The organism is Exiguobacterium sp. s157 (assembly GCF_018618205.1).
Classification (GTDB): domain Bacteria; phylum Bacillota; class Bacilli; order Exiguobacteriales; family Exiguobacteriaceae; genus Exiguobacterium; species Exiguobacterium chiriqhucha.
Genome location: NZ_JACSLQ010000003.1, coordinates 1 through 110941, shown reverse-complemented (window position 1 = coordinate 110941; position 110941 = coordinate 1). Strand labels below are relative to the sequence as shown.

119 protein-coding genes, 10 tRNA genes, 2 riboswitches and 2 other annotated features (1 of these 133 cut by a window edge) are annotated in these 110941 nt (G+C 52.8%); of the genes, 79 read left to right on the top strand and 50 right to left on the bottom strand.

Features of this window, described 5'->3' with window-relative positions:
- A protein-coding gene (locus KNP67_RS07750) for a HAMP domain-containing sensor histidine kinase (protein WP_029596295.1) crosses the window boundary here: on the bottom strand, positions 1-1325 show its 5' portion. 631 nt of this gene lie to the left of the window's left edge; only the first 1325 of its 1956 coding nucleotides appear in the window; its start codon is at positions 1323-1325; the stop codon falls past the left edge of the window.
- A 191-nt stretch (positions 1326-1516) separates the two neighbouring features.
- On the opposite strand from KNP67_RS07750, the gene KNP67_RS07745 reads away from it, so the two are divergent.
- Positions 1517-1837, top strand: coding sequence for a PadR family transcriptional regulator (locus KNP67_RS07745; RefSeq protein ID WP_021068067.1), 321 nt, complete (start codon positions 1517-1519; stop codon positions 1835-1837).
- Entirely contained in the window at positions 1834-2859 is a 1026-nt protein-coding gene (locus tag KNP67_RS07740; RefSeq protein WP_214756403.1) for a DUF4097 family beta strand repeat-containing protein, read from the top strand. The genes KNP67_RS07745 and KNP67_RS07740 overlap by 4 nt, the downstream gene beginning before the upstream one ends.
- 48 nt (positions 2860-2907) lie before the next feature.
- On the opposite strand, the gene KNP67_RS07735 is transcribed toward KNP67_RS07740, so the two are convergent.
- The 4 genes from KNP67_RS07735 to KNP67_RS07720 form a co-directional block, all read right to left on the bottom strand.
- A complete protein-coding gene (locus tag KNP67_RS07735) occupies positions 2908-3603 on the bottom strand; it encodes a LutC/YkgG family protein (protein WP_214715106.1) in 696 nt (231 codons plus the stop codon).
- Positions 3600-5003, bottom strand: coding sequence for a LutB/LldF family L-lactate oxidation iron-sulfur protein (locus tag KNP67_RS07730; RefSeq protein WP_483298430.1), 1404 nt, complete (start codon positions 5001-5003; stop codon positions 3600-3602). The genes KNP67_RS07735 and KNP67_RS07730 overlap by 4 nt, the downstream gene beginning before the upstream one ends.
- A 2-nt stretch (positions 5004-5005) precedes the next feature.
- On the bottom strand, positions 5006-5743 hold the full coding sequence (locus KNP67_RS07725) for a (Fe-S)-binding protein (RefSeq protein ID WP_029596292.1): 738 nt from the start codon (positions 5741-5743) through the stop codon (positions 5006-5008).
- Positions 5744-5981: 238 nt separating this feature from the next.
- Complete coding sequence (locus KNP67_RS07720; RefSeq protein WP_058765427.1) at positions 5982-7271, bottom strand: NCS2 family permease; 1290 nt, start codon at positions 7269-7271, stop codon at positions 5982-5984.
- Between the two features lie 236 nt (positions 7272-7507).
- Here KNP67_RS07720 and KNP67_RS07715 point away from each other — a divergent pair, with 236 nt between their 5' ends.
- The 5 genes from KNP67_RS07715 (at position 7508) to KNP67_RS07695 (ending at position 10319) form a co-directional block, all read left to right on the top strand.
- On the top strand, positions 7508-7741 hold the full coding sequence (locus KNP67_RS07715) for a hypothetical protein (protein WP_131471640.1): 234 nt from the start codon (positions 7508-7510) through the stop codon (positions 7739-7741).
- Positions 7742-7752: 11 nt separating this feature from the next.
- Complete coding sequence (locus tag KNP67_RS07710; RefSeq protein WP_214756401.1) at positions 7753-8712, top strand: LacI family DNA-binding transcriptional regulator; 960 nt, start codon at positions 7753-7755, stop codon at positions 8710-8712.
- A gap of 67 nt (positions 8713-8779) precedes the next feature.
- Entirely contained in the window at positions 8780-9061 is a 282-nt protein-coding gene (locus KNP67_RS07705) for a HesB/YadR/YfhF family protein (RefSeq protein ID WP_029596288.1), read from the top strand.
- A 94-nt stretch (positions 9062-9155) separates the two neighbouring features.
- Complete coding sequence (locus KNP67_RS07700) at positions 9156-9293, top strand: hypothetical protein (RefSeq protein ID WP_021068076.1); 138 nt, start codon at positions 9156-9158, stop codon at positions 9291-9293.
- Between the two features lie 96 nt (positions 9294-9389).
- A complete protein-coding gene (locus KNP67_RS07695) occupies positions 9390-10319 on the top strand; it encodes a manganese-dependent inorganic pyrophosphatase (protein WP_058765428.1) in 930 nt (309 codons plus the stop codon).
- 52 nt (positions 10320-10371) lie between these two features.
- On the opposite strand, the gene KNP67_RS07690 is transcribed toward KNP67_RS07695, so the two are convergent.
- From KNP67_RS07690 to KNP67_RS07680, 3 genes are read right to left on the bottom strand one after another with little or no spacing between them, the layout of a single operon-like run.
- Positions 10372-11496, bottom strand: coding sequence for a DUF418 domain-containing protein (locus KNP67_RS07690; RefSeq protein ID WP_214756400.1), 1125 nt, complete (start codon positions 11494-11496; stop codon positions 10372-10374).
- Positions 11497-11517: 21 nt separating this feature from the next.
- Positions 11518-13071, bottom strand: a complete 1554-nt coding sequence (locus KNP67_RS07685; RefSeq protein WP_021068083.1) for an ABC-F family ATP-binding cassette domain-containing protein — start codon at positions 13069-13071, stop codon at positions 11518-11520.
- Positions 13072-13131: 60 nt separating this feature from the next.
- Positions 13132-13740, bottom strand: a complete 609-nt coding sequence (locus KNP67_RS07680) for an NAD(P)-dependent oxidoreductase (RefSeq protein WP_214756398.1) — start codon at positions 13738-13740, stop codon at positions 13132-13134.
- A gap of 131 nt (positions 13741-13871) precedes the next feature.
- Positions 13872-13973, top strand: a riboswitch (purine riboswitch).
- Between the two features lie 77 nt (positions 13974-14050).
- Between KNP67_RS07680 and KNP67_RS07675 the strand changes: the two genes are divergently transcribed.
- The 4 genes from KNP67_RS07675 to KNP67_RS07660 are packed head-to-tail and all read left to right on the top strand — an operon-like array spanning position 14051 to position 17004.
- Positions 14051-14632, top strand: a complete 582-nt coding sequence (locus KNP67_RS07675; protein ID WP_214756397.1) for a xanthine phosphoribosyltransferase — start codon at positions 14051-14053, stop codon at positions 14630-14632.
- Positions 14629-15933: a nucleobase:cation symporter-2 family protein gene (locus KNP67_RS07670; protein WP_029596283.1), complete on the top strand. Its 1305-nt coding sequence runs from the start codon at positions 14629-14631 to the stop codon at positions 15931-15933. The genes KNP67_RS07675 and KNP67_RS07670 overlap by 4 nt, the downstream gene beginning before the upstream one ends.
- Positions 15934-15967: 34 nt before the next feature.
- Complete coding sequence (locus tag KNP67_RS07665) at positions 15968-16615, top strand: NAD(P)H-binding protein (RefSeq protein WP_029596282.1); 648 nt, start codon at positions 15968-15970, stop codon at positions 16613-16615.
- Complete coding sequence (locus tag KNP67_RS07660) at positions 16612-17004, top strand: RDD family protein (protein ID WP_029596281.1); 393 nt, start codon at positions 16612-16614, stop codon at positions 17002-17004. Before KNP67_RS07665 ends, KNP67_RS07660 begins: the two co-directional genes overlap by 4 nt.
- 21 nt (positions 17005-17025) lie before the next feature.
- Here KNP67_RS07660 and KNP67_RS07655 read toward each other — a convergent pair whose 3' ends face one another.
- Entirely contained in the window at positions 17026-18291 is a 1266-nt protein-coding gene (locus KNP67_RS07655) for a purine/pyrimidine permease (protein WP_029596280.1), read from the bottom strand.
- A gap of 75 nt (positions 18292-18366) precedes the next feature.
- Between KNP67_RS07655 and KNP67_RS07650 the strand changes: the two genes are divergently transcribed.
- On the top strand, positions 18367-19071 hold the full coding sequence (locus KNP67_RS07650; RefSeq protein ID WP_214756396.1) for an alpha/beta family hydrolase: 705 nt from the start codon (positions 18367-18369) through the stop codon (positions 19069-19071).
- 33 nt (positions 19072-19104) lie between these two features.
- On the opposite strand, the gene KNP67_RS07645 is transcribed toward KNP67_RS07650, so the two are convergent.
- The 3 genes from KNP67_RS07645 to KNP67_RS07635 form a co-directional block, all read right to left on the bottom strand.
- A complete protein-coding gene (locus KNP67_RS07645; RefSeq protein ID WP_214756395.1) occupies positions 19105-20286 on the bottom strand; it encodes an MFS transporter in 1182 nt (393 codons plus the stop codon).
- 115 nt (positions 20287-20401) lie between these two features.
- Positions 20402-21193 (bottom strand): endonuclease/exonuclease/phosphatase family protein, encoded by a 792-nt coding sequence (locus tag KNP67_RS07640; RefSeq protein WP_214756394.1) that lies wholly within the window; start codon positions 21191-21193, stop codon positions 20402-20404.
- Between the two features lie 53 nt (positions 21194-21246).
- Positions 21247-22875, bottom strand: coding sequence for a PTS transporter subunit IIBC (locus KNP67_RS07635; protein ID WP_058765444.1), 1629 nt, complete (start codon positions 22873-22875; stop codon positions 21247-21249).
- Between the two features lie 221 nt (positions 22876-23096).
- On the opposite strand from KNP67_RS07635, the gene KNP67_RS07630 reads away from it, so the two are divergent.
- The 3 genes from KNP67_RS07630 to KNP67_RS07620 all read left to right on the top strand — a co-directional run bounded on the left by KNP67_RS07630 (position 23097) and on the right by KNP67_RS07620 (position 24966).
- Complete coding sequence (locus KNP67_RS07630; RefSeq protein ID WP_021068094.1) at positions 23097-23861, top strand: TrmH family RNA methyltransferase; 765 nt, start codon at positions 23097-23099, stop codon at positions 23859-23861.
- Between the two features lie 58 nt (positions 23862-23919).
- On the top strand, positions 23920-24375 hold the full coding sequence (locus tag KNP67_RS07625) for a GNAT family N-acetyltransferase (RefSeq protein WP_021068095.1): 456 nt from the start codon (positions 23920-23922) through the stop codon (positions 24373-24375).
- 93 nt (positions 24376-24468) lie between these two features.
- Complete coding sequence (locus KNP67_RS07620; RefSeq protein ID WP_058765449.1) at positions 24469-24966, top strand: hypothetical protein; 498 nt, start codon at positions 24469-24471, stop codon at positions 24964-24966.
- A 187-nt stretch (positions 24967-25153) separates the two neighbouring features.
- On the opposite strand, the gene KNP67_RS07615 is transcribed toward KNP67_RS07620, so the two are convergent.
- Positions 25154-25663, bottom strand: a complete 510-nt coding sequence (locus tag KNP67_RS07615) for a hypothetical protein (protein ID WP_058765452.1) — start codon at positions 25661-25663, stop codon at positions 25154-25156.
- 115 nt (positions 25664-25778) lie between these two features.
- On the opposite strand from KNP67_RS07615, the gene KNP67_RS07610 reads away from it, so the two are divergent.
- Positions 25779-26435 (top strand): TVP38/TMEM64 family protein, encoded by a 657-nt coding sequence (locus KNP67_RS07610; RefSeq protein ID WP_214756393.1) that lies wholly within the window; start codon positions 25779-25781, stop codon positions 26433-26435.
- 29 nt (positions 26436-26464) lie between these two features.
- Here the strand turns inward: KNP67_RS07610 and queF are convergent, their stop codons facing one another.
- From queF to queC, 4 genes are read right to left on the bottom strand one after another with little or no spacing between them, the layout of a single operon-like run.
- Complete coding sequence (gene queF, locus KNP67_RS07605) at positions 26465-26953, bottom strand: preQ(1) synthase (protein WP_029333812.1); 489 nt, start codon at positions 26951-26953, stop codon at positions 26465-26467.
- 11 nt (positions 26954-26964) lie between these two features.
- Entirely contained in the window at positions 26965-27660 is a 696-nt protein-coding gene (gene queE / locus KNP67_RS07600; protein WP_236355772.1) for a 7-carboxy-7-deazaguanine synthase QueE, read from the bottom strand.
- Complete coding sequence (queD, locus tag KNP67_RS07595; RefSeq protein ID WP_058765458.1) at positions 27660-28115, bottom strand: 6-carboxytetrahydropterin synthase QueD; 456 nt, start codon at positions 28113-28115, stop codon at positions 27660-27662. Before queD ends, queE begins: the two co-directional genes overlap by 1 nt.
- A complete protein-coding gene (gene queC / locus KNP67_RS07590; RefSeq protein WP_021068102.1) occupies positions 28112-28756 on the bottom strand; it encodes a 7-cyano-7-deazaguanine synthase QueC in 645 nt (214 codons plus the stop codon). The genes queD and queC overlap by 4 nt, the downstream gene beginning before the upstream one ends.
- A gap of 208 nt (positions 28757-28964) precedes the next feature.
- On the opposite strand from queC, the gene nhaC reads away from it, so the two are divergent.
- Positions 28965-30341 (top strand): Na+/H+ antiporter NhaC, encoded by a 1377-nt coding sequence (nhaC, locus tag KNP67_RS07585; RefSeq protein WP_214756392.1) that lies wholly within the window; start codon positions 28965-28967, stop codon positions 30339-30341.
- A gap of 61 nt (positions 30342-30402) precedes the next feature.
- Here the strand turns inward: nhaC and KNP67_RS07580 are convergent, their stop codons facing one another.
- Entirely contained in the window at positions 30403-30876 is a 474-nt protein-coding gene (locus KNP67_RS07580) for an NUDIX hydrolase (RefSeq protein WP_029596272.1), read from the bottom strand.
- Between the two features lie 124 nt (positions 30877-31000).
- On the opposite strand from KNP67_RS07580, the gene KNP67_RS07575 reads away from it, so the two are divergent.
- The 4 genes from KNP67_RS07575 (at position 31001) to KNP67_RS07560 (ending at position 34358) form a co-directional block, all read left to right on the top strand.
- Entirely contained in the window at positions 31001-31591 is a 591-nt protein-coding gene (locus tag KNP67_RS07575) for a DNA-3-methyladenine glycosylase (protein WP_214756390.1), read from the top strand.
- A gap of 68 nt (positions 31592-31659) precedes the next feature.
- Positions 31660-32172 carry a type 1 glutamine amidotransferase domain-containing protein gene (locus tag KNP67_RS07570; RefSeq protein WP_029596270.1) on the top strand — a complete coding sequence of 171 codons (513 nt, stop codon included), beginning with the start codon at positions 31660-31662 and terminating at the stop codon, positions 32170-32172.
- A gap of 116 nt (positions 32173-32288) precedes the next feature.
- Positions 32289-33434, top strand: a complete 1146-nt coding sequence (locus KNP67_RS07565) for an MFS transporter (RefSeq protein ID WP_353048047.1) — start codon at positions 32289-32291, stop codon at positions 33432-33434.
- Between the two features lie 90 nt (positions 33435-33524).
- Positions 33525-34358, top strand: coding sequence for an undecaprenyl-diphosphate phosphatase (locus tag KNP67_RS07560; protein WP_214756389.1), 834 nt, complete (start codon positions 33525-33527; stop codon positions 34356-34358).
- 165 nt (positions 34359-34523) lie between these two features.
- Here KNP67_RS07560 and bshB2 read toward each other — a convergent pair whose 3' ends face one another.
- From bshB2 to pdxK, 3 genes are read right to left on the bottom strand one after another with little or no spacing between them, the layout of a single operon-like run.
- Positions 34524-35177: a bacillithiol biosynthesis deacetylase BshB2 gene (gene bshB2 / locus KNP67_RS07555; protein ID WP_034805162.1), complete on the bottom strand. Its 654-nt coding sequence runs from the start codon at positions 35175-35177 to the stop codon at positions 34524-34526.
- Positions 35174-35545, bottom strand: a complete 372-nt coding sequence (locus KNP67_RS07550; RefSeq protein WP_029596267.1) for a YojF family protein — start codon at positions 35543-35545, stop codon at positions 35174-35176. Before KNP67_RS07550 ends, bshB2 begins: the two co-directional genes overlap by 4 nt.
- A 53-nt stretch (positions 35546-35598) precedes the next feature.
- A complete protein-coding gene (pdxK, locus tag KNP67_RS07545) occupies positions 35599-36423 on the bottom strand; it encodes a pyridoxine/pyridoxal/pyridoxamine kinase (RefSeq protein WP_021068111.1) in 825 nt (274 codons plus the stop codon).
- 188 nt (positions 36424-36611) lie between these two features.
- Between pdxK and cbpA the strand changes: the two genes are divergently transcribed.
- The gene (gene cbpA, locus KNP67_RS07540; protein ID WP_021068112.1) at positions 36612-37247 is read left to right on the top strand and encodes a cyclic di-AMP binding protein CbpA; all 636 of its coding nucleotides are present in this window, start codon (positions 36612-36614) and stop codon (positions 37245-37247) included.
- Between the two features lie 34 nt (positions 37248-37281).
- Here cbpA and KNP67_RS07535 read toward each other — a convergent pair whose 3' ends face one another.
- The 3 genes from KNP67_RS07535 to KNP67_RS07525 all read right to left on the bottom strand — a co-directional run bounded on the left by KNP67_RS07535 (position 37282) and on the right by KNP67_RS07525 (position 39218).
- Positions 37282-37806, bottom strand: a complete 525-nt coding sequence (locus tag KNP67_RS07535) for a GNAT family N-acetyltransferase (RefSeq protein WP_214756388.1) — start codon at positions 37804-37806, stop codon at positions 37282-37284.
- A gap of 56 nt (positions 37807-37862) precedes the next feature.
- Positions 37863-38750 (bottom strand): diacylglycerol/lipid kinase family protein, encoded by an 888-nt coding sequence (locus tag KNP67_RS07530; RefSeq protein WP_214756387.1) that lies wholly within the window; start codon positions 38748-38750, stop codon positions 37863-37865.
- A 93-nt stretch (positions 38751-38843) separates the two neighbouring features.
- Complete coding sequence (locus KNP67_RS07525; RefSeq protein ID WP_021068115.1) at positions 38844-39218, bottom strand: hypothetical protein; 375 nt, start codon at positions 39216-39218, stop codon at positions 38844-38846.
- A 159-nt stretch (positions 39219-39377) separates the two neighbouring features.
- Between KNP67_RS07525 and KNP67_RS07520 the strand changes: the two genes are divergently transcribed.
- The 4 genes from KNP67_RS07520 to KNP67_RS07505 all read left to right on the top strand — a co-directional run bounded on the left by KNP67_RS07520 (position 39378) and on the right by KNP67_RS07505 (position 43259).
- Complete coding sequence (locus KNP67_RS07520) at positions 39378-39809, top strand: MarR family winged helix-turn-helix transcriptional regulator (protein WP_214756386.1); 432 nt, start codon at positions 39378-39380, stop codon at positions 39807-39809.
- Between the two features lie 121 nt (positions 39810-39930).
- Complete coding sequence (locus tag KNP67_RS07515; RefSeq protein ID WP_214756385.1) at positions 39931-40566, top strand: FMN-dependent NADH-azoreductase; 636 nt, start codon at positions 39931-39933, stop codon at positions 40564-40566.
- A gap of 81 nt (positions 40567-40647) precedes the next feature.
- Positions 40648-41325 carry a uracil-DNA glycosylase gene (locus tag KNP67_RS07510; protein ID WP_214756384.1) on the top strand — a complete coding sequence of 226 codons (678 nt, stop codon included), beginning with the start codon at positions 40648-40650 and terminating at the stop codon, positions 41323-41325.
- Between the two features lie 121 nt (positions 41326-41446).
- Positions 41447-41643: a binding site (T-box leader), on the top strand.
- A gap of 53 nt (positions 41644-41696) precedes the next feature.
- Positions 41697-43259 (top strand): aromatic amino acid hydroxylase, encoded by a 1563-nt coding sequence (locus tag KNP67_RS07505; RefSeq protein WP_214756383.1) that lies wholly within the window; start codon positions 41697-41699, stop codon positions 43257-43259.
- 40 nt (positions 43260-43299) lie between these two features.
- Here the strand turns inward: KNP67_RS07505 and KNP67_RS07500 are convergent, their stop codons facing one another.
- Both KNP67_RS07500 and KNP67_RS07495 read right to left on the bottom strand, forming a co-directional pair.
- Positions 43300-44289, bottom strand: coding sequence for an alpha/beta hydrolase (locus tag KNP67_RS07500; RefSeq protein WP_021068120.1), 990 nt, complete (start codon positions 44287-44289; stop codon positions 43300-43302).
- Positions 44290-44324: 35 nt separating this feature from the next.
- Positions 44325-45146 carry a Cof-type HAD-IIB family hydrolase gene (locus KNP67_RS07495; RefSeq protein ID WP_021068121.1) on the bottom strand — a complete coding sequence of 274 codons (822 nt, stop codon included), beginning with the start codon at positions 45144-45146 and terminating at the stop codon, positions 44325-44327.
- A 125-nt stretch (positions 45147-45271) separates the two neighbouring features.
- On the opposite strand from KNP67_RS07495, the gene KNP67_RS07490 reads away from it, so the two are divergent.
- The 4 genes from KNP67_RS07490 (at position 45272) to KNP67_RS07475 (ending at position 49191) form a co-directional block, all read left to right on the top strand.
- Positions 45272-45964 carry a response regulator transcription factor gene (locus tag KNP67_RS07490; protein ID WP_021068122.1) on the top strand — a complete coding sequence of 231 codons (693 nt, stop codon included), beginning with the start codon at positions 45272-45274 and terminating at the stop codon, positions 45962-45964.
- Positions 45961-47340: a sensor histidine kinase gene (locus KNP67_RS07485; RefSeq protein ID WP_214756382.1), complete on the top strand. Its 1380-nt coding sequence runs from the start codon at positions 45961-45963 to the stop codon at positions 47338-47340. Before KNP67_RS07490 ends, KNP67_RS07485 begins: the two co-directional genes overlap by 4 nt.
- A 64-nt stretch (positions 47341-47404) precedes the next feature.
- On the top strand, positions 47405-47770 hold the full coding sequence (locus tag KNP67_RS07480) for a DUF1499 domain-containing protein (RefSeq protein WP_058765475.1): 366 nt from the start codon (positions 47405-47407) through the stop codon (positions 47768-47770).
- Entirely contained in the window at positions 47767-49191 is a 1425-nt protein-coding gene (locus KNP67_RS07475; RefSeq protein ID WP_058765477.1) for a dihydrolipoyl dehydrogenase family protein, read from the top strand. Before KNP67_RS07480 ends, KNP67_RS07475 begins: the two co-directional genes overlap by 4 nt.
- A 33-nt stretch (positions 49192-49224) precedes the next feature.
- On the opposite strand, the gene KNP67_RS07470 is transcribed toward KNP67_RS07475, so the two are convergent.
- The 3 genes from KNP67_RS07470 to KNP67_RS07460 form a co-directional block, all read right to left on the bottom strand.
- Entirely contained in the window at positions 49225-50001 is a 777-nt protein-coding gene (locus tag KNP67_RS07470) for a flagellar motor protein MotB (protein ID WP_021068126.1), read from the bottom strand.
- Positions 49979-50761 carry a flagellar motor stator protein MotA gene (motA, locus tag KNP67_RS07465; RefSeq protein ID WP_021068127.1) on the bottom strand — a complete coding sequence of 261 codons (783 nt, stop codon included), beginning with the start codon at positions 50759-50761 and terminating at the stop codon, positions 49979-49981. The genes KNP67_RS07470 and motA overlap by 23 nt, the downstream gene beginning before the upstream one ends.
- A gap of 87 nt (positions 50762-50848) precedes the next feature.
- Positions 50849-51100, bottom strand: a complete 252-nt coding sequence (locus tag KNP67_RS07460; RefSeq protein WP_233005246.1) for a hypothetical protein — start codon at positions 51098-51100, stop codon at positions 50849-50851.
- A gap of 141 nt (positions 51101-51241) precedes the next feature.
- On the opposite strand from KNP67_RS07460, the gene KNP67_RS07455 reads away from it, so the two are divergent.
- The gene (locus KNP67_RS07455; protein WP_058765479.1) at positions 51242-52621 is read left to right on the top strand and encodes a TrkH family potassium uptake protein; all 1380 of its coding nucleotides are present in this window, start codon (positions 51242-51244) and stop codon (positions 52619-52621) included.
- A 17-nt stretch (positions 52622-52638) separates the two neighbouring features.
- Here the strand turns inward: KNP67_RS07455 and KNP67_RS07450 are convergent, their stop codons facing one another.
- A complete protein-coding gene (locus KNP67_RS07450) occupies positions 52639-53709 on the bottom strand; it encodes an SDR family oxidoreductase (protein ID WP_214756381.1) in 1071 nt (356 codons plus the stop codon).
- Positions 53706-55880 (bottom strand): PAS domain-containing sensor histidine kinase, encoded by a 2175-nt coding sequence (locus tag KNP67_RS07445; protein WP_021068131.1) that lies wholly within the window; start codon positions 55878-55880, stop codon positions 53706-53708. The genes KNP67_RS07450 and KNP67_RS07445 overlap by 4 nt, the downstream gene beginning before the upstream one ends.
- A 134-nt stretch (positions 55881-56014) precedes the next feature.
- Between KNP67_RS07445 and KNP67_RS07440 the strand changes: the two genes are divergently transcribed.
- On the top strand, positions 56015-56500 hold the full coding sequence (locus KNP67_RS07440) for a restriction endonuclease (RefSeq protein ID WP_021068132.1): 486 nt from the start codon (positions 56015-56017) through the stop codon (positions 56498-56500).
- A 217-nt stretch (positions 56501-56717) separates the two neighbouring features.
- Positions 56718-57197, top strand: coding sequence for an LURP-one-related family protein (locus KNP67_RS07435; protein ID WP_021068133.1), 480 nt, complete (start codon positions 56718-56720; stop codon positions 57195-57197).
- Positions 57198-57267: 70 nt separating this feature from the next.
- On the opposite strand, the gene KNP67_RS07430 is transcribed toward KNP67_RS07435, so the two are convergent.
- Positions 57268-57891: a DUF1836 domain-containing protein gene (locus tag KNP67_RS07430; protein ID WP_029596252.1), complete on the bottom strand. Its 624-nt coding sequence runs from the start codon at positions 57889-57891 to the stop codon at positions 57268-57270.
- Between the two features lie 148 nt (positions 57892-58039).
- Between KNP67_RS07430 and KNP67_RS07425 the strand changes: the two genes are divergently transcribed.
- Both KNP67_RS07425 and murB read left to right on the top strand, forming a co-directional pair.
- The gene (locus tag KNP67_RS07425; RefSeq protein ID WP_029596251.1) at positions 58040-58690 is read left to right on the top strand and encodes a diacylglycerol/polyprenol kinase family protein; all 651 of its coding nucleotides are present in this window, start codon (positions 58040-58042) and stop codon (positions 58688-58690) included.
- A gap of 155 nt (positions 58691-58845) precedes the next feature.
- Positions 58846-59766 carry a UDP-N-acetylmuramate dehydrogenase gene (gene murB / locus KNP67_RS07420; protein ID WP_021068136.1) on the top strand — a complete coding sequence of 307 codons (921 nt, stop codon included), beginning with the start codon at positions 58846-58848 and terminating at the stop codon, positions 59764-59766.
- Positions 59767-59859: 93 nt separating this feature from the next.
- Here murB and ald read toward each other — a convergent pair whose 3' ends face one another.
- The 4 genes from ald to trhO form a co-directional block, all read right to left on the bottom strand.
- Positions 59860-60990 carry an alanine dehydrogenase gene (gene ald, locus KNP67_RS07415; RefSeq protein WP_214756380.1) on the bottom strand — a complete coding sequence of 377 codons (1131 nt, stop codon included), beginning with the start codon at positions 60988-60990 and terminating at the stop codon, positions 59860-59862.
- Positions 60991-61119: 129 nt separating this feature from the next.
- Entirely contained in the window at positions 61120-62343 is a 1224-nt protein-coding gene (locus tag KNP67_RS07410; protein WP_131471604.1) for a PucR family transcriptional regulator, read from the bottom strand.
- Positions 62344-62445: 102 nt separating this feature from the next.
- Positions 62446-62871, bottom strand: coding sequence for a divergent PAP2 family protein (locus KNP67_RS07405; RefSeq protein WP_131471602.1), 426 nt, complete (start codon positions 62869-62871; stop codon positions 62446-62448).
- Positions 62872-62987: 116 nt separating this feature from the next.
- Complete coding sequence (trhO, locus tag KNP67_RS07400) at positions 62988-63929, bottom strand: oxygen-dependent tRNA uridine(34) hydroxylase TrhO (RefSeq protein ID WP_034804313.1); 942 nt, start codon at positions 63927-63929, stop codon at positions 62988-62990.
- Positions 63930-64154: 225 nt separating this feature from the next.
- Here trhO and KNP67_RS07395 point away from each other — a divergent pair, with 225 nt between their 5' ends.
- Positions 64155-64799: a TVP38/TMEM64 family protein gene (locus tag KNP67_RS07395; protein WP_021068141.1), complete on the top strand. Its 645-nt coding sequence runs from the start codon at positions 64155-64157 to the stop codon at positions 64797-64799.
- A gap of 27 nt (positions 64800-64826) precedes the next feature.
- Here the strand turns inward: KNP67_RS07395 and KNP67_RS07390 are convergent, their stop codons facing one another.
- A complete protein-coding gene (locus KNP67_RS07390) occupies positions 64827-66128 on the bottom strand; it encodes a Na+/H+ antiporter NhaC family protein (protein ID WP_034797487.1) in 1302 nt (433 codons plus the stop codon).
- Between the two features lie 52 nt (positions 66129-66180).
- A riboswitch (SAM riboswitch) is annotated at positions 66181-66276 on the bottom strand.
- Positions 66277-66372: 96 nt separating this feature from the next.
- Complete coding sequence (locus tag KNP67_RS07385) at positions 66373-68052, bottom strand: GGDEF domain-containing protein (RefSeq protein ID WP_242678972.1); 1680 nt, start codon at positions 68050-68052, stop codon at positions 66373-66375.
- A 154-nt stretch (positions 68053-68206) separates the two neighbouring features.
- Positions 68207-68419: a binding site (T-box leader), on the top strand.
- A 52-nt stretch (positions 68420-68471) separates the two neighbouring features.
- Between KNP67_RS07385 and argS the strand changes: the two genes are divergently transcribed.
- Positions 68472-70154, top strand: coding sequence for an arginine--tRNA ligase (gene argS, locus KNP67_RS07380; RefSeq protein WP_021068144.1), 1683 nt, complete (start codon positions 68472-68474; stop codon positions 70152-70154).
- A gap of 37 nt (positions 70155-70191) precedes the next feature.
- On the opposite strand, the gene KNP67_RS15390 is transcribed toward argS, so the two are convergent.
- From KNP67_RS15390 to KNP67_RS07370, 3 genes are read right to left on the bottom strand one after another with little or no spacing between them, the layout of a single operon-like run.
- Positions 70192-70524, bottom strand: coding sequence for a metallophosphatase family protein (locus tag KNP67_RS15390; RefSeq protein ID WP_251130839.1), 333 nt, complete (start codon positions 70522-70524; stop codon positions 70192-70194).
- On the bottom strand, positions 70428-70772 hold the full coding sequence (locus KNP67_RS15385) for a metallophosphoesterase (RefSeq protein ID WP_251130830.1): 345 nt from the start codon (positions 70770-70772) through the stop codon (positions 70428-70430). Before KNP67_RS15385 ends, KNP67_RS15390 begins: the two co-directional genes overlap by 97 nt.
- Positions 70769-71260, bottom strand: a complete 492-nt coding sequence (locus KNP67_RS07370) for a YajQ family cyclic di-GMP-binding protein (RefSeq protein WP_021068146.1) — start codon at positions 71258-71260, stop codon at positions 70769-70771. Before KNP67_RS07370 ends, KNP67_RS15385 begins: the two co-directional genes overlap by 4 nt.
- 70 nt (positions 71261-71330) lie before the next feature.
- Between KNP67_RS07370 and pulA the strand changes: the two genes are divergently transcribed.
- The gene (pulA, locus tag KNP67_RS07365) at positions 71331-73325 is read left to right on the top strand and encodes a type I pullulanase (RefSeq protein WP_131471598.1); all 1995 of its coding nucleotides are present in this window, start codon (positions 71331-71333) and stop codon (positions 73323-73325) included.
- 18 nt (positions 73326-73343) lie between these two features.
- On the opposite strand, the gene KNP67_RS07360 is transcribed toward pulA, so the two are convergent.
- A complete protein-coding gene (locus KNP67_RS07360) occupies positions 73344-73508 on the bottom strand; it encodes a YycC family protein (RefSeq protein ID WP_021068148.1) in 165 nt (54 codons plus the stop codon).
- 140 nt (positions 73509-73648) lie between these two features.
- Between KNP67_RS07360 and KNP67_RS07355 the strand changes: the two genes are divergently transcribed.
- From KNP67_RS07355 to KNP67_RS07340, 4 genes are all read left to right on the top strand, one after another.
- The gene (locus KNP67_RS07355) at positions 73649-74440 is read left to right on the top strand and encodes a hypothetical protein (protein ID WP_021068149.1); all 792 of its coding nucleotides are present in this window, start codon (positions 73649-73651) and stop codon (positions 74438-74440) included.
- A gap of 102 nt (positions 74441-74542) precedes the next feature.
- Positions 74543-76666 (top strand): MMPL family transporter, encoded by a 2124-nt coding sequence (locus KNP67_RS07350; protein ID WP_131471596.1) that lies wholly within the window; start codon positions 74543-74545, stop codon positions 76664-76666.
- Positions 76667-76919: 253 nt separating this feature from the next.
- The gene (locus KNP67_RS07345; protein WP_034797492.1) at positions 76920-77555 is read left to right on the top strand and encodes a YitT family protein; all 636 of its coding nucleotides are present in this window, start codon (positions 76920-76922) and stop codon (positions 77553-77555) included.
- A gap of 80 nt (positions 77556-77635) precedes the next feature.
- Positions 77636-78358 carry a YwiC-like family protein gene (locus KNP67_RS07340; RefSeq protein ID WP_021068152.1) on the top strand — a complete coding sequence of 241 codons (723 nt, stop codon included), beginning with the start codon at positions 77636-77638 and terminating at the stop codon, positions 78356-78358.
- A 20-nt stretch (positions 78359-78378) separates the two neighbouring features.
- Here KNP67_RS07340 and KNP67_RS07335 read toward each other — a convergent pair whose 3' ends face one another.
- The 3 genes from KNP67_RS07335 to KNP67_RS07325 form a co-directional block, all read right to left on the bottom strand.
- Complete coding sequence (locus tag KNP67_RS07335; RefSeq protein ID WP_021068153.1) at positions 78379-79323, bottom strand: DUF4003 family protein; 945 nt, start codon at positions 79321-79323, stop codon at positions 78379-78381.
- 90 nt (positions 79324-79413) lie between these two features.
- Complete coding sequence (locus KNP67_RS07330; protein ID WP_016509669.1) at positions 79414-79845, bottom strand: type III secretion system chaperone family protein; 432 nt, start codon at positions 79843-79845, stop codon at positions 79414-79416.
- 66 nt (positions 79846-79911) lie between these two features.
- On the bottom strand, positions 79912-80178 hold the full coding sequence (locus KNP67_RS07325) for a metal-sensitive transcriptional regulator (protein ID WP_021068154.1): 267 nt from the start codon (positions 80176-80178) through the stop codon (positions 79912-79914).
- Positions 80179-80464: 286 nt separating this feature from the next.
- Between KNP67_RS07325 and KNP67_RS07320 the strand changes: the two genes are divergently transcribed.
- The 5 genes from KNP67_RS07320 (at position 80465) to KNP67_RS07300 (ending at position 85917) form a co-directional block, all read left to right on the top strand.
- Positions 80465-80770: a rhodanese-like domain-containing protein gene (locus tag KNP67_RS07320; protein WP_021068155.1), complete on the top strand. Its 306-nt coding sequence runs from the start codon at positions 80465-80467 to the stop codon at positions 80768-80770.
- Positions 80767-83235 (top strand): CoA-disulfide reductase, encoded by a 2469-nt coding sequence (locus KNP67_RS07315; RefSeq protein ID WP_021068156.1) that lies wholly within the window; start codon positions 80767-80769, stop codon positions 83233-83235. The genes KNP67_RS07320 and KNP67_RS07315 overlap by 4 nt, the downstream gene beginning before the upstream one ends.
- A 181-nt stretch (positions 83236-83416) precedes the next feature.
- Positions 83417-84859 carry an alanine/glycine:cation symporter family protein gene (locus KNP67_RS07310; RefSeq protein ID WP_214756379.1) on the top strand — a complete coding sequence of 481 codons (1443 nt, stop codon included), beginning with the start codon at positions 83417-83419 and terminating at the stop codon, positions 84857-84859.
- Between the two features lie 81 nt (positions 84860-84940).
- Entirely contained in the window at positions 84941-85399 is a 459-nt protein-coding gene (locus KNP67_RS07305; protein ID WP_242678967.1) for a DUF1877 family protein, read from the top strand.
- A 65-nt stretch (positions 85400-85464) separates the two neighbouring features.
- On the top strand, positions 85465-85917 hold the full coding sequence (locus KNP67_RS07300) for a hypothetical protein (protein ID WP_131471592.1): 453 nt from the start codon (positions 85465-85467) through the stop codon (positions 85915-85917).
- A 41-nt stretch (positions 85918-85958) separates the two neighbouring features.
- On the opposite strand, the gene KNP67_RS07295 is transcribed toward KNP67_RS07300, so the two are convergent.
- Positions 85959-86951, bottom strand: a complete 993-nt coding sequence (locus KNP67_RS07295) for a metal ABC transporter solute-binding protein, Zn/Mn family (protein ID WP_131471590.1) — start codon at positions 86949-86951, stop codon at positions 85959-85961.
- Positions 86952-87123: 172 nt separating this feature from the next.
- Between KNP67_RS07295 and KNP67_RS07290 the strand changes: the two genes are divergently transcribed.
- The 3 genes from KNP67_RS07290 to KNP67_RS07280 all read left to right on the top strand — a co-directional run bounded on the left by KNP67_RS07290 (position 87124) and on the right by KNP67_RS07280 (position 89212).
- On the top strand, positions 87124-88059 hold the full coding sequence (locus KNP67_RS07290) for an alpha/beta hydrolase (RefSeq protein WP_131471588.1): 936 nt from the start codon (positions 87124-87126) through the stop codon (positions 88057-88059).
- A gap of 66 nt (positions 88060-88125) precedes the next feature.
- Positions 88126-88725 (top strand): histidine phosphatase family protein, encoded by a 600-nt coding sequence (locus tag KNP67_RS07285; protein ID WP_131471586.1) that lies wholly within the window; start codon positions 88126-88128, stop codon positions 88723-88725.
- A 10-nt stretch (positions 88726-88735) separates the two neighbouring features.
- On the top strand, positions 88736-89212 hold the full coding sequence (locus KNP67_RS07280; protein ID WP_131471584.1) for a DUF456 domain-containing protein: 477 nt from the start codon (positions 88736-88738) through the stop codon (positions 89210-89212).
- A 74-nt stretch (positions 89213-89286) separates the two neighbouring features.
- On the opposite strand, the gene KNP67_RS07275 is transcribed toward KNP67_RS07280, so the two are convergent.
- Complete coding sequence (locus KNP67_RS07275; RefSeq protein WP_131471582.1) at positions 89287-89760, bottom strand: YwpF family protein; 474 nt, start codon at positions 89758-89760, stop codon at positions 89287-89289.
- A 114-nt stretch (positions 89761-89874) separates the two neighbouring features.
- Between KNP67_RS07275 and KNP67_RS07270 the strand changes: the two genes are divergently transcribed.
- Positions 89875-90177, top strand: a complete 303-nt coding sequence (locus tag KNP67_RS07270) for a hypothetical protein (protein WP_131471580.1) — start codon at positions 89875-89877, stop codon at positions 90175-90177.
- Positions 90178-90223: 46 nt separating this feature from the next.
- Here KNP67_RS07270 and KNP67_RS07265 read toward each other — a convergent pair whose 3' ends face one another.
- Entirely contained in the window at positions 90224-91669 is a 1446-nt protein-coding gene (locus KNP67_RS07265; RefSeq protein ID WP_131471578.1) for a nicotinate phosphoribosyltransferase, read from the bottom strand.
- Between the two features lie 22 nt (positions 91670-91691).
- A complete protein-coding gene (locus tag KNP67_RS07260) occupies positions 91692-92225 on the bottom strand; it encodes a cysteine hydrolase family protein (protein ID WP_131471576.1) in 534 nt (177 codons plus the stop codon).
- A gap of 142 nt (positions 92226-92367) precedes the next feature.
- Between KNP67_RS07260 and KNP67_RS07255 the strand changes: the two genes are divergently transcribed.
- The 10 genes from KNP67_RS07255 (at position 92368) to argF (ending at position 102736) form a co-directional block, all read left to right on the top strand.
- The gene (locus KNP67_RS07255) at positions 92368-92643 is read left to right on the top strand and encodes a 4a-hydroxytetrahydrobiopterin dehydratase (protein ID WP_021068168.1); all 276 of its coding nucleotides are present in this window, start codon (positions 92368-92370) and stop codon (positions 92641-92643) included.
- Entirely contained in the window at positions 92636-93118 is a 483-nt protein-coding gene (locus tag KNP67_RS07250; RefSeq protein ID WP_235045196.1) for a hypothetical protein, read from the top strand. The genes KNP67_RS07255 and KNP67_RS07250 overlap by 8 nt, the downstream gene beginning before the upstream one ends.
- 33 nt (positions 93119-93151) lie before the next feature.
- Entirely contained in the window at positions 93152-93469 is a 318-nt protein-coding gene (locus KNP67_RS07245) for a hypothetical protein (protein ID WP_021068170.1), read from the top strand.
- A 147-nt stretch (positions 93470-93616) separates the two neighbouring features.
- Complete coding sequence (argC, locus tag KNP67_RS07240) at positions 93617-94642, top strand: N-acetyl-gamma-glutamyl-phosphate reductase (RefSeq protein ID WP_214756378.1); 1026 nt, start codon at positions 93617-93619, stop codon at positions 94640-94642.
- A gap of 13 nt (positions 94643-94655) precedes the next feature.
- Positions 94656-95873 carry a bifunctional glutamate N-acetyltransferase/amino-acid acetyltransferase ArgJ gene (argJ, locus tag KNP67_RS07235; RefSeq protein ID WP_214756376.1) on the top strand — a complete coding sequence of 406 codons (1218 nt, stop codon included), beginning with the start codon at positions 94656-94658 and terminating at the stop codon, positions 95871-95873.
- Positions 95870-96649, top strand: a complete 780-nt coding sequence (gene argB / locus KNP67_RS07230; protein ID WP_214756375.1) for an acetylglutamate kinase — start codon at positions 95870-95872, stop codon at positions 96647-96649. The genes argJ and argB overlap by 4 nt, the downstream gene beginning before the upstream one ends.
- Entirely contained in the window at positions 96609-97754 is a 1146-nt protein-coding gene (locus KNP67_RS07225) for an aspartate aminotransferase family protein (RefSeq protein WP_214756374.1), read from the top strand. Before argB ends, KNP67_RS07225 begins: the two co-directional genes overlap by 41 nt.
- A complete protein-coding gene (locus KNP67_RS07220; protein ID WP_214756373.1) occupies positions 97751-98800 on the top strand; it encodes a carbamoyl phosphate synthase small subunit in 1050 nt (349 codons plus the stop codon). Before KNP67_RS07225 ends, KNP67_RS07220 begins: the two co-directional genes overlap by 4 nt.
- Positions 98793-101813: a carbamoyl-phosphate synthase (glutamine-hydrolyzing) large subunit gene (gene carB, locus KNP67_RS07215; protein WP_214756372.1), complete on the top strand. Its 3021-nt coding sequence runs from the start codon at positions 98793-98795 to the stop codon at positions 101811-101813. Before KNP67_RS07220 ends, carB begins: the two co-directional genes overlap by 8 nt.
- Positions 101810-102736: an ornithine carbamoyltransferase gene (argF, locus tag KNP67_RS07210; RefSeq protein WP_214756371.1), complete on the top strand. Its 927-nt coding sequence runs from the start codon at positions 101810-101812 to the stop codon at positions 102734-102736. The genes carB and argF overlap by 4 nt, the downstream gene beginning before the upstream one ends.
- A gap of 48 nt (positions 102737-102784) precedes the next feature.
- Here the strand turns inward: argF and KNP67_RS07205 are convergent, their stop codons facing one another.
- A complete protein-coding gene (locus tag KNP67_RS07205; protein WP_034780868.1) occupies positions 102785-103510 on the bottom strand; it encodes a rhomboid family intramembrane serine protease in 726 nt (241 codons plus the stop codon).
- 63 nt (positions 103511-103573) lie between these two features.
- On the opposite strand from KNP67_RS07205, the gene acpS reads away from it, so the two are divergent.
- From acpS to KNP67_RS07115, 18 genes are all read left to right on the top strand, one after another.
- Complete coding sequence (gene acpS, locus KNP67_RS07200; protein WP_021068179.1) at positions 103574-103951, top strand: holo-ACP synthase; 378 nt, start codon at positions 103574-103576, stop codon at positions 103949-103951.
- Complete coding sequence (gene alr, locus KNP67_RS07195) at positions 103929-105005, top strand: alanine racemase (protein ID WP_214756369.1); 1077 nt, start codon at positions 103929-103931, stop codon at positions 105003-105005. The genes acpS and alr overlap by 23 nt, the downstream gene beginning before the upstream one ends.
- 129 nt (positions 105006-105134) lie before the next feature.
- Positions 105135-105413, top strand: coding sequence for a hypothetical protein (locus KNP67_RS07190; RefSeq protein WP_034780874.1), 279 nt, complete (start codon positions 105135-105137; stop codon positions 105411-105413).
- Positions 105414-105418: 5 nt separating this feature from the next.
- The gene (locus KNP67_RS07185; RefSeq protein WP_029596222.1) at positions 105419-105769 is read left to right on the top strand and encodes a type II toxin-antitoxin system PemK/MazF family toxin; all 351 of its coding nucleotides are present in this window, start codon (positions 105419-105421) and stop codon (positions 105767-105769) included.
- A gap of 140 nt (positions 105770-105909) precedes the next feature.
- Entirely contained in the window at positions 105910-106236 is a 327-nt protein-coding gene (locus tag KNP67_RS07180; protein WP_128123185.1) for an STAS domain-containing protein, read from the top strand.
- Positions 106233-106709 (top strand): anti-sigma B factor RsbW, encoded by a 477-nt coding sequence (gene rsbW, locus KNP67_RS07175; RefSeq protein WP_029596221.1) that lies wholly within the window; start codon positions 106233-106235, stop codon positions 106707-106709. Before KNP67_RS07180 ends, rsbW begins: the two co-directional genes overlap by 4 nt.
- Entirely contained in the window at positions 106675-107475 is an 801-nt protein-coding gene (gene sigB / locus KNP67_RS07170) for an RNA polymerase sigma factor SigB (RefSeq protein WP_016510526.1), read from the top strand. Before rsbW ends, sigB begins: the two co-directional genes overlap by 35 nt.
- A gap of 75 nt (positions 107476-107550) precedes the next feature.
- Positions 107551-109677 (top strand): Tex family protein, encoded by a 2127-nt coding sequence (locus KNP67_RS07165; protein WP_214756498.1) that lies wholly within the window; start codon positions 107551-107553, stop codon positions 109675-109677.
- Positions 109678-109886: 209 nt separating this feature from the next.
- Positions 109887-109961 (top strand) — tRNA-Asn (locus tag KNP67_RS07160).
- Between the two features lie 9 nt (positions 109962-109970).
- Positions 109971-110062, top strand: a tRNA-Ser gene (locus tag KNP67_RS07155).
- Between the two features lie 27 nt (positions 110063-110089).
- Positions 110090-110164 (top strand) — tRNA-Glu (locus KNP67_RS07150).
- 6 nt (positions 110165-110170) lie between these two features.
- Positions 110171-110246 (top strand) — tRNA-Val (locus KNP67_RS07145).
- Between the two features lie 23 nt (positions 110247-110269).
- Positions 110270-110345 (top strand) — tRNA-Asp (locus tag KNP67_RS07140).
- A 7-nt stretch (positions 110346-110352) separates the two neighbouring features.
- Positions 110353-110424: transfer RNA gene (locus KNP67_RS07135), tRNA-Gln, on the top strand.
- A gap of 10 nt (positions 110425-110434) precedes the next feature.
- Positions 110435-110510, top strand: a tRNA-Lys gene (locus KNP67_RS07130).
- 32 nt (positions 110511-110542) lie between these two features.
- Positions 110543-110630 (top strand) — tRNA-Leu (locus KNP67_RS07125).
- 4 nt (positions 110631-110634) lie between these two features.
- Positions 110635-110711 (top strand) — tRNA-Arg (locus KNP67_RS07120).
- 10 nt (positions 110712-110721) lie between these two features.
- A tRNA-Ile gene (locus KNP67_RS07115) sits at positions 110722-110798 on the top strand.
- The last annotated feature ends 143 nt before the right edge of the window (positions 110799-110941 follow it).

Below are 110941 nucleotides of genomic sequence, written 5' to 3'. Positions count from 1 at the left end.
ATGATGCTCGTGAGCGGTGTGCGCAGTTCGTGCGACACGGTCGACACGAGCTCCGTTTTCAAACGGTCGACCTCGGTCTCTTGTGTCACGTCCCGGAAGACGAGCATCGTGCCGTGACGGGTGCCGCGCAAGTGGATTTTCTCCGCATACATCTGAATGAAGCGTTCTTCTTGATTCATCGAGAACGTCACACTTTCTTCCATGCTCTCGCCATCAAACGCGCGGCGCATGAATGAGAAGAACGAGTCTTTTTGATCGACTTGGAAACCAAGTTCTTCTAAATCGGCATCCAAACGATACAAGTCCATCTCGTTCCGTTTCGTGGCGGCTTGATTGAACATGATGAAGAGGGCCTGGTTGGCGAACTTCTCATGTGTCGTATGCTCGACATAAATGACCGCATCACGAATCGAGTGCAGGAGGCGCGCCGTTTTCTCGCGTTCTTCCTCGACTTGGTTGCGTTGTGTCGCGAGCGAAGAGGCCATTTGACGGAATGAGTTCGTCAATTGTCCGACCTCGTTTCGTGAAGATACGGCCGCTGGAATCGGAATGATGCGTTCATCCGCCAATCGTTCACTGTTGACGATCAACTCTTGAAGTTGACCGGTTAATCGTTTCACGTAAGGACGAGCAGCGATAAAGAGGACGAGCAACACGGCGAGGAGGGAGAGGAGCCAGAGCACTTGCGCCCACTTTGTATGAGTGGCGAGTTGTTCTCGCAACTGATTCTCTTCTTCATTCAACGAGTTGCGGTATTCGGTGAACACCGTCTCCATATCGACGATGCTCGCACTCATGTCAGCTGCACTTTTTGAGTTGATTTTAAATTTGCGGTCGGCAGGCGGTTCCGCTTGCGGTGTCACTTTACCGAGCGTCGGCATTTTCAAAAACGGTTCGGTGACCGTCCCTTCGCGTTTGGCGATGACATATCGCTCTAGGCTCGGCATGACGCGTTGTTGATAAGCCGAGAATAGCGTCCGTGCGTCGCTGGCATACGTCTTCTCTTTTTCAGTGACCGCGTTCGTCTCGAACCATGCGGTCTGAATCTCAATTAAGTCTTGTTTTTCTTTCACGCGGGCGAGCATCGCCTCGTCGCCGAGGATGACATAGCCACGCATTTCATATTGCATCGACTGCCACGTCTCGAATAGTTCGGTCGCGTTCGTGCGACGTTCACTAATGTTCTCGAGCGATGACGTCGTCTGTTCGATTCGGTTTTCCGTATACATGTACACGGCGAGTGAGGTCAGGAGGATCAGTCCGATGAATAAATAGAAGACGAATAAAAACTGTCTTCCGATCCGCTGGTCAATCCATGCTTTCATAAAGACCGTTCCTTCCTGGAACTGCGTACATTCCTGCTGTGACAAATATCCTACGAGTGTCGTTCCTTCATTGTACAGATTTAAACCAGTTGTTTCCACCAATCAAGAAATAAGCGGAAATTTAACTATTATCTATTGAATAATAGTGAATGATGAGCTATTGTTTAATATATAGTAGAGGAGGCGAGGAAATGAATCCTCAGTTCAAGAAAGGCGTACTCAATTTGTGTGTGCTCGCGCTCGTCGAGACGCATGACCGCTACGGATACGAGCTCGTGCAAGCCATCTCGGCAAAAGTCGCCATCTCGGAAGGGGCCGTCTATCCGCTCCTGCGGCGACTCACCTCGGACGGGTATTTCACAACGTACTTAAAGGAGTCGGCAGAAGGACCACCGCGAAAGTACTACACGATCACAGAGCAGGGGAAAGCTCACTTGGCAGAACTACGTGCGGAATGGGAAGCGTTCACGACCGGTGTCAACGAATTGATTGAAGGGGGAACGGACAAATGACAGAAGAACAGTATTTATTGGAACTCGAACGGTTACTGATGGGCATGAGCGTCATCGAGCGGGTCGATATTTTACGGGATGTGTCGGAATACTTTGCGAGCGGACGGGTTGACGGGAAGACAGATGCGGCGATGATTGAAGAACTCGGGGCGCCAAGCGCGCTCGCGAGCGAGTTGCTCGAATCAAACGAGCTCTCGTCTGAGGTGCGCAAAGAACCGGCCGTTGTCAAAAGCCAGAACGTGGCGTTTCGCAACGTCTCGATTAACGTCCTGCAAGCGCACGTCCAAGTCGTGCCGTCTCATGACGGCTTTGCCTACGCCACGCTCGAGACGGAACGAGACCACGGGGTGACGATGGAGATCGTTGGGGACACCCTGGAGATTCGAATCGAATCAGAGCGCCGGTTCGGTCTGTCGAACTTGTTCGCCTGGGCAGTGACAAAGGCACCGGTGTTACACGTCGAGCTACCACGCCATGCGTATGAGCAAGTCGTCTTGAAAAATCGTCTCGGCTCCTGTGACGTGCGCAATCTCGAGGCCGCATCGGTCGAAGTTGAGAGTGAGAACGGGAGCATCACGGGCCATACTGTTAGCGCCAAGCGAGGCTCGTTCCGCTCTTCGAACGGGAAAGTCAGTCTCACGTCGATGACAGGGCAGGACCTTGACGCGCAATCGTCGAACGGACGCGTGGAAGTGCTTGGCTCGACTGTGGATCGTCTCGATGTTCAGTCGTCGAACGGCCGTCTCGATATCCATGACGTGACAGGGGCAGTCGAGGCGAAGACATCGAACGGACGCATCGACTGTGTCATCAATGTGCTCGAGCATCCGGTCCGTCTGAAAACGAACAACGGACGCATCGATGTGCGTTTGAAGCGAGATCCGCGTGACGCCGTCATCCGGGCCAAGACGAGAAACGGCAAAGTCGAACTGTTCGGGGATCGGGCGAACGAGCGGACGTTCGGGGACGGGACGGTCGAACTCAAACTGACGAGCTCCAACGGGAGCATCACCGTCGAATAAGCATGAAAAAGACTCGCGCGTGAGCTATTCACGCGCGAGTCTTTTTGTTTACAGATCGTGGACGAGCAAGTAGGCGACACGGACTGGTCCGTGCACCCCGACAATCAAATTCATCTCGATATCGGCCGAGTTCGATGGACCTGAGATGAAGTTGACTCCGTTCGGCGAGTTGAGCTCACCGGAGCGGTCGAGGTCGGCCAATTGTTTGGCCGCCTGCGTCATCCGCGGGACAAGTACCGATTTCGGGATGATGGCGATATGGTCGCGCGGCAATAGGCTGATTGTACGTGACTTGCCGGGTGCTGCGTATTGAACGATGGTTGCACTCTCGGCGAGGGCCTGGTCGGCAATCGTGATGCCGATATCGGCTTTTATGGCGAGGGCACGGCTGTCTTCCGGGCGCTCCACATCCCACCAGTCAAACGATTCGCTCGTGTTTGGGGCCCACGCCTGAATCCGGTCGTCATGTTCAGCGATGATGGCCTTCCCTTCATACCGATCAATTAACAGACGGAGCGTATCATCGAGGTTGGCCGACTCGCATTCGACGACGTCGGTGTGGATGCGTGTCGCGACCATCCGGAACGTTTCGAGCAGTTCCTCGTCGGACGCATCTTTCAACACCTCGTCTTGCGGTCGGTGCTTATACACTCGTTTCGGCGGCGTCAAATCGACGTCACGTCCGAGTTGCCCTGCGATTCGTTTTAGAAAATCCTCGCGATTGGTGATTGTGCCTGGATTCATTCTGCATTCCCCCGTTTCTTGAACCAATCCCGCACCGTCTGCTTGGCGGGTTGTGGTAAGTCTTTCGAATCCGTCCACGCCGGTAACCCTTTGTCGATTTGTCCCGCTTTCGTGAACGGGGACGATGCGAACGGCGCGATGTGTTCGGCCGCTTCAAATAAGAACGGACTCGAGGATGTGACGGCGAAGCCTTTCATGGCGATGCGCTCGACGAACGGTGATTGTCTCTTCTCCTCGACGATGACCCGACGATGCTCAATCAACAGCTCGTGAAGCGGGATTTTGACCGGACAGGCTTCCGTACAGGCACCGCATAGGCTCGAGGCGTATGGCAATTCTTTATAATTCTCGTATCCGTCGAGGAGCGGGGCGAGTACGGCACCGATCGGGCCCGGATAAATTGAGCCGTAGGCGTGACCACCGATATGGCGGTAGACTGGGCAGACATTAATACAGGCCGCACAGCGGATGCATTGGAGCACAGATTGGAACTGTGTGCCGAGGATACCAGAGCGTTTGTTGTCGACGATGACGAGATGGAACTCCTCTGGTCCATCGACTTCGCCGTGACCGCGCGTGCCAGCGAACGTCGTGATGTACGAGGTGAGTCGTTGACCGACGGCGCTCCGACATAGCATATTGACGAGCACCTCGAACTCTTCATACGATGGCACGATCCGTTCCATGCCCATGACCGAGATGACCGTGTCCGGAAGCGACGTCACCATGCGACCGTTCCCTTCGTTCGTCACGAGACCGACGGCACCGCTCTCGGCGATGGCGAAGTTACAGCCCGTGATGCCGACTTCTGCTTTCAAAAAGTCTTTCCGCAACTCACGGCGAGCATAACGCCCGAGCTCGGTCGGGTCGTTCGATCCTTCATAGCCGTGGGCCGTGAACGTCTCGTGGACGGCGTTTCGGTCTTTGTGCAAGGCCGGGGCGACGATGTGCGACGGTGGATCGTTGTCGAGCTGCAGAATCCATTCCCCGAGATCGGACTCGACGACCGTGCATCCTTCCTCATGGAGCGCCTCATTCAACCCGATTTCTTCTGTCACCATCGATTTCGATTTGACGATGTGCTTGGCATTCTTGGCGCGAACGACTTCCCGGATGTAACGGTTCGCTTCTTCCGGTGTCTCGGCGAAAAAGACGTTGCCGCCCCGTTTGGAGATATTCTCGCTCAATTGATATAAGTAATAGTCGAGATGCTCGAGCACGTGTTGGCGAATCTCTTCCGAGTGGTCCCGAAACGCTTCCCAATCCCCAAGCTCACCTGCCGCGTTCAGCCTTCCGTCACGTAATCGGTTCTGGGCCGAACTGACGGCTTGGCGCATGAACGGATTATCAATCCCGTCTTTGCGTCGATCTTGAAACTTCTCATCTAACCGAATCCCCATGCTCATGCTTGTTTCACCCCTTCGTTCAACACTTCCGCGATATGCATCACTTTGATTGGATGACCTTGTTTATGCAGGCGTCCCCCGATATTCATCAAACACGAGGCGTCCGCCCCGATGAGCACCTCGGCCCCCGAGTTCAAGATCGATTCAACTTTCTCATCGACCATCTGCACCGAGACGTCTGGCATCTTGACGGAGAATGTCCCCCCGAAGCCGCAACAGTTGTGGACATTGTCGAGCGGGAGCATCGTTAAGCCGTCGACATTTTTGAGCAACTGCCCCGGTGCCGCCTCGATGCCGAGCAGGCGCGTCATGTGGCATGAGGCGTGGTACGTCGCCTTGGCGGAGAACTTGGCCCCGACGTCCGTCACTTCGAGCACGTCGACGATGAACTGCGTCAATTCGAACGTCTTCGCCGCATGGGCCTCGGCCCGCATCTTCCAAGCCAGGTCATCTTTGAACAAGTGCGGATAGTCGCGCATCATCATGACACATGAACCGGACGGGCCGACGATATAATCGGCATCGGCCTTCTCGAACGTCTCAATCATATGCTTCGCAATCTTCTTCGTCTCTTCATGGTAGCCGCTGTTATAGGCGGGCTGACCGCAACACGTCTGCTCAAACGGGAAACTGACGTCACAACCTAGATGTTCTAATAGTTCGACCGTCGCTTGTCCTACCGATGGGAACAACGTATCAGAGAGACAAGTGACGAACAGTGCCACTTTAGGCATGTCCATTCCTTCTTTCCTGTTCATAGTTTTATTCGTAAACGGTTTCACAGTTATTATTCCATAACAAACAGCCACAAAACAGAAAAATGGGACGAATCTCTCAAATAAATGTAAAATCCTACCTAATTGAGAACTAAATGATAATGAATCAAGATTCAGGATGGAACTGATATACGACAGTGTTCCCGTGCTGAATAACAGAAAAACCCTCGTCGGTCGACGAGGGCACGAATCTAACTTATAAGAAGAACATTTCCAAAATGAACAGTGCGCCGAACAAGTAGATGAGCGGGTGGACCGTCTCTTTGTTCATCGCTTTGAAGATTGGATACAGGATGAACCCGAAGGCGATCCCGCGTTCGATACTGCCCGAGAGCGGCATGATGAGAATCGTCATGAACGCCGGGAAGTATTCGCTGAAATCGGTCCAGTCGATATAGCGGACGTTCGTCAACATGAGCGCACCGACGATGATGAGCGCCGGCGCCGTGATGGCGGCAACGCCAGAGATGGCACCGATGAGCGGGCTGAAGAATAGGGTGAGTCCGAACAAACCGGCTACGACCGCTGTCGTGAGACCGGTCCGTCCGCCTTGGGCGACACCGGCAGCTGATTCAATGTAAGCCGTCGACGGGCTCGTCCCGACGAGCGAGCCACCCATTGTCGCGAGCGAGTCGGCGAACAAAGCGCGGTGACCGTTCTCAATCGTCCCATCCTCTTTCAACAGGTTGGCCTGTTTTCCGACACCGACGAGTGTTCCCGTCGTATCGAATAACGTGACGAGGAAGAATGACAAGACGGCACCGAACAAGCCGTATTGGATGACGTCTGAGAACGCCGTGAGCGGATTGACCATCAGTCCTTCCGGCAATGTCGGCATCGCCGTCACGCCTTCAATCTTCAACAGACCCATGAAATAGGCGGCGATTCCGGTAAGTACCATCCCGATGAGGAGCGAGCCTGGGACGTTCCGAGAGAACAAGAGCGCCGAGACAATCAAGCCACCGAGGACGAGCAAGACACTCGGCGATGACAAGTCCCCGAGCCGGACAAGGTTCGCCTCATCCGCAACGATGAGACCTGACAACTTCAATCCGAGCGAGGCAATGAACAAACCGATACCGGTCGTGATGGCATGCTTGAGCGACGCTGGAATCGCTTGAATCAGTTTCGTCCGAATCGGTGACAGCGACAAAATCAAGAAGAAGACCGACGAGACGAACACGACGCCGAGCGCGGCTGACGGAGCAATCTGTTGCTGGGCGACGAGTGTATACGCGAAGAATGCGTTCAGTCCCATCCCTGGTGCAACGGCGATTGGGAGGTTGGCGTAGAACGCCATGAGTCCGGTACCAATCAAGATGGCGATGATGGTCGCCGTGAACGCTTGTGCGAACGGGATGCCGGCATCTGACAGAATCGCAGGGTTGACGACGGAGATGTATGCCATCGTCACGAACGTTGTGATGCCGGCCATCACTTCTTGTTTAACGTTCGTCCCATGTTGTTTCAATTGAAAAAAGTTCATGAATAAAACTCCCTATCATTAGTAATTTCCGAACAATAATGTTCGTCAATCTTCGAATTAACGTTATCAACTTGATGACTATACAAAATGAGCTGGCTGTCGTCAATGATTTTGAGTGAAAATACCTAAAATATTCTCATGTAAGCGCTGAATGTTCGGAAATAGACAAAATAAAAATAGTACTTGCTCTGAAACGCGTTTCAGACTGTACGGTTAAGTCAAAGGAGGGAAAGCTCATGAATCCGACAACGTGGAAGACATGGTGTAGTGGGATCGTCTACGAACTCGTCATCAATCAGTTGTATACGCCGCTCGGAAGAATGTTGTGTGCCCGTTTCCAAGACGAGTTTCTTCATCTACCCGTCGAAGAACGGTTTCGTCTCGTCCAAGCCATCCGGAAACAAGTGATTGCGAAAGGTGACAGTCAGGAGTCAGAGTGGGTACACTATATGCAAAGACTGACAGATTGAGGTGAAGCGGAATGGCGAACATCCGAGATATCGCGAAATATGCGGACGTATCCGTGACGACGGTATCGCGCGTGCTCAATGAGCATCCGTATGTGTCGAAAGAGAAGCGGGAACGGGTGCGACGGGCGATGGCCGAACTTGGCTATTTACGGAATCAGCAGGCGCTGACGTTATCGACCGGTCGCACACAGCGTTTCGTCGTCGTGTTGCCGTATTTGGATCATCCGTATTATGGACTGTTCGTCAACGGGCTCGCGAAAGCTGCCCTCCAAAGAGATTATCGACTCGTCATGTGGCAGACAGAATATCAACTCGACCAAGAGCGGCAAGCGCTTGATTTATTGAAGCACCGTGAAGTCGATGGGGCGATTCTGTTATCCCATACGATGTCATTCGATGAGATGGAAACGTATAGACAGTTTGGTCCGATTGCGGTCGCGACCGTCGGAGCGCCGCAGACGATTTCTTCGGTCCACGTCGATCATTACACCGCGTTCGTCGCCGGTTTGCGCGTGTTGGCGCAAGCGGGATATGCCGAAATCGGCATCGTGTTGTCAAGACAAGACAGTCCAAGCTCGATCGCGCGTCAGCAAGCGTACTTCGATGAAGTCGAACTTGCGCGTGAGCGGTGGGTCTGGACCGGTTACTTGACGAGCGAGGACGGAATCGGACTGGCCGATGCGTTTCTGCGTCAACAAGAGCGTCCTCGAGCGCTCTTTTTCTCGTCGGATTATGTGGCGCTCGGTTTTTTAGGGGAATTACGCCGTCGCGGTGTCAGCATCCCCGATGAAGTCGCCATCCTGGGCTTCGATGGTCATCCGATCGGTCAGGCATTCGGTCTGTCGACGATGCACTCGCCAAATGAAGACATCGGCCGGACGCTGTTCGACGTGACGTTTAATGAAATGAACGGTGCAGCTTCGGTCACAAACAGTTTAACGGTCACGTATTTGCCGGGGACGACACTCTAGGCAACTTCCTCGCTCGTCTTTTCTGAAACGATTAGAATGGAGACAGAAGTCGAGAGGAGGATGACAGATGAAGATTAACGTGACAGAAGAAGCACTCCAATTTTTTAAAGATGAAATGGAAGTCGAGGCAGGCCAGACGGTGCGCCTCTTCGCCAAATATGGGGGTTCGACCGATTTGACGCACGGCTTCTCAGTGGGCGTCATCACAGAAGACATCGACAACGCTGTAGTCGAAACGGAAGAGGACGGGATTCGCTTCGTCGTGGCTGAACAGGATGAATGGTTGTTCCAAGGACAAGACGTCAACGTCGAGATTCGTGGCGACGAGGTCGTATTCGTTCAAGCGTGACATCACAGTTTGTTAACAGAAAGAATACATCCGTTTGAAGCCATCCAGCTCGGGGAACAGTCTACGACATGACAAAACCGAAAGGATGAGACAGATGTCAGAACAAGATAAAAAGCGTGAACAAGAAGAACAAGAGAAGTTGAAACGAGACCAACCGGATATTTCGCACGAAGAAGATTCAAAAGGGGATCATTCGGACCTTGAAGAGACGGACGAAGACGAACAAGCGTAAAGAGCCCCTAGTGGCTCTTTTTGTTTGGGAATTGAAAGAATGAGTATAGACGTTATAATGGATAAGGGAAAACTATCATAGTGAGGAGAATGTATGATGAGTACAGTACTAGTCTTTGGACATAAAAATCCAGATACGGATACGATTTGCTCGGCGCTCGCTTACGCGGAGCTCAAGAAAAAGTTAGGGATGGACGCCGAGGCGATCCGCCTCGGTGAAGTGAACGGGGAGACGCAATATGCGCTCGACCACTTCCGCGTCAAGGCACCACGCCTCGTGGAACGCGTCTCAGACGAAGTGAACTCGGTCATCTTGGTCGACCATAACGAGTTCCAACAAAGTGCGGAAGACATCGCAGACGTGCGCATCCTTGAAGTCGTCGATCACCACCGTATCGCCAACTTCCAAACAGCAGATGCCCTCTACTATCGGGCGGAGCCGGTCGGATGCACGGCGACGATTTTGCTCAAACTCTATAAAGAGCACGGTGTCGAAATCGCGCCTGACATGGCAGGATTGATGCTATCGGCGATCATCTCGGACTCGCTCTTGTTCAAGTCACCGACATGCACGGACGAGGATATCAAAGCGGCAAAAGAACTCGCAGCTATCTCAGGTACAGACATCGAGACATACGGTCTTGAGATGTTGAAAGCTGGAGCTGACCTTAGCCAAAAAACGATCCCAGAACTCATCTCGCTCGACGCGAAAGAGTTTGCGATGGGTGACTACCGCATTGAGATTGCTCAAGTGAACACGGTTGACGCGAACGATGTGTTGAGCCGTAAAGCTGAAGTCGAAGCGGCAATGGCCGTGAAGATGTTAGACAAAGAACTCGATTTGTTTGTCTTCGCCATCACGAACATTTTGACGAACGATTCGGAGGCACTCGTTGTCGGTAAGAAGACGGATCTATTCGAGCAGGCGTTCAACGTCAAATTGGTCGGTGGTCTTGCGACACTCCCTGGTGTTGTCTCACGTAAAAAGCAAATCGTACCGGTGCTCACAGCAGCGGCGACGAACTAAGAAACGAGAAAGGCTCGAAGCAGATCAATCTGCTCCGAGCCTTTTTTTGCGGTTAAGATGATTGTTTTTGTCGTCCATACGTTCCGATTCGCCATAATTTCTCGAACGGACCGTATCGATGTGATTTGAGCCACCACATCGAGAAGAACGCTTGGGCAATCAAAATTGCGATACTTAAGAACAATCCTTCCGTCAACGACAGGCGACCGTAGTAGCCGAGGGCGATAACGGGCAGGACGACGACGAGCGTGTGCGTCAAATAGTTCGTCAGCGCCATACGGCCGAGCGCCTGCAGCGGACGGAATGCGCGCCCGTTACGGACGGCGATCGTAAAGAGACAGACGTACGTCGTCGCGAGCAGTTTCCCAGAGACGAGGATAGCCGCAGAGTTCGTCGCCGAATACTCGGCACCGCTACCGTAGTGATGCCAAATAATAACTGCGAAGAACGGTAGGGCCGCTATCGTGCAGATGATGGCCGTCCGGGTCAATCCTCGGATGCTCCACGTGAGGAGTTTCCGTTCGCGTCCAATATACAGGCCGAACAAGAACAGGCTTAGAATTTCAACCCCAACAAAAAATGAGTTTTGGAACATGTCAAAAATCTCTTCGTCTAAGCGATAGTCGAACCATGGGCCGAATCCAGAATTAAAGATTGCCGGGAAAGGATCACCACTAAACCTAAATCCGAGCGACAATTCTAAGTACATGGATGAGACATAGAAGAGTAAAAAGCTCCCAATCAACAAACTCCATGCCCATGTCAAAATCGCCCGGTTGCTTAATCCATAAAACAACGGGAGCAACAAGCCCCACATCGCATACGTATGTAAGATGTCACCCGACCAAATGGCCAGGTGAGCGAGTCCGAATAGAAACAAGATGACGATGCGGCGGATATAACGGCCGACCGAATCCCCGCGCGCATACGAGCGCTCGAGGAAAATCGAGAAGCCGATTCCGAATAAGAGCGAGAAAATCGTGTAAAACTTCGTCTGGATGAACAAATCGAACAGCGTCCGGACGAAGAGGTCGCTTCCCTCATACATCGGATTACCGAAAATCCAGTCGCTCCCGAGCATGCTTGGGATGTTGACGAGGAAGATGCCGCATAGGGCAAACCCTCGAATGATATCATACAGAACGATGCGTTCGTTTACTTGAATCGGGCCAGCCATACGCCACTTCCTCTACACGGATTAGAATACTTTTGTCGTCCACGATTCACAGTTCCAGACGTCGGTGACGATGTCTTGATAGAACTCCGGTTCGTGACTGATGAGTAGGATACTGCCTTTATATTCTTTCAACGCGCGCTTCAACTCTTCCTTCGCGTCGACGTCCAAGTGATTCGTCGGCTCATCGAGGAGGAGCAAGTTCGATTCGTTGTTTTGGAGCTTACAGAGACGGACTTTCGCCTTCTCTCCACCACTGAGGACCGCGATTTTACTCTCGATATGCTTCGTCATGAGACCGCATTTCGCGAGCATGGCGCGGACTTGTTGCTGGTTGAGTGATGGAAACTCGCTCCAAATCTCTTCGATACATGTGTTGTTGCTGACGGCCGCTTCTTGTTCGAAGTACCCGATCTCCAAGAACTCACCGCGTTCGACGGTTCCTTCAAGCGGGTTGATCATGCCAAGAAGGCTCTTCAACAGTGTCGTCTTCCCGATCCCGTTCGCACCGACGAGGGCGATTTTCTGACCGCGCTCCATCTGGAGGTCGAGCGGGCGTGAGAGCGGCTCGTCATAACCGATGACGAGATTTTTGGCGTCAAAGATGAGACGACCTGACGTGCGTGCCTGCAAGAACCGGAACTCTGGTTTCGGACGTTCCGCACTCAGTTCGATGACATCCATCTTATCGAGCTTCTTCTGGCGCGACATCGCCATGTTCCGTGTCGAGACGCGTGCCTTGTTGCGGGCGACGAAGTCTTTCAAGTCGGCGATTTCAGCCTGCTGGCGTTTATAAGCCGATTCAAGCTGCGAGCGTTTCATCTCGTACACTTCCATGAACTTGTCGTAGTCCCCGACATAGCGTGACAAGTCTTGGTTCTCCATATGGTAGACCAAGTTGATGACGCTGTTTAAGAACGGGATATCGTGCGAAATCAAGATGAAGGCGTTGTCGTAGTTCTGGAGATAACGCTTCAACCACTCGATGTGGGCCTCGTCCAAATAGTTGGTCGGCTCATCGAGGAGAAGGATGTCCGGCTTCTCGAGAAGCAATTTCGCGAGCAATACTTTCGTCCGCTGACCACCTGAGAGGTCCGTGACGTCACGGTCGAGTCCGACATCTAAAATACCGAGACCGCGTGCGACTTCTTCGACTTTCGCGTCGATGATATAGAAGTCGTTCGAATCGAGCATTTCCTGCAGTTCGCCGACTTCAGCGAGCATGTCGTCCATCTGTTCAGGTGTCGCATCGCCCATTTCCATATAGAGCTCACCGATTCGTGTTTCAGTGTCGATCAAGTATTGGAATGCGCTCTTTAACACGTCCCGAATCGTCATGCCGCGCTCGAGGACGGCGTGCTGGTCAAGGTAACCGACACGGACGTTTTTCGCCCATTCGATTTTGCCTTCGTCCGGCTGGAGCTTACGCGTGATGATGTTCATGAACGTAGATTTTCCTTCACCGTTCGCTCCGATGAGGCCGATGTGTTCGCCTTTCAATAGACGGAAAGACACGTCATTTAAAATGGCGCGGTCACCGAAACCGTGGCTCAAGTTTTGTACTGTTAATATACTCATATTTCTTATTCGTTCCCTTCAAAGTTGACTATCCGATATTGTAGCATGGATTCAAAAAAATTAGTACGCCAGTCCGACTGATTGGCGGATGAAGAGTTGGTCTTCAACGGCGTTCAGCATGAACTGGGCGACATCGGCCCGTGAAATCTGTTTTCCGTTGTCTGGAATGCTGTCGACGGATGTGCGATACGCTGACGTCCGAGGACCGTCCGTCAATTGCATCGGCCGCACAATCGTGTAATCGAACGACGAGTTGCGCCATAAATCGACCGCGGCCCGGTGATCACGGAGCGGTTTCCGAAGCATGAACGTGACGACCGTGCCGGCGATACCTGGAATCTCTTTGTCGATTCCGGCCGAGGCGAGATAGACGACCCGACTGATGGCGTTTGCTTTCAGTGCCGGGACGAGCGCATCGGTGACGCGGGCCAAGAAGTCGGGATCGCTCAAGTCAGTCCCGAGACAGCTGATGACAGCATCATGACCAGCGAGTGTGTTCGTCAGTACGGCGCTGTCTGTGACGTCGCCTTCGATGATTTCAAGTTGCGGGGTCGGAATCAATTTTTTCTGTTCCCGTACGAAAGCGGTCACATGATGACCATGCTCGATGGCTTGATCGACAAACTGATGACCGGTCCGACCGGTGGCACCTAAAACGAATAGCTTCATAATGGATGTGGCTCCTCTCGTTTTTCCAGTATCTTTAGTATACAGCAGTTTCAGAAAAATCGAACTTTTAGCCGTCTTTTCCAAAACGGGTTGCAATTTATAAAATATCGTCTAGAATAAGTCCTATCTTATATAAATAAAAGATTCGCACTCGTATATCCGTGAGAATATGGCTCACAAGTCTCTACCGAACCACCGTAAATGGTTCGACTACGGGTGACGCTTGTCGTGTGCATTCGTTTTGTTTCCATGCGGTTCGTCGTCCCCGGGTTGGGGTGACGAATCGCATTTTTTTATTGGAGGGAAAACAATGAAGCAATTAGAAGACAAAATCAGAGATGAAGGACAAGCGTTGTCCGAACACGTATTGAAAGTCGATGCCTTCTTGAACCATCAAGTCGATCCTGTCTTAATGCAAGCCATCGGACGCGAGTTCGCAGACCGGTTCCGTGACGCGGGAATTGACCGCATCGTCACATTGGAATCGAGTGGAATCGCTCCGGCCATGATGACGGCGCTTGAGATGGACATTCCGTTCGTCTTTGCCCGTAAACGTAAATCACTTACGCTCCAAGACGATCTCGTCGAAGCGGACGTTTACTCGTTCACGAAACAAGAGACGAATCGCATCAGTTTGAGCCGTCGCTTCGTCCAACCTGGGGAGCGCGTGCTCGTCATCGATGACTTCCTCGCCAACGGGGAAGCCGCACTCGGTTTGACGCAACTCGTCGAATCCGCCGGTGCGGTCGTCGCCGGTGTCGGCATCGTCATCGAGAAGTCGTTCCAACCGGGACGGGACAAGTTGCTCGAGCGAGGCTATCAAGTCGAGTCACTCGCCCGAATTGCGAAGCTTGAAGAGGGTGAGATTTCCTTCGTGGAGGTGGTCCGATGAATACGTTTAAGACAGCCAGCCTTGGTTTCCAACACTTACTCGCCATGTACACGGGCGCGGCCATCGTCCCGCTCATCGTCGGTGGTGCCATCGGACTCGGTCCGACGGAACTCGCGTATCTCGTCGCAATCGATTTGTTCATGTGTGGTGTCGCGACGCTGTTGCAAGTCTGGACGACTCGTTTCACCGGTGTCGGTCTGCCAGTCGTACTCGGTTGTACGTTCACCGCGGTCGGTCCGATGATTGCCATCGGTAGTTCGAGCGGCATCACCGCCATCTATGGGGCACTCATCGCGAGCGGAATCATTGTCATCTTAATTTCAGGCTTTGTCGGGAAACTGGCTCGCTTCTTCCCGCCGGTCGTGCTCGGCTCGGTCGTGACGATTATCGGTCTCTCGCTCATCCCAGTCGCTGTCAATGATATCGGCGGTGGGATGCCAGGTGAGCCTGGCTTCGCTTCGATGCAAAACTTGGCGCTCGGTGGCTTGACCATCGGTTTGATTCTCGTCTTGAACCGAATCGGTACCGTGTTCACGCGCGCGGCCGCTGTCTTGTTTGCGGTCTTGATCGGTACAGGGGTCGCCGCGTTCCTCGGTCTCGTCGATTTCAGTCCGGTCCGTGAGGCCGGTTGGTTCCAAATGGTACAACCGTTCTACTTCGGGATGCCGACGTTTGACGTCTCGGCCATCCTCGTCATGACGCTCGTGGCCATCATCTCGATGATTGAATCGACCGGTGTCTTCTTAGCATTGAGCGATATCACGAAAAAACCGATTGGCTCGAACGAGTTGACGAAAGGGTATCGGGCCGAGGGTGTGGCAACGATTCTCGGAGGGATTTTCAACAGCTTCCCGTACACGACGTTCAGTCAAAACGTCGGTCTCGTCCAATTGTCAGGCGTCAAATCACGTCGCGTCATCTTCTGGACGAGCGGTCTGTTGATTTTGCTGGGCTTCTTGCCGAAAGTCGCGACGTTCACGACATTGATCCCGAAACCGGTTCTCGGCGGGGCGATGCTCGTCATGTTCGGCACGGTCGCCGCGTCAGGGATTCGGATTTTGAGCCAAGTAGATTTTGCGAAAAATGAGAACTTGATTACAATCGCCTTGTCGATCGGTGTCGGACTTGGCATCACGGCCAACCCGGCCATCGTCGCAAATATGCCGGAAGCGGTGCAGTTGTTCACGGACAGTGCCATCGTCGCCGGATCGTTCACTGCCTTGTTATTGAACGGGTTCTTCCGACTCGTCGACCGGTTCCGTCCGGCCGAGGTCGTTGCCGATAACCGGCAAGTCAGCTAGACTGAAAGGAACTACGTAACTAGGGGGAACAAGCATGGGGAAAACTGCACTTGTCGTTGGCGCCACCGGATTGATTGGACGCGAACTCGTCGAACAGTTGCTCGAACAAGAACGGTATGATCAAGTCTGGATAATCGTCCGCCGCTCGAAACGATGGAGTCATCCGAAACTGCATGAAGTCGTCGGGTTCGAAGAGATGGACGAGGCGTTGCCGCACATTGATGACGTCTACTGCGCACTTGGGACGACGATTGCCGTCGCTGGTTCACGTCAGGCGTTCAAACATGTCGATCTCGACTTGCCGCTTGAAGTGGCACGTGTCGCGAAACGACACGGAGCGACACGTTACGCCGTCGTCTCGGCGCAAGGCGCGTCACTTCGGTCACCTTTCTTCTACAACCGCGTGAAAGGGGAGCTCGAGAATGGGCTTAAAGTGTTCGGTTTCGAGCACTTGATTATCGCCCGTCCGTCGCTCTTGCTCGGGGATCGGGAGGAGTTCCGTCTCGGCGAGAAAGCAGCCGAGGTCGTCAGCCGTCCGCTTCAACCGTTGTTGCTCGATAAATTACCAGATGCCGCACCGATTCAAGCGCTCCATGTGGCGCGCGCCTTGATTATGGCCGCGGAAGAAGGACAAGGCATCGAAGTATTGACGTCTGGCATGATGCAGAGGATGAGCCAATGAACCCATTAACGAAGAAACGGACCAAAGCCGTCTTGATTGACGGTGTCATTGCCGGATTGCTAAGTTTTGGTGTCGAACAGCTCGTCCGCAAGAAAGTGAAGAGCGAGTTCGTCCACGTCGTCATCACGCCGACACTCATCGCCTACGCGCTCGAGGCATGTCAGATGCGCCGTGGCGGACAGACGCTCGGGTATAAGCTGATGGGTCTCGAGTTGAAAAATGACGATGGGACACCAGTCACGGCCGAGCAAGCGTTCAAACGGGCGCTTCACCGCGACACGATCTCGATTGCCGCCTACGTCAAGGACCGCGCACACTTCGAGGCCGAAGACGGTGCCGTCTTGCCGCACGACGCTGCGTTCCATATGCACGTAACCGAAAAAAACTGACCTCACGCGAGGTCAGTTTTTTTAGTCTTTGATACGGCTGAGGATGGCTGTCGTCAAGGCGACGATTGTTCCTAGGACGAGTCCGTTCGAGAACACGGTCGCCAAGAGCGGCGGCAAATCGTTCATCGCCCCAGGTGGGAGCAACATCGCGCCGGCCCCAATCACAAGTGGAAGACCGACAGTGAGTGACGCCGTCTTTTGGTTCAATTCGAACGCCGCCTCGTTAATCCCGATGATAATCATCGTCGCGATGAGCGGGGTGACGATGGCGTATCCGACGGCGGCTGGGATGCTCGCGATCAGCGAGACGAACGGACCGATGAGGGCGAGCACCATCATCACAGCATGGGCCACGAGATGGGGTGAGCGATGGACGCTCTCCGTCGAGGATAAGAAACCAGCCGTTCCAGAGATGGCGACCGGTCCGGGTGTCCCAAACATGCCCGCCACCATTTGACTGATCCCACTGACGACACCAGACGCCGGGACGTTGCCTTCGATTTGACGCTTCTCACGTGAGCTGACGATGCGTTCAATCAATTTGATATTGGCAAGGACGTTCGTCATGAGAAGGAGCGTGATGACGAATGCAGTCGGAAGTAAGTTCCAATCCCACACCCACGTTCCGAACGGGAACAGTTCAGGCACGAGGAAAAATGACTCGGAACGGACGATCGGGTTGCCGAGTCCGAGCAAGTTGAACAACCAAAATCCGGCGATGAGCGTCATGACGAGTCCATACTGTTTGAACCGGCTACGCTCGAGCGTGAGCGCGAACAACACGAGACCGGCCGTCGCAACGGCTTGAACGATGTTAATGCCGTCCTCAGTCACGCCAAAGCCGCCTTTGATGACGGCACCCGACAGTTGCAGGACGAGCAGAATCATATAGACCCCGAGCACTTGTGGGGTAAACAACGACAGCATCCGTCGCAACAGGCCGGTGACAGTCATGACGACACCGAGCACACCACTTAAGAACAACATGAAACCGAGCGCTTGGAGCGTCTCTTGTCCGCTCCCATAAAGTGCTGGACCGATGGAGGCATAGAGTGTGAACACGCCCCACCAAATCCCGGCTGGTCCTTCTAAGATTGGCAGGCGGTGGCCGAGAAGCGTCTGGATGATGCTGAAGAGTGCGAAGACGAACAGTGAACGTGAGATGAACGTCATCGTCTCGCCTGGCGACAGTTCAAATAGGGCAGCGATCGAGAGCGGTGGTACAATGTTTGTAGCTAAAATAAAAATAAACCACTGAATCGTCGTGGTTACAGAACTTTTGGTCATGGTGTCCCCCTGGTATTTCCCTTTTTTAATACTAGTGTACCGTGACGGGGAAGTGGATGCAAATGGAGGTATATAATGAAGAAAAAACTGAAGTGGATTGGCCTCGGCCTATTAGGAGTCATCTTGGTCGCCATCATCGGCTTCCTCGTGTGGACGCAACTGACGTACGGACCGACGGAAGAAGCGCGCGGTTACGCGGCTGAGGCGACGAAAGTGGACAATCGACTCGAGTTCGGGCAGACGGACAGCGAGGTTGGGTTCATCCTGTATCCTGGGGCGAAAGTCGAGAAAGAGGCGTACGCTTACTATGGCACCAGACTGGCAGAGGAAGGTGTCTTCGTCGCCATCCCATCGTTGCGCTTGAATCTCGGGATAGCAGATATCGATGCTGCGGAGACGATTATCGCCGCCCACCCGGATATCGAACGTTGGGTCGTCGGCGGGCATTCACTCGGCGGCTCGGCGGCGTCCGGCTATGCGCTCGAACACGAGGAGCAAGTCGAGGGGGTCATCTTCCTCGCCTCGTATCCGATCAGTTCGATGGCGGACAGCGATTTACGTGTCTTGTCCGTCTCCGGGGAGATTGACGGTCTGGCCACACCGGCTGATATCGAGGCGAGCCGTGACAACGTCCCGGATGACGCCGTCTTCCATCAAATCAAAGACGGCAATCACGCCAACTTCGGGATGTACGGCCCGCAGGACGGAGATAACGATAGCCCGCTCAGCGCCAAACAACAACTCGACGAGACGATTGATCAAATCTTGGATTGGTTATGAAAACAGCGTGCCCACATCATGGGGCACGCTGTTTTAACGTTGGTCGAGCTGATGACTGACCGCGGTCAGCAAGGCTGTCACGAGCGCGACGGCGCCGGCGACGAGGGCGAGCGTCATGACGGGTGTGTTCGCGTAGACAAGACCACCGAGCGCCGAGCCCATCCCGATGCCGACGTTGCTTGCGACCGGCATGAGCGATGAAGCCAGGCCTTTGGCGTCCGGATTAAACTTCTCGGCCAAGTCGATCAAGTAGATTTGCGTCGATGTCGTCAGTAGAATCGCCATGAATGACATGAGCGCGATATTGATCAGACCGAGCGTCACGCTCGACGTCGTCACATACAAGGCCGCCAAGACGAGCGCTTGGATGAGGAAGACGAACCGGAGCCGTCCGATCGGATTATGGCTGGCGATTTTCCCGGCTGCCATATTGCTGAAGATGGAGATGAACCCGTAGGCAAACAGGATTGGGCTAATCCAGGCGACCGGGACGCCGAGTACACCTTTCAAAATCGGAACGAGATACGTATAGACGACGTACGTAGCGCCGAAGCCGAACGCCGGGATGAAGAACGCGATTAAAATCCGCGGGTTCGTCAGTAGGCGCAACTGATCGGCAATCGACGTCTTGACGCTCGTCAACTGACTCGGGACGACGCGGTAGACGGCGAGAAATGCGACGACGCCTAAAGCGGTCGTCAACAAGAACGTCGTTTCCCATCCGGCCCGTTGCCCGATGAACGTACCGAGCGGGACACCGAATACGTTTGCCATCGTGAAGCCACCGAAGATGAACGAGACGGCAATCCCACGCTTCCCGGTCGGCACCGATTCACTGGCGACGAGCATGGCGAGCGAGATGAGCACGCCCGTCACGACGGCGGTCATCATCCGGAGCGCGAGTAACGTCCCATACGTCGGGGCGAGACTGCTGAACAAGTTGAAGACGATGAATAGCGCGGTGAGCGTGAGCATCAGTTTTCGTTTCGGCAAATGACTCGTCAATGACATCGTCAGCGGGGTCCCGATGGCGAACGTGATGGCAAATGCCGAGACGAGCGTTCCGGCCGTGGCAATCGAAATCGACAGACCGTCGGCGATATCAGGCAAAATCCCGACGATGACAAATTCACTCGTCCCGAGCACGAACGTGAGCAAGGCGAGCGATAAAATGAGCGTCCAGTCGGTCCGACTGAGCGTTGAAGAAGTCGTCAAAAAGAATCACTACTTTCAAAAAGATTGTTGTTAGACATCAGTCGTTTCCAACCATACCGAATTTTCGCCAAAAGCAAAACCCTTTTCTCTCACATTGTAAAAGAAAAGGGTCTGATTAGCGCCAGAACGCGGTCGCTTCGACACCGGCGTGGTCGGAAACGACAGGACCGTTCTCGCCGTCAAAGACGACGGCGTGACGCGAGACATGAATCGGGGCGTTCGTCAGCATCAAGTCGATGCGAAGCGCCTGCTTGTTCTCGTCCCAGCCGGCAATCTTACCTTGGACGGTCGCATCACCTTCACGCTCGGTCGCCAAATGGAACAGGTCTTGGAGACCGTGCTCAATCAAGTAGTCGTACCCTTCGCCACGGATGAACGCGTCGTTATTGAAGTCACCGAGCAACAAGGCACGATCGTCGTCCTCGACGCGACGCAACAGTTCATCGAGCTGATGGCGCACCGGTTCATCGGCGTCATGCCACCAACCGAGGTGACATGAGTAAATTGCCGTCGGCGCATCCAAGCCGTCCAAGACCGCCTTGACGATTTTCCGAGATTTGTAATCGTTCGGATCGGTCGTCTGCGAGACGAAGAACGATTCGGTCGACACGAACGGAGTGCGCGACAAGATTGCGACCCCTTCCTCGTAGACGTCATAGCCGTAATGGGCGAAGTCCCACGTCATGTAGTAATCGACGCCTTGTTCTTTCAAACGCTCGACGAGCACATAGGCGAAGTTGTTCTCTCGAATCAAGCCATCGATGAGCGGGGCTTCTTTATGTTGATTCACTTCTTGGAGTGCGATGATGTCATATTCCTCGCTCGCGATCCGTTCGACAATCGAGTCGATTTTCTCTTGTTGACGGTCCTCTAACCAGGCGTGACAGTTCAGCGTTAATATATTCACGATAGTCCTCCTTTAGAAAAAAACAGGCCAACTCGTACGAGCTGGCCTGTTGATTATGCACCGATGACGTCTTGAATATCAGACTTCAATACGTCGGCTTTTGGGCCGTAGATTGCTTGGACACCGCGGTCTTTCAAGATGAGACCCATGGCGCCGTTCTTTTTCCATTCGCTCTCTTCTGAGACGAGCGACATATCTTTGACTGTGACACGGAGACGCGTCATGCAGGCATCGACGTCCTCGATGTTCTCTTCCCCACCGAGTAGAGCGATAATCCCCATGACCTGTTCGTTGCCTGTCACGTTCGATTTCTCTGTCACTTCTTCCATATAGTTCCCGTTACGACCTGGCGTCGGAAGGTTCATCTTCTTGATGAAGAAGTTGAACACACCGAAGTTCAAGAAGAAGAAGGCAGCCGAGACGAGGAAGAAGTTAATCAAGTCTTGCAAGAGTCCCGCTTTGACAATCATCGGGATGCGTGTGAGCAATTCAATCGCACCGAACGCGTGGACACGAAGGTCGATGACATCTGCTAAAGCGAAGGCGGCACCGGCCATGAGCGCGTAGACGACGTAAAGGACTGGAGCGACGAACATGAACATGAATTCGATTGGTTCTGTGACACCCGTCAAGAAGACGGCGAGACCAGCCGACAAGAACATCGGTTTGTATTGTGCTTTCTTGTCTTCGTCGACGTTGCGGTACATCGCGTAAGCAGCACCGATCAAGGCAGCGAATGACAAGATGACTTGACCGACTTTGAAGCGGGCCGGTACGACGTCAGCAAGCAAGGCGTTGTAAGCGGCTGTATCACCAGCGGCGCGAAGGTTAACGAGGTCAGTGACCCAAGCCAACCAGAGCGGATCTTGACCCGCAACGACCGAACCAGCTGTCGCACCTGTCAAAATCGTGTACGTGCCACCGAGCTCCGTGTAGTTCATCGGCACGGTGAGCATGTGGTGAAGACCGAACGGCAAGAGGAGACGTTCGAGCGCACCGTAGATGAACGGCGCGAGGACTGGTGCCGTGTTGCGTGATGTGGCAATCCATTCACCGAAGCTGTTGAGCGCGCCTTGAATCGTCGGCCAAATGATTGACAACGCGATGGCGGCAACGACCGAACCGAGGATGACGACGAATGGCACGAAGCGCTTCCCGTTGAAGAACGAGAGGGCGTTCGGCAATTTGTTGAAGTTATAGAACTTGTTATAAAGGGCTCCACCGAGGAAACCAGCGATAATCCCGACGAACACGCCCATGTTGAGAGCTGGTGAACCGAGTACAGATGTGAAGTAGTCGGCGACGACAAGGTCGGCTCCGAAGAGAGACTGGACTGTCGCTTCCGGGTCTTGGAGCATCGTTCCATTGACGGCAAAGATGGCGCCTGTGACGCGGTTAATCAAAATGAAGGCGATCAGTGCAGCGAAGGCACCGCCGGCTTTATCTTTCGCCCACGAGCCACCGATGGCGACTGCGAACAAGATATGTAAGTTGACGATGATTCCCCAACCGAGATCTTCAATGATGCGAGCCGTCGTGAGCAAGATGCTGACGTCTCCGGCTGACATGCCAATCAATTTACCAATCGAGATCATGAGACCTGCGGCCGGCATGACGGCGATGACGACCATTAAGGCCTTGCCGAGTTTCTGCCAAAAGTCGAACGAGATGAGTTGTTTCATGTGATACGCTTCCTTCCTATGCGGAACTTTTTATCTGTCTATGGCGACTGTCAATGCAATCGCTTGCATAGATGATTGTAATCGATTGCATAACTTTGTGCAACCGTTTTCCTAATTTTCATAGATTTTCATAATTGAAACCAATTTGGCTCGTTTCTCACCTAACTTGTCAGTCGGAACGAATCTCGCTACAATACTAGAGGTTGAAAGGGGCGAGAACGATGGGATGGAGACAGACGACATCGGCATTATCAAAAGAAGAGCAGACGGCCATGCTTGAGGAATTGTTGCAATCGGGCCTGTTATTAGAAGAAGACCGACTGCTATATAGCATGTTGATGCCAGACCGGGTCAAACGGATGCAAGAAGTGTTGGAGTTACGGACGAACCATATCACGATTTTGACAGAAGGGGTCGATGATCCGCACAATCAGTCGGCCGTGCTCCGTTCGGCGGACGCGTTCGGTGTCCAGACGTTGCACGTTGTCGAAGGGCGGGCCAAGTTCAAACCGAACTCGATTATCGCCAAGAGCGCCGATCGGTGGGTCGACGTGGTCGAACATCCTTCGATCGAGGATGCGATTGATCGGTTGAAGGCGGACGGTTACCAAGTGCTCGCGACGGCACTCAGTGAAGAAGCGGTCCCACTCGAGGATATCGACGTGTCAAAACCGACCGTGCTCTTGTTCGGGAATGAACATCACGGCGTATCGGAACGGGCGCTCGCCAAAGCGGACGGCAATTACTTGATTCCGATGCAAGGATACGTCCAAAGTTTGAACATCTCGGTCGCTGCCGCCATCTCGTTGTACGATGTGACGACGCGGGCGCGCCACGTCGTGACGGACGGATATGGACTGAAGGCGAAAGACAAGCAACGCATCTTAAAAAATTGGATGGTGAAGAGCCTTCCGAAGCGGTCGCTCGGCGTGTATAAGCAAAAAGGTTTGACCGCTTTTGCGCGCGAGACAGGAAAAACGGAGTAAACGGCGAAAGGTACAGGCGTACGAACAACTTGTCCATATTTCGAAAGGGGATGGAAAGATGAGTACGACCAGTTCATTTATCGTGAAAGATGTGACGACGAATTTCAAAGACTATGAAGAGGAATTCTTTAACCTGTATCGGACGTTATACGGGGACATCGATCAACTGCGTTTTAAAGAACGGCTATATCGCCATGCGAATCCGCTCGTGTTGCTCGCTTTTTCAGACGAGCGTCTCGTCGGCTTCAAAATCGGTTATGAGGCCGAGCCGTATCGCTTCTATAGCTGGGCCGGCGGCGTTCACCCTGAGTTTCAAAAGCATGGCATCGGCCGCAAGCTGATGGACACGCAACTCGAATGGGTGAAGGCGCAAGGGTTCCATTCGATTCGAACGAAAGCGCGTAACACGAACAAAGGGGTCATCATCTTGAACCTGTTGTGTGGCTACGACATCATGGGGGCCTATACAGAGGACAACGAGCCTCGCATCATGATGGAGAAACAATTGAACTGACCGTTGAAGCCGTGGCGCATGCCACGGTTTTTTTTTTGCGGACATGAAACTAAAACGAAAAACGGACGTATGGATAAGAAAGGGGGAAGCGATATGTTCACAGCGTTTGCGTTTGGAGAAGAAGTCTATATCGAGTCGACGGGGATGGAAGATTCGTTCTTTAGTGGAGTGCCAATCATTTTTCCGATTTTCTTTTTCCTGATTATCGGTATTATCGTGTTCGCTGTCATCGGAGGGATTGGTAATCAAGTAAAGACGAACAGTCTGTTGAAAGACATGCAACGGTTCGCCTCCGATTTAGCCGACCATCCGAGTGATGAATCGGCGAATCGGCTCGCTGACTATTTGCGGGACGTGACCTCGTTCCCGGTGCATCGCACACAGATGGAGCCGTTTCGGGTCGCGCTCGGGAGCTATCAGTTGGTCATGGAGTCGCCGCACGTACACGACGAGACGAAAGAGCGGATTGACCGCCAATATAAACGGCTCGGCATTTTGGACGGGGAGAAGTTCGCCGACGAGCCGGCACCGCGCCGCCGTTCAAGCTCGCATCATCACAATCATCATGACCATCATAATCACCACATGTGAAAAACGCGCCAGGGAATGTTCCCCGGCGCGTTTTCGGCGCACTTGAATCGTATCTGGTTAGGAACGAGTGACAAGTAAAGGTGTCATCGGTCATCGGTAATTGGTTGGTCCATGGCCGTATGCTCATCCTAGACGTAGGAACAAGTGGTGGCGCCAATCCTTGACCCGGAGTCTCACCGGGCCAAGGTCACATGTAACGACTCGGGTCAAAGTCAATCTCCGTTCGATAGTTGGCCGCGTTGATGGCGTTTGAGATGCGGTTCGCCCGCTTCTCGACGTCAATCGCTTTCAAGCGATATAGCTCCGGATCGTAGAGTGCATGCTTGATGACGGCAGTCCCTTCACCAAAACCGTATTGAAACTCGCGCTTCGGACGCTCGGATAGTTCTTGATACATGCGGGCCTGAGCACGTAGTTGAATCGCGAACTCAATGGCCTCGACGAGCGGGAGTGGCCCGTCGTGCGTCTCGATTACCGTCTTCAAGTTCGCCTCATAAACGAGACGATCGAGACAACGCATATCTCGACGAATCGACTCGAGTTCGACTTCGATATCCTCGAGTGAGCGCGATTGAATCGTCGGGAGCGGCTCGTCTTTCTCGAGTTCGATGAACGCGACGCGCTCGACTTCTTCTAACAATTTATCAATCTGCTTATGGAGCAGGCTCTTCAGTTTGATGGCATCTGCCAAGTACATAGGGATTCCTCCTTCTGCTTTTTCTAACCGTACCATAATGTGACTCCTAAAAAAAGGAAGGCGTTACTTTTTCGAGACGAGGCGATATGATGAAAGAAAGAGAGGAGGGCGACCGATGAACAAGTGGAAAACGCAATGGATGATTGCCATCGTCTTGGTCGTGTTCGGGACGGCGATGTTCCTCTATCAATGGATCGATTTGCGACCAGCGGAGATTCAGGATTATATCGTTCAATTCGGTTGGCTCGCCCCGCTCGTCTATATCATCCTGTTCACGTTTCGTCCGCTTATCCTGTTTCCGACGTCCGTCCTATCTGTCGCCGGCGGCTTGGCGTTCGGGACGTTCGCCGGCGTTGTCTATACGGTCATCGGGGCCACACTCAGCGCGCTCGTCGCGTATTACGTGGCGATTCGCTTTGGCGACCGCTTTTTGCATCATTTCGAAGCGAGCAGCTATGAGAAGCTCCAACATAAAATCGAAGAGGACGGGTTCTTTTACGTTTTGATTTTACGCCTGATTCCGCTCGTCAACTTTGACTTGGTCAGTTATGCCTCCGGGCTGGCGAAAGTGCGACTCCCGGCATACGTGCTCGCGACGACGGTCGGCATGATTCCGGGGGCGTTCGCCAACAACTTTCTCGGCAGCAGTCTCGCGAGCGGGGATGTGAAGATGGTCTTGCTCGCCCTCGCAGTTTTAATCGTGTTGACGCTCGTCGCGACCGTGTTCCGTGAACCGATTAAACGACAACTCAATCGTTATAAAAAGAAGTAGGCGCCGATGAGCACCTACTTCTTTTTCGATTAGCGGTTGTCGACCGTCTCTGGATAGAGGTCGTGGTTGAAGAGGCGATGCTCGGCCATCTTCTCGTATTTCGTGCCCGGCTTGCCGTAGTTGTAGTACGGATCGATTGAAATGCCGCCGCGTGGCGTGAATTTGCCCCACACTTCGAGATAGCGCGGCTCCATCAACTTGACGAGGTCTTTCCCGATGACGTTGATGCAGTTCTCATGGAAATCACCGTGGTTGCGGAAACTGAACAAGTACAGCTTGAGCGATTTCGATTCGACCAGCTTCTCGTCCGGGATGTATGAGATGTAAATTGTCGCGAAGTCCGGTTGGTTCGTGATCGGGCAGAGCGACGTGAATTCCGGTGCGTTGAACTTCACGAAGTAGTCGTTCTCCGGGTGACGGTTCGGGAACGCCTCGAGGACGTCCGGTGCGTATTCAAAAATGTATGGGACGCTCTTCTGTCCGAGTAGCGACAAGTCTTGTAAGTCTTCTGGTCTCATGAGTATTCTCCTTAGACGCCACGTTCGTTGGCGTACAGTAATGTGTGCAGTTGTGGCAGGACACGGACGCTTTGCCATGACGGGTCACGGGCTACGTCCTCCCATAGTTCTTTCAAGCGACGGAGCTGGGCGTCGGTGATGTCACCGTCCGCACCAGGCTCAGGATTGCCGGCCGATAAGTACATGACGTCCGGCGTATAGCGCGTCTGGACCGATTTCGCATAGGCGAGGTCGAGCTCATCGAAGACGGCGACTTTGAACGTCATCTGTTCGGGGCGCAGTCGTTCGACGATGGCGTCGAGTTTCTCCCAGTCGGTCGTCATGCCGGAAGAAGGTGGTTTCGGGCTGAGCGTCACGTCGTCGATATCAGACAGCCAGTCCTGATAGCGACTGCCTTGCGTCTCGACGGCAAGCTTGACGTCACGCGCCTTCAATTTCGCTACGAGCTCTTTCATCGCGGCGATGAGGAGCGGATTCCCGCCCGAGATCGTGACGTAGTCATATACACCGAGCGCGTCGAGCCGTTCGATGATTTCGTCGGCTGTGAGCATATCGGGTTTCTCCGAGCCGTCCCATGTGAAGGCAGAGTCGCACCACGAACAGCGATAATCGCAACCGGCGGTCCGGACGAACATCGTTTTCTGGCCGATGGCGCGGCCTTCGCCTTGGAACGTCGGGCCGAACACTTCGAGGACAGGGATTTTCATCAGTCCACCAACCATTCGCGGCGGAACTCGGCGTATGACGTCGGTGTCTCGTACAGTTTGACGAATTCGACGCGGACGTCGCGCTCGTCAGGCAAGTGCTTGGCGAGCTGCTCGAAAATCCAGTAGCACATGTTTTCGGCAGTCGTGTTCATATAAGGTAACGACTCATTCAAATAGCGATGGTCGAGGTAGGGTTCGAGTTCTTCTTTAAAGATGACTTTCAGGTCGCCAAAGTCGAGCGTCATGCCACGGTTGTCTAGAAATCCGCTGATGCCCATTTGCAATTTATACGTATGTCCGTGTAGCGCGCGGCATTTGCCGTCATAATCGAACAAGTGATGGGCGGCGTCGAACGTCACTTCTTTGACGATTTGGACGCGATGCGGACAATAGATGAGCGAGCCGTCCTGTTTGGCTTCGACACTCGTCGGGGCGAGGAATGGAGCGTGTTTCATACGCGTACCTCCTCATAAGCGGCAAGGCCGTTTTGACGGAGCACGCAAGCCGGACATTCGCCGCAACCTGATCCGAGGATGCCGTTATAGCACGTGAGTGTCCGCTCTTTGACGTAATCGAACGCACCGAGCTGATCCGCGAGTTCCCACGTCTGCTTTTTGTCGAGCCACATGAGCGGTGTATCGATGACGAACGGATAGTCCATCGCTAAGTTGAGCGTCACGTTCAAGGATTTGACGAACTGGTCCCGGCAATCCGGATAACCTGAGAAGTCGGTCTCACACACGCCGGTGACGATGTGATGCATACCGAGCTGTTTGGCCATGACGGCCGCAAAGGATAAGAATAAGTGATTGCGTCCATCGACGAACGTGTTTGGGACGTCCGCATTGTCGATGTCGAGATCATGTCTCGTCAACGCGTTAGAGGTGAGTTGTCCGAGTAAGGACAAATCGAGGATGTGGTGCGGGACATCGAGTTCGGCCGCAATTTCTTTTGCGACCTCGATTTCCGCGTCGTGGCGTTGCCCGTAGGCGAACGTCACCGCTTCCACATGAGAGAATTGTTGTTTTGCCCAAAATAGACAGGTGGTTGAATCTTGACCGCCGCTAAAGACGACCAATGCTTTTTCGTGTTGCAACGTGCACACTTCCTTTTTCGCTAGTTTTGATGTCGGAGGAGGTTACGAACTCCGGAGGTCACCCTCGAGCGTTTACTTTACCATAAAAAGACGTTTGACAGGGAAAAGAGAAGCAGGTATAGTAAAGGACATCACTGAAACACTTTCGCGCATAAAAGCGTTTAAGCGGTTAGGTAGAAAATAATGGAACTGAAAGGAGGGGACGTCGATGCAGATGAAAGGAAAAGAGGCTGTATTCGTCGTGCTGATGAGCGGTATTTCCCTGCTCGCACTGATGTTTTTGGCCAAAGCGACGCCACATATGGCGATCTTTGGCACAATGGTATTAATAGGGGGTTACGCGTATTATCGGACGCGTGATTTCAAACGAATTGAAGCGGCGATGATTAGCGGGATTCGTGAAGCCATCATGCCGGTCTTGATTTTACTGTTGATCGGGATGTTGATTGGCGTATGGCAAATGTCTGGCACGGTGGCGACAATCCTCTCCATCGGTTTAGATACAATTTCAGCACAATGGTTCTTGCCGAGCGTCCTGCTCATCACGATGATCGTCTCGTCGTTCACGGGTAGTGCCTTCACGACAGTCGGTACGGTCGGGGTCGCCTTGTTCGGAATCGGGATGGCGCTCGGGATCTCTCCGGCGCTCGCGGCCGGGGCCATCGTTTCGGGTGCACTCTTCGGTGACAAGATGAGTCCGCTATCGGATACGACGAACTTCGCACCGGCCGTGGCTGGTGTCAAACTGTTCGACCATATCCGCTTTATGATGGGGACGACCGTACCGGCCATCCTCATCACCCTTGTCTTGTTCACGCTTCTCGGTCGGAGCGGTCAAGCGGCGGATACGACGCAAATCGCTGAAGCGCAGGCAGCACTCGCTGGACGATTCAACTTGTCATGGTTGACGCTGCTCGCGCCGGTTCTCGTCGCGGTGCTTGCGTTCCGTCGCATGCCGGTCTTGCCGACGATGCTCGTCGGGATGTTCGCCGGAGTGTTGACAGCTGGTTTCGTTCAAGGCAACTGGAACGTCACAAACTGGTTCGGTGTCATGCAGGCCGGGTTCAAGTCGGGCGTCGAGAACGAGACGATTGCAGCTGTGCTCGATCGTGGCGGACTCGAGTCGATGCTCTGGTCGGTCAGTCTCGTCTTGATTGCGCTCGCGTTCGGTGGCTTGCTCCGTGAACTCGGCGTATTCCAAGCGATCGTCGACGCCTTGCTCGAACGGTTGAAGTCTCCGGGCAGCTCCGTGCTCTCGGTTGTCCTCAGCTCGATTGGGGTCAACTTGCTCGCTGGCGAACAGTACTTGTCAATCTTGCTCCCAGGGCAAGCGTTCAAACAAGGGTTCATTGACCGTGGCATCGATCCGCGCTACTTGTCACGTGCCCTCGAAGACGGCGGCACGGTCATCAACCCGCTCATCCCATGGGGCGTGTCAGGTGCGTTTTTTGCCGCCACGCTCGGCGTGCCGGTGCTTGAGTATGCACCGTTCGCCTTCTTCCTCTGGCTCAGCCCAATCTTCTCGATTATTCTCGGATATGTGAAGTTGGGAAAGCAGCGTGAGGCGATGCGAATCGCATCTTAATCGAATCACTTACAAAAAACCATCCAGGACAATTAGCTGTCCTGGATGGTTTTTGAGTGTCTCAGATAAAAGAGTTCTCGAGTTGCCATAACGCATCCCCGAACTGGTCGATGAGCGCCTGAGCCCTCGATTCGATGTCCGATGGCAAGTCAGCTCTTGAGAAATACTGCAAGTCCAGACTTTCTCCGTCGTTCATGGCTAACGTCCCTTGCACGCGCTTTGCATGGAAAAGATTGATGACACTATGCGTCTCGTCCCCGTTCGGATACTTGAAGTAAAACTTCGGTCCCGAACAAACACCGACGAGTTCAAATTGATTGGTTTCAAGACCAGTCTCTTCATTCAATTCACGAGCGGCCACTTCTTCTAACGTCTCATTCAACTCCATCGATCCCCCGGGCAATCCCCAATCATTCGTATCGGACCGGTGTTGGAACAACAGCTCCCCGTATTCATTCAACACGAGGATGGTCGCCCCGACACTGATGAGCGGCCTGCTCCCGACTGTCTGTCTTAACTCTAATAGATACCCCACCTTGTTTCGCCTCACTTTCTCGTATGTCATATAGTTCGGCTCTCATCATGAAATCCCTTTGATCAGAAAAGGCATCTTCTTTGTGTCACCCCGTCTTCATTTGAGAAAATAAACCGAAGGAGGGATGACGATGAAACGACTCGATCCATCATTTTACGAGCAACCGACGATTGAATTGGCACGCTCATTGCTCGGTCACTATCTCGTCCACGATCATCTAGACGGACAAATCGTCGGAAAGATTGTCGAGACCGAAGCGTATCTTGGTGCCGTCGACCGGGCGGCCCATAGCTTCGGGGGCAGACGGACGAATCGGACCGAGGTCATGTTCGGATTGCCGGGACACGTCTATACGTATCAGATGCACACGCATACGCTCTTGAACGTCGTGAGCGGTCCGGTCGGCACGCCGGAAGCCGTCCTCATCCGAGCCATCGAGCCGATTGAAGGACAGGCCATCATCGACATGAATCGTCCTGGCATCAAACGGTTCGATCAGACGAACGGTCCCGGCAAGCTGACGAAAGCGCTCGGGATCACGATGGACCTGTATGGGCATTCGCTCCAACATGAACCGCTCTATATCGTCGAAGGGGACGTCATTCCAGACATCGAGGCCGGTCCGCGCATCGGCATTCCTAACACGGGTGAAGCGCGTGACTATCCGTATCGTTTCTTTGAACGCTCGAATCCGTACGTCTCCAAGTTTCGCTGAATGTTTATGCTCCGGTTAGGTGTGGAACACTCCCTATGTGCATAAAAATAATGAGGGAGTGTTTCAATATGGCAAAAGTAGCAACGCTAATCACAGACATGTTTGAAGACGTAGAGTTCACGGGTCCACGCGACGCATTGGTGGAAGCGGGGCACGAAGTTGTCACGATTGAAAAGAAAGCTGGGAATACAGTCGAAGGCAAACAAGGGGAGTCGAAGGTCACAATCGACAAAGCCATCGACGACGTTTCACCAGAAGACTTTGACGCACTGCTCTTACCGGGCGGATTCTCACCTGATTTGTTGCGCGAAGATGACCGTTTCGTCCAGTTCGCGAAAGCGTTCATGGACGCGAAAAAGCCGGTGTTCGCCATTTGTCACGGACCACAGCTGTTGATTACGGCGAAGACGCTCGAAGGCCGCGATGCGACGGGCTACAAGTCGATTAAAGTCGACATGGAATACGCTGGAGCGAAGTATGCGGACAAAGAAGTCGTCGTCTGCCAAGAACAGCTCGTGACGAGCCGTCAACCGGACGACATCCCGGCGTTCAATCGCGAGATGCTCAATCTGCTTAAATAATGTGCAGGCCACGGAATGTTTCCGTGGCTTTTTTTTGTGTCAGCGGGAATAGACAAACAAGGAGGAGATGTATGATGAAAAGAGCACGTTCACCTAGTTAAGTCGGTCGAAACGTTGTGTTACTTGGTTGGATGCGTTGGTTCGATGCGCTCATCCCGGCCTACACGATTGAACGTCTGTTTTGGGAGTCGCGGACGATCACGATTCAAGAGGTTGTCTATCTCGAAATGATTTACGCCGTCCTCGTCGTGATGCTTGAAGTGCCGACGGGTGTCCTCGCCGACCGATTTGAGCGGCGGCGGCTGATGCAAATCGGGGTCGGGTTGGAATGTCTATCGTTTATCGTTCTACTGTTGTCGTTCTCGTTTGTCGGGTTTGCTGTCGCCATCGGCTTGTCAGGCATTGGAGCGGCGTTTCGGAGCGGGGCCGAGAATGCGTTGCTGTATGAGACGCTCGAACAGGACGGAAAGGCGGGAACGTTTGAACGTACAGTCGGTCGATTGAACGTCATCGGAATCGTCGCAGCCGTGCTCGCGGCCCTCAGTGGCAGTCTGTTGGCGACACGCTTCCCGTTTGAGCTGAATTACGTGCTGTCGATTGTCAGTTTGTTCATCGCGACGACATGCAGCCTCGGTCTGATTGAAACAAAGCGAGTCGTATCGGACGAACGGTTGATGTGGGCGGACATCGCGGCCGGCTTCCGCTTTATTCGGCAACATCGTCGCGTGTTTATCGTAACGTCGTTGTTTGTTGTGACCATTAGTGCGTTCAATTTTATCGATGAGTTCTGGCAGTTGTATGCGCGCGACGTCGCGCTTCCGCTTTATTGGTTCGGGATGCTATCAACGATTCTACTGCTCATCCAAATACCTGGACAGTTGGTCGCGCCGGTGCTGTTACGTTTCGCCACGGCCGAGCGTTGGTTGCGCTGGATTGGCTGGGGCATCGGCATTGGCTTTGTCATCCTCGGTCTGTATCCAGGGCCGACCGGTCTCGTGATGATGGTCGGAATGGCCTGTCTCATCGGGATCGTTGAACCGCTCTATCTCGGGGCGTTGCACCACCGTGTCCCGTCCACGATTCGGGCGACGACGGAATCGTCCGTCTCGATGTTGCTGCATGGCGGCATCATCCTGTTCGGGCTCGTGTTTGCCGTCGGGGCAGGGGTGACGCTGTTCGTCGCCTTTTTGTTCATCGGGATTACCGTTTGTGTGCATCAAGCGATTGTCACGGTCAGAGCGTGGAAAGAGGATGCTTCCTGAAGCGTCCTCTTTTTTTACGTCTCAAGACCTAGGGCGGTTGAGAATAAATTTGTGTATGATAAGAAACAATACTGGAGTAGGAGATAAACAATGGAATGGTATGAATTATTTATTGGCTTTTTGTTAGGCGTCGTCGAAGGACTGACAGAGTTTGCTCCGGTATCGTCAACGGGACATATGATTCTCGTGGATGACCTGTGGCTCAACTCGAGCAGCTTCCTCGGTCAAGAGGTGGCGAACACATTTAAGATCGTAATTCAGCTCGGTTCGATTTTAGCGGTCATCGTCGTATTTCGAAATCGGTTCAAAGAGTTGTTGAATCCGAAGGAGTTGCTCGCGATTCGCAGCAGCGGGCCGACAAAGAAACTGAACTTGCTGCATATCTTCATCGGTCTGCTCCCGGCAGGCGTGCTCGGGCTATTGTTTGAAGACTATATCGACGAGAACTTGTTCTCCATCAAGACCGTTTTAATCGGACTCGTCATCGGAGCATTCTTCATGATTGCCGCGGATTTTTCAGGCGTGAAGCGTCAAACGACAGCAACGCTCGATGAGATTTCGTATAAACAAGCGCTCGGTGTCGGCTTGATTCAATGTTTCTCGCTCTGGCCAGGTTTTTCACGCTCAGGGTCGACCATCTCGGGCGGTGTCCTCTTAGGGATGAGTCACCGGGCCGCGGCAGATTTTACATTCATCATGGCCGTACCGATCATGTTCGGTGCTAGTGCGCTGTCGCTCTACAGCAAATGGGAGTACTTTACGATGGCGACCCTACCGGTCTTCGTTGTCGGATTCATTAGCGCGTTCTTGTTCGCGCTCTTGTCGATTAAGTTCTTCTTGAAGTTGATCAACAAAGTGAAGTTGACGCCGTTCGCGATTTATCGCATCGTGTTGGCGGCTGTGATTTACTTCTTGTACTTCTAAGAAAAAAAGCGCATGTCAGCACATGCGCTTTGAAACCAATGATCCATCAAGTTCGTATAACCAAGTAGAGGTGAGAACATGGAACATATCGTTGTCGTATTGGGAACGTTAATCGGCTTAGGAGCTGTCGGTACATTATTGTACGTGACACGCCTTGCCTATGAATCATGAGAACGGATAGTGATAGAAGCGCTCACGCTGGAGTAACTCCATGACGTGGGCGTTTTCTGCGTTGTCGATGGCGCGTAACAGGCCTTCCGTCTGTGAACGGTGGGCGAGCAGCGCCTCACGCTTCGCCGTGCTCTCTTGACCGACTTCGATGACGACGTGCGGTTTTCCGAGTTCGGCGTCGGTGCGATGGTCGAACGCGACTCCTAAAAATTCAGGACGCTTCGAGGCATCGATGTCTTGCAACGCTCGGACGACCGCACGTGCCGTCGCCTCGTGATCAGGGTGGACGGCGTAACCCGGATAGAAGGAGATGACGCGTGCCGGCTGTACTTCCTCGATTAAGGCGCTGAAACGTGCCGCCAGTTCCGCTTCGTCTTCGAATTCGACGGTTTTGTCGCGAAGTCCCCACATGCGGAGGTCATCGATGCCCATGACGGCACACGCTTCCTCGAGCTCATGTTTACGAATTTTCGGCAACTCTTCACGCGTCGTGAAAATCGGCGAACCCATATTGCGGCCCATCTCACCGAGCGTCAGGCAGACGTACGTGACCGGGAATCCGTGTTTATGGTGTTGGATAATCGTCCCGGCCGAGCTGAACGCTTCATCATCGGGATGCGGAAAAATAACGAGTAATGGTCCATTCATTGGCTTTCCACCTCCGAGGCTCCTTGCGGGAGCGGTTTGATGTCTAAGTGTAAGGCGCAGGCGAGACGTCCGAGACGGTCATGGCCGGCGAGCAGGAGCTGGTCTCCGTGCTGTTCGTAGTCGGTCAAACCTTCGACGTAAAGCCAACCGTGATCGAGTTTCAAGCCGACCCGGTATGGTCCATCGCCCTTGATTTGGCCGATGCTATATTCGATGACGACGTTGCGAATGAACATACCGGCGTTATGGAAATCAGGGTCGTTATGCGTCGCATACGCCCCGTTCGTCGTCTCGACATGGACATAGAGCGGCATGGATACATGCGCGTCCAAATAAGTCTGGATGGTTGTAGGTTGAATTGATTTCACGCGGTTCCCTCCAATGGAAACGATGACCCGAGACATGCGTCCCGGGCCACCCGTTATGATTGTGTTGCTAGTTTTTTGCGGTAACCGGTATGGTTCGTTGGCCCAACGTATTGGTTGAGGCGGAACGAATGACGGACCGCTTCCGTGATGAACTCTTTTCCGATTTCGATGGCTTCATCGACCGAGTGACCGTTCGCGAGTGACGCCGCGATAGCTGACGAGAACGTGCAGCCGCCGCCGTGTGTGAAGGCAGGGTCGATTTTTTCGCTCTCGAGGAGGCGATACTCGTTGCCGTCGTAAAGCACGTCGAATGCTGTGTCGAAGCCGAGCTTGCCACCGACTTTGACGATGACGATTTCAGCGCCGAGTTCATGGATCAAGCGAGCAGCCTCTTTGATTTCTTCCATCGTTGAAGGTGTCTTATCGAGGCCAGCGAGCATACGCGCCTCGAACAAGTTTGGTGTGATGATTTTAGCGACCGGCACGAGGTGCTTGCGCATCGCGACCGCGACGTCCGGGTTGAGAATCTCGTCGGCACCTTTACATGCCATGACTGGGTCGACGACCGCGTTTTGGATGCCGTACTCTTTAATTTTACGGGCAGCGAGTTCGATAATCTCTGGAGTCGGGAGCATACCTGTCTTGACAGCATCGACACCAATCCCAGCGAGGACCGTATCAATCTGTTTCTCAATCAACGTCGTGTCGATTGGGAACACTTCGTGATGCCACGCATTATGCGGATCTTGAGCCACGATGACCGTGAGGGCGGTCATGCCGTAAACACCTAGCTCTTCCATCGTTTTCAAGTCAGCTTGGATGCCTGCACCGCCACTCGTGTCCGAGCCAGCGATTGTTAAAGCTTTTTTCATCGTCATAGTCGTTCAATCCCCTTTGTCTGTTTGGATAGTTTCACTATAACGACTTTTTGGCGTTACGACAAATCCCGAGGTCGCATCCAGACCGGAATAAGTTTTGAAAATTGATGGCAGGATTTCAATCGTATTTGGGGAATAGTAATGAATAGGGTGTAGACCACTTTCAATTTGGCTAGGAGGAAAACCGCATGTTAGTGCATAGCTTATGCATTCCGAAGAAAGATGTCGTCACAATCAGTGAAAAGGCGACATTGCGCGAAGCGCTCGACACGCTCGAAAAGACAGGCTACCGTTGTGTCCCTGTGCTCGATGAGACGGGAACGTTTTTCCGCGGTAATATTTATAAAATGCATATTTATCGCCACGGGATGAGTGGGGCGAGCCTAGACGATAACGTTATGGAACTCATCAAGAACACGCAAAAGTACGTTCACGAGTCAGACGGCTTTTTCAAAGTCTTCTTCTCAATCAAAGAACTTCCGTATATCGCGGTCTTGAAAGACGAGAGCAACGAATTTTACGGGATTTTGCCACACGGGAAGATGCTCGGCATGCTCGAAGAGGCATGGAGCCGTGACACGGGGAGCTATGTCGTCACGATTGCACTCAGTGAGCAGGCAGGGGCGCTCGAGAAAATCACGAAAGTCATCAGCAAATATTCATCAATCGCCAGCCTCATGACGCTTGACGCCAAGAGCAAGGTGTTGCGTCGCGTGTTAATCACGTTGCCGCCGGACTGTGACGAGAAGACAAAAGACAAGATTGTCGCCAAACTCGAACAAAAAGGGTTCCGCGTCGTCGAAGTCGAGAATTTAAATAACTGACGAAAGGCCTTCCTCGATGCGAGGAAGGCCTTATTCAATCCAATCGTTTTTCCATCCGGATATCCGGCCAAAATTGACCGTCCCAGTACGTGAACGCTTCGATACGGGCAATTTCGTGATAACCGAGCTTTTGATAGAGGCGATGCGCCGCTTCATTGAATCCGAACACACCGAGCTCGATGCGTGGCACACCTTGGGCACGAAGTCGATCTGCCAGTAACGTGAGGGCTGCGGTGCCGACGCCTTTCCCGCGACCTGTCTGTTCACCGATGACCAGACCAAGCCAAGCGCTGCCGCGTTCTTTGTCATACAAGTGCGGGGCGTCATAGATGAAGTTCACCTCGCCGATGAGCCGATCATCGTCGTAAATCAAGAAAATATCGTGCGTGTCCAGACGTTCCGTCAAGTCTGCGACCGTCATTTGGTGTTCCGCGACGAGTTCGGCTTCGGATCGGGCCGGACGAATCAAATGGACGATGGCGGGATCGTTATTCCAACGATTGAACGTCGCGACGATGGCGTCGGACGCTTCTCGCAATGGGACGAGCGAGATGGGCATCGAGTTCCCCTCCTTTCAGGCATTCTTCTTTGCCCTCGAACTGAAAAGTCCCCTTTTTACTGAATCGGCTTCAAGACGTTGAGGTGGCTCGGAAGCACTTCGAACGTGAGCGGGAGTTTACCGCCCGTATCTCCGTCGGCATTGATCGGAAGTGATTCTGGCGAGTCGACATGGACCCGTTTCGTCGTGAACGACGTGACGCTGTCCGTCTCTTTCAACTTGCCGGTGAAGAGGGCCGGTGCGAGTTGGATGGCGTCTTTAAAGCCGAGGTTCTCAAACAGATAGACGTGAAGTAACCCGTCGTTCAGTTCGGCGTCCGGTTCAAAGTTTTCAAACCCGCCGACCGAGTTCGTGAGGGCGATGACGACCAAATAGGCGTCTCCATCGAACGTGTGCTCTTCGGCTTGGACCGACAAGGCGTATGGACTATGCTCACGGAACGCTTTGATTCCTTCAATCAAGTAGGCGAACGGGCCCCATTTTGTTTTCTCCTCGACACTGACCTCGTCGACAGCCTCGGCGATGAGGCCGATCGCGATGACGTTCATGAAGTAGCCATTCTCGTATTTGCCGATATCCATCGGTGTCGGTTGCGCCGTCTTGAGTGCCTCGATGGCATTTGCGGGGTCGCTCGGGACGCCGAGCGCGCGTGCGAGATCGTTGACGGTACCGAGCGGGATGATGCCGAAATCAGGACGATGATCCGCTTCGGCGAGCCCCGTTACGGCCTCGTTCAGCGTCCCGTCGCCACCCATCGCGATGACAGCTTTATATTGTTTCGATGCCGCTTCTTTCGCAAAATGTGTGGCATCGTCTGCTTTCTCCGTGAACCGGACATCGACGTTGCCGTAACGCTCTCGCAAGACTTCCTCCGCGGCCGCGGCGTGTTCTTTCCCTAACTCTTTCCCGGACGACGGGTTGACGATTAACATGACTGTATCCATCAAAGCACATTCCCCTTTTCACATTCAGATATTGTCATCTATTCCCGTCCTGTGGCGAGACTAGTCATAAAAAAAACAACACAGACGTGTTGTTTAATAATGGCGGAATGCCGACATATCGAGGTGGCTTGCATCTGATTCGTCGACGGCGAGTTCAATCTTCAAATGTTCATGGAACGGCGAGTCGAATGCACCCATGCAGGCGACCGGCTCATGGTCCGGGACGGGGGACTTACGTTTCGTTTTGACGAACAAATAGTCCTCACGCGACAACGTCAATAAAAAGCGTTCGACCGCATGGGGTTCGCGCGTGACGTTCGGCCATGGCAAGTGGTTGAATAGTAAAAAGACCGCGCCTTCTTTTTCGAGCGCATAGTCTGGGGCGATCCCTTCCCGGTTCAACAACTCGATGACCGTACTCAAATAGGCTTGTTTAATCGTCAATGATATCTCGTAATACTCACGCATACCGTCCACCCTTTCTAAAAATCGCAATAATTCCATTCTATACGTTTCAGACAGGGGCGACAACGAAGAAGTTTCTTGACGAAGCGTTTTTCCCACCGTATACTGCTCATGTCCTGCTATACTAAAGGTAAATGATGAACGAATTGAGGTGAAACCGACATGATTGAATCACTCGAATTGAAGGCATGGATCGTCTTGGCACGAGCGATGGACGCGATCAGTGACCGTGTGAAGGACGATTTACGACGCCACCAATTGAATTCAACAGAGTTCGGTGTTTTATCGGTCTTGTATAAACGAGGGGATACCCCGCTCCAGCAAATCGGGGACCAAATTTTGATTACGAGCGGCAGTGTCACATACGTGATCGATAAACTTGAAAAACGTGGCTTGATTGAGCGTGTGGCTTGCCCGTCTGACCGGCGCGTCACATACGCCTCGTTGACAGAGGAAGGCAAGCACTTGATGGATGTCGTCTATCCAGAGCATATCGAGATTTTTAAAGACATCTACGGTCCACTTAGCGACCAAGAGACGGAACAGTTAATCGATTTATTGAAACGAGTCGGTTATAACGCGGCAGGCAAATGACGCCTGCCTGTTTTTTTATCATTTATCTTGAAGTTAAACTAATTGACTGTGAGATATACAGATGATATAGTTCTAACTGTTGTTACAAAAATAGAGATTACGCTTATGGAGGAAACCATTTATGAAAAAGGTATTATACGTATCGGCTAACCCGAAACCAACTGAATTGTCATACAGCAAACAAGTCGCAGAAACGTTCATGACGACACTCACGAACGAGAACCCGGCACTTGAAGTCGAAGCGATCGAACTTTACGATGTCGATGTTCAAGAAATCGACGGCGACGTCCTCAGCGCATGGGGCAAATTCGCTTCAGGCGAAGCACTCACTGATGTCGAAGCGGCTAAAGTAGCGACGATGAGCGGCATGCTCGAGAAGTTCATGGAAGCTGACATTTACGTGTTCGCGACACCAATGTGGAACTTCTTCTTCCCAGCTCGCATGAAAATGTTCCTCGACAGCGTATTGACTGCTGGTAAGACGTTCCGTTACACAGAACAAGGTCCAGTTGGCCTCCTCGAGAACAAACAAGCGATTCACATCCAAGGTACGGGTGGAATCTACACAGGTACAGACCTCAACTTCGCAGACGCATACCTTCGTCAAGCACTCGCATTCGTAGGCGTGACAGAAGTGACGACACTTCCGGTTGAAGGCATGAACCAATACCCAGACAAAATCGAAGAAATCGTTGCTGACGCGAAAGCGAAAGCTGAAACACTTGCGAAAGAAGTCGCAGGCGCAGTCACTGTATAATCTTCAAGGGCGAGTCCAAGCGGGCTCGCCTTTTTGTGTGCCATTGATTCGGGTATGATAAGACGGAAAGGGGAGAGTGACATGGGAGAACAGTTATCAGATCGCCTGCTCGGGGATTGGAGCGACATCATTGCATCCGAGATGACCGAGCCTTATTTTACTGACTTGAAAGCGTTCGTCGATGAGGCGTATGCGACATCGACCGTATATCCGGCCCGAGACGACATTTGGAATGCGTTCGTCTACACGAAGTTTAAGGACGTCAAATGCGTCATTCTCGGACAAGATCCCTACCATGGACCAAACCAAGCGCATGGACTCAGCTTCTCGGTCCAAGACGGTGTCCGCTTCCCGCCGTCATTGCGGAATATCTTTCAAGAACTGCATGACGATATCGGCTGTCCGGTACCGACCAGCGGGAATTTAGAGAAGTGGGCACGGCAAGGCGTGTTGCTGCTCAACACCGCGCTCACGGTCGAAGCAGGCAAAGCCGGTTCACATCGGGGACAGGGATGGGAGCAGTTCACCGACTCTATCATCGAAAGACTCGGAGAGCGGGAAGAGCCGATCGTCTTCATCCTATGGGGCAACGATGCGAAGAAGAAACAGAAATGGATCGGTCCGCAACACGTCGTCTTGACGTCGGTCCACCCGAGCCCACTCTCGTCCCATCGCGGTTTCTTCGGGTCGAAGCCGTTCTCACAAGTGAACGTCAAGCTGAAGGCGTGGGGCCAACCTGAAATTGATTGGTGTTTATGACAGTTCGCATATGCGGACTGTTTTTTGTTGACGTCGCAAAAACGGTCTGTTATTATTACTAGCAACAAGATGCTTTACCACTTAAAAGCGTATGTGCATAGAAGCATAACTGTATAACAGTATAAAAGCGATGATCGAACCGAAGTAGAGACATCTTCCCTGGCCCAGAGAGCGTGTGGTGCTGTGAACACGCCCATAGGATGAATCGAATTACAGTTCGCGAGCTCTCACGTGTTGAGCGGTCCCCCGTTATCGGAGTAGAGTGACTAGACGTCCGTCTAGTAATCAGGGTGGTACCGCGGCATCGTCGTCCCTATCGAGTGAATCGATAGGGATTTTTTTACGTTCAGTCAACTAAAGGAGGAAACATCATGCTCACACAAATCATTCCACGCCATTTGGCCCCTCATATTTCGCCACAGTTCTACGACGAGTACACGCCGACCGATCATGCTGTCTGGCGCTTCGTCTTACGACTGAACTTGCACACGCTTGAAGGGAAGGCCCACCCGTTCTACATCGAAGGGTTGAAAAAGACGGGGATGGGACCGGAGCGTCTCCCGAACGTCGAACAGATGACCGAAGAGATGCGGTCGGCCGGTTGGTCGACGGTCGCAGTCGATGGTCTCATTCCAGGCGTCGCTTTCTTTGATTTCCAAGGCAACGGGATGTTGCCGGTCGCGACCGATATCCGAAAAGTCGAGAATATTTTGTACAGTCCGGCACCGGATATCATCCACGAGGCGGCCGGCCATGCACCAATGTTGATGGATCCTGAATTTTCACAGATTGTGAAGCGGTTCGGTCAGCTCGGGGCGAGGGCATTCATGAATCGAGAAGAACATGCCTCGTTCGCAGCACTTAAACGATTGACCGTCGTGAAGGAGAATGCGAACTCGACGGACGAGGAGATTGCAGCCGCGGAAGCGGCAGTTCATGCGGCCAAAGCCCAAGTGACCGGCTTCTCTGAAGCACAACAAGTCGCCCGCATCTTTTGGTGGACGGTCGAGTTTGGCCTCATCGGTGATGTAGACAATCCGCTCATCTACGGGGCAGGCCTGTTATCTTCGGTCGGAGAGAGCCGTCACTGTTTGACAGACGCCGTCACGAAGCATCCATTCAATTTGGAGCACGCCCTTGAGACGAAACAAGACGTGACGAATATGCAACGCGAGTTATTCGTCATTCCAGACTTTGAAGCGTTGAAGGACGCGCTAGACGAACTCGAGTCACGGATGGCGGTCAACCAAGGTGGGATCGCTTCGCTCGAGAAGGCGCTCGCGTCGGGCAGTCAATCGACCATCCGACTAGAAGACGGGACGGATCGCGTCGGTGTGATTCGTCACGTGACACGCTCTGGGGCACGTGCCCTCATCCAATGGGACGACTGTGTGAACGTCAATCACGGTCAATTGACGAACTTGCATAATCATGGCCTGCTCGTGCTCGATGGACCGCTTCAAGACGTGTTGGCGACAGCGGACATTCGGTTAGACGGTCAAGTCGTCAGCGAGACGACAGAGGCGTTGCATCTCGAAGACGTCGTCGTCACCATCGAAGGACGACAGATTAAACTGGAGACACTCGAAGTGAGACAAGATACGCTGCCGTCGATTTTCCCGGGTACCGAGATTGAAGAACTCGTCATCTTGGAGAAGCCGGTCCAGATTGAACGTGACGCCCGAGTATGGACGAACGATGACCCGATGTTCAATCAGGTCCGCAATATGCGGGAGCAAGGCGAGTCGATTGATGAGCTCGTGCCGACGATTCTTACCGATCATCCCGATGCTTGGTTGCTCCACATCGAATGTTTGGAGCTCGTCGAGTCTGATGCGCTTCGACAGGCGTTGACGGAACGGTTGCACGCGTTACGTGAGACGTCACCGTCGCGGCATGAGTTGATTGGCCGCGCGCTCGCATTGCTCAACTGACAAAAATAATCCCCGCCCAATGATGGGCGGGGATTATTTGTTAACGCGTCGTTTCACGCAAGAACGTGATTAAACGGCGATACGTTGCACTGGCTGCCGGCTTATCCATCTCAAAATGGTAGTCGTGGCCGAGTGTGTGCTCGTTTCGGTCATAAAAGACGCTCGTGACGTCCGCACGACCTGAGAGGATCGTCGCAAATTCTTTCGCTTGCGTTTCGAACGAACCGGTGTTGCCATCGGTGATAAACGTCGGAACGAACGTGGCCGGGATATTCACGAGCGGCGACGCTTCCGCGACGACCGGCAAGTCTTCCCAATTGTACGTTCCGAAGTAAGCCCAACCGATCCGTTTGAACAAGAAGCGGTTGACCGCCTTCGATGACTCGATGATGCTTCGTTTCAAGTCATAAGGACCTGACATGAGAATCGTGCCGAGGATCGACGTTTTCGGAACGACTTGATTCACTTCGGCCGATGGTGCGTAGTCGTCGTTCAATTGAATACCGACGAACTGAGCGACGAGTTGGGCCCCGTTCGAATCGCCCGCAAAAAAGACGCGGTCGAGGTCGAGACGGAAGCGGTCATTGTTTTCCGCGATATACGTGTATGCTTCTTCAAGCTGCTGGAGCGGGACGGGATACGTGACGTCAGGGGCAAGGGCGTAGTTGACGCTAACGACGTTATAGCCGTTGCTCGCGATTGACGTCGCATATTTGAAGACGTCGGCCTTGTCGCCACCGACGAACGAACCGCCGTGCACCCAAAAGATGGTCGGAACAATTTGTTTCTCGCCTTCATAGCGAATCAAGTCGAACGTCCCGTTCTCATAGGCTGAATGATAGTCGATATCTTTCCGGACCGATGTTTTTTGAACGACTTCATCAAACCCTTTGATGGCCACTTCGTTCCCGCCGGCAAATGAGGTCTTAACGAGACGTGAGGTCGGTTTCGGGGACAAAAATACGTAGGCGGCACCGGCGACAGCCGTACCGACCAGTCCAAGTCCTGCTCGTTTCAATCCTTTATTCATCGTAATTCCTCCTTGGTTCAATCCAGTTTGTTCACTTACCGATCGACGAGGACCGTTCCCATGAACGTCTCAATGACGTGGGCAATCCCGTCTTCGTTGTTTGATTTCGTGATGAAGTCGGCTTTGCCTTTGACCGTCGTGTTGGCGTTGCCCATGGCGACTCCGAGGCCGGCCCATTCAATCATCGTGAGGTCATTGTTCCCGTCGCCACAAGCGATGACGTGGGCTTGCTCAATTCCGACGTGTTCGGCGAGGAAAGCAAGGCTCGTCCCTTTCGTCACACCCGCTTCTGTGAACTCAAGGAAAAACGGTTTTGAACGCGCGACAGCAAGTTTTCCTTCAAGTTCGACTTGCAGTTTCGTTTCGATTGGAGCGAGCGTGTCGCCGTCACCGAGCATGAGACATTTGACGACAGGCGTCGTGACCGCTTCTTTGAAGTCGGCGACATGGATGACCGGCATCCCCGTCAATTCACCTTCGATATCAGTATACGGGTTCGGTTGATCGGTTACGATTTCGTTACCGATGTACGTATGAATCGCGATTTCTTCCCGGACACTGATATCATGGAGATGGGCGACCGTCTCCGGAAGCAACGTACTCGAGAAGATTTCTTCATTCGTCTCACAATTGATGATTGAGGCACCGTTGAATGAGAGAATATAGCTACCATATTTGGCAAGTTCGAGTTCACGGGCGGCATCCCACATCGCGTATGTCGGGCGACCGCTCGCGAGCACGACTTTATGTCCGCGTTCTTGTACATCTAGCAAGGCTGCTTTCGTCTTGGCGGAAATTGTATGGTCGCTCGTGAGGAGCGTATCGTCCATATCTAAAACAATCATCTTGTAACTCATAATGGTAAGGAGTCCTCCTTCAGAATCTAATGACTCCATCCTAATACGATTTGAGGTCAATTGACAACCTTGTCGCAAAAACGTAACTATAATGTAGAGTAGTGAACTTCAGAAGAGGTGGATATATGAATCGAATATTAGTAGCCGAAGATGAGCATGCGATTCGCAGCTTTATCATCGTTAATTTAAAACGAGCCGGATTTGACGTCTTTGAGGCGACGAACGGACGCGAGGCGGTCACAGCGTTCGACCGTGAGCCGTTCGATGTCGTCTTGCTCGACGTGATGATGCCTGAGATGGATGGATTCGAGGCATGCGCCGCCATCCGCGACTTAGATGAGAACGTCGGCATCATCATGCTGACGGCACGCACGCTTGAAGAAGATAAGATTGAAGGGCTCGGCAGAGGGGCGGACGATTATATCGCCAAGCCGTTTAGCCCAGGTGAGCTTGTGGCACGGATTCAAGCACTCCTGCGCCGTGTCGAGAAAGTGAAGCGTAAAGAAAAGAAACGGTTGAAGTCCGGACCGTTCGCCATCGATTTGGCGGCGAAGCAAGTGACGAAGTATGGGCAGGCGATTGATTTGACCCCGACCGAATACGATTTGATTTGTCACCTCGTCCAAAACGAGGAAGTCGTCTTATCGCGTGACGCGCTGTTAGATGCCGTCTGGGGCATCAATTACTTCGGGGACAGAAAGACGGTCGACGTCAACATCCGTCGTCTACGTCAAAAGATTGAAGACGACCCGAGTCACCCGGCTTATATCGAGACGCTATGGGGGCATGGGTACAAGTGGCGGAGACATGACGGATGAAGCAACAGCTCGTCATTCGGATTATGCTCGTCATGACGCTCGTGCTCGTCTTGCTCGTGAGCGTCCTGTCGTACGGAACGTACCGCTATTACTATGAATATGAATCAGAGACACTACTCAGCCATGCGACGAAGAGCGCCTATCTGTATCCACAGGCGCAAGTCGGATTCGAGACACCGAGCGCGTTCTCGGTGCTCGTTCGGACGTTCGGCTATCCCGGTACCGATTTGACGATTGTCGACCGGACCGGTCAAATCATCAAAACGACGGGACAGCGGGCGCAACAGGCGGCCTTTTCGACCGAACAGTTGCAAGATCTCGCTCGAGGCGAGTCCGTCGTCCAAGACTACGATGCCGATGGGAATCACTATTTGTCGGTGACGAGTCCAATCATCACGGAAGAGACGAGTGAATTCGCCATCAGCTTCACGCGGCCGCTCGCCGACCTTGACACGTTGATTCGCGAGATTTGGATGGCTGTCGTCATGATTGGCGTCTTGATTTGGTTGGTCGCGCTCTATGCTGTCATTCGGATTGCAGACCGATTCGTGCGACCGATTCGAGACATCATTGAGACGGCCGATGAAATGGCGCAAGGTGATTTCGATGTTGAAGTCTATTCCAATGAAAAACATGAGCTCGGGGCACTGGCCCGGACGCTCACATATTTAGGTGCGAAAGTCCAGCAGCACCAATCGACGCGAAATGAATTTCTATCCAACGTGTCGCACGAGTTGCGGACGCCGCTCACTTCGATTAAAGGGTGGACGGAGACGATTCGAGGCGGGGACGAGAAAGTGTCGGACGAGACCGAGCTCGGTTTGAGCATCATCCATTCGGAGACGGAGCGGATGATCGGGCTCGTCGAGCAGCTGCTCGATTACACGAAGATTGAAGAGAGCCGGCTCGTCTTGTATCGGCAAGAACTTGATCTCGTGTCGTTGTTACGGAAAGTGACGATTCAATTGAAACAGTCACTCGAAGACAAACAGATTACGCTCATTGAGCGATATCCGCAAAAGTCGATCGGACTGTTCGATGAGAACCGGCTGAAGCAAGTATTTTTAAACTTGCTCGAGAACGCCATCCGCTTCTCGCCAGAAGGTGGGACGTTGACGGTAAGGTTCGTGCAATCGGAGCGAGTCGCGTTCATCTCAATTATTGACGAGGGACCTGGTATTTCACGGGAACACTTGCAGCGCATCACTGAAATGTTCTATCAGGCGCAAGTGACGAAAGGGAGCAGCGGGCTCGGCCTGGCGATTGCTAAGGAGTTAATCGAGGCCCACGAAGGAAAGCTCGTCATCGAAAGTGAGATCGGTCATGGGACGACGGTGACCGTTCTCTTGCCGCTCGACCCGAGCGAACTGCATTAAAAGGGTTAAACCTTCCGAATTCAGGATACATGTAATTGTATGTAGAATGAGGGAGGTTTTTTTCATGGCAACGAAATCATTGAAGCCATTGTCAGGTAGTCCGAACGCCGTCTCGACCGAAACGACAATCGAAGCGCTACGCATGGAGCCGCTCCCGTACGGGCGAGACCGCGCCGAGAGCATCGAGACAATCAAGATGGTGATGGGGCAACTGCCTCGGACCGAGCTCGTCAAGGAGACGGAGGACACGCTCCATTATGTCGTCACGACGAAACTGATGCGCTTTAAAGATGACGTCGAATTTCGATTCGACGATGAGACAAGACAAATTGAATTCCGCTCGGCATCACGACTCGGTCACTCTGACTTTGGAGTGAACCGGAAACGGATGCAAGACGTGAGTGAACGCTATCGGAGGTTGATGAGATGAAGGATTATCAATTGATTGTGATTGGTGGGGGTGCGGCCGGGATGACGGTCGCGGCCGGTGCCGCAAATTTAGGGGCGAAAGTCGCTTTGGTCGAGAAGAAAAAACACCTGGGTGGAGACTGTCTTCACGTTGGGTGTGTCCCGTCGAAAGCGCTGATCGCCGCCTCGAAAGAAGCGAGCAGCATGATGCAAGCTGCCCGAGTACTCGGAGCCGAGTTTGACGGCCGCGACCATTACCAGACGACGAAAGCACGCGTCGACCGTGCCCGTGCCATCATTCAAGACCATGACGGGACGGAACGTTTCGAAAAACTTGGGGTCGACGTGTATATCGGCGAGGCCTCGTTCCAAAGCCCATACGAACTCAAAGTCGGTGACGATTTACTGATTGGGAAGAAATTCGTCATCGCGACCGGCTCGCAACCGACGATACCGCCGATTGACGGCTTGGACGACGTGCCATACTTAACGAATGAGCAAGTGTTTGAAGAAGAGACGTTGCCGGAGAGCATCATCGTCATCGGGGCCGGGACGATCGGTCTCGAACTCGCCCAGTCGTTCGCTCGTCTTGGTAGTCAAGTGACCGTGCTCGAGGCTCAGGACACGTTCTTACCGCGAGAGGACGAATCGGTCAGTAAGTTGCTCCGTTCGCAGCTCGAGATGGCGATGCGCCTTAAAATCGGCATCAACATCAATCAAGTCTCGGAAGTCGAGGGACGCGTTCACGTCACCGGCGAAATCGATGGCGAAACGGTCACGTACGAGGCGGACAAGCTGCTCGTGGCGACAGGACGGAAACCGAGAATCGATGAGCTTCGACTCGACCGGGCTCACGTCCACGTCAAAGACGGATTCGTCGACGTCACGTCGACGTACCGCACGTCACAACCTCATATCTTTGCGATTGGCGATACGATTAAGACGTTACCGTTCACGCACGCAGCTGGCGAGGAAGGAAAAGCGGTCGTGGCCAACGCCTTGTTCGGACTTTGGAACAAGGTCGACTACACGAAGATGCCGTGGATCACGTTCACGGAACCGGAAGTGTTCCACGTCGGCATGACCGAAGCTGAGGCACGGGAGCGTCATGGTGACGATGTCGAGGTGTTTGAAGCGAAACTGTCCGAGGTCGACCGCTTCGTCGCCGACCGACAAGAGACAGGTTTCGTCAAAATTATCACGCGCAAGAACGGCAAAATCATCGGCGGTCACGCCATCGGTATGACGGCCGGGGATTGGATGCAAATCGTCGTCTATGCGATGCAACGAGGCGATAAAATCGGCAAGCTGTCCCGCATGATTTATCCGTACCCGTCGCGAAGCGAGGCCGTGAAAAAAGTGGCCGACCTTTACTGGCGGAAACGCTTGTTCAACAGCCCGCTCACGGATTTGTCACGCAAGTACTTCGAATGGACCCGATAACGAAAAATCCCACTCTCAACAGAGTGGGATTTTTTATGGCAAGACGATTGTTTCGAGCATCTTCGGTGAGCCTTCTGATAAATCGACGAGTGGTTTAATCAACACTTCGACGCGGCGGTTTTTCGAGCGCCCTGCTTCGGTGTCGTTCGTCGCAATCGGTTTGTATTCTCCGTAACTGGCAAGCGTGAATTGTCCGGGATTCAAAGCATCGTTCGTCAACAGGCCGCGCATGAAAGCCGTGGCCCGGGCTGAACTGAGTTCCCAGTTCGACGGGAACCGGGCCGTGTTGATCGGGATGTTATCGGTGTGACCCGATACGACAATCTCACGGTTACCGGCTTTTTCCAGGATACCGCTAATCGAGCCGGCCACCGTTCTAGCCTCGGCGTCAAGCGTCGCTTCCCCCATACTGAACAAGGCTCGGTCTTGAATCGTCAAAACGAGACCGCTCGAGTTGATGGTCGCTTCAATCTCTTGTTCGAGCCCGTTCTTTTTGATGTATTGATTGACCTCTTCTTTTAACTCATCCAGTTTGGCGAGCTCATATGTCCGAGGATTCGCCGTCGTATCTGTCTTGTTCGTACGGCTGATGTCACTGTTCGAGGCGGTCGAAGCTTGGAACACGCTCGTCCCGCCAGAGAACACTTGGTTAAAGGATTGAGACATTTTCTCGAGCTTCGTCTGGTCGATGTTACTCGAGGCGAACAAGACGATGAAGAGGGCGAGTAAGAGCGTCAATAAATCGGCGTACGGGATTAACCAACCTTCCGGGATATGTTCCTCATGATCATGCTTCTTTTTGCGCTTCATAGTCGGCTCGCTCCTTTGGAGACAAATACACAGACAATTTATCTTCTAACGTCTTCGGAGACTCCCCACTTTGAATCGAGAGAATCCCTTCAATCATCATCTCTTTGATGATGACCTCGCTCTTCGAATACTGCTTTAATTTATTGGCGAACGGGAACCAGAGGACGTATCCTGTGAAAATCCCGAACAACGTCGCGACGAACGCGGCTGAAATCGCGTGACCGAGCTTTTCGATATCAGACAAATCTTTTAGGGCCGCAATCAAACCGATAACGGCTCCAAGAACGCCGAGTGTCGGCGCGTACGTGCCGGCTTGTGTAAAGATGTCCGAGTTCGCTTTATGGCGTTGCTCCATGTTCTCGATATCGCGCGACATGACCTCGGCGATATATTCGGATGGTTGGCCGTCGATGACCATCATCATCCCTTGTTTCAAGAACGGCTCTTCAACTTGTTCGAGCGCTGTCTCAAGCGACAGGAGTCCTTCTTTACGCGCTTGCGTCGACAAGTCGACGAACTGTGTCAACAGCCCGGATTTACTTGGTAACTCCTGCTTTTTGAAGAGAATTCCGAACAACTTCGGTACGTTTTGCAGCTGTTCTTTGGAAACGGCGATACTGACCGCGGCCGCTGTCCCGACAAAAATAATGACGAGTGCTGCCGGGTTGATGAGCGGGGCAATCCCGGCTCCTTTCAATACCATCCCTCCGACGAGGGTGAGGAACCCAAGTATGAGTCCTACTAACGTGACGACATCCATGTCTATGTTTTCCACCTTTCTAAAAAAAATCAGGAGACAAAAAAAGCGAGAGACTTAACTCGTCTCCCGCAAATGCGTTCCCGATGGTTAAGCGCCGTTTTCGTCAATCAGCATTTGGATGCTGATATTTCGTTCTTCACGCTCTATATCGGTTAACACGTCGTATTTTTTTAATAATGCGTACAATTGATTCACAACTTCTTGATCAAGTGACCAATGTAGCAGTTCTTCGAGCTGGAAATAAAGATGGGCGGGCATGCATTGTGACTGACGCTCCAACCTTCGCGAGACATCCGTTAGCGAATGATCTACCGTACTAGGGTCCACGGTTTCATTCAACCTCCTCAACATTCATAAAGTCTATCTCTCATATTACCAAAAAATCTGGCAAACAGTTAGCGATACATTTTTCTAGTTGGCAATTTTATAAGTGAGGAGTAATATGAGCCTTAGAAAACTTGATTTGAAGGAGATAGCGAGATGCGACATCGATTGACCGTACGGGAATTGCGCATAAAACGAATTGAGGCGCTTTACCGGCTCGTGTTTGAAAAGCCGGCCCGTTTTATCGCGACAGGCTTTTTGCTCGCCATTTTTTTAGGGGCGACGTTACTCTATATGCCGTTCGCACAGACACAGCCCGTGTCCTGGATTGATTGTCTGTTTATCGCGACGTCGGCCGGAACGGTGACCGGATTATCGACAATTGATATTGGGACTTCCTTTAATACGTTCGGTGAGCTCGTCATCGTCGCCTTGATTCAAATCGGCGGTTTAGGTTTTATGACGGTCGCGCTCATGCTGCTTAGTGTGCTCGGAAAGAAAATCGGTTTAAAGCAGCGCATCTTGCTCCAAGAATCACTCAACTTGTCGGGACCCGGCGGCACGGTCCGTCTCGTCCGCAACATCGTCTTCACGACGCTCATCGTCCAGTTTCTCGGCATGTTGTTTTTGACGGTCGAACTGTACAGCACCGGTGAGTATCGCTTTGGTGAGGCGCTGTATTATGGCTTTTTCCACGCGGTCTCAGCGTTTAACAACGCCGGGTTCGCCCTATGGCCGGACAATTTGATGCAGTTCGAGCAGAATACGGCCATTGTGATCACGATTGCTGTGCTGCTCATGATTGGGGGTCTCGGCTTCACGACCATCGCGGATGCGACCGAGGTGAAACGTTGGAAGCGCCTCGCCCTCCATTCGAAAATCATGATTGCCTCGCTTGCCATCGTCAACGGGATTGCCTGGTTCTCGCTCATGTTGTTTGAGTGGGTATCGAATGAGGGCGGACTGTATGGCCGTCCGTTCGGAGAAGCGATGCACGTCACCTTCTTCCAGGCTGTGACGACACGGACCGCAGGCTTCAATACAATCGACCTCACGACGATGGCGCCGATCTCAATCGGGGTCGTCTTGATTCTCATGTATATCGGTGCTGGAGCCGCTTCCACTGGGTCTGGGATTAAAGTGACGACCGTAGCCGTCATCTTGGCCGATATGTGGGCGTTCATCGTCGGGAAAAAAGAGACGGTCATCCTCGAGCGGACGATTGACGCGTTCCAAATTAAAAAAGCGTACATCGTGGCTATTACGAGTTTCTTCTTCATCTTATTGATTACCGCACTGACTATCTTGACGAACGGTCATATTCCGGCGACAGCACTCTTGTTCGAGACAGTCTCGGCCTTCGGGACGGTCGGGTTATCACTCGGGATCACGGCGGAACTGAACGATGCAGGTAAGAGTTTTATCATGTTCATGATGTTACTCGGTCGTGTCGGTTCGTTGACGATCCTCTTCACGGTCGCACGCCAGATGGACCGGAAGATTCGCTATCCAAAAGAGAAGTTGCTAATCGGATGACACACAAAAAGCCCTAATTAGGGCTTTTTGTGTGTCTCGTAATAGGCAACGACTTTTGGCAGATAGTCCTTTAAATCCGGACAGACGATATCAGTGCCGCTGAGTGCGCGGAGCGTCTGTGTCGAATCGAAATGGACTTGATGCTTAAAGTAGGCGAGTAGCTCACGCGGAACGCCGTAACGTTCCGACAGATGTAGCGCCGAGAATCCGGTCTCCGCGACCGCATGCGGGATGGTCCCGCGTGGAGGGCGACCGAACATCTCTTCGTGAATCATACGGTACACTTCGCGGGCCCCGTGTGGAAACGGGTCGGTCAAATGAAACGTCCGCTTCAAACCGACCGGAGCGTGAGCGAGATAAGCGGTTGCCTCGACGACGTAATCATAAGGAACGAGGTTTACTTCGATATTCTGTCGTCCAATGTAAGGCAGCGGGGCAGCTTGACGAAGTTGGTCCATTAACTTTAAGACGAAATAGACCCCGTCAAACTTCTTCGTCTCGCCGGTCTCGCTATGGCCAATGACGATGCCCGGACGGATGATGGTCACCGGCATCGAGCCGAGCTCGCGCGAGACGATGGCCTCGGCCTCATACTTCGTCGCCTCGTAATGGTTTTTAAAACGAACGCGGTGCCATAACTCGTTCTCATAAACGGTCCCTTGACGGCGTCCAGACACATAGGCGGTGCTGAAGTAGACGTACCGCTTTAAATAGGGTGCCCGTTTCGCCAATGAGGTGATGTGTTTCGTCCCGAGCAAGTTGATGCGATATCCGACATCATAAGGGATGTTCAAATCGTAAGCGGCTGCCAAATGGAACACGTAATTCACTTCACGCTCGATGACGGAGCGCATGATTGGATCAAGCACGACTTCAGGTAGCGTGATATCGGCCTCGACGAGCACGAGCTGATCATCTCGTAACGACGTCGCTTCCAACAGCTCCTGTTTTAAAGCATGTGCGCCGGAACGTTCGGTCGGGAGGTGGAGTGCGTAAATCGTCCCAACCTGATTCGGCAATGACGCGAGGTGCGTGATCATCTTTCCGGCTAAAAACCCGGGGAAACCGGTGAAAGCGTAATGGTTCATAGTGTCTCCTCCGCTAAGTCCAACGTGAACGTGAATGTCGAGCCAACGCCAACGCTCGATTCGACTTCGATACTTCCGCCGTGCGATTCGATGATTTCCTTACAGATAGATAGCCCGAGACCCGTCCCGCCGATTTGGCGTGTATCCGAGTTGTCGACTCGATAAAACTTCTTGAACAGTTCTTCGAACGCATGCTCCGGAATCCCGATACCAAAGTCTTGAATCGAGACGTGGGCTTGATTTCGTTCTTTGCGCACCCGTACCTCGATTTCGTGATGGTTCGGCGAATACTTGATGGCGTTCGATAACAAGTTGATGATGACCTGCTCGATGCGGTCCTGATCGGCGATGAGGTGGAGCACTTCATCGGCATCATCGAAATGGATGGAGTGGTTGCTCGTCTCGCGGAAGCGTTCGACGACGTCACGGACGAGTTCGTTCAAGACGAAATGGTCTTTCTTATACTCTTGATTGCCGTCTTCCATGCGTTGAATGTCGAGAAAATCGTTCAACAGGTCGGTCAAACGCTTCGCTTCTTTCGCCATCGTCTTTAAGTAACGCTCGCGCTTCTCGGGATTCAAGTCGCGGGTAAGCATCAGCTCGATATATCCCGACAGTGACGAGAGCGGGGTGCGAAGTTCGTGTGAGACGGTGCTGACCAGTTCGTTTTTGATTTGGTCCATCCGCTCTTCCTCGGTTCGGTTGCGGAACACGAATAAGAAGCCGCTGTCCATTCCGATTTGGCGTTTTGTATCCATACCGGTCCCGTACATCTCGTAATACTGTTCATCCCGGTCGTTCGGCTGCGGGATGGAGAAACGCATCGACACTTCGCGGGCAGAGCCGTCGAGTAATAAGTCGATTTTTTTCAACATCTCGGTGCGGTCGCGCGTGCGGAACGTCGACAGGAGCGGGATCCGCTCTTGCATCTTGTTCGGGGCGATTCCTGGCAAATCGAGTAGGCGACGGGCGTGCACGTTCATGAACAGGACGCTGCCGTTCGATTCGGTCAAGACGAACGCTTCATTGGAGGCCTGTAAAATCGATTGGATGATATCTCGTTGCCGGGCGATGGCATTCTTCTCCCGCTCGAGCATCCGCTCGACTTTCTTCCGATCGCTAATGTCGCGCATGACGGCGACCCGGAGCGTCTGGCCTTGGAACGTCACTTCTTTCGGATACACTTCCATCTCGAGGAACGTCCCGTCCTCACGACGGCCGATGACCTCGTAAGGTGTCTGGATGTGGTTCCGGATCCGGCGCAACACGTCGGCCCGATAGCCTTCAGCGATAAATTCAATCGTTTGGCGACCGACCATCTGTTCGGCCGGGATTCGGAAAATCGATTCGGCCGCCTTGTTCGCATCTAAGATGGTCCCGCCCTCGTGAAACAGGACGGCTTCGATGACCGATTCGGCGAACATGCGATACCGTTGTTCTTTATGCAGCAACTCGCCTTTCAAGGCGATTTCAGGACTGACATCGAAGACGAAAAAGAAAAAGCCGATGACGCGAGCTTGTTCGTAGACCGGATGCATGAACAGTTTTCCAACGAAATGAGTCCGGTCTTTTCGTTGAAACTTCCATTCACGGTCGCCACGGTCTAGTGCCACACGCAGCATCTGTTCGAATGACAACAACCGCTCTGTCTCGTCTTGATAATGGGTCCGTTTCTCGCTCAGCTCGCGCGACTCGAATAGACCGAACGGGGTCATTTCGTAGAGTACTTCATGCGGCTCGTAACCGAACAGCTCGGTCGCTCCTTTATTGAAGCGATTGATTAACAGATTGGCATCGGTCATAACCATCGCCATGTCGAGTTCGGTGTGCATCATCGCTTCGAACGCGTTATGTTGGACGGTCACCCGCGTATCGAGCGGGAGAGGTTCAATCGATAAGATATAGACGTCACCGTTCGGGATGGCGTGGATGCGGATTGTCGGCATCTCGTACGTCCAAGGCAAGCCTTGCTCCATTCGTCTCGATAGCTCCATCGTAATCGGTGATTGGTTGACCATATGAAAGATGTTTGTTCTCGTTTGTAAGTCTTCAGGGAATTGCTCTAAAAACGGCCGGTTCGCTTGGACGATTGTCCCGTCCGTCATGATTAACGCTACACCATAAGGCAAGGCGTGCAGCAATTCGTTTTGGAGATGTCCTCGGTTCTCCATTAACGATGATCCCTCCTTCTGTATGTCACACGGGTACATCTTCAATACATTCGACAGCTCCCCCTTTGTTTTCCTGCCTCCAAACGGTAAAGTGAAGACAAGAACAGATAGAGAGGACGATAGATGTGAAGGGAATGGGGCTCAGCTTGTTGATCGCCATCGGATTATGGTGGGGAGATGCGCCGATATGGAGTATCGTCGCGTGTTTAGGAATCGGCCTGCTCTGGCTCATCTGGCGCATGCGTCTGTCGACGATTCACCGCATCGATCGGATGGACGGTCGTGAATTTGAATTGTTTTTAGAAGAAGTGTTCACCGCACTCGGTTACACGGTGACGGTGACGCCGGCGTCGCGTGACTTCGGGGCGGACCTGCTCCTTGAAGCGGAGGACGGATGGTCAATCGCGGTCCAAGCGAAGCGCTATGAAAAAGCGGTCGGGCTTGAGGCAGTCCAACAAGTCGCAGCCTCCGTTCCATACTATGGGGTGAACGAAGGTTGGGTCGTGACGAACTCCTCTTATACCGATAGTGCATACGAATTGGCGGAGCCAAATCAAGTTCGTCTGATTGCAAGAACGGAGCTCGAAGAGATGTTGAAACAGGCCGGTTTCAAGCGATAATATCAGGCGTGTTCACAATTTTGACAGAATAGCGGATTGTGTCGAAGAAAAAGGGGTTGTCTTTTTCACGAATAGGTGCAATAATCATCTTCGTCATATGAAATATGTAGTCGCTGAAACGAGAAAAAGCGACGCGCAGTACCAATTTGGGGGTTTCATAGAAATACCAACCAAACACACACAAATCAACGGTTGGAACGTATTAGGAGGAAAAGCGGTGCGCAAATTAATTTATGTAAAAGGTTGCGTCTTTACGCAAGGCGAAGCGACCATTTATGACGAGACAAATGATGCGATCGGATCTGTTCACCGCGACGCGGAGGGCAGTGTTCAAGTGCACAACTTGTCAGGCCGTCAAATCGCTCACGGGAAGTATATCCCGAACTGTCAGAAGTGGGTCGTCATGAACCACGATGGACAAGCGATTGGTCAGTTGAAGGACAAATTCTCGTTATTCGGGAAAAAGTGTGAGTACAACGTCTACGAACGCGGTCTCTATACGATTCAATACGATGTCGAGCGTTACAAGTTCAGCGTTCGAGACAAAGCAGGTAAGCTTGTGGCGGAACTCCGCAAACAAGACGATGATTGCTTCTGCCTGACGAAAGAGGCCGACCAACTCTCGATGTTCGAGTTGTTGTCTGTCCTTAAAACGTTGACAGTCAAATCACGGATGCCAATCGCGGTATCGGTGTAACCAATATGACGAACACCAGTCACTGCGACTGGTGTTTTTTTCTGAAAAAAAAAGCCTCATTCGACGAAGGTCAAATGAAGCGGTTCAAATAATGTTTCGCCTCGATCTCGAGTGTCGTCACGCGATGGGCGTATAGACAGAGTTTGAGGACGTGCAAGATGTTCGGGTGGGTGACCCCCATCTTTTCAATCGATCGCTTCGCACGCGTGTCGAGGAGCTCGATCGGGCTCGTCGACTTGGCGTACTCGGCGTAGAGGCGATAAAAATCGATGGGCGAGATGAGGTCGTCCTCGTCGCGGTCAGGATTGTTGAAGATGAGTGCGAGGAGAGAACTCGTCTCTTCAAGTGAGAACAAGTGCTTCAAATCATCCAGCAAATAAATGATGGCCGCTTGTTGGAGCGAGTATTTCTTTCCGACCCGGGGAACCCCGATGATTTTACGGACTTCTCGCTTCGTCCAGTTTTGAATCGTGGTAGCGGACAAATGCTCTCCGGTCAACGTGTTCGCCAAAGCGACGATTTGATTGATTGACAGCCCGTTCTTTTCAATATGAAACAAGTGGATTTTGCGAAGTTCTTTCGGGAAATGCTCGCGTACGTCCTCAGGGAAGAGTGAGATGGCCCGGTCAACGTCGCCAACCCGCATATAGTGAAGGCAATCAGCCAAAGTTTGAATCGAAATTGCGTCGCGCATACAGGCATCCTTTCTATAGCCGCCTTCGTTCGTTGGCTATACAGTCATTTGACCTCATTCTACCAAATGTTTGAAAAGGAAGCTAGGCTATCGCTTGATTAAGGTATAATGAAAACGTACAAAAAATGTAGATAAAGGTGGTTCAAAGATGAATGAATGGGTCAGTTCCATCCTGTCCATCGTCATTGTCCTGGTGTTTCTCGTCGGTCTTGAACAGATTGGCAAACGCCTCGGCTGGACGGATGAGACAATTCGTAAAAGTGTACATATCGCGGTCGGCCATTGGTCGCTGCTTGCAGTTTGGTTAATGGAAACTTGGTACGTCGCCGCCGTGCCGCTCGTCTTTTTCACGTTCGCGAACGCGTTCCTTCTTTATAAGAGTCCGTCACCGGTTCATCAGACGGAACGTAAATCGCTCGGCACCGTCTATTATCCGATCGCCTTGCTCGTCATCCTGTTCTTCTTCTTTGAATCAGAGCCGCTCGCCTTTTTGGCAGGATCGCTCGTCTTGGCGTGGGGCGATGGCCTGGCCGCGCTCATCGGTCGGAAGTACGGGACAGTGACCTATGATTTATACGGACAGAAGCGCTCGTTCCAAGGTAGCATGGCCATGTTCCTCAGCTCGTATGCCGTCCTCTTCTTATTATTTTTGTGGGATGATATTCCACTTTGGCAAGTGGTAACATATGGATTCATTATTTCAATCATTGCCACACTCACAGAAGCAATTTCATATCGAGATTGGGATAACTTTACAATTCCTATCGTCGTTGCCGTTGCTACATCATTATTGTTATAAACCAATTCCTTCATTGTAAAGAAAACGTTGCTTGTCACCCCTGTCAAAGATTTGTATACTGTGTTTCGTACTGAAATCATTCAGTGACGTGCCTGCCTCTCTCTTGACGAACCGAGGCATGCTTTAAAATTGAACGTAAAGGATTGAGGCAACGCATGAGCTTTTTAAATCAACTACTCACTATCATTCCGGCCGATCGCGTGAAGCAAGATGAGCCGCTGTCGGCACACACGTATACAAAATTAGGTGGGCAGGCCGATTATTTCGTGGCCCCGCACACGTATGAAGAAGTTCAAGCCGTGCTTGAGCTCGCCCATCGCGAGAGCGTCCCATTCATGATTCTCGGGTTCGGGTCGAACTTGATTGTCCGTGACGGAGGCCTTCGTGGCATCGTCTTAAACTTGAACGAACTGAAAACGATTCGTCGAGACGGGAATCAACTGATCGCCCAAGCCGGTGCGGCCATCATCGACGTCTCACGTCAAGCGTTGACCGAAGAGTTATCTGGCTTAGAATTTGCCTGTGGCATCCCGGGAACGGTCGGTGGCGCGGTGTATATGAACGCAGGCGCCTACGGTGGAGAAACGAAAGACGTTATCACGAGTGCGGTCGTATTGTCGCCTGAAGGGCAGCTCATGACACTTACGAAAGACGAACTCGATCTCGACTACCGGACGAGCCGGATTTCGAAAGACGGGTTGATTGTGCTCGAAGCGACGTTTGAACTCGAACCGCTCGGCTATGAAGCGATCAAAGACGTCATGGACGACTTGACGTACAAGCGCGAGTCGAAGCAACCGCTCGAGTATCCATCATGCGGTAGCGTCTTCAAACGACCACCGGGCTACTTCGCCGGCAAATTGATTCAAGACTGTGGCCTGCAAGGGAAGCGGATCGGTGGAGCGGAAGTCTCACTCAAACATGCCGGATTCATCGTCAATATCGATGAAGCGACAGCGACTGAGTACATCTCGCTCATCCGTCACGTCCAGGCGACGGTGAAGGAGAAGTTCGAGATTGAGCTTGAACCAGAAGTGAAAATCATCGGTGAGGACATCGCCGTCGAGAACGCATAAGCACGCAAACGCTCGAACCGATCGGTTCGAGCGTTTTTTTATAGAGTGCCGACATCAAAAAATCCGCCAGCATCGTTGCTGGCGGATTTACGTTTACGCTTGTAGTTGCTTCGTGATGGCTTCGGCTGGAGCGACGAACGTGTAGCCGAGGTCGCGGGCGACGGCTTCATACGTGACCGTCCCGTCGATGACGTTCAATCCTTTTAGCAAGGCTGCGTTCTCGCGGAGTGCCGGGAAAATCCCTTTTTGTGCGCACTCGACGATATACGGCATCGTTGCGTTCGTCAAACCGAGTGTCGACGTGCGTGGGACGGCACCTGGCATGTTGGCGACGGCATAGTGTTGAACCCCGTAACGCTCGTACGTCGGCGCGTCATGCGTCGTGATATGGTCGATGGTTTCGCAGATTCCGCCTTGGTCGATGGCGACATCGACGATGACCGAACCTGGTGACATCTGTTGGACCATTTCTTTCGTGACGAGCTTCGGTGCTTTCGCGCCTGGAATGAGGACGGCACCGATGACAAGGTCACTTTCAGCGACTTGTTTGGCGATGTTGTAGCTGTTTGAGATGAGTGTGTTGATTGTGTTGCCGAACTGATCATCGATTTGGCGCAGACGAGCCGGGCTGATGTCCATAATCGTGACGTTGGCACCAAGACCAATCGCGATGCGGGCGGCATTCATCCCGACGACACCGCCCCCGATGACGGTGACGTTCGCACGTGGTACGCCTGGCAGGCCAGACAAGAGAATCCCTTTTCCACCGTGCGGTTTTTCAAGGATTTGGGCGCCGATTTGAGCAGCCATCCGTCCGGCCACTTCGCTCATCGGTGTGAGGAGCGGCAATGTGCGGTCGATCTCGACCGTCTCATAGGCGATGGCCGTCACACCAGAATCGACAAGTGCTTTCGTGAGTTCTGGTTCGGCCGCCAAATGCAAATAAGTGAAGAGGGTCAAGTCAGGACGGAAATAACGATATTCCGATGGTTGCGGTTCCTTTACTTTCAACGCCAATTCCACGTTTTCCCAAACGTCCGCAGCGGTGTCGACGATGGTTGCCCCCGCATCGACATACTCCATATTTGTGAAGCCGCTACCGACGCCCGCTTCTGTCTCGATGAGGACCTCGTGTCCAAGTTCAGTTAATACGGCTGCACCCATCGGCGTCAAGGCGACGCGGTTTTCGTTGTTTTTAATCTCTTTCAATACCCCGATTTTCATGTAAAGTTCCCCTTTCTCTACTGACACAATTTGTTCACACCTCTAGTATAGACCCATCCGAAAACGCTGTCTTTAGCATGGATTCTAAAAGTGATAACGCCCACTTTGTGAAAAAACACAAAGTAGGCGTTAATCGTCTTGGCGGTATTGACCGGCCTTAATGGCAAGATAAACGGCGGCCCGTTCAGGGAGCGAGACTTGGGTGATGTTCGTCAGTTCTTCAATCCGCCGAATCCGGTAGAGCACGGTATTCGGATGGATGTGAAGATGAGCGGCGACACGCTTGACGTTCCCATCAAAATAGAAATACCATTCGAGCGTCGTGACGAGTTCAGTATGATGCGTGACGTCATACGCCTGTAGGCGCTCGATGGTCGGATGCGTCTCGAGACGAAGCCCGATGCGTCGGGCCAAATCGGGAACGAGCTGATAAATTCCGATCTGTTCGAACGTGCGCGATGTCGCAAGCTCATACGGGAATTTTCGGCGAAGCGACGTGACGCGTCGTGCTTCTTCCATCGCCGCATAGAGCATGTCGCTCTCAAAAAAACGTCGACTGATGCCAAGGCGCGGCTCCGCTTCAATGAACTTGTCTCGGAGCTGCGTTTCAAAGCGGTCGGCCCACTGCAAGAGCGCCGTTTCTTCCTCGGCCAAGTCCGATTTCATATAATGCCAGACGAGTAACTGCTGGCCATCGATCGCGTGCAGGACGACTTCAATCGCTTGCTGGGTCGCCAATACATAAAACAGTCGTTCCGCCAGTTGCGGGGTGACCGGCTGGGCACATTCAATCACGGTGAGGCGGCTGGCGACGGCAATCGGTGCGAGCTCATTCAAGCGATCGCGGTGGGATGGCGATAAGACGGGAGTGGCCAGCACTTCTAAAAAGAAACGTTCCAATTCGGCGTCGATGCGCCGTTCGTGCATCGCGATGGTCATCAGCAATTTTTTGGCGATGTTCGCCCCTTCTTGTAGGACGGTGAGTTCTTGTTCTGAGAACGGCGTCGTTCGGGCCAGGCTCCAAATGTAACCGAGCACGTCACCTTGTTGCTTGATGACGACGGCCGCCCGCTCACTGAGACCAACGGCCATTCGGGCCGGGATAACGACCGGTTCGTCGCGGTCGATCACTTCTTGAAGGATGCCACTTTCCCATAAGTCTTCGATGACTGCTTCCGGGACACGGCGGCCGATAATCGTCGCGATTCGTGCCGGGTCCGTCGAGTCGGGGTGGGTGCTATAGGCCAGTAACTGATGGTGTCGATTCTCAATCGTGATGGGGGCCCGAATCGCTTGCCCGATTGCTTCGGCGAGCGTATCGAGCGACTCATAAGATTTCTGCAAAAAAGGCATGTCGATTCCTCCTCTCTTTCACTATACCGTCTCTGTTGTGAAAGTTCACAAAAAGATGGTGAGTTTTTAGAAGGGGGGAACGACATGCCTGCATCATTCACATTAAATTGGGAAAAACAGTCCGACCACGAGACCGAGTAAAGCCCCGACGATGACTTGGAACGGGGTATGACCGACCAGCTCATTTAAGATGGGCGTCTCGTGCTTGATTCCTTTGAAGTAGTCGTTCAACAAGCGGGCCTGGAATCCGACCGCCTGACGAACGCCGGTCGCATCGTACATGACGATCGTCGCGAAAATCAAGGCGAGTGCGAACATACTGGAATCGATTCCTTCGACTCGACCGATGACGGTCGCTAAGGCGACGACGGTCGAAGAGTGGGAACTTGGCATCCCACCCGAGGCAAACATGATTTCTAATTCAAAATCTCGTGTTTTAATGAGTTCGGTTACGAGCTTGGCTGCTTGTGCGATGAACCAAGCGAGCAAGGCGGCGAGTAAAGGTTCGTTAAAGAGCAATCGATTCACTTCCTGTCTGACAATGGTATCTACACTATACCCGATTCTGTCATCGGCTAGACGTAAAGTTTCTGTCAAAAAAGCACCTCGAGCGTAGGCTCGAAGTGCTTTCTGGTCGATTTTTGTTACCCGACGACGCCTTCAGTCTCCTGAAGTTTGTCCGCGATATTCTCGATGATATAGCGGTTACGTGGATGCTCCTGGCACTCTTTCGAGCATGAACGCATTTGTTTCGGTTCACACTCTTCACAACAGAAGTGTTGGGCATTACACACCGGGTTGGCACAATTAACGTAGCGGACCGTCTTCGTTCCGCAGTGCATGCACTCCGAAACCACGGACGGGTTGACCGTGTTGACCGGGACGTTGATGCGCTCGTCAAAGACGTAAAGCTCACCTTCCCAGTCTTCGCCTTTCGTGGCTTCGTCTTTGCCGTACATGGCGACGCCGCCTTTAAGGTGGAAAATGTTGTCGTGACCTTGGTCACGCATATATGCGGTAAATTTCTCGCAACGGACGCCTCCGGTACAGTACGTGAGTAACGTTTTCCCTTCGTAGAGGTCCTTGTTCTCTTCGAGCCAATCTGGCATGTAACGAGAAGCCTCTACATCGATTTTGATCGCGTTTTTAAAGTGACCAAGATCGTACTCGTAGTTGTTACGAACGTCGAGGATGACGACATCGTCGCGATTCATCATCTCTTTCCATTCTGCCGGTTCGAGGTATGCACCGTGCTGTTTAGGCACGTCGAACTCACCATCAAAGCGCCACGTCACAAGCTCTTTCTTATGACGGACAAAAATTTTCGAGAACGCATGCTCTTCGACCTCATCGATTTTGAACTCGATGTCGCTGAATAGCGGGTTCGCTTTCAAGTCGTTCATGTACTGCTCGGTCTGTTCCCAAGTTCCAGAGCACGTCCCGTTGATTCCTTCGGAAGAAATCAAGATGCGTCCTTTGATACCGAGGTCCTTGCAATACTTGAGGTGCTCTTGTGTGAGCGTTTCTGGGTCTTCGATATTGACGTACTTATAGTACAGTAAGACCCGCATTGGTTTTGTTTCCATGTGTGTTACTCCCCTGTGTTCAGTTTTTTGCAGGAAAACGAACGTTGGGTTGTGTCGTTCGACGAACGGACTTGCCTGCAACCACAAGTCCATATTATATGATAGATATCACAGCGGAATTTCGCAAATACTTTTTATTTTTTTACGGCGGTGGGCAGGGGGATGCGTCTTCCTGAGCGAAATCGGGTAAAAAGGGAATAACGAAAGTTGAAGGTGGAAACTGACATGCTGACATCACTCCAACAATATATTTTAAACTTGATTGAATGGCTACAAGGACTTCCGGGCGGACCTTGGGCAGGACTCGGGGCACCTTTCCTGGAAGCCATCTTTCCATTTCTCCCGCTCGTCCTCATCATCTCGGCGAACGCAGCAACGTACGGTTTTTGGCTCGGGACGTTATTGTCGTGGGTCGGAAGCTTGCTCGGGACGATTCTTGTGTTTGCAGCTGTTCGCTACGTCTTTCGAAAGCCGATGACGCGATGGCTCGAGAGGCATAAACAAGGCGTCTATTGGCTCGAACGCATCAATCATATGAGTCCGGTCTCGCTCGGATTTCTCTACTCGCTCCCGTTCATTCCGGTCAGTTTGATTACGTATTTACTCGCCCTCATCCAAATGCCGCTCCGGACGTTCATTATGGCGGCCGGGTTTGGGAAGTTGCTCGTCGTCTTGATTTTCTCTGTCATCGGTGACCAGTGGGAAGAGTTTATCCAAAGCCCGTTCCGATTATCGATGCTCGTCCTGTTGCTGTTCGTTCTGTGGGTAATCAGCCGCGGACTCGAAGAACTGCTCAAACGGCGTGCCTTCAGAAAACGTAACGAGCAGCTGAAACGTGAACTTGAAGCGAAACGACAAACGACCTTGTGAAGCGACAGCTTCACAAGGTCGTTTTCGTTAAGCGCGTTTTTTGAAACGCGGGAAGTTAAAGGCGATGGCCAATCCTCCGCAAATGAACAACAAGAACGGATAGAACATATACGGCACGAGCGCCGGTGATGCCGTGTTCGTCAGTTCGGCCGCAATGAGAAGCTGTGCCCCGTAAGGCAGCAGACCTTGGACCCCGCACGAGAAGATATCGAGTACACTCGCAGACTTTTTACGTTCGATGTCATAATCGTCGGCGATGTTCGCGGCGAGCGGACCAGCCACGAGAATCGAAATCGTGTTGTTCGCCGTCGCGACGTTTGTCGCACTGACGAGCCCGGCGATGCTCCACTCCGCGCCGGCCCGTCTTTTAATTCGGGACGTGAGCGCGTCACGCAAGTACGTGAGTCCGCCGTTGTGCGAGATGAGTCCGACGAGCCCACCCATGAGCAATGTCAGGAGTGAAATCTCGGCCATGCCCATCATGCCGTCCGCCATGGCGGTGACGTACGTGGTGACGGCTAGACTGCCATCCAATAGACCGATGATGCCGGTTAGGGCGATGCCGCCGAGCAAGACAAGGATGACGTTCATTCCCGTCAAAGCGAGCACGATAACCGCTAGATACGGAATCAACTTATACCATTCAAACGCCGCCGGCTCGATGGTCGATTCTCCGCTCGATAGGGCAGCGAGTAAAATCGTTGTGATGACGGCTGCCGGCAAGACGATCCAAAAGTTGGTCCGGAACTTGTCGCGCATGTTCGTCCGCTGGGTGCGGACGGCTGCAATCGTCGTGTCCGAAATGAACGACAAGTTATCCCCGAACATGGCACCCCCGACGACGGCGGCCGCCGCGATAGCGATATTGACGCCGCTCTCCTCATGGATGCCGAGAGCGATCGGCGCCAGTGCGGCGATCGTCCCGGTCGACGTACCCATCGCCATCGAGATGAAGGCTGCGATGACGAATAGGCCGCTCAATAGGAGCGAGGGCGGTAGTAACGTCAATGCCGCATTGACGGTCGCGTCAATCGCACCGATTGCTTCGGCGACGCTTGAAAACGCACCGGCGAGCAAGAAGATGAACACCATGATGAGGATGCTCGGGTTCCCGGCACCTTGGGCGACGCGTTCGACCGTCTGGGTGACGCTCCCTTTCGTCATCATCGCCGCGACGATCACGGCAATCAAGGCCGCGATCAAGACGGGGAATTTATAAAAGTCGTCATAATAGATGCCTGCCCCGATAAAGAAGACGAGGAAGACGAGTAAGGGCAAGAGCGCCCATTTGTTAGCTGTTGGTTGTTCCAATCGATTCACCTCATTCATAAAAATAAAAAGAGAGCCTTCTGAAAAAAGGCTCTCTCGACAAGAAACACTTTTTTCATCTTTCGAGCAGACCGCTCGCTGGATTTGGCACAGGTTACCCGCTGCCGAGACGTCATCGGGCCAGTCCCTCAGTCTCTCTTGATAAAAAAGTTGTGATATTTAGTTATAAGACACGTTCCCTAACGTACCTGTTTCAAATCTGCTTGTCAATAGCAAACCCCCACGCGATGAACGTGGGGGCGAGTCAGGTCGTTAAGAAATTATAATGGGCGACGCGGTTGCGACCGGCGTATTTCCCGCCGACGTAGAGCGCGCGGTCGGCGTTACGAATCGTATCGTCAAGACGTTTGTCGCCGAACGACTGAATCGTATCGACACCGATTGAAGCGGTGACGGGTATATCGATTCCGTCGACGTGGAACGGTTTGTTCTCGATTTGTTGGCGGATGCGCTCGGCGATCTCGACGGCGGCCTCAACATCACAACGGTTTAAGAGCAAGATGAACTCTTCACCGCCGTAACGGGCGGCAAAGTCTTCGGTGCGGAGCACTTGACGAATGCGGCGACCGAATTCTTGGAGCACACTGTCTCCGACTTGGTGACCGTGCGTGTCATTGATTTTTTTGAAGAAGTCGATATCGAGCATCGCGACGGAAATCGGATACATCGAGCCGTCCGAGATCTGTTGAATCCCGTATTCATAAAAAGCCCGCGCATTGGCAAGCAGCGTCAAGCTGTCCGTCCGGCTCTCAGTATAGAGGCGGTCGCGTTCATGACAACGACTGATCGTCCGATTGAACGACTTGAGCAGTTTGACAATCTCGCGTTGAATGATGGGCGGATAGCCATAGACGTGCTCGCCCGTCATCACAATCCACGTGCGGATTCCTTCGATTTCCTCGGAACGGACCGAGATGAAGCTATGATAGTCTTCATTAAATTCGTTCGACAGCGGGGCGTCCCATTCGAAGCGCATCTCGTACTCGACCGAGGCTTCGTTCGGATAGGTTGCATCGAGTAATTCAAAGACGACATGGCGATCGATCGGCTGGCGCGTCTTCAAATCAAAGTAAAGTGTGCGATCAAACAGTTTGAACTCGACGTACCCTTCATCGTACTCGTTGAGTCGCTCACATTGACTGAGGAACACTTCGATGGCTTGTGCCTCGCTTTGCGATAGCGATACGGCTTCTTTTGCTTCATCATATTGTTCAATCAACGATTTGAAGGCGTCTTGTCGACCTTTTTGAATGATGAGTCGCTTAATAAAGAACGTGAGTGCGGCGGCGATACTGCTGACGACGAGCAAGTTTGTCTCCCGGAAGAGCGAGGCCGCCAAAATGAAGACGAGACTGACGATATACGTGTAAAACGCGATGCTTAAAAAGTCGCGGACCGGGATGTCGACGCGGAACCACCAGCCGACTTGATACTTTTGGACGACCGTGTTCAAAATGATGGCAATAATCAAACCGGCAAGCGGGAGGAACGATTCTTGGGAATAGAATCCGAGACCGGTCACACCACCAAGTGCCAAGTAGACGCTGGCCGGGATGGCGATTTCCAAAAATGACGTGATGGCATTCCACGGATACGTAAAACGGAACCGTCGAAGCGCGACGCGCGGTTTCAAGTTGACGAACTGGAAGACGAGTAGTCCAATCTGATTGACGAACAGCGCTGTCTCAAAATCAAAGAATAGAAAAATAATTAAGACGATACTTTCTGAAAAGGTAAAGTAGACGCCTTTCCGTTCAATGGAGTCCATTTGAAAAATAATGACGAGCAACGCGATCAAGATGAACGGTAACGGCTCGATGGCCGGCATGTTCAATACGCCTGTAGCGAACAAGATGAGCGTCAAACCGAATAGCATACTCCAAATACTCCAACCAAGGACGGACATCTTGCGGAAATGGTTCATGGTTCCCTCCTATGTGGGAAAAATTCAATTATGTATGGTAGGAGATTCGGCACAATCACGCCTGAGTCCTGCCTATCCATCATAATGGCGGAATTCTAGCATTGAGTCTATATGAAATATCCTCTATAATGAAATTGCTTTTCAACCACATAGACGAAAGTCGATGAAAAAGAGAGTAACGATCGTTCCGTCAACAAAGCGACCTAGGGATTGGTGAGAGCCTAGGCTGACAAACATCGCGAAACGCACTTTTGAGATGCTATCCGAACTTGAGTAGGCGTAGCCGGGGGACCCCCGTTATCACCGATAAAGCGGTCTGCGTCAAGCAGGCAAGAAGAGTGGTACCGCGGGCCATCCCGTCTCTTTGCATCTGTGCAAAGGGCGTTTTTTTTATGAACAAATGATAAGGAGGAATTAGAATGAGTTATGAACGCAAATATGCGGAAGCCTTGTCCCGTGTCATCGGGGACGAGTTGACGCTCGACCAGATTGAAGCATTGATTGAAAAACCGAAACATGAGGCACACGGGGACCTTGCTTTCCCGTGTTTCCAACTTGCGAAAGCCTATCGTAAAGCACCGGTCATGATCGCGACGGATATCGCGAACGACTTGAACGACGAGTTGTTCACGAAAGTCGAGGCGGCCGGCCCGTATGTGAACGTCTTCTTGAGCCGTGACGTCGTCTCACAAGAAATCATCAACACGGTGCTCGATGAACAAGCGGACTATGCGACGCATGCGACACGTAACGAGACAATCGTCACCGATTTCTCGTCACCGAACATCGCCAAACCGTTCTCGATGGGACACCTTCGTTCAACGGTGATCGGGAATGCCATCAACCAAATCGCCCGTAAAAACGGCTATGACGTCGTCGGCATCAACCACCTCGGGGATTGGGGCACACAGTTCGGTAAACTGATGGTCGCCTATAAAAAATGGGGCGACGAGGAAGCGGTCCGGGCACATCCGATTGCTGAGCTCTTGAAGCTTTACGTCCATTTCCACGAAGAAGCGAAGACACAACCGGAACTTGAGGATGAAGGCCGTGCGTGGTTCAAGAAACTCGAAGACGGTAACGAGGAAGCGACTGAGCTTTGGACGTGGTTCCGCGAAGAATCACTCAAAGAGTTCCAAAAAGTATATGACCTCCTCGGTGTCGAATTCGACAGCTTTAACGGGGAAGCGTTCTATAACGACAAGATGGATCGTGTCGTCGCCATGCTCGAAGAGAAAAACCTTCTCGTCGAAAGTGAAGGGGCGATGGTCGTCTCACTCGAGGACGAGAACTTGCCACCATGCTTGATCAAAAAGAAAGACGGCGCGACGCTTTATGCGACACGCGACTTGGCAGCTGCCGTCTATCGTCATGAGACGTACAACTTCGTCCAGGCGAACTACGTCGTCGGCGGTGAGCAGGCGCTTCACTTCAAACAACTGTTCTCAGTCTTGCGCAAGCTCGGCTATGACTTCGTCGATGGCATGCATCACGTGCCGTTCGGCTTGATTTTGCAAGAAGGGAAGAAGATGTCGACACGTAAAGGTCGCATCGTCTTGCTCGAGGAAGTGCTCAAAGAAGCAATCGAGAAAGCACAAGCGAACATCGCTCAGAAGAACCCGGAACTTGCGAACGCGGACGACGTGGCACGCATGGTCGGTGTCGGCGCGGTCATCTTCCACGATTTGAAGAATGAACGCATCAACAACATCGAGTTCGACCTCGATAGCATGCTCAAATTCGAAGGTGAGACGGGCCCGTACGTGCAGTACACGAACGCGCGTGCGAACTCGCTCCTTCGTAAAGGCAACTATGACGGCTCGACGTTCACTGGCGCAAACGACGACCACACGTGGGGCGTCGTGACGATGCTCAACGCGTTCCCGCACGTCATCACACGTGCCCACGAACGCCGCGAACCATCGATCATTAGCCGTTACGTGCTCGATTTGGCGCAAGCGTTCAACAAGTATTACGGTCATGTCCGTGTCCTTGAAGAAGATGCAGGCAAACAATCACGTCTCGCCCTCGTCAAAGCGGTGACGATCGTATTGACGGAAGGACTCCGTTTGATCGGTGTTCAAGCTCCAGAAGAAATGTAAGGACAAATAAGGGACCCTTTTGAGGGGGTCCCTTTTCCTATGCCTTCATGCGTGTGACCGTCCGGGCTTTTGTATCATACAGACACCATTCCCGGTCGAAGATGACGGCGCCGACATTGATGACGTACCGTTTTTTCTTCAAGGTGAACGGCTTCCCGATTTCCCAGGGAATCGAGCGACCTTTCCGGTAAATCCCCGGAATATGGCTGTGTCCGATAAAGACGAGCGGATACTTCCCTTTCTCGACAAGCGGTTCCCAGTCCGGACTCCATTTTACTTGGTGTCCATGCAAGAATAGCGCCTCATCGAGCGTCGTCTGCTCCGGTAATAAGGCGATTCGTGTCTTGACCGGATGCGACACGACGAGCACTTCGTCAATCCGCTCTTCTTGATTGCCGCGCAGGCTAGGGAAGGTGAGGAGCGCCTCGTAGTCAGGGGGTCGTACGTCACCACATCGGACACTTCATGGAAGCGCTCATTGCGCCGTTTCTTACCGATATGACACTCGTACAGATCGCCGAGGCAAAGGAGGTGCTCCGTCTCGCGGCGGACCGACTCGAGCACGGCTTTCAAATCATCAAACGAACCATGTGGGTCACTGATGATGGCGAGTTTCATCGGTAGTTTGTGAATTGGGCATCGACGGACAATTCGAGCTCACGGACGAGCTGCATAACGGCTTGAAGGTCATCGCGCGACTTGGCTGTCACACGGATTTGATCGTCTTGAATTTGTGACTTCACTTTCAGTTTTGATTCTTTGATGGCGTTGTTAATTTTTTTCGCATCGTCTTTATCGATGCCGCTCTTCAATTTGACGCGTTGACGCACTGTGCCGCCGAGCGCACGTTCCACTTTTTGATAATCAAGGTTTTTCGTCGGTACGCCACGTTTAATCAATTTCGTGATCATGACGTCTTTCAATTGCTCGAGCTTATAGTCGTCATCTGAGACGAGGACGAGGTCGCCGTTATCAAGTGACATCTCACTTTTCGAACCTTTAAAGTCGTAACGGTTCAAAATTTCTTTCTCGGCGATTTGAATCGCGTTCTTCACTTCTTCGAGGTTCATTTCTGACACAATATCAAAAGAATTGTCTTTTGCCATGTTTCATCCATCCTTTACAAGGGTTTTGTTATAATGATAGCAGATTTGAAGTAGTGAAGGAGTGAAAGAGATGGAACATACTATCGATCAACAGACAAATGTAGATTTAGACCATATGGCATATCACGGCAAAGACCTCGGGGTGACGTTTAAAAGTGACCTCATCCGGTTGCGGGTCTGGTCACCGGTTGCCGAAGAGATGACGGTAAAACTTTACCGGACACCGCGAGCGCGGAAGTTCGAACGGTTGTCGTTAGAACGGGCCGAGAAAGGGACGTGGGTCATCGAACTCGATCGTGCTTTGTTCGAAGGTCAGTTTTATGTGTTCGAGGCGGTCGTAGCTGGGAAGCGTATCGAATCGCTCGACCCGTATGCAAAAGTCGTCGGGGTCAATGGGAAGCGCGGGTGTCTGCTCGACCCATCTACGCTCAACCCAGACCATTGGGTCAAAGAACGTCCGCTCTTCCACTCGTCACAAGAAGCGGTCATCTATGAAGCGCACGTCCGTGATTTGACGAGTCATCCGGACAGTGGTGTCATGCATCGCGGGAAATTCCTCGGGATGACCGAAGTCGGAACGAAGACACCGACGGGTTATCCGACGGGTCTCGACTATATTACAGGGCTCGGCGTCACGCATCTCCAACTCATGCCGTTCTTCGATTACGGTTCAGTGAATGAGTCACGCGAGAGTGAGGCGAATTATAATTGGGGCTATGACCCGGTCCACTATTTTGCCGTCGAAGGCTCATACGCTTCCTCAGCGGATGATCCGGCCGCTCGCATCATCGAGTTGAAAGCGATGATTCAAGCACTTCACGATCGTGGCATCCGTGTCATCATGGACGTCGTGTTCAACCATACGTATGATACATTGACGACGCCGCTCGGACAGTTCGTACCGGACTACTATTACCGCTTGAACGAGGACGGTACGCTCGCCGACGGTTCGGCGTGCGGGAACGATACGGCGTCCGAACGGGCGATGATGCGCAAATTGATCGTCGAATGTGTGTCGTATTGGGCGAAAGAGTTCATGATTGATGGCTTCCGCTTCGATTTGATGGGACTCCATGACGTCAAGACGATGAACCAGGTCCGCAAGGCGCTCGATCGCGTCGACCCATCGATTCTCGTGACCGGAGAAGGCTGGGATCTCGACACACCGCTTCCGGTCCGTAAAAAAGCGAACCAACATAACGCCCATAAGATGCCGCGCATCGCCCAGTTCAACGACGCGATTCGCGACGGTGTCCGTGGGGATGTGTTCATCGAAGACTTGCCAGGTTGGATCAGCGGCAACGCGGATATGACGGCGGACGTCAAACGTGGGATTGCCGGTGCAGTCACGAGCCAAAGCTTTGCTGACGAACCGAACCAAGTCGTGAACTATGTCGAGTGCCATGACAACTTGACGCTTTGGGACAAACTGGCCGTTACGAATCCGGACGACGATGAGACGACACGCCGCCGCCGGCATCGTCTCGCGACATCGATTGTGTTGCTCAGTCAAGGCATCCCGTTCCTGCATAGCGGTCAAGAGTTCTTCCGCACAAAAGACGGGGACGAGAACAGCTTCAATTCGGGGGAGGTCGTCAACCGTTTGGATTGGACGCGGGCCGAGCAAGAGACGCCGAGCGTCGAATATGTGAAGGGCTTGATCAGCCTGCGCAAACAATATCCGTTGTTTCGTCTTGAGAACGCGGAACAGATTCGTAAACATTTACGTTTCTTCGATGAAGAAGAGGGCGTCATCGCCTTTGAACTGAGTCGCCACGTCGAAGGTTACGTCGAACGCCATCTCGTATACCATAACGGACTCGAAGAAGCGGTCGAGGTGAAACTCCCGTCCGGCAAGTTCGAGGTCCATGTCGAAGATCACACCGTCAATTTGACGGCACCACGTCTCCTCGAGGAGCGGCATGTCACGGTCGCGCCGTTATCGACACTCGTCGTGACGGAACGCCGTCCGGATTACAGCAAATATGCGGTCGCCGGTGGAGCTGCCTTGGCTATCCTCGGTCTCTGGTATGTTGCGAAAAAACGGAAACCGAAACAACAGTAAGCGCGAAAAAAGGAGACGTCATTCCGTCTCCTTTTCCTCGTTCGTTTCAGTTTTGGCTGCCTCGAGCTCCATCATCTTTTTGACGATGATGTGTTTTGGCATATGCATGAGTTCCTCGAGTGGGACGTTTAGCTTTTTGGCAAGCTCAACCGCCGTCTCGGGAGAGAGTTGAAGTGGGCGCATGAGGGTTCCTCCTTTCCAATTACGGGTATGCTACTGCCAGTATACAGGAAAAGCGGACAGATGGAGAATGTGTTCTGTGAACACATTCAAAATCGAAAAATGCGTCGTGCGTTGCTAAGCTGAAACTAGGAAGTGATCAAATGTACAAACAAGTAGCAGACTATCAATTTCATCAAACGGTTGAATGGTTAGAGCGCGTTGGTGGAGGATGGATGTTGTATTTGGCGCAAACCGGGTTTCTGTTTTTTGACGAGACGTTCCAAATCCGATGGGAACTCGAGTGGAAATGGGCACCTTGCGCACTATATATTGAACCACATGGTAGAAGAGCCGTCGCGCTATTTCGAGATTTGCAGACATACGGAGTCATGGATTTGACGAACGGGACGATGGAACGTCACCCAATTCCACGGACGTTCCATGACGATTGGTTCAGTAACCTGCACTACTGGTCAGGGGACGATTTGTATTTGTACTCGGCCGAATCAGATATCGTCGCCTTGAACTTGAACGATCACACGTTTCGGTATAGCCGTTACGAGGAGATCCCGGAGTTCGGGAACATCATCGAACTCGCATATCAATCGACCTATGATTTCGAACGATTCACGGCACCTGGCCTCGTGACCTTGTACGATGAACGGAATCAACAGTTCATGGTCGAGGACGTCGAAGCGGGCGCGCGTTGGAAGATTCCATACGGGGGTGACCGTGACTTGGTCATCGTCGATCAAATGGGTGTGACGACCGCCATCACCTCGATGACATCGTTCCAACTGTTTGAGCGCGATTGTGAAGTGTTCTCATCAGAAGTATGTGCCGAGACCGAATTGTTGAAAGTCGTCTTATTGGACGAGCCGGGCGACAGACTTGTCGTCCTATCGACGCCGCGTCGCTTCTGCCATAGTTGGCTGCAAGTGTTCGAGCGTTGACAATCCTGGACCAGGGCATGGTTCAGGATTTTTTTACGAAGGCTTACAGAATCTCGTCTAAAAACGGGAACAGTCTTCTTAGATGGAGAGGAGTGGACAGGGATGGAACGATTAGGACAAGCGTTAGTCCGATGGCGCTACGCTGTCGTGTTGATTTGGACGGTATTGCTCGCGGTATCGGTATATTTCGGATTACAGTTGCCAAGTGAACTGCGCGGCAATGGATTTGCGATTCAAGACGGGCGCTTCGCCCAAGTGGAAGATACGTTGAACGACCGGTTCGACCGGGCCGGGGCCTCGATGATCGTCTTGTTGGAAGGTGGCGACCTTGATACGGTCATCGAGCAGCAACGGGATCGACTGATTGACGTCGATGGGGTCGACGGCGTGATCACGCCAGCCGAGAATCCCGATGCCCGCTCAGGGGACGCAGCTTACTTATTGCTCGAGTTCGAGGATTACGATACGGCCGAGGCGTCAATCGATGACGTTCGCAACGCCTTGATTCGAGATACGGATACAGACTTGCGATTGACCGGAGAGCCGGTCTTCGCGGATGACTTGAATGAAGCGTCAAAGAATGACTTGATTCGGGCCGAGTTGATTGGAATCCCGGTCGCGTTGCTCGTCCTCTTGCTCGTCTTCGGGACGCCGCTCGCCGCGGTCATGCCGTTATTCGTTGGATTGATTACGTTCATCGTGGCTGCCGGCTCGTTGTTCTTCTTTGCCCAAACGATGGAACTGTCTATTTTCGTCTTGAATGCGGTCGCGATGATCGCCATCGCGCTCGGCATCGATTTTTCCCTATTGCTCGTCAACCGTTACCGGGAAGAGCTCGCACATGGGAAGTCGCGAGAGGCAGCCATCGTCCGAACGGTCGCGACGGCCGGACGTTCGATTCTGTTCTCAGGGCTTTGTGTGTTCGTCGGACTGGCCGGGTTGTTGTTCATCCAAGTCGACGTGTTCCAAGCCATCGCGCTCGGTGCGCTGATTGCGGTGGCCGGTGCGGTCTTATCGGCGCTCACGCTGTTGCCGTCCGCCTTATATATCGTCGGAGATGCGATCAATAAAGGGCGTCTTATCAAAACGAATGAGACGCGTTCTGAAGTACGGTGGCAGAAGTTGGCCCGTTTCGTCATGAGACGTCCCGTCACGATGACACTCGTCGCGCTCTTGCTGCTACTGCCAAGCCTCTGGTTCGTTCGTGACCTCGAACTGAACATCCCGGACGCCGATGCACTCCCGACCTCGTACGAGTCACGGGCCGCCCTTGAGCGGTGGGACGACGTGTTCGGGGAGACGTCGACCGATGCGGTGCTCTTGTTTGAGACGAATGACTTGACCGATTCGATGATTCTCGATGAATTGACTGCACTCACCGATGAGCTATCCGAGGATCCGATTGTCGACAACGTCACGACGTTCTTGACGGCATCCGGTCTCGAACCAGCCGAATTCCAACAACTCGCTGAAGCGGCACCAGAGCAGCTCGAGGCGTTCGAACGTCTCGTCACGCTCGAAGGGAATACAGACCTTGCCCTCGTCAACGTTAGTTTCAACGTCCCGCCGAGTGATAAAGACGCGCAGGCGTTCGTCCGAGATTGGCGCGAGAGCGGTTTTGACGTCGGGGGACCAGCCGCGTTCAACGAAGAAATTTATGAAGAGATTTATGACAGCATCCCGTATGCGGTCGTGACTGTCATCTTGGCGACAATGGTCATTCTCATGTGGGCGTTCCGCTCGGTCTTGATTCCAATTAAGGCGATCATCATGAACGTGCTCGGTCTCGGGGCGACGTTCGGTCTGCTCGTCATCATCTTCGAATCAGGCTATGTGTACGATGCCGAGACGATCAGTATCTTGACCCCGGTGTTCATCTTCTCGCTCGTGTTCGGCCTATCGATGGACTACGAGGTGTTTCTCGTCTCGCGGATTGAGGAATATTATCGGGAGACCGGGGATAACGATTACGCGACGGAGATGGGACTCGCCAAGACGAGTAAAATCATCACGTCGGCCGCAGTCATCATGATTGTCGTCACGGGGGCGTTCGCTTTTACCGGTGTCAGTCCGATCAAACAGCTCGGTGTCGGCATCGCGCTCGCGATCTTTATCGATGCGACAATCATCCGGATTTTACTTGTCCCATCTTTGATGAAACTGCTCGGGGACTGGAACTGGTGGTGGTTCGGTAAGAAAGATTTACCGAAACGTAATCTACACTAAATATACATTTAATGAAACAATCGCGAGAGTATGTTAAAATAGTCTCATGATTACGCGCAATTTGGGAAAGGAAGGTCTTTATGGATACCGAGAGGACATGGCCTCTGTTTCAATTACCGGACTTCTAGCGTTGAGTTTTTACAAGCGACATCAATGTAAAAATCAACAAACGGAAGATCGGAGATGGAACAGATGGAACCGCGGCTACGACTGAGGATCCTCCTCTCCGTTGAAAACGGGGAGGACAATCGGAATGAAACGAGTTGCTACCATAGTGCTCGGAACGCTGATCATGGCGTTCGGTTATTATTATTTGAATGAACAGTTTGGTTTGGCAGAAGGGGGCTTTGTCGGGCTAGCATTGCTCGGCCGCTATTTATTTGATATCGATCCGGCGATCTCGATGATCGTACTCGATATCCCCTTCTTTTTAATCGCCCTTTGGTGGAAAGGCTGGCGCTTCGTCGGGCAAGCCGTGCTTGCCGCGGCGTCACTGTCGCTCAGCTACGCCATGTGGGATCGGTTGGATTTACTCACGTTCGATATCCAAGTGTGGCCGGCGACGTTGTTCGCCGCCATCGCGAGCGGGATTGTGACTGGTTACGGTCTCGGTCTCGTCTTGAAATCGGGCGGGGCGACCGGGGGCGACGATTTATTCGCACTCGGCCTATCAAAATGGACCGGCGTATCGGTCGGGACGATTCTCATCATATTTGATGTCATCGTTTTGGCGATCTCGCTCATCTATTTGCCATTGTCGAATGCGCTTTATACGCTTCTCGCGGTCTCGATTGCAGGTCGTGTCGTCACGAAGATGTTGACGGACGATGTGGTCGAAATCACCGTGCCAAGTGTGACCAAACTAAAAACAAAAAACGATCTCGCGTGAGATCGTTTTTTGTTTTGTAAAATTTATCACAGTTTTACAGTCATCTTTCTTCTACACTACACATAGAAGGAGGGAGTCACATGAAATGGATGATTCCAAAACAGCACGGCGCTTGGTCGATGCTAATCTTACCGTTCTTACTCGGCGGCATCGTCGGAGGGTGGACGCTCGCGCACATCCCGTTCGCTATCGCCTGGTTGTTCGTTTATATGGGTACATTTTTCTTGTTCCAATACATTAAGCAACGAAAAAAGTCACAAGAGCTGTTGCGCACGGTCGTGACGTATTTGACGATTGCGATTGTAGCCGCCATCCCGGTGTTTTTGTCCGAGTGGCGTCTTGTCTGGTTTGTCCTTGCTATGATTCCATTCGGTCTCACCAACGCCTACTTCGCCAAAATTAAGGATGAGCGCAACGTCTGGAACGACGTCAGCGCCGTCACCTCATTTTGCATCGGCGGGATGGCGAGCTATTATCTCGGGTCACATGCTTTGGACGGGACGATAGTGTGGATGTTCGCTTTGCCGTACTTATATTTCCTCGGAAGTATCTTTTTCGTCAAAACGATGATTCGGGAGAAGAAGAGCTTGTTTTATCGGAACGTATCATGGGGATATCACTTTTTGCTCGTCGCCATCTTCATCGCGTTTGGCTATCCGGTCTTGGCACTCGCTTACGTGCCGAGTCTCGTCCGGGCGGTCGCATTCTACGGCAAAAAGATCCCCATCATGAAGATTGGGATCGTCGAAATCGCCAACTCGGTGTTCGTGCTCGGTTGTCTCAGTTGGTATTTATTTAGTTGAGAAGGGGAAACCCTTCTTTTTTAGTCGCTCGAAGATGTGCTCGAAATGATAGCCACGGTCGCCGCTGCCGTGGCCGCCTGTTGCATGGCGAGCAGATGGGCGAACGTCCCGTGCAACAGTAAATCGCTCGCATCTTCCTTGATGTTGTTTGCCGCGACGAGTTGCAGGGCGACCGTCAACGCGTGGGTGTGGAACCAGCGATGCTTTTCCTTCTCAGCGTTCGTAATGTCGATCAGGTCGCGCTCGTCGTTGTCGTTCGGAGCCGCGACGATGGCCAAGAGGGCGAGCGCTGGCAGATGCTCATTTTTGACGGCGATTGCTTGTCCTTGGAGCCGCGCGCGCCACTCGAGCAGGCGGTTGATGACCTCGTCTGAAGGCAAGTCGCTAAAAGCAAGCAGATGGGAGACGAGTTGGAGCTCGTTTGAGCGGGGCAACTCGGCTTTCAACGCTTCGTAATACGTCTCAATCCGTTGACTCAACGTATCGTGGTCATCGAACGCTTGAACGAGGACGAGGGCAGACAGAAGGTCTTCTTCGCTCGTCAGCCAAGGATGGTTTCGTTTGAACGTTTGATAGAGTGCGCTCGCCTCGTCAAGCCGGCGCTCGGGCTCATCGACGTTAATCAGTTGGCTCGCGATGAAGGGACGCAACATACTGAAGCGGAAGTGTTTCCGGTCGAGCAACGTATCGAGCCGGAGTGCCTCGTCGATGGCCGGTTCGATGTCTTCATACTTGGCATCGAGAAACGACAGCCAGACGAAATTATTGCTGCCGCGAAACTTGGAGAAGGCTTTCGTTTTCCGTTTGACGGCCGCTTGAGCCTGCTCGAACCGAGTTTCATCGAACGGGGTGTCGTGTATGGCATAATTGATGGCCATCAAGCGTCGGAAATCATCGGTGAACCACTTTGTCGCTCCTCTGATTGCCTCGAGCGCTTCGAGGTAATGCGTATAGCGTGTCATCATCAGCAATTCCTCCTTTTCCTCCTTATACGAGCCCGATCGAAAGAATGATTCAAAAAAAGCCGCCCTGGATTCGTCCGGGGCGGCTGCTTGTTATTGGACTTGCGTATACAACTTCTGCATATACTCGTTCACTTCATCGGCCGCTTGGAACATCATGAATGAATGTTGCAAGATGATCTCTGGCGAGAAGCCGAGGTCGAGGTCGAGCGTCGAGGCGAGCGTGACATCACGGTCGCTGTCGAGCACGCAGCGGAAGTATTTGAACTCTTGGTTGAACTCGTTCAAGGCGTTCAGAATCGGTAGGTCTTCGACGTAATCCGGCACGTGTGTGACCGTCGCGGCATACAGTTCCGCATCTGTCGTCTTTTTATTGAAGGCGATAATCATAACGGGCTGAGCCCCGGATTTAGTCGTTTCACGCGTCAAAAATGTGACATGCGTTTCAGTCTCGCTCTCTTTGAACGTCATATTGCGTTCAGCGACGAGCGCTTTAAATGATTCTACTTTTTCTTCGAAGTTCACAAACAAGTCCCCCTTAAAAGTCGTTACTCTAACTTTCGCCCATTTGCGGAGGGAAAGCAAGGGGAACTAGCGTTTCATCAACATTTTGATGGCTTCTTCGACGGTTTCTGACGTATCTTCGCCATCTTGTTGGGCGGTGATGATGCACTGCTCCAAGTTCTTCGCGACGATGATGGTCGAGGCGCGGTCAAGCGCTGATCGAGCAGCACTCAACTGTGTCACGACGTCACGGCACTCTTTCCCTTCTTCCATCATGCGGATGATGGCCCGGATTTGTCCTTCGACCCGTTTCATCCGGTTCAACACTTTTGCATCGTATTGATACTGTTCCATTAGATTCACCTCTATATTCAAATCGTTCAGTAACCCAACTATTTATTGTGTAGTCTCATCTTAATACGTGGGGGAGTATGTGTCGAGCAACAACGTTTGATGTGAAATTTTTTCAAACGTTTACCGATTCGACAAACAAATCCCTTGCAATCAAATACCACAGGGGGTATATTAATGACGTGGAAGCGATATGTTCAACGAATCACAAACTTTCGTCGAACGCCCGCTACCAAGCTGACGAATAAATAAGTGAAATATTATAGATCAAAAGGATGGGTAAACAAACATGAAAGCATCTGCCTTGAAACGTCAAATGGATTTTGAAGTACCAGTCAACATCGTCGACGTTCGTGAACGTGACGAGTTCCAAGAAGCGCACATTGCTGGCGCGACAAATTATCCGCTCTCCGAAATGTCGGAATGGATTGAGACGCTCAATCCTGAAGAAGAGTACATCGTCCTTTGTCGCTCAGGTGCTCGCAGCACGCAGGCGACTTGGCAAATGGAAGCGAAAGGTTATAAAGTGGTCAATATAGAAGATGGCTTGATGAGCTGGCCAGGTGAAGTCGTCAAAGGAGGAAATGCGCAATGAGTAAAAAAATCGTAATCGTCGGTGGGGTCGCCGGTGGTGCTTCGGCAGCCGCCCGCCTTCGTCGCTTAAATGAAGAGAATCATATCGTCATGTTCGATCGGGGCGAGTATATCTCGTTCGCGAACTGTGGTCTTCCCTATTACATCGGTGACGTGATTCAAGACCGTCAAAAATTGCTCGTTCAAACCGTCGAAGGGATGAACAAGCGTTTCCAACTCGACATCCGTAACTTGACGGAAGTGACGAAAATCAACCGTGCCGAGAAGACGGTGTCGGTGAAAAACGTCAAGACAGGTGAGACGTACGATGAGTCATATGATGTGCTCGTCTTGTCACCAGGGGCGAAACCGATTCGTCCGAACATCCCTGGGATTGAAGAAGCAGAAGACATCTTCACGCTCCGTAACATCCCAGATACGGATAAAATCCGTAGCTACGTCGATGATAAAGCGCCAAAACACGCGACGGTCATCGGTGGCGGCTTCATTGGAATCGAAATGGCTGAAAACTTACGGGAGCGTGGCGTCGACGTCACGCTCGTCGAGATGGCCGATCAAGTCATGACACCGCTCGACCGCGAGATGGTCTCACCGGTTCACGAGCACATGCGCCTTCACGGCGTCGATCTTCAGCTTTCTGACGGTGTCGACTCGTTCTCTGAGAAAGGGAAACGTGTCCACTTGAAGAGCGGTCGCGTCATCGAGACCGATATGGTCGTCTTATCAATCGGTGTCGTGCCCGAATCGTCGATTGCAACGGAAGCAGGTCTTGAGACAGGTATTCGTGGCGCCATCCGCGTCAACGAGAAGATGCTCACGTCAGACCCGAACATCTACGCGATTGGTGACGCCGTCGAAGTGCTCGATTATATCTTTAAAGAGCCGACGGTTGTTCCACTTGCATGGCCGGCCAACCGCCAAGGTCGTCTTGTCGCCGATATCATCAACGGTCGTGACGTTAAATACAACGGAACGATGGGGACTGGGATTGCCAAAGTCTTTGATATGACCGTCGCCTCGACAGGTTGGAACGAGAAGCGTTTGACAGCGGCCGGTAAAGAGTTCGAAGCCGTCCACGTGCACCCGGGTTCACATGCGGGTTATTACCCAGGATCGACACCCGTATCACTCAAACTCTTGTTCCATCCGACGACAGGTGAAATCTACGGCGCGCAAGGCGTGGGGATGAACGGCGTCGATAAACGGATCGATGTGATTGCGACAGCGATGAAAGGTGGCTTGACGGTCCTTGACCTTCCAGACCTTGAACTCAGCTACGCACCACCGTTCAGCTCAGCGAAAGATCCGGTCAACATGATCGGTTACGTCGCGTCGAACGTCGTCCTCGGCGATAACGAAGTCGTGCACTGGAATGAGATTGACGAGTTGGTCCAAAACGGCGCGACATTGCTCGACGTCCGTGACGAGTCAGAACATGAACTTGGCAAAATTCCTGGTTCAATCAACGTTCCGCTCAACTCGCTACGCGATCACTTGGACAACTACAGCAAAGACGAAACGATTTATGTGACATGCCAAGTCGGACTTCGCGGATATCTCGCATCCCGCATCTTGCGTCAAAACGGATTCAAGGTTAAAAACTTGAGCGGTGGCTACAAGACGTGGTCACAAGTAAAACGCGATTTCGATGCCATCGAGGCAGACGCATCGGCAGCAAATGAGACTGCCGCAACAGCAACGGAGGAGGCACCACCAGTAATGATGAATGAACCAATCGGGGAACCGATTTTCCTAGATACGTGCGGTCTGCAATGCCCGGGACCAATCTTAGAAGTCAATAAAAAAGTAGCCGAACTCGGCGAAGGCGAGACGCTCCGCGTCCTCGCAAGTGATCCTGGCTTCTTTGCGGACATCGAAGCATGGGCGAAGAAAACGGGCAACAAGCTCGTCTCGAAACAATTTGTGAACGGTCGCGTCGAAGCCGTCCTTCAAAAAGGCCAAGGCCCTGCAGCCGTCCAAGCGGGCGCACCGGCAGGCGACGGCGCATCGATGGTCGTGTTCAGTGGAGACCTCGACCGTGCACTCGCATCGTTCATCATCGCGCAAGGTGCAGCGGCAATGGGTAAAGACGTCACGATGTTCTTCACGTTCTGGGGACTCAACGTCATCCGTAAACCAGATGCACCAGAAGTGAAAAAGCAAGGCCTCGAGAAGATGTTCGGCATGATGATGCCATCTCATGCAGGTGAGCTTCCGCTCTCGAACATGAACTTCGGTGGCGTTGGTCAGAAGATGATGAAGAAAGTGATGAGCGACAAAAATGTCCCGTCACTCGATCAAATGATTAAATCGGCTCAAGAGGCAGGCGTCAAAATGGTCGCTTGTACGATGTCGATGGACGTCATGGGAATTAAAGAAGAAGAGTTAATCGACGGCATCGATCTCGGTGGTGTGGCAGCATACCTCGGGGCAGCCGAAGGTGGTAACTTGAACCTCTTTATCTAATCAAATGAGATAATCTAGTCGACCGGTCGCGTGACCGGTCGCTTTTTTGTTGTTCGACACCGAAAATGAAAATTGTCGAAAAAGATTGCATTTTTTTAACGTTTTTCCTATAATTCTACTCATGTAAAGAAAGTTGACATAACTTTTTCTTATAACTTACACATACACGGAGGATTTAAAGATGGAGAAATTCGTAGAAGATCTCGTTACAAACGCCAACGACCTGCTCTGGTCGTCAGTGCTAATCGTTGTCCTTGTCGCCTTAGGTTTGTATTTCACCGTTCGCATGGGGTTCGTCCAGTTCCGGATGTTGCCTGAAATGTTCCGCCTCTTGTTCAAAGACGGCATGAAGCGTGAAAAAGGCCAAGTCTCGTCATTCCAAGCGTTCGCCATCGGGACGGCTGCACGCGTCGGGACCGGGAACATTGCCGGTGTCGCGACTGCCATCGCGCTCGGAGGCCCGGGAGCCGTCTTTTGGATGTGGCTGATCGCGCTCATCGGATCGGCTTCGGCATTCGTCGAAAGTACGCTCGCGCAAGTATATAAAATTCGCGACGGTCGCACATGGCGCGGTGGTCCGGCTTACTATATGGAACGTGCGCTCGGTCAGCGCTGGCTCGGGATTTTATTCGCCATCTTGATCACGTTCTCGTTCGGCTTCGCCTTCAACTCGGTTCAATCGAACACGATTTCGTTGTCAGTCAGCAACCAGTTCGGGATTAGCACGACGACAGTCGGTCTCGTCTTGGCTGTCGTGACAGCCATCGTCATCTTCGGCGGGATTCAATCAATCGCCGTGCTCTCGAGTATCATCGTGCCGATTATGGCTGGCGGTTACATCTTGCTCGCCGGGTGGGTCATGATTTCGAACGCCTCATTGTTGCCGGAAGTCTTCGGCTTGATTTTCTCAGAAGGAATCTTTGGACTTCAACAATTGTTCGGTGGTGCCATCGGAGCGATGGTGCTCCAAGGAATCCGACGCGGTCTCTTCTCGAACGAAGCGGGGATGGGTTCAGCCCCGAACGCAGCGGCGACTGCTGAAGTATCGCATCCGGTCAAACAAGGATTGATTCAATCGTTCAGCGTCTTCGTCGACACGCTTCTCGTCTGTACGTCGACAGCGATGATTATCCTGTTGTCAGGTGTCGCCGGTTCAGAGTCGTTCGCAGGTGTCGAATTGACACAAGCAGCGCTCACAGCAGAGATTGGTCCGATGGCGACATCGTTCCTCACGATCGCGATTTTCTTATTCGCGTTCAGCTCGATTCTTGGAAACTACTACTATGGTGAGACGAACATCCAGTTCATCTCGGATAAAAAGATTTACGTCACACTCTACCGCATCGGTGTCGTCGGCATGGTCCTCTTTGGAGCCGTCCGTTCGGCCGGTCTCGTCTGGTCAATCGCGGACGTGTTCATGGGTCTCATGGCACTCGTCAACTTGTATGCGATTTTCCGTCTCGCAAAAGTTGCCCGTCTCGTCCTCGACGATTACTTGGAGCAACGCCGTCAAGGTGAAGATCCGGTCTTCTACGCCGATTCGATTGAAGATCTGCCAGGTCGCGAGTACATCGAAGCTTGGGAATCAGAAGAAGAAGTCAAAGCAGGCACGATCCGTTCATAAACGACAAACCGTCTACGAAAGCGCGTAGACGGTTTTTTTGCGCCCGAAAGATGGGTAAACTGAAGAAAAGGGGGGCGTTCAATGATGGAGACGACACACTATATACGCATTTCCCCGGAAGTATGGGTCTCGTTCGGCCAAGACCCGGAAATGATTTTAGATTGGCTGCTGCACGTGCACAGTCAACAACGTGACACGTATGAGACGTTGACGCTCCCTAGGATCGAACGCTTCCAAAAGATTCTCGGACAAATCGAGATTTATATCGATGGGGATGACACGTATAACTTAGAGATGGCCGTCATCGGGGAAGAGTTGATCGTCAATGAGAAGCAGGCGGTCGTTGTCGGGATTTTGACGCCGCAGCTCCTCCATATCGTCAAAGATGCGATGAACGCGTTCACGAAAGAGGATGTGGCCGATATGGCGTTCATCGACCATGACGGGTTCGATGACGTTTGGCTCAAATGGACGCTGTTGAAACGATTCTGTGAAGAGGCGAGTGAGCGGGATGAGCTCGTGTTGATTTACTATGAATGAACAGGCTATGAAAACATCTTGAAAATTGGTAAACTATTACAAATGGATTATCAAGGAGTGGACGTATGCTTGATTTCTTTGCCCAAATGACGTTTGTCATCGGTATCTTAAGCCCAATCTTCGCGTATCGGGCAGATCAGAAAAATGTAGGTCGAATCAATCTCGTCACCGTGTTTGCATTTTTGATTATATGGTTTTACGTCATCTCGACGGGTCCAGCCTATAATCATCCGATTTCGATGCTCTTCTACGCTTTGATTGTAGTGAACTGTGGCTTCGCCATAGGGAATAGTGTGCTCTTCCTACGCGAACGCAATCCATTGCTGAGTTTGAAGAAGCTGCTCGCGACGGTTCTCTGTTTGGCGGTGCTCTGTTTCGTGTTCATTGAACTGATGTACCCGACGAACGTGCTGATCGATACGCTTCTCCAAACAGTGATGCTGACGGTTCCGATTTTCGTATGCGGCGTCATTTGGGTGAGGTTTCGACAAATCGACCGGGAACCAGAACACACATAAACAGCTCGGCGCCAACGCGCCGAGCTGTTTTTTTGAGACTCTTACTTCAATGCTGTCTCAAGCGCTTTGACGTTCTCGCGCATGAGGTCGAAGTAAGTCTTATCCATTTGCTCTTTCGTGACCGATTCCAAGTTGTAAATCGTCACCGTCTCCGCACCGATTTCGTTTTGAACGACCTTAGCGACTTTTGGTGTCACCGTGTCTTCGAAAGCGATGTGCGTCAAGTCGTGAAGTTGTGCCTCTTCGATGACGCGCTTCAACGCTTGTTGCGACGGTTCTTCAGAAGGTGTGAGACCCGTGATTGGAAGTTGGTCAAAGCCGTACCGTTCCGCTAAGTAACCGTAGGCTGCATGCGTCACGAGGAGCTCAGACTTCGAGCCGCCGTCGACTGCTGCTTTGAGCTCGGCGTCGAGCGTGTCGGCCTCTTCTTTGAAGGCGCTCAAACGATCCGCGAACTCATCTTTATAGTCAGGGGCCTGTTCGCTGAATGCCGCTTCGACCGCTTCAGCCATCGAGATGGCATTCATTGGATCGAGCCAGACGTGTGGGTCGTACTGGCCGTGGTTATGGCCATCATCTTCGCTATGACCGGCCTCTTCCTCGGCATGGTCATCTTCCTCGTGTCCGTGCTCGTCCTCACTATGGACGTGGACCGTGTCTTCTGCCGAGAGGAGTGTGACGTCCTCGGCCGTCTTCACGAACGTGACGTTCTCATTGGCCAAGCTTTTTTCCATCGACTCGACGTATGGTTCGAGGTCATGGCCGACCGTCAAGAACAAGTCCGCCTCGGCGATGTCGGTCATCTGCTTTGAGGTCGGCTCGTACGTATGGGGATCAGCGCCAGGCGGGATGACCATCTCGACACGGACACGATCGCCCCCGATTTCCTCGGCGAATGATTTCAAGGCGAACGTTGACGCGTAGACGGTCAACTGGTCGCTCGTCTCCTCCGTCGCACCGCTCTCTTCATTACTTGCACATCCACCTAATAGAAGTGTGCCGGCAGCGGCGACACTTAATAACTTTTTATTCATGAACTCTTCCACCTGTCCTCTCTATGCGAACCTTTAAATCGTAACCGTTACGTTCTGTGACTGCGAGTTATATTATAGGTGGCGAATCCGTGCACGTCAAGTCCGACTTCAGATGGATGGTTTTTCGAGAAAAAGGGAATATGATTAAAAAAAGAACGAGGAGTGGATGTATATGAGAAAGGAGACCGCCTGGTTCGTCGGTGGCGCGGCGCTCGCGGCCGCCACGGCAGCCGGGGCCAGCGTGTGGAACCAGTATGGATCGCTCGTGCGTTGGCAAGAGCCCGAGTTGCCGGTGCGCCCCTCGACCCGCAAACGCCGGACTCACACGTACAAGATTGTCAATGACCGTCCGCTCCAGTTTGACGTGTATTATCCGCCAGGGGATGGACCGTTCCCGGTCGCGGTCTATGCCCATGGGGGGGCGTTCGTACGAGGGAATCGAGGTATGGTGACATTGTTCCATCCGTTGCTCGACCATTTTCTCGCCAAAGGGTTCGCGGTCATCAGCATCGACTATCGTCTGTTCGAGGACGGTGTCTATTTCCCGGATAACATTATCGACGTCTCCGATGCGCTTTGCTACTTGAAACAGCACGATGGTCTGCTCAACTTGGATATTAACCGACTGATCGTCTGGGGTGACTCGGCAGGTGCGGCCCTCGTCTTAGCGACGGCGCTCGATCGAAGCAAACAGTTCACCGGTGAACTAGGTGATGACGTCCCGCCGATTAAAGGGGTCATCGCCCTCTATCCGCCGACGAATTTCTTATTGTTCAAGTTCATCCAGACGTGGCTCGCGCATTTGAAATTTTATGAGGGGAGCCGGGAGGCGTGGCGCGAGCTGATGGTGAAGTGTTCCCCGGTCACACATCTTTACGATGATGCGCCGCCGATACTCCTCTTGCACGGAAAGAAAGATCCGATCGTCCCGTTCGGACAGGCGCTCCATTTCGTGGAACATGCGAGTGAGGTCGGTGCGAACGTGCAACTGATTTCCTTCCCGAACGGTACGCATTCGTTAGCGAGCTTTCTCCAATCCGACAACCCGATCAAAGAAACGCAACTCATGGCCCGCATCGATCGTTTCATCGATGACGCGATGATGTGACGTTGCGCTTTTTCGCAAAGATGGTACGATGGGGTAGGATTTAGGAATCATAAAGGAGTGACTCGCGTGACAGAACTTTGCTTGGTCCGACATGGTCAGACCGATTGGAACTTTCAAGAAATCATTCAAGGACGGGAAGACATCCCGCTCAACGCACTCGGACATCGGCAGGCCGAAGAGAGTGCGGCCTTTTTAAGTCAAGAATCATGGGACGTCATCGTGGCGAGCCCGTTGTCACGGGCCGTCGACACGGCGCGTTACATCGCGGAGGCGTGCGGCATCGACGAATCACATATCATCCGGGACGAACGTTTCATCGAGCGTGAATTCGGGGCCGCGTCGGGAAAACCGGTGCCGGGCATCTATGAAGCCGTCCAAGCCGATGACCAAGACCGCGTACCTGGTCTCGAGTCAGAAGACGAGATGCGAGCCCGTGTCTTGAGCGGTATGCATGATCTCGTCGAGACGCATGCCGGAAAACGTGTCATTGTCGTCTGTCATTCACATGCGATTAAAGCTGCGCTATCGGCGATTGACGACACGTATACGTTCCGTCATGCCATGCGCAACGCCTGCTCGAACTATATCGAACATCAAGATGGTCAGTTCGTGGTCAAGGCGGTCAATGTCGCCGACCATATTACGAATGTGATTGTCGCGAAGTGAGGAGAAACTCATGACGACATTGCTCTGGATATTCATCATCGCTTCATTTGTTGTCGCGTTCGCAGGATTGATTTATCCGGTCATCCCGAGCGTCTTGTTCTTATTCATCGGTTATGCCATTTACGGCTTCGGCTTCTCATTCGAGCCGCTCACGTGGACGTTTTGGCTCTGGCAGACCGTATTTTTAATCTTCTTGTTCGTGGTCGACTATATCGTCACCCGGGCTACAGTCGATAAACGGGGCGGTTCGGAACGGGCGAAATGGGGAGCGACCATCGGTTTGATTGCAGGACCGTTCATCTTCCCACTCGTTGGGGTGCTCATCTTCCCGTTCATCTTCGCGTTTCTCGCCGAACTCACGCTCGGGAAATCGACGCGTGAGGCGTGGAGTATCGGTGTCGGGACCGTGCTCGCTTTCCTCGGTAGCACGATGCTCAAAGTCGTCGGGATGACGATGATGGTCATCTTGTTTTTCATCTACGTTTGAGGCGAAGAAATTTCTTCGCCTTTTTGGGTTGAGAATTTTATAAAAACGGGGAAAGAAAAACAAGACCGTTCGATTTATTCGAACGATCCTGTCTTGACGAGCTGTGTGAAGGCGGAACGACTGAACGATTGCTGCTGTTCGACTTGTTTTTCGAAGAAGGAAGGTTTGAGTTCGGCGTTCGCCACGCCTTCGGAAATCAACGAATCGAGCACTTGCTTGGTCGGATCTTGTTTCGGCATCAGCATGAGCCCTTCGGCGACGAACGTGTGATGGTCGCTGAGCGATCGTTCGCTTGTGAACGTCAACGCGAGGGCGGCCGGACGGTTCGCCGGTGACGTGATGACGGCTTCGGCAAGGAGCAGGATTCGCTTGTTCAAATAGTGATGAAGCGTGACGGCAAATTCGGTTGGAACGAGCATCTCGAGGAGCCATTCGTTGTCATGCTCTTTCGAGATAATCAACCCATCGAGCAGTTCGACGGGGAGGTTCAACTCGTTGCCATACTCGTCTTGGACAAGGTGAACTTGGACTAGGCGGAACGTTTTCATCGTATCGGTCCCTTCCACATTTTCTTTAGTTTATCTTAACATAGTCTGGTTCGAAGATTGTGTTACGATAGCGGGGAAGCGACGTAAAAAAATAGAGGATAAGGAGGCGTCAAGATGAGTTGGGTTGTTGGCATAATCGGGTATATCACGATTCTAGCAATCGGTTATTATGGTGTCCTTTTCTTCAAAGTAAAGCAAGAGCGGAGTCGGGCCGGATATCGAATCTTTCTCTTGCTCGCGGGATTGTTCTTCGTGAGCGGGAGTGATTATATCATCGCGTTGTTCCAAGGGGATACGGAAGCGACGTTTTGGCAACGGACCGTTTACTTCATATTGATTTTGATCTCTCTTTCAATCGCTCTTTACTTTCGGAGAAAAGAAGATAAAATCCATGCGAACGAGATGACGACGGCATAAAACCATCATCAAAAGAGGCTACGGAACAAATCCGTAGCCTTTCGTTTTATTTCGGGATCCGTGTTTGACGAATCATTTCGAGTTTCAAGTCCCAGAGCGGTTTACTGAACGTGACCGAGTACACTTCCGGCAAACGGAGGCGTTTGTACTCTTCCCATAGACCGTTCATCTGCTCATGATGATACGCGCGAATCGCTTTCGCGTTCGGTAAGTCATAGACGCGTTCGCCGTCTTGGAAAATCGGGACGAGCAAACGTTTGACGCTAAAGTTGCGTGTCTTGATCCGGAACGCCGGGTCGCGGACGTCAATCAAGTCGATCTCGTTATACGTTTCGACCGGCTCATCAGCCAGGGCGATATAGTCCCCTTTGAATTTCCCGGTCTCGTTATCGATGATGCGATACAATTCTTTCTTGTGCGGCGTCGTCGTCTTCACTTTCGAAGACGAAACTTTGATGACCGGCTTCAACTTCCCGTCGGCGCCTTCGCGGGCGACGAGTTTGTACACCATGCCGAGTGCAGGCTGTTCATACGCCGTGATGCCGCGCGTCCCGACGAGGAACGTGTCGGCTTCAGCGCCCTGCATCCGCAAGTCTTGAATGACGTACTCATCGAGGTCGCCTGAGACGACGATTTTGACGTAGTCGAGCCCGGCCGCGTCGAGTGCTTTGCGAGCCCGTTTCGACAAGTAAGCCAAATCGCCCGAGTCGAGTCGGACCGACTTCAAACGATAGCCTTTTTCCTCGAGTTCCTTGGCGACCGTGATCGCGTTCGGAAGACCCGACTTGAGCGTGTCGTACGTGTCGATCAACAGGCTCGTGTTGTCCGGATACATCTCCGCGAACGAGCGGAACGCCTCGAGCTCTTCATCATGGAACTGGATGTCGGCGTGCTCCATCGTTCCGCCGGTCGGGACATCGAAATCACGTCCGGCCGAAACCAAACTCGTGACGTCGAAGCCAGCGATATACGCGGCTCGTGTGCCGTAATAGGCGGCATCGACGCCTTGGGCGCGGCGGGCCCCACCTTCGAGCAACGTCTCATTCGGTGCGGCTTGACGGATGCGCGCGTATTTCGTCGCGATGAGTGACTCATGGTTGGCGATGTTCAAGAGCGCCGTCTGGAACAGTTTCGCCTCAAAGATTGTCGATTCAATTCGGACGACTTGTTCGTTCGGGAAGATGACTTCTCCTTCGCGGACGCTATAAAGCGAACCGGTGAACTTGAAGTTGCGGAGCACGTCCGCGAACTCGTCCTCGAAGTCGAGTTGTTGCTTCAAGTAACGGATGTCCTCTTCCGTGAACGAGACGTTCTCCAAGTAGTGGACGATGTTTTGTAGGCCGGCGAAGACGACGTAGCCTCCGCTAAATGGATTCGAGCGGTAATACAGGTCGAACACGACTTGTTCGTTGTGACGGCCTTGTTTCCAATAAATATACATCCAACGTGGGAGGTATAGGTCGGTATGAAGCGCTAGGTTGCGATGTAACATAATCGTTCCTTTCTGTTTTATGTCACTTCCCGGTCACAGTGGCCCCGAGTGTCGTGACAAAATGTTCGAGCGCCCAATCGTGACCGACTGGGTTGAAGCTTTGGACGGCATCGGCGTGAACGACGATTGTATAGCCGAGGTTGTACGCGTCGACTGCCGTATGGAGCACACAGATGTCCGTGCACACACCGACGAGATGAATCTCCGTGATGGCCCGTTCGCGCAAACGCAAATCAAGGTCGGTACCGGCGAAGGCGCTATAGCGTGTCTTATCGATCCAATGATCGGCCCGGCTCGCCGCGGTTTTAACGGCGCCGTAAAGTTCGCGGCCTTCAGTCCCACGAATGTTATGAGGCGGAAAGAGCGTCGTCTCAGGGTGATACGTGTCACCAGCGTCGTGGACATCGTTCGCGACGACGACATAATCCTCGTCCGCGAACTCCTCAATCAACTGGACGATTCGTTCTTCTATGTCTTGCCCTGGTTTTCCACAAGTCAAACGACCCGTGTCTGCGATAAAATCAAACGTGTAGTCGATCACAATCAATCCACGCATGGCGAGATCTCCTCTCTCATGTAAAGAATAGTTGGCTATCTTTCTTATTCTAAATCATTTTGCATGAAGCGAAAAAGATTATTTTTGATCGCGGTCGGGTACTAGGTGTAAGAAGAACTGTTTGCGAAAGGGGAATCAGCACATGCTGCTGTCATCAACCGAACTGTCAGAGCAACTGTCCCGCTTAAACGGCTGGGACGTTGTCGAAGGGGAATTACAAAAGACGTATCGTCTCGAGACGTTTCCAGAGGCGATTCAATTCGTCCATCTCGTCGCCGATTTGGCGGAGTCGCTCGATCACCATCCGAACATCTTAATCGAGTATCGGAACGTCACGTTGACCGTGTCGACGCATGACGAAGGTGGAATCACGGAGAAAGATATCATGCTCGCGAAAGGTTGTGAGGAGCTTGTCTAAGCTATTCATGACATTCGCCTCAGGTACGGTCGCTGAACGATTGCGTCAACAACCGGGTGTGCTCGTCGCAAACGGGACGGAAACGATTTTACTCGCCGAAGGGGACAAGTCTCCGTTCCAGAGCGGAAAGACGTTTCAAATCGAAGAAGCAGAAGGACAATTCGCCCCGAAAGGGAATATTGTCTATGCGAACATTCCGGTCGATTCGAACGCCCGGTCGCTCTTGTTCCATCGTTTGTTGAAAGACAAATCACGTCTTGGGTCTGGCCATAGCGGTTTTGCCGCCTATCGGCTCGGTGTCGACCCTGAAGACAACCACGGGGTTGTTTTCATCCAATTCACCGAAGGCGGGAATCGTTTTCGTGATTCGACCGACTACATCTTGTTCCAAGAATGGCTGAAAGAAGCCGTCGAACAAAAAGGAGCCGGTCCGATCATAAAACACTATGTCGTCGATGCAACAGATGACCTATAATAAACATAACGTCACGTTAGGGGAGGATTTTTTATGAACAAGAACTACTTCTGGTTAGGTATGGCCGCAGGTGCCGTCATCGGAGCCGGGGCATCGCTTCTCCACAGAGAGACGCGCGAGCAACAAGTCAGCCAGCTCAAGCATATGAAATCACGACTCAAGTCACACGATACGTCTACACAAGCTCATTCGGTCGGCCTTCAAGCCTCTTCGAAAGCGAGTTTGAAAGATCGTGTCATGGATTTGAAGGCACTCTATGAAGAGAACCAAGATACGATTCAAAATCTCGTCGAAGACGTGAAAGACTTGGTCGACGCGCTTCAAGACGCTCGTCATAAAAATCAAATCTAATTCATATCCACGGTCCGGTGCTGTTGCACCGGGCCGTTTTTTCGTGTTCTGGCAGGAACCTCTCTGTCTATTTTGTATAAAAATACAATTAACAGTATAAATATGCGTATGTTTTAATCGATTTATTCTTTTAAGGAGGTTCGGCAGATGATCACTTGTGGAATCGTCGGCGTCACGGGGTACGCCGGGATGGAGCTGTTAAAGCTGATCGGGAAACATCCCGAGTTCACGCTCGTCCGGGCGATGAGCGATTCGAGCGCCGGGTCGACACTCGCGCAACTGTACCCATGGTTAGAGATTGAGGATTTGACACTCGAACCGTTCCATGTGGACGCATTGGACGACATCGACGTCATCTTTTTCGCGACGCCAAGCGGAGTGTCGGCGCAATACGTGACGCAGTTGACGGAATATGAAGGGGTCGTCATCGATTTGAGTGGAGACTTACGTCTGCCGGCATCGAGCTACGAGACGTGGTATGGCAAACCGGCCGTACCGGCATCGCTTCAAGCACAGGCGGTATATGGATTGACGGAATGGAATCGAGACGCTGTAAGGTCGGCCGATTGGATTGCCAATCCCGGGTGTTACGCCACGGCGGTCGCGCTCGGCTTATTGCCGTTCGTGAACGGAGGCTGGATCGACCCGAACGAAATCATCGTCTCGGCCTGCTCCGGAATTACGGGAGCCGGGAAGGGACTCAGCGCCAAGACGCACCACGCCCGCTCCAACGAAAACGTGCAACTGTATAAAATCCATACGCATCAACACATCCCGGAGATTGAACAGACGCTTTATGCAGTGAGCGGGACGCAAGCGACCGTGTCACTCTCGACACACCTGTTGCCCATCAATCGAGGCATCATGGCGACGATGAGCGTCGTCCCGACGCTTGAGCAGAGCGAAGCGAATTGGGTGGACGCATTGCGACAGGCTTACGCGGATGAACCATTTATCCGGGTGCAACAAGGCGAACCGGAGATTCGAACTGCCGTCGGGTCGAACTATTGCGACTTGTGGGTGTATCTCGACCAACGAACGAATCGAATGACCATCATCTCGGTCATCGACAATATGCAAAAAGGTGCGGCCGGACAAGCGATTCAAAACGCCAATGTCCGCTTTGGATTAAACGAAACAGCCGGGTTGAATGAACAACCCCAGTACATATAAGGAGGTAGAACGAATGATTGAAACAACGATCAGCCCTGTCGTCCACGTCGTCACGCCGAAAGGGTTTCAAGCGTGCGGGGTTCACGCCGGACTGAAACGAAAGCGTAAGGATTTAGCCCTGCTCGTCTGCGAACAGTTGGCTAGTGCCGCCGCGGTGTATACGACGAACCAATTTCAAGCGGCTCCGATTCAAGTGACGAAAGAAACGCTACACGCGTCGAGCGGGAAGATTCGTGCCGTCTTGATTAACAGTGGAAATGCCAACGCCTGCACCGGTCCGCAAGGGCTCGAGGACGCGTATACGATGCGCGATAAGGCGGCCGAACATATCGGGGTCAAACCGGAAGAAGTGGCGATTGCCTCGACCGGTGTCATCGGTCAACTGTTGCCGATGGAGGCGCTCTTGAACGGAATCGATTTGCTTGAACCGATCCATGAGGAGATGGGGGCGGAGTCGTTCGCGGAAGCGATTTTGACGACCGATACGGGAACAAAATGTACGGGCGTCGAGTACACCGAAGGAGGCGCGACCGTGACAATCGCAGGTGTGGCCAAAGGCTCGGGAATGATTCATCCGAACATGGCGACGATGCTCGGCTTCATCACGACCGATGCCGTCATCGCGCCCAACGTGTTACAACGGGCGCTGAAACAGAGCGTGGACGCCTCGTTTAACAGCATCACCGTCGACGGGGACAGTTCGACGAACGATATGGTGCTCGCTTTGGCGAGCGGACTGACCGAGATGGATGAAATCATCGAAGGGACACCAGCCTATGACCGCTTCTGCCAAGCGTTGACGGACGTGTGCACAGATCTCGCCAAGGCGATTGCTCGTGACGGGGAAGGGGCGACGAAATTGATTGAGGTCGAGGTCGTCGGGGCGAAGACGGATGAGGCGGCTCGGATGATTGCGAAACAAGTCGTCGGCTCGTCGCTCGTGAAGACGGCCGTCTATGGACAAGATGCGAACTGGGGACGCATCATCGCCGCCATCGGTGCATCGGAGCAACCGATTGACGTGAACCACGTCGACATCCGCATCGGGTCACAGCATGTGCTGATGGAAAGTGCGCCGGTCTGGTTCGATGAGGCGCTCGCGACAGAAGAGATGGGACAAGACGTCGTCTCGATCCAAATCCGATTGCAGGACGGCACCGGACAAGGTCAGGCGTACGGCTGCGATTTGACTTACGATTACGTCAAAATCAACGCGAGTTACCGGACATGAAACAACGGAAAATCGTCAAACTCGGCGGGAGCGTTTGGGACACGCTCCATCCGGACTATTTCAAAGAATGGCAGGCATGGCTCGACGCAGGGCATGAACTCGTACTCATCCATGGGGGTGGACCTGCGTTGTCCGCTTATTGCGAGCACCAACAAATCGAACCGGTGTTTCAAGACGGACGTCGTGTCACGACCGCAGACGTGTTAACGGGAGCCGAGCGTGTGCTCGCGGGGGAGATGCAGACCGAAATCGTCGCTGCCCTCGGACGTCATCAGATTCAAGCGGTCGGTCTCTCGGGTGTGGACGGACAGACGCTGACAGGAAAGCAGTTGGTGGAGCTCGGGGCGGTCGGCGAAGTTGACCATGTCGAGACAGACTTGTTCGAGCTGTTGCTCGCGAGTCGGTACGTGCCTGTCGTGACATCACTGTTACAAGGACCGGACGGCACGTTGAACTGTAACGGAGACGATTGTGCGATCGCAGTCGCGATCGCGTTGCAGGCCGACCGTTTTGAAATGATCACTGACGTCCCAGGTATCCGGATTGATGGGACGTTCCGTCAAACGCTGACACGTGAAGACATCCAAACGGCCATCGCCACAGGGGATATCTATGGGGGGATGATCCCGAAAACCGAGGCGCTCTTAGCAGCTCTAGCAGGAGGGATTGAAGTCGCCGTCATCCGTGACGGCAAGGACCCGGTTCATCCCGGGACAACACTACAGGAGGTGCACCATGCATTCACTACTACCGACATACGGACAACGACATATTGAGATTGAGCAGGCGAGCGGGTCCTACGTGACCGATACGGCGGGGAAGCGGTATCTCGATTTCGTCATGGGCATCGCCGTCTGCGGGACGGGTCATCGTCATCCGCACGTGAGCCAAACGCTAGAGGCGCAGCTTCAAAAAGTGTGGCACACCTCGAACCTTTACAACATCAGCGGGCAAGCGCGCGTCGCCGAGACGCTCATGTCAGGGACGCATTTGACGCATGCGTTCTTCTGTAACAGCGGGACCGAGGCGAACGAAGGGGCATTCAAATTGATTCGGAAATGGACGAACAAGACAAAAATCGTGACGTTCACGAAATCGTTCCACGGTCGCTCGTTCGCCATGCTCGGGGCGACCGGACAAGACAAGGTCAAAGCCGGGTTCGGGCCGATGGTGGCCGATTTTGTGCATGCACCGTTCAACGACATGGACGCGCTCAACATGATTGACGACGAGACGGCTGCGGTCTGGCTCGAAATCGTCCAAGGCGAGGGTGGGGTCGTCGTCGCTGACGCGGCATGGCTCGAAGCGCTTCAAGCGAAAGCGACTGAGCATGGTGTCAAAATCGTCGTCGATGAGGTGCAGACCGGGATTGCCCGCACAGGTACCCGTTTCGCGTTCGAACAGACACCGCTTAAACCGGACGTCGTCACGCTCGCGAAAGGGCTCGGTAGTGGTTTTCCCGTCGGAGCGATTTTGACAGCAGCAGGTGCGGAACACGTCTTCACGGCTGGCAGTCACGGTTCGACGTTCGGCGGCAATCCGCTCGCGATGGCCGCGGCGGAAGCGACGCTCGACATTTTGTTCGAGGCGGACGCACTTGCCCACGTCAATGCGATGGGCGCGCGATTACGAGCGGGCTTGGAACAATTTGTCGACGGAGAGACATTCACCGAGGTACGTGGACTCGGTTTGATGCTCGGGCTCGTCGCGACGCAATCGGTCGCGGCATGGATCGAACAGTTGCGAGACGCTGGCCTCTTGGTCGTTGCGGCAGGTCCTGACGTGATTCGCTTCTTGCCGTCTTTGTTGCTTACAGAAGCCGAAGTGGATGAGGCGCTCGCAATCATTGGACATGTGATTACAAAGGAGATGGTGTCATGACGGGGACAGTGACGTTACAAAGCGGTCAACAGTTCAACGGGACGTGGGAGACGAGTGCGCGCTCGGCGAAAGGGGAGGTCGTCTTCTTCACAGGGATGACCGGTTATCAAGAAGTGTTGACCGATCCTTCGTACGCCGGTCAAATCGTCGCGTTCACATATCCGCTCATCGGACAATATGGGTTGACCGACGCAGCATCTGAAAGTGCGGACATTCAAGTGGCGGGCGTGCTCGTCCAGACGTTAGCTGGCAACGGGGCGGCGACCGACTTGAAGGATTGGTTGGAGCAGTCCGGTGTGCCGGTACTGTCTGACGTCGACACGCGCTCGCTCGTCCATGCCCTCCGTGAACACGGGGATCAGTGGGGTGTGATGACGTCGGAATCGGATGTGTCGTTCGATGGGGACCTACATCAGATTACGGAGACCGTTTCGACGCCAAGTCATGTGCGTCACGGCGACGGGGCGAGCGGACATATCGTCTGTCTTGATTTCGGCGTGAAGGCGTCGATGGTTCAAGCGATGGTGGAGCGAGGGTACGCGGTGACAGTCGTTCCGTTCGATACGACGGCCGCCCAAGTCCACGCGCTCGCGCCGACCGGGATTCTCGTGTCGAACGGTCCGGGAGACCCACGTGATTTAATCGACTACCTCGAGGATGTGCGTGAAGTGTCACTGGCGTATCCGACGCTCGGCATTTGTATGGGCCATCAACTGCTCGCGCTCGCCTTCGGGTGTGAGATTGAAAAACAGGCTTACGGACACCGCGGATCCAATCATCCGGTCCGGAACGTCCAGACGGGTGAAGTGTGGATGACGTCGCAAAATCACGGGTACGTCGTCAAACGGGACAGTTTGGAAGCGACGCCGCTCGAGCTACTATTTGAGAACGTGAACGATTTGTCGGTCGAAGGGACATTGCACCGGACGGCCCCGATTCTCTCGGCCCAGTTTCATCCGGAGGCCAGTCCGGGACCAAAGGAAGCACAAGCCATCTTTGACCGCTTCGACGAAATGATTCAGCAAGGGGTGAACGTCTATGCATAAGAAAGTACTCGTCATCGGTTCAGGTCCGATTATCATCGGACAGGCGGCCGAGTTTGACTATTCGGGCACACAGGCGTGCCAAGCGCTTCGAGAAGCAGGCTGTGAGGTCGTGCTCTTCAACTCGAACCCGGCCACGATCATGACTGATCCCGGTTTGGCCGATCACACATACATCGAGGCGATGACGTTAGAGAAGGCCGAGTTGATTATCGAGACAGAACGTCCGACCCACTTGCTTGCCACGGTCGGCGGGCAGACCGCCCTCAATTTGGCGCTCGCCTTGGACGAGGCCGGTGTGCTCGAACGATACGGGATCGCCCTCCTTGGGACGTCGCTCGAGACGATTCGCGACGGGGAGGACCGCGAACGGTTCAAACAGAAGATGAACGAACTTGGGGAACCGCTCCCCGTCAGCACGACCATCGAATCGATCGAAGCCCTTGACGGCTTTATCGCCGAGACGGGCGTCCCGCTCATCGTCCGTCCGGCGTTCACGCTCGGCGGTACCGGCGGCGGGATTGCGGAGACGATTGATGCCGCCTATACGCTTGCGCAACGTGGTCTCGAGGCGAGTCCCATCTCGCAGTGTTTAATCGAGCAGAGTATCGCCGGGTATAAAGAGTTCGAATATGAGGTCATGCGCGACGCCAACGGGACGTGTATCATCGTCTGCAACATGGAAAACATCGACCCGGTCGGCGTCCATACGGGCGATTCGGTCGTGTTCGCCCCGGCCCAGACACTATCGGATGTCATGCATCAGACGTTACGGAGCGCCGCGTTCCGAATCGTCTCGGCACTTGGTGTCGTCGGCGGGTGTAACATCCAGTTCGCCGTTCATCCGACGGAAGACGCCTATTACGTGATTGAAGTGAACCCGCGTGTCTCACGTAGCTCGGCGCTCGCCTCGAAGGCGACCGGTTATCCGATTGCGAAGATTGCCACCCGTCTTGCCCTCGGGGAACGACTCGACGATTGCATCAATCCCGTCACGAACGGGACGATGGCGAGCTTCGAGCCGGCCCTCGATTATGTGACGGCGAAAGTGCCGACGTTCCCGTTCGATTTGTTCAATGGGACGGACCGGACGCTCGGACCGCAGATGAAAGCGACCGGGGAGAGCATGGCGATGGGCAAAACACTCGAAGAAGCGCTACAGAAAGCGTGGCGCGGTGCCGGTGTCGAGCAGAGTCCGCTCTATCCGAGTTGGATGGCGACAGCTGATCCTGACGCGCTCTACGCTGAAATTTCGGCACCGACCGATCGTCGTCTCCTGGCGTGCCTCGCGTTACTCGATCGGGGAATCGCCACGGCGTCACAGCTTGAAGCGCTGACGGGTATCGCCCCGCACTTCATGATGACGTTCGAGCGACTCGTGACGACAATCCGTCTGGACCTGTCTATGAAAGAAAACTTGTTGCAAGCGAAACGGTTCGGTTTCACTGACGCCCAGATTGCGCAACAGATGAACGTCACGGCCGACGCAGTCGCAGCGATGCGGCTCGAACACGACATCCATCCGGTCTATCAGATGATTGATACGTGTGCCGCCGAGTTCGAGAGCCACACACCGTACTTTTACGGGTCGTGGCACGGGACGTCTGAAGTCGTGCCGAGCGAGCGCCCGAAAGTCGCCATCATCGGGTCAGGGCCGATTCGCATCGGGCAAGGTATCGAGTTCGATTACAGTTCGGTGCACGCTGTCTGGGCCCTTCAAAAGCTCGGGGTCGAGACGATTATGATCAACAACAATCCGGAGACGGTGTCAACCGACTTCACGGTCGCAGACAAACTGTACGTCGAACCGTTGACGTTTGAAGATGTCGTCCACGTATTGGAGGCAGAAGGCTGTCAGGACGTCCTCATCCAGTTCGGCGGCCAGACCGGCATCTCACTCGCCCGTGCGCTAGAAACCAAAGGCTACCACTTGCTCGGGGCGACGGCAGACGTCATCGATCAAATGGAGGACCGGGATCGGTTCTATCAATTCCTTGACGAAATCGGGGTGGCCCACATCCCTGGAGAAGAGGTCGGATCAGTTGACGAGTTGACGTCCGCGATCGATCGTCTCGGGTATCCATGTGTCGTCCGTCCCTCCTACGTCATCGGTGGAAAAGGCATGTATATCATCCGGACTGCGGCGGAGTTGGCTCAAGTCGAACCGCACTTGACTTATCCGCTCCTCGTCGATGCGTATGTCGATGGACGTGAACTCGAAGTCGACTGTGTCACTGACGGGAAAACCGTCTACATTCCGGCCTTGCTCGAACAGATTGAGGCAGCCGGTGTCCATTCGGGCGATTCGACGATGATTCTGCCGCCGGTCAAAACGTCACGCGCGCAACAAGCCGAGATTGAAGCCATCGTTCAAACGATTGGTCAAGCGCTCGCATATAAGGGTGCGCTCAATATCCAATTCGTGTTGAAAGACGACGTCATCTACGTGCTCGAAATCAATCCGCGTGCATCTCGGACGGTCCCGATCGTCAGTAAAGTGACCGGGGAACCACTCATCGAATGGGCGACGCTCGCGGCGTTCGGCCATGAGTTGGCAACCGTCGTCCCAGAGGCACGTCCGGTATGGAGCGGCTATGCCATCAAGACACCGGTGTTCTCGAGTTTGAAATTGCCGGGCGTCGACCCGCTCAGCGGCCCCGTCATGCGCTCGACTGGAGAGACACTCCAATTCAGCATGACCCCTTACGTGTCCGAACGCTTCTGTTACGATGCGACGACGGCGCGCATCATGAATCGGACTGAGACCGTAGCCGGCCAAGGCTGGTCATCATATAGTGATCAAGCGCTCGATGAGACGACCGAGTTCCAAAACGTGTCGGTCCTATTTTCAAACGCACCAGAAGAACAAGCGGCACGTGAGACGGCCGTCCGCAACGGCGTCCACGTCATCTCGGAGACACATCTTGCCGAGTACTATCAACAAGCGATGCAAGCGGAACCGATGCCGGTCCGTTCACTTCAAACGATGCAGACAGGAGAGGGACTACCATTATGACGACGAAAACAATCAATCATCTACTGACACTCGAGGAACTGACTCCGTCCGCACTCGACGACTTGCTTGGACTCGCGGCCAAGGTCAAACGACAGCCGGAAGCGTTCCAGTCGGCGCTCGCCGGCAAGAAAGTGGCGCTCTTGTTCGAGAAGGCCTCGACCCGGACCCGGATGTCGTTCGAGGTCGGTGTCGTCGAACTCGGCGGTTATCCGCTGTCCTTGAGCAGCAGTGATTTACAAATCGGGCGTGGGGAGCCGCTGACGGATACGATTCAAGTCATGAGCCGTTATGTCGATGCGCTCATGATTCGGACGTATGCCCACGCGACGGTCGAGACGCTCGCTTCGGCAGGTTCGATTCCAATCATCAACGGATTGACCGATTCCCATCACCCATGCCAAGTACTCGCCGACTTGTTGACGGTCGAGGAAGTGTTCGGCACGAGAACAGGTAAGACGTTGACGTACATCGGCGACGGGAACAATATGGCCCACTCGCTCATGATCGGGGGCGCGCTCAGCGGGATGCACATCCGCATCGCCTCGCCGGAAGCATATACGGTCGAGACCGAGATTTTCGAACGGGCGAATGAACTCGCGGCGACTACTGGAGGCAGCGTTACGTTGTGGCAAGACCCGGTCGCTGCGGCAGCGGGTGCGGACGTCATTTACACGGATGTGTTCGCGAGCATGGGGCAAGAAGCGGAAGCGGCGGAACGGTTGACGCAGTTTGCGACGTTCCAAGTCGATGCTTCGCTCATGCAGCAAGCGAAGTCAGATGCGATTTTCCTGCACTGTCTCCCGGCCCATCGCGGCGAAGAAGTGACGGCCGACGTCATCGACGGTCCGCAATCGGTCGTGTTCGATCAAGCTGAGAATCGATTGCACGCGCAAAAGGCGCTCATGCTCACCTTGCTCGGCTAAACGAAAAGAGAGGATTCGCCGCTCGGGCGAATCCTCTCTTTATTACTGTCATAAGAAGCGGGCGAACAGGCCGAACACGGCCAATCCGACGATCACGTAGAAAATCCATTTGCCTTCACCCGTATGAATGATGGGCGGGGAATACTTGCGTGGCTTGTACTTCCCGTAACGGAGCGGGCGCGAATACGGCACCGCGAACCGGGAGAGCGGAATCGCGAGCAAGAACCCGGCGAGGAAACCATACACATGTCCCCAAAGTGACACGTTCGCGCCGATGAGCGTGAACACGGCGCTGATGGCGACGAAGATATAGACGAGTCGAGCGTCCTGGCTGTAGATGAGCGTCCGGCGGAACCGACCGATGTACACATAAAAGCCGAGAATCGCTAAAATCGCACCTGAAGCACCGGCTTGCAGGTAGAACAGTTCACTCACCGTGAAGAACGTGAGCAAATTGGCAAGCACACCGGCCACGATATAGAACACGGCGAACTTGATGTGACCGACCATGCGTTCCATGGCGGGTCCAAAGATAATCAAAGCGAACGAGTTGAACAGCAAATGACCGAGCCCTAAATGGATGAAGTTGGCCGTCAAGAGACGGTACCATTCCCCTTGGGCGAGTGCGAGATGGAATGACCCGCCGAGTGCGACAATCCGGAGGTCGGGGACCAAAGAATCGATGACAAACACGAGCAGTTGGATTACAATGAACAGCGTTACGAGCGGATACGCCCGGACGAACGTTTGAACATTCTCAGTACGACTAAACATAGCATCACCTCTTTCCTTAATTGTATAAGGAAACGAGTGAAAAAGGAAAGGAGCGAGTGTCCTGTGATTGTGGGGATCGGAATCGATATCGTCGAGCTCGAGCGGATTGCTCGCTCGCTCAAAAATGACCGTTTCGTCGCACGTCTGTTGACCGAAGCCGAGCGGGCGCTTGCGGACGCCTATCCAGAACAACGGCGCATCGAATTCGTCGCTGGACGATTTGCGGCGAAAGAAGCGTATGCCAAAGCAGTCGGGACCGGGATTGCCCGGGGCCTGTCGTGGCAACAAATCGAAATCTTACCGGATGAGGCCGGGCGACCGCATATGACGGCGCCGTACTCAGGCCGGATTCATATGAGTATCAGCCACAGCGAGCAATATGCCGTGGCACAAGTCATCATTGAAGAGGGGGATCACGATGTTTCGTCCAAGTTGGATTGAAATCGATCGGGCGGCGATCAAACATAACGTAATCGAAATCAAAAAACGGATCCCGCAAGCGCTCATGGCCGTCGTCAAAGCGAACGCTTACGGGCATGGTGCCGTCGAAGTGGCAAAGATTGCGCTTGATAACGGAGCGACGATGCTCGGTGTGGCCTTACTCGAGGAGGCAATCCAGCTCCGAGAGGCCGGGATTAAAGCGCCGATTCTCGTCATGGAGGCCCAGTTCCCAGAATATGCGGGCGTCGCCGCCGAACACGATGTGACGTTGTCAGTCTTTTCGGCCGACTGGTTGCGTGAGGCGCGCACGCATCTATCTGACCGTCCGCTCACCGTTCATGTGAAAGTCGACACGGGGATGGGTCGTCTCGGTTTGCGGACCCGCGCCGAACTTGATGCCCTTTTAGAAGCGGCAGATGACCGTTTTATCGTCGAAGGGATCTATACGCACTTTGCGACGGCGGATGAGCCGGACAGTGAGCTTTACTATGAGCAGCAGGAGCGATTTGGTCAGTTGATAGATGGACTCCACTCGCGATTCCGCTACATTCATACGTCAAACTCGGCCGGGGCGATCCGCATGGCTGGACAAGACGTGCCGTACAACGTGGTGCGGGTCGGAATTGCGATTTATGGGCTCTACCCGTCAGCTGAGATGGCTTCCTTCTATTCATTTTTACGACCGGCCTTCACGTTGAAGAGCAAGCTCATGCAAGTGAAGCAACTCGAAGCTGGACAGACGATCAGCTACGGGGCGACGTATACGACGACTGAAGATGAGTGGATCGGTACCGTGCCGGTCGGATATGCCGACGGCTGGATCCGTAAAGCGAGCGGCTTCGAAGTAGACGTCAATGGAGAGCGCTGTCCCATTATCGGTCGTGTCTGCATGGATCGCTTCATGGTGAGGCTTCCTAAAGAGCTGCCGGTCGGGACTGTGGTCACGCTCATCGGCGGACCAGTCGCGATTGACGAACTGGCCACGCATCTCGAGACGATCAACTATGAGGTCGTCTGCCAATTAACGAATCGCCTCCCGCGACGTTATGTGTAAAGCGGAAAACGTGTGAAATTATCTGAATTCTTTCGGGAATTCTCTATATTTTCCCAAACTCGCGTGTTATATTGGTAAAGAACGCGGGAATATTTCCGCCAGTCATTGAAACGATTCTGGAGGTGTAAGATGTTGAAACAGCGAACTGCGGGTGCTTTAGCGTCCGTTCCAGATCGGTTCTCGCAGCATGGGGGTCCGATTTCGATGAAAGACCGTGAATCATTGTCATTGAACGATGTAGTGACGTACTTGTCCAAAGAAATTGCTGATCGACAACAAACACTGCGCGAAGAATTGGCGAGAGGCTATCAAGAGATGGCCGCGTTTAATTTGAATATGGCAGAAGAGATGCTGATGATTGAGACGGAAGCCGAACATGCTCTCTTACGTCAAGTAAGCGGGGTGTGAGCGGAGTGATCGTAAAGCGTGGTGACGTGTTTTATGCGAATCTGTCGCCCGTAGTCGGTTCAGAGCAAGGTGGAGTTCGTCCGGTTCTCGTCATTCAAAACGATATCGGCAATCGCTTTAGCCCGACCGTCATTGTCGCTGCGATTACGGCTCAGATCCAGAAAGCAAAACTGCCGACTCATGTAGAGGTATATCAAGTCAAACATGGTCTCGAACGAGATTCCGTGATTTTACTTGAACAGATTCGAACGATTGATAAGCGTCGTCTGACGGATAAAGTCACTCATCTTGATGATGAGACGATGCACAAAGTTGACCGAGCGCTAGAGATTAGTCTGGGATTAATCCCTCTCTAGCTTACATATAAAGAAACCGATACATGGGTATCGGTTTTTTTTCAAAAAAATCTTTGAAAAATAGTTTAGAATTCTGTAAAACGGGAATTTAGTTTAATCGTACTCAATTTTTCTGTACGCACATTAGGAGGGAATATACGATGGATTTAGCGATTCGCGAGCAAGTCATTGGAGAACAATTACACCTTTACGTATCCGGAGAAGTGGATACATATACCGCACCAAAATTGAAGGAAGTCTTGCACCCGGCAATCACGGACCAAGACGTCACCGTTCATTTGGATGAAGTGGACTATATGGATTCAACTGGTCTCGGCGTATTTGTCGGTGCCCTTAAAATAGCCAAACGTAATGAGAAAGAGTTGTCGCTCGTCGGCGTCACCGACCGCGTCAATCGTCTCTTTGAATTGACAGGACTGCACAAGTTGCTTTCGATCAATACAAACGTAAGAGGTGGCACGCAATGAGTAACATCGAACAGACGGTGATGACGTTCCCGGCCAAACCGGAGTATGTCGGTGTGGTCCGTTTAGTCGTCTCAGGAATCGCTAACCGTATGGGATATACGTACGACGAGATCGAAGATATTAAAATCGCGGTCTCGGAAGCCTGTGGCAATGCTGTTCAACATGCCTATGAAGATCAAGAGGGTGAAGTGAAGCTCACGTGCGGCGTTTATGAAGATCGTCTCGAAATGACGATTGAAGACTCGGGCAAAACATTTGCCGACGACGTGAAACGCCAAGCGGCGCCAGTCGAAGAGACGGCTGAAATCGAATCGCTTCACGAAGGAGGACTCGGTCTTTTCCTCATTGAAGCCTTAATGGATGACGTCTCGATCAACAAGGACAATGGTGTCAAGGTGACGATGACGAAACTCCTTAACAGGGACGAGGTGGATCAGAGTGCCAGCAAAATCTCAACAACGCCATCACAGTGATGATGAAGTATTAGAGTGGATTGAGCGTTATCAACAGGACGATCAAAATGAAGAAGTCCAAATGCTCCTCATCAACCGATACTCAGACCTCGTTGAGGCGCTCGCGCGAAAGTTTTCGCGGGGCCGGGCCATCCATGATGATCTCGTTCAAGTCGGGATGATCGGACTTCTCGCTGCCCTCCGCCGTTTCGACCCTGAGTTTGGACGCAGTTTCGAGTCGTTCGCCGTTCCGACGATTATCGGTGAAATCAAGCGTTTCATCCGGGACAAGACGTGGAGCGTCCACGTCCCACGCCGAATCAAAGAGCTTGGACCGAAAATCAAGAAGACGGTCGAAGAATTGACGACCGAATTGCAACGCTCACCGCGCATAGATGAGATTGCCGATTATCTTGGCGTATCGGATGAAGAGATTCTCGAAACGCTCGAGATGGGTAAGAGCTACCAAGCCCTTTCCGTCGACAGCTCAATCGAAGCGGACAACGAAGGTTCGACCGTCACGCTCCTAGACCTCGTCGGGAGTCAAGAACGTGGTTACGAATCGGTTGACCAGCGCCTCATCCTTGAAAAAGCGTTCAGCGTGTTGAATGAACGGGAACAGGCGATTCTGGAATGTGCTTATTATAAAAACATGAGCCAAAAAGAGACGGGTGAGCTCCTTGGGATTTCACAGATGCACGTATCGCGCTTACAGCGTCGTGCGCTCGAGAAATTACGCGAGGCCATCAAAGTCCCGCTCAATGAAGTATTCTCAAACGATGACTAAACGGTCATCGTTTTTTTGTCGTCCACGCGTGAGTTTGCTACACTTCAAGAGAGAAGAGAAAAGGAAGTGATTCGATTGATTACGAAAATCGCAAAAGATTTGAAGTTGAAGACGAGTCAAGTCGAGACGGTGCAACAACTCGCCGCGGACGGAGCGACGATTCCGTTCATGGCCCGGTACCGTAAAGAAATGACCGGTAATCTCGATGAAGTGGAAATCAAAGCCATTCTCGATGCCTTACAATATGAAGAGAGTTTGCACAAACGTAAGACGGACGTCCTCGCCAAACTCGAAGAACTTGAGAAGGCGACACCAGAGTTGACCCGTGCGCTTGAAACGGCGACGAGCCTGCAACAAGTCGATGACATCTACCTTCCGTATCGTCCGAAACGACGGACGAAAGCCGAACAAGGTCGGGAGAAAGGGCTCCAACCGCTCGCTGACTGGTATCGTCAACCAACACCATATTCGGTGACCGAAGCGCAGTCGTTAGCAGGGGACCTCTCGCTTGAAGAAGCACTTCCGTTCGTCCAATCGATTATCGGGGAGGAGTGGGGCGAAGTGGCGACGCTTCGACAATCACTCCGTACACGAGTCCGGAAAGAGGCGCTCCTTCGTTCACAGAAGAAAAAGCAGGCGGAAGATGAGAAAGAAGTGTTCGCCCAGTATTATGAATATGAAGAGAAAATCGCAGGAATCGTCCCACACCGAATCCTCGCCTTGAACCGTGGAGAGCGCACGGATGTGTTGCAAGTGAAGATCGTCTTCGACGAGACGGGTTTCATGCGACAAGCGCTCGGCAAGTTTGACCGCTTGCCGACGGAGAAACGTGAACTCGTTACGCTCGCCGTGAAGGACGCCTTCAAGAAGTCGGTGTTCCCGGCCATCGAACGCGAGGTCCGGAGCGAGTTGACTGAGACGGCTGAAGAACAGGCAATCGACGTGTTCTCAAAAAACTTGAAACAGCTCTACATGCAACCACCGCTTCGTGAGGTCGTCGTCCTAGGAATTGACCCAGCCTATCGCACAGGTTGTAAATGGGCCGTCGTCAATGAAATCGGAAAAGTCGAAGAGGTCGGTGTCTTCTATCCGACGGCACCGAAACACGATGTCGCGGGCTCAGAGAAAGTGTTGGCGTCACTCGTGAAACGTTATCCAATCTCGGTTATCGTCATCGGGAATGGGACCGCATCCCGTGAGACGGAACAGTTCGTATCGAACTGGCTAAAGAAGGCGGAACGCGAGATAGCCTATGCCATCGTCAACGAGGCGGGGGCGAGTGTCTATTCGGCTTCAGAAATTGCCCGATCAGAGTTCCCGGAATTGAAAGTGGAAGAACGTTCGGCCGTCTCGATTGCTCGACGCATTCAAGACGCGATGGCGGAACTCGTCAAAGTCGATCCGCAGTCTGTCGGGGTCGGGCAATATCAGCATGACGTCAGTCAGAACAAGTTGAAAGGGTCGCTCGAGTTCGTTGTCGAGAGTGTCGTCAACATGGTCGGCGTCGATGTGAACCGGGCTTCGGAGTCACTGCTCACGTATGTATCCGGATTGAATAAGACGACGGCTAAAAATATTGTCGCGTATCGTGACGAGTTCGGCCGGTTTGATACACGGAAAGAAATCAAGAAAGTACCACGTCTTGGAGCGAAGGCGTATGAACAAGCAGCCGGCTTTTTACGGATCACGAATGGGAGTGATGTGCTCGACCAGACGGAGATTCATCCAGAGAGCTATAAATTGACACTCTCTCTATTGAAGGAACTCGGTGTTTCGAAGCAAGCGGTAGGCACGGCCGAACTGCGGGAACGATTAAAGACGGTCGATGCCAAAGTGCTAAGTGAGAAGCTAGATGCCGGATTACCGACAGTCGAAGATATCTTGAAGTCGCTCGCGAAGCCTGGACGTGACCCGCGCGAAGATATTCAGAAACCATTGCTTCGGACCGACGTTATGAACTTGGAGGACCTTCAAGTGGGGATGGAGTTCCAAGGGACGGTGCGAAACGTCATCGACTTTGGGGCGTTCGTTGATATCGGGGTGAAGCAAGATGGACTCGTCCATATTTCGAAATTGTCGAATCGCTACGTCAAGCATCCGCTTGATGTCGTCGCAGTCGGTGATATCGTCACCGTATGGATCGAACAAGTGGACGCCAATCGTGGACGGATTAGTCTCACGATGTTGGAGCCGAAGCCTTAAATAAGAAGGAACTAGTACCGGGCAAAATGTTTTTTATTTTGCTCGGGTTTTTTTATAAAAAAGTGTTGACGGTCTTTTCTGCCCGTGCTATCTTATAGAAGTCGCCGAGAGACGACATGGAATATTAAAGCTTTTCTAAAAAAGTGATTGACAGGTTTCTGGTTTGCGGTTACAATTTAAATCGTTACTTCGATAAATTCAAGCAACGTTCCGCAATAGCTCAGTGGTAGAGCAACCGGCTGTTAACCGGTAGGTCGTAGGTTCAAATCCTACTTGCGGAGCCATTTTATTTTGGAGACGTACCCAAGAGGCTATAAGGGGCTCCCCTGCTAAGGGAGTAGGCTGGGAAACCGGTGCGAGGGTTCGAATCCCTCCGTCTCCGCCACTTAATTTTTAGAAAACACATACATCTGGCCCGTTGGTCAAGCGGTTAAGACACCGCCCTTTCACGGCGGTAACACGGGTTCGAATCCCGTACGGGTCACCATCATACGGAGGATTAGCTCAGCTGGGAGAGCACCTGCCTTACAAGCAGGGGGTCGGCGGTTCGATCCCGTCATCCTCCACCATTTCAAATTTAAGCACGTATAACGGTCTTGTGGTGTAGGGGTTAACATGCCTGCCTGTCACGCAGGAGATCGCGGGTTCAAATCCCGTCAAGACCGCCATTTACGTTGGGCCGTAGCCAAGTGGTAAGGCATCGGATTTTGATTCCGACATGCGAAGGTTCGATCCCTTCCGGCCCAGCTTATAATTTGAGTCATTAGCTCAGTTGGTAGAGCATCTGACTTTTAATCAGAGGGTCGCAGGTTCGAGCCCTGCATGACTCACCATTTTTTTATCCCTCGTAACACCTTAATACGCTGCGGTCGTGGCGGAATCGGTAGACGCGCTAGGTTGAGGGCCTAGTGGTGGTTAACACCGTGGAGGTTCAAGTCCTCTCGACCGCACCAATATGCACCCTTAGCTCAGCTGGATAGAGCGTTAGACTACGAATCTAAAGGCCGGGAGTTCGAATCTCTCAGGGTGCACCATTTTTATTATGGGCCTATAGCTCAGCCGGTTAGAGCGCACGCCTGATAAGCGTGAGGTCGGTGGTTCGAGTCCACTTAGGCCCACCATTTAAACTGACGAACTTTGAAAACTGAACGATGAGGCAAAAACGATTTACAATTTTTGAATGAAGCGCAAGCTTCGTCATTTTTAAAGAGCTATATCAAATTCTTTGGAGAGTTTGATCCTGGCTCAGGACGAACGCTGGCGG

What these genes read in the sequence shown, in the direction of transcription:
- KNP67_RS07745 (WP_021068067.1), top strand. Translation starts at nt 1,517, where the DNA reads ATGAATCCTCAGTTCAAGAAAGGCGTACTCAATTTGTGTGTGCTCGCG.
- KNP67_RS07740 (WP_214756403.1), top strand. Translation starts at nt 1,834, where the DNA reads ATGACAGAAGAACAGTATTTATTGGAACTCGAACGGTTACTGATGGGC.
- KNP67_RS07735 (WP_214715106.1), bottom strand. Translation starts at nt 3,603, where the DNA reads ATGAATCCAGGCACAATCACCAATCGCGAGGATTTTCTAAAACGAATC.
- KNP67_RS07730 (WP_483298430.1), bottom strand. Translation starts at nt 5,003, where the DNA reads ATGGGGATTCGGTTAGATGAGAAGTTTCAAGATCGACGCAAAGACGGG.
- KNP67_RS07725 (WP_029596292.1), bottom strand. Translation starts at nt 5,743, where the DNA reads ATGCCTAAAGTGGCACTGTTCGTCACTTGTCTCTCTGATACGTTGTTC.
- KNP67_RS07720 (WP_058765427.1), bottom strand. Translation starts at nt 7,271, where the DNA reads ATGAACTTTTTTCAATTGAAACAACATGGGACGAACGTTAAACAAGAA.
- KNP67_RS07715 (WP_131471640.1), top strand. Translation starts at nt 7,508, where the DNA reads ATGAATCCGACAACGTGGAAGACATGGTGTAGTGGGATCGTCTACGAA.
- KNP67_RS07710 (WP_214756401.1), top strand. Translation starts at nt 7,753, where the DNA reads ATGGCGAACATCCGAGATATCGCGAAATATGCGGACGTATCCGTGACG.
- KNP67_RS07705 (WP_029596288.1), top strand. Translation starts at nt 8,780, where the DNA reads ATGAAGATTAACGTGACAGAAGAAGCACTCCAATTTTTTAAAGATGAA.
- KNP67_RS07700 (WP_021068076.1), top strand. Translation starts at nt 9,156, where the DNA reads ATGTCAGAACAAGATAAAAAGCGTGAACAAGAAGAACAAGAGAAGTTG.
- KNP67_RS07695 (WP_058765428.1), top strand. Translation starts at nt 9,390, where the DNA reads ATGAGTACAGTACTAGTCTTTGGACATAAAAATCCAGATACGGATACG.
- KNP67_RS07690 (WP_214756400.1), bottom strand. Translation starts at nt 11,496, where the DNA reads ATGGCTGGCCCGATTCAAGTAAACGAACGCATCGTTCTGTATGATATC.
- KNP67_RS07685 (WP_021068083.1), bottom strand. Translation starts at nt 13,071, where the DNA reads ATGAGTATATTAACAGTACAAAACTTGAGCCACGGTTTCGGTGACCGC.
- KNP67_RS07680 (WP_214756398.1), bottom strand. Translation starts at nt 13,740, where the DNA reads ATGAAGCTATTCGTTTTAGGTGCCACCGGTCGGACCGGTCATCAGTTT.
- KNP67_RS07675 (WP_214756397.1), top strand. Translation starts at nt 14,051, where the DNA reads ATGAAGCAATTAGAAGACAAAATCAGAGATGAAGGACAAGCGTTGTCC.
- KNP67_RS07670 (WP_029596283.1), top strand. Translation starts at nt 14,629, where the DNA reads ATGAATACGTTTAAGACAGCCAGCCTTGGTTTCCAACACTTACTCGCC.
- KNP67_RS07665 (WP_029596282.1), top strand. Translation starts at nt 15,968, where the DNA reads ATGGGGAAAACTGCACTTGTCGTTGGCGCCACCGGATTGATTGGACGC.
- KNP67_RS07660 (WP_029596281.1), top strand. Translation starts at nt 16,612, where the DNA reads ATGAACCCATTAACGAAGAAACGGACCAAAGCCGTCTTGATTGACGGT.
- KNP67_RS07655 (WP_029596280.1), bottom strand. Translation starts at nt 18,291, where the DNA reads ATGACCAAAAGTTCTGTAACCACGACGATTCAGTGGTTTATTTTTATT.
- KNP67_RS07650 (WP_214756396.1), top strand. Translation starts at nt 18,367, where the DNA reads ATGAAGAAAAAACTGAAGTGGATTGGCCTCGGCCTATTAGGAGTCATC.
- KNP67_RS07635 (WP_058765444.1), bottom strand. Translation starts at nt 22,875, where the DNA reads ATGAAACAACTCATCTCGTTCGACTTTTGGCAGAAACTCGGCAAGGCC.
- KNP67_RS07630 (WP_021068094.1), top strand. Translation starts at nt 23,097, where the DNA reads ATGGGATGGAGACAGACGACATCGGCATTATCAAAAGAAGAGCAGACG.
- KNP67_RS07625 (WP_021068095.1), top strand. Translation starts at nt 23,920, where the DNA reads ATGAGTACGACCAGTTCATTTATCGTGAAAGATGTGACGACGAATTTC.
- KNP67_RS07620 (WP_058765449.1), top strand. Translation starts at nt 24,469, where the DNA reads ATGTTCACAGCGTTTGCGTTTGGAGAAGAAGTCTATATCGAGTCGACG.
- KNP67_RS07615 (WP_058765452.1), bottom strand. Translation starts at nt 25,663, where the DNA reads ATGTACTTGGCAGATGCCATCAAACTGAAGAGCCTGCTCCATAAGCAG.
- KNP67_RS07610 (WP_214756393.1), top strand. Translation starts at nt 25,779, where the DNA reads ATGAACAAGTGGAAAACGCAATGGATGATTGCCATCGTCTTGGTCGTG.
- queF (WP_029333812.1), bottom strand. Translation starts at nt 26,953, where the DNA reads ATGAGACCAGAAGACTTACAAGACTTGTCGCTACTCGGACAGAAGAGC.
- queE (WP_236355772.1), bottom strand. Translation starts at nt 27,660, where the DNA reads ATGAAAATCCCTGTCCTCGAAGTGTTCGGCCCGACGTTCCAAGGCGAA.
- queD (WP_058765458.1), bottom strand. Translation starts at nt 28,115, where the DNA reads ATGAAACACGCTCCATTCCTCGCCCCGACGAGTGTCGAAGCCAAACAG.
- nhaC (WP_214756392.1), top strand. Translation starts at nt 28,965, where the DNA reads ATGCAGATGAAAGGAAAAGAGGCTGTATTCGTCGTGCTGATGAGCGGT.
- KNP67_RS07575 (WP_214756390.1), top strand. Translation starts at nt 31,001, where the DNA reads ATGACGATGAAACGACTCGATCCATCATTTTACGAGCAACCGACGATT.
- KNP67_RS07570 (WP_029596270.1), top strand. Translation starts at nt 31,660, where the DNA reads ATGGCAAAAGTAGCAACGCTAATCACAGACATGTTTGAAGACGTAGAG.
- KNP67_RS07560 (WP_214756389.1), top strand. Translation starts at nt 33,525, where the DNA reads ATGGAATGGTATGAATTATTTATTGGCTTTTTGTTAGGCGTCGTCGAA.
- bshB2 (WP_034805162.1), bottom strand. Translation starts at nt 35,177, where the DNA reads ATGAATGGACCATTACTCGTTATTTTTCCGCATCCCGATGATGAAGCG.
- pdxK (WP_021068111.1), bottom strand. Translation starts at nt 36,423, where the DNA reads ATGACGATGAAAAAAGCTTTAACAATCGCTGGCTCGGACACGAGTGGC.
- cbpA (WP_021068112.1), top strand. Translation starts at nt 36,612, where the DNA reads ATGTTAGTGCATAGCTTATGCATTCCGAAGAAAGATGTCGTCACAATC.
- KNP67_RS07535 (WP_214756388.1), bottom strand. Translation starts at nt 37,806, where the DNA reads ATGCCCATCTCGCTCGTCCCATTGCGAGAAGCGTCCGACGCCATCGTC.
- KNP67_RS07530 (WP_214756387.1), bottom strand. Translation starts at nt 38,750, where the DNA reads ATGGATACAGTCATGTTAATCGTCAACCCGTCGTCCGGGAAAGAGTTA.
- KNP67_RS07525 (WP_021068115.1), bottom strand. Translation starts at nt 39,218, where the DNA reads ATGCGTGAGTATTACGAGATATCATTGACGATTAAACAAGCCTATTTG.
- KNP67_RS07520 (WP_214756386.1), top strand. Translation starts at nt 39,378, where the DNA reads ATGATTGAATCACTCGAATTGAAGGCATGGATCGTCTTGGCACGAGCG.
- KNP67_RS07515 (WP_214756385.1), top strand. Translation starts at nt 39,931, where the DNA reads ATGAAAAAGGTATTATACGTATCGGCTAACCCGAAACCAACTGAATTG.
- KNP67_RS07510 (WP_214756384.1), top strand. Translation starts at nt 40,648, where the DNA reads ATGGGAGAACAGTTATCAGATCGCCTGCTCGGGGATTGGAGCGACATC.
- KNP67_RS07505 (WP_214756383.1), top strand. Translation starts at nt 41,697, where the DNA reads ATGCTCACACAAATCATTCCACGCCATTTGGCCCCTCATATTTCGCCA.
- KNP67_RS07500 (WP_021068120.1), bottom strand. Translation starts at nt 44,289, where the DNA reads ATGAATAAAGGATTGAAACGAGCAGGACTTGGACTGGTCGGTACGGCT.
- KNP67_RS07495 (WP_021068121.1), bottom strand. Translation starts at nt 45,146, where the DNA reads ATGAGTTACAAGATGATTGTTTTAGATATGGACGATACGCTCCTCACG.
- KNP67_RS07490 (WP_021068122.1), top strand. Translation starts at nt 45,272, where the DNA reads ATGAATCGAATATTAGTAGCCGAAGATGAGCATGCGATTCGCAGCTTT.
- KNP67_RS07485 (WP_214756382.1), top strand. Translation starts at nt 45,961, where the DNA reads ATGAAGCAACAGCTCGTCATTCGGATTATGCTCGTCATGACGCTCGTG.
- KNP67_RS07480 (WP_058765475.1), top strand. Translation starts at nt 47,405, where the DNA reads ATGGCAACGAAATCATTGAAGCCATTGTCAGGTAGTCCGAACGCCGTC.
- KNP67_RS07475 (WP_058765477.1), top strand. Translation starts at nt 47,767, where the DNA reads ATGAAGGATTATCAATTGATTGTGATTGGTGGGGGTGCGGCCGGGATG.
- KNP67_RS07470 (WP_021068126.1), bottom strand. Translation starts at nt 50,001, where the DNA reads ATGAAGCGCAAAAAGAAGCATGATCATGAGGAACATATCCCGGAAGGT.
- motA (WP_021068127.1), bottom strand. Translation starts at nt 50,761, where the DNA reads ATGGATGTCGTCACGTTAGTAGGACTCATACTTGGGTTCCTCACCCTC.
- KNP67_RS07455 (WP_058765479.1), top strand. Translation starts at nt 51,242, where the DNA reads ATGCGACATCGATTGACCGTACGGGAATTGCGCATAAAACGAATTGAG.
- KNP67_RS07450 (WP_214756381.1), bottom strand. Translation starts at nt 53,709, where the DNA reads ATGAACCATTACGCTTTCACCGGTTTCCCCGGGTTTTTAGCCGGAAAG.
- KNP67_RS07445 (WP_021068131.1), bottom strand. Translation starts at nt 55,880, where the DNA reads ATGGAGAACCGAGGACATCTCCAAAACGAATTGCTGCACGCCTTGCCT.
- KNP67_RS07440 (WP_021068132.1), top strand. Translation starts at nt 56,015, where the DNA reads ATGGGGCTCAGCTTGTTGATCGCCATCGGATTATGGTGGGGAGATGCG.
- KNP67_RS07430 (WP_029596252.1), bottom strand. Translation starts at nt 57,891, where the DNA reads ATGCGCGACGCAATTTCGATTCAAACTTTGGCTGATTGCCTTCACTAT.
- KNP67_RS07425 (WP_029596251.1), top strand. Translation starts at nt 58,040, where the DNA reads ATGAATGAATGGGTCAGTTCCATCCTGTCCATCGTCATTGTCCTGGTG.
- murB (WP_021068136.1), top strand. Translation starts at nt 58,846, where the DNA reads ATGAGCTTTTTAAATCAACTACTCACTATCATTCCGGCCGATCGCGTG.
- ald (WP_214756380.1), bottom strand. Translation starts at nt 60,990, where the DNA reads ATGAAAATCGGGGTATTGAAAGAGATTAAAAACAACGAAAACCGCGTC.
- KNP67_RS07410 (WP_131471604.1), bottom strand. Translation starts at nt 62,343, where the DNA reads ATGCCTTTTTTGCAGAAATCTTATGAGTCGCTCGATACGCTCGCCGAA.
- trhO (WP_034804313.1), bottom strand. Translation starts at nt 63,929, where the DNA reads ATGGAAACAAAACCAATGCGGGTCTTACTGTACTATAAGTACGTCAAT.
- KNP67_RS07395 (WP_021068141.1), top strand. Translation starts at nt 64,155, where the DNA reads ATGCTGACATCACTCCAACAATATATTTTAAACTTGATTGAATGGCTA.
- KNP67_RS07390 (WP_034797487.1), bottom strand. Translation starts at nt 66,128, where the DNA reads ATGAATGAGGTGAATCGATTGGAACAACCAACAGCTAACAAATGGGCG.
- KNP67_RS07385 (WP_242678972.1), bottom strand. Translation starts at nt 68,052, where the DNA reads ATGAACCATTTCCGCAAGATGTCCGTCCTTGGTTGGAGTATTTGGAGT.
- argS (WP_021068144.1), top strand. Translation starts at nt 68,472, where the DNA reads ATGAGTTATGAACGCAAATATGCGGAAGCCTTGTCCCGTGTCATCGGG.
- KNP67_RS15385 (WP_251130830.1), bottom strand. Translation starts at nt 70,772, where the DNA reads ATGAAACTCGCCATCATCAGTGACCCACATGGTTCGTTTGATGATTTG.
- KNP67_RS07370 (WP_021068146.1), bottom strand. Translation starts at nt 71,260, where the DNA reads ATGGCAAAAGACAATTCTTTTGATATTGTGTCAGAAATGAACCTCGAA.
- pulA (WP_131471598.1), top strand. Translation starts at nt 71,331, where the DNA reads ATGGAACATACTATCGATCAACAGACAAATGTAGATTTAGACCATATG.
- KNP67_RS07360 (WP_021068148.1), bottom strand. Translation starts at nt 73,508, where the DNA reads ATGCGCCCACTTCAACTCTCTCCCGAGACGGCGGTTGAGCTTGCCAAA.
- KNP67_RS07355 (WP_021068149.1), top strand. Translation starts at nt 73,649, where the DNA reads ATGTACAAACAAGTAGCAGACTATCAATTTCATCAAACGGTTGAATGG.
- KNP67_RS07350 (WP_131471596.1), top strand. Translation starts at nt 74,543, where the DNA reads ATGGAACGATTAGGACAAGCGTTAGTCCGATGGCGCTACGCTGTCGTG.
- KNP67_RS07345 (WP_034797492.1), top strand. Translation starts at nt 76,920, where the DNA reads ATGAAACGAGTTGCTACCATAGTGCTCGGAACGCTGATCATGGCGTTC.
- KNP67_RS07340 (WP_021068152.1), top strand. Translation starts at nt 77,636, where the DNA reads ATGAAATGGATGATTCCAAAACAGCACGGCGCTTGGTCGATGCTAATC.
- KNP67_RS07335 (WP_021068153.1), bottom strand. Translation starts at nt 79,323, where the DNA reads ATGATGACACGCTATACGCATTACCTCGAAGCGCTCGAGGCAATCAGA.
- KNP67_RS07325 (WP_021068154.1), bottom strand. Translation starts at nt 80,178, where the DNA reads ATGGAACAGTATCAATACGATGCAAAAGTGTTGAACCGGATGAAACGG.
- KNP67_RS07320 (WP_021068155.1), top strand. Translation starts at nt 80,465, where the DNA reads ATGAAAGCATCTGCCTTGAAACGTCAAATGGATTTTGAAGTACCAGTC.
- KNP67_RS07315 (WP_021068156.1), top strand. Translation starts at nt 80,767, where the DNA reads ATGAGTAAAAAAATCGTAATCGTCGGTGGGGTCGCCGGTGGTGCTTCG.
- KNP67_RS07310 (WP_214756379.1), top strand. Translation starts at nt 83,417, where the DNA reads ATGGAGAAATTCGTAGAAGATCTCGTTACAAACGCCAACGACCTGCTC.
- KNP67_RS07305 (WP_242678967.1), top strand. Translation starts at nt 84,941, where the DNA reads ATGATGGAGACGACACACTATATACGCATTTCCCCGGAAGTATGGGTC.
- KNP67_RS07300 (WP_131471592.1), top strand. Translation starts at nt 85,465, where the DNA reads ATGCTTGATTTCTTTGCCCAAATGACGTTTGTCATCGGTATCTTAAGC.
- KNP67_RS07295 (WP_131471590.1), bottom strand. Translation starts at nt 86,951, where the DNA reads ATGAATAAAAAGTTATTAAGTGTCGCCGCTGCCGGCACACTTCTATTA.
- KNP67_RS07290 (WP_131471588.1), top strand. Translation starts at nt 87,124, where the DNA reads ATGAGAAAGGAGACCGCCTGGTTCGTCGGTGGCGCGGCGCTCGCGGCC.
- KNP67_RS07280 (WP_131471584.1), top strand. Translation starts at nt 88,736, where the DNA reads ATGACGACATTGCTCTGGATATTCATCATCGCTTCATTTGTTGTCGCG.
- KNP67_RS07275 (WP_131471582.1), bottom strand. Translation starts at nt 89,760, where the DNA reads ATGAAAACGTTCCGCCTAGTCCAAGTTCACCTTGTCCAAGACGAGTAT.
- KNP67_RS07270 (WP_131471580.1), top strand. Translation starts at nt 89,875, where the DNA reads ATGAGTTGGGTTGTTGGCATAATCGGGTATATCACGATTCTAGCAATC.
- KNP67_RS07265 (WP_131471578.1), bottom strand. Translation starts at nt 91,669, where the DNA reads ATGTTACATCGCAACCTAGCGCTTCATACCGACCTATACCTCCCACGT.
- KNP67_RS07260 (WP_131471576.1), bottom strand. Translation starts at nt 92,225, where the DNA reads ATGCGTGGATTGATTGTGATCGACTACACGTTTGATTTTATCGCAGAC.
- KNP67_RS07255 (WP_021068168.1), top strand. Translation starts at nt 92,368, where the DNA reads ATGCTGCTGTCATCAACCGAACTGTCAGAGCAACTGTCCCGCTTAAAC.
- KNP67_RS07245 (WP_021068170.1), top strand. Translation starts at nt 93,152, where the DNA reads ATGAACAAGAACTACTTCTGGTTAGGTATGGCCGCAGGTGCCGTCATC.
- argC (WP_214756378.1), top strand. Translation starts at nt 93,617, where the DNA reads ATGATCACTTGTGGAATCGTCGGCGTCACGGGGTACGCCGGGATGGAG.
- argJ (WP_214756376.1), top strand. Translation starts at nt 94,656, where the DNA reads ATGATTGAAACAACGATCAGCCCTGTCGTCCACGTCGTCACGCCGAAA.
- argB (WP_214756375.1), top strand. Translation starts at nt 95,870, where the DNA reads ATGAAACAACGGAAAATCGTCAAACTCGGCGGGAGCGTTTGGGACACG.
- KNP67_RS07225 (WP_214756374.1), top strand. Translation starts at nt 96,609, where the DNA reads ATGCATTCACTACTACCGACATACGGACAACGACATATTGAGATTGAG.
- KNP67_RS07220 (WP_214756373.1), top strand. Translation starts at nt 97,751, where the DNA reads ATGACGGGGACAGTGACGTTACAAAGCGGTCAACAGTTCAACGGGACG.
- carB (WP_214756372.1), top strand. Translation starts at nt 98,793, where the DNA reads ATGCATAAGAAAGTACTCGTCATCGGTTCAGGTCCGATTATCATCGGA.
- argF (WP_214756371.1), top strand. Translation starts at nt 101,810, where the DNA reads ATGACGACGAAAACAATCAATCATCTACTGACACTCGAGGAACTGACT.
- KNP67_RS07205 (WP_034780868.1), bottom strand. Translation starts at nt 103,510, where the DNA reads ATGTTTAGTCGTACTGAGAATGTTCAAACGTTCGTCCGGGCGTATCCG.
- alr (WP_214756369.1), top strand. Translation starts at nt 103,929, where the DNA reads ATGTTTCGTCCAAGTTGGATTGAAATCGATCGGGCGGCGATCAAACAT.
- KNP67_RS07190 (WP_034780874.1), top strand. Translation starts at nt 105,135, where the DNA reads ATGTTGAAACAGCGAACTGCGGGTGCTTTAGCGTCCGTTCCAGATCGG.
- KNP67_RS07180 (WP_128123185.1), top strand. Translation starts at nt 105,910, where the DNA reads ATGGATTTAGCGATTCGCGAGCAAGTCATTGGAGAACAATTACACCTT.
- rsbW (WP_029596221.1), top strand. Translation starts at nt 106,233, where the DNA reads ATGAGTAACATCGAACAGACGGTGATGACGTTCCCGGCCAAACCGGAG.